This is a genomic window from Caulobacter sp. GW822-FHT01G02, assembly GCF_058802865.1.
The window spans coordinates 1-110436 of sequence record NZ_JBXAON010000001.1 but is presented as its reverse complement, the minus strand read 5'-3'; the positions used below and the strand labels follow the sequence as shown (position 1 = coordinate 110436).

Sequence of the window (110436 nt, the reverse complement as noted above, 5' to 3'; positions counted from 1 at the left end):
CAGGATCTTGCCGCCGGCGCCCCGGAAGTACTCCGCGGCGATGATCGGGCCACGGATCTTCAGGTGGCCGAAGGCCTTGCCGTCGTGCGGCAGGATCTTGCCGTCGTCGTCGGTCAGGCACAGCTCCACGCCCAGCGGCGGCCGGCCCTGCTTCAGGCGGTAGGGCATCTGCTGGTCGTAGGGCAGCTTTTCCAGTTCGTCGGTCATCACCGACAGGGTCCCGACCGGCGAGGTCTCGGTCATGCCCCAGGCGTGGACGACCTCGACGTCGTAAGTCTCCTGGAAGGCGCGGATAATGGTCTCTGGGCAGGCCGCCCCGCCGATCACCACCTTCTTCAGCACCGGCAGCTTGGCGCCGGTGGCCTCCAGGTGCTGCAGCAGCATCTGCCAGACCGTCGGCACGGCGGCCGAGAAGGTCACGCCCTCGGTGTCCAGGAGCTCGAAGATCGAGGCGCCGTCCATCTTGGCGCCCGGCATCACGATCTTGGCCCCGGCGCCGGGGCCCGAGAACGCCACGCCCCAGGCGTTGGCGTGGAACATCGGCACCACCGGCAGGATCACGTCGCGCTGCGACACGCCCATCACATCGGGCTGCATGGTGATGAAGGTGTGCAGGAAGTTCGAACGGTGAGAGTACATCACCCCCTTGGGGTCGCCCGTCGTGCCCGAGGTGTAGCAGAGACCGGCCGCCGTACCCTCGTCGAAGCCGCCCCAGGCGCATTCGGCGCCATGCTGCTCCATCAGGTCTTCGTAGGCGATCAGGCCCTTGAAATGCGGCGCCTCGCCGGCCAGCGGGAAGTCGGCCGGCATGTGGCCGCGATCGGTGAACACCACCACGTGCTCGACATGCGGCAGCCGCGGCAGGATCGCGGCGATGATCGGCAGGAAGGTCAGGTCGGTGAAGATCAGCCGGTCGCCGGCGTGATCGGCGATCCAGGCGATCTGCTCGGGGAACAGGCGCGGGTTCAGGGTGTGGCAGACCGCCCCGATGCCCATGATGCCATACCAGGCTTCCATGTGGCGGCCGGTGTTCCAGGCCAGGGTGCCAACGCGGTCGCCGGGCTTGATCCCCAGGGCCAGCAGCGCGTTCGACACCCGCTTGGCGCGGTCGCGAATCTCGCGATAGGTCGTGCGCACGATCGGCCCCTCGACCGAACGGCTGACCACTTCACGCCCGCCGTGCCACTTGGCGGCGTGATCGATAATCTTGTCCAGGGTCAGGGCCCCGTGCTGCATCAATCCCTGCATCTGAACGCTACGCTCCCGGCCGCTTATCATTGTTCACGCAAGGCTATCGTTGTGCGGCGCAACACGCAACGCGCCGCGCCCTTCGGGAGAAAAGACAACGCTCGCACGCCGCGCCAATCGGCCGCAGGGCGCGTTTAAAGACTCTTCGTTGCCGTGGGCGGATAATTCCCCCAGGCGAACGCGGTTCGTGGGCGGGAGACGCGGCGTGGGCTGGCTGGCCGACACTCTGGCGGATGAAAGACTGGACGAAGTGGGCGCCGACATCCGGCGGCTCGGCGTCTCGCGTCTCATCTCCGGCTGTCTGGCCGCCGGGGCCGTTTGCCTGGGTCTGGGCGCGGCCACCGCCTTCACGTGGCTGGCCGGCTTCCTGCTCGCCGAAGGCCTGGCGACCCTGGCGACCCGCAACTTCGGCCGAGGCCGTCCGGTGTCGCGCGGCGACCGCGCCGTCTTCATCCTGGCCGCGATCCCGGTCAACGCCAGCTGGGCCGCGCTGGCCAGCCTGCTCTGGCTGCAGGGCTCCGACAAGCTGAAGATCGCCGCGGTCGCCATCTGGTGCGGCCAGCTGATCTTCGCCCAGCAGTACCGTCACCAGCCGCTGGCCCTGCTGATCATCAGCGGACTGCTCCCCGTGACCAGCTTGATCATCTTCCCGTTCTTCTTCATGCCCGGCGCTGACATGAGCACCCAGTCGATGCGCTGGTCGCTGGCGCTGCTGATCGCGGTCACGATCAACGTCGCCCTGCGCAATCGCGCCGCCGCCCGCCGCATGGACACGCTGACCCGGGGCCTGCGCGAGGAACGCGAGCGCGCCCTGGAGGCCGCTCGCGCCAAGTCGACTTTCATCGCCGTCACCAGCCACGAGCTACGCACGCCGATGAACGGACTCTTGGGCATGGCCCATGCCCTGGAGCGCTCGCCCCTGAACCCGGCCCAGCGGGAACAGGTCGCCCTGATGCTCAAGTCGGGCGACAGCCTGATGCAGCTGCTCAACGACGTGCTGGACATGTCGCGGATCGAGGCCGGCCGCGTCGAGCTGGCTCCCGAGGCGGTCGATCCACGCGCCATGGTCGCCGACGTGGTCGACGCCTGGCGCGACGCGGCGGTGTTCAAGAACCTGTCGCTGTACGCCGATTTCGGCGCCGGCACGCCAGCCTGGATCGTCGCCGATCCGCTGCGCATCCGACAGATCCTGACCAACCTCGTTTCCAACGCCGTCAAGTTCACGACCCACGGCCACGTCCGGGTCAGCGTCGAGGCCGAACGCGCGGGCGACGCGTGGATGCTGCGCTTCGCGGTCAGCGACACCGGCCCCGGCGTGCCGGCGGCGGCGGCCGACCGGGTGTTCGACAGCTTCACCCAGGCCGACGAGACCATCTCGCGCAGCCACGGCGGCGCGGGCCTGGGCCTGACCATCTCGCGCGCCCTGGCCCGCCAGCTGGGCGGCGACCTGGAACTGCGCCCGACCCCGGTCGGCGCCTGCTTCGTCCTCAGCATCCGCGCCGAGGAATCCGAGGCGGCCAGCCCGGCGCCGGAGCTCGAAACCAGGGACGACGAGACGCTCGACCAGATCCGCGTGCTGATGGCCGAGGACAACGCCGTCAACCAACTGGTCGTGCGCACCATGCTGGAGCCGACCGGCGTGGCCCTCACCGTCGTCGAGAATGGCGAGGAGGCGTTGAAGGCCATGGCCTCGGGCCAATACGACTGCGTGCTGATGGACATCAACATGCCGGTGATGGACGGCATCACCGCGCTGGAGGCGATCCGCCAGGGCCGGGCCGGCGATCCCGCCCTGCCCGTCATCGCCCTGACCGCCTCGGCCATGGCCGGCGACCGCGAGCGGTTCCTCGGCATGGGCTTCGACGACCATCTGGGCAAGCCGGTCAAGCCGATGGACCTGATCACCGCGATCATCCGGGCGGTGAACCCGGAGCCGCCGGACGAAGATCGGCAGGCGGCGTAAGCCTTAGCCCATGGTCTCCGCCAGCGCCCGGGCCTCGTCCTCGAACGCATTGACCGTATCGACCTTGCGCCAGGCGATCTCGCCGGTCTCGCGGGTCAGCTGGTTCTCCAGCACCGCCACGTCGGCGTCCGAGGCGTCGTTGACCCGGGCCGCCACGCGCGCGCGCAGCACCTCGGGCGGGGCCTCCAGCCAGACGCCCAGGAAGCCGACGTCGCAGCGCGTGGCCAGGGCCTCGGCGCGGGCCCGCTCCTCGGGCTTGAGGAACACCGCGTCCAGAACCACCGAGCGTCCGGCCTTCAGGCACAGCTCGGCGTCATGGAACAGCTGGTCATACACCTTGGCGCTCATCTCCGGCGTATAGGCCTCGCGCGGCAGGCGCTGGAGGGACGGCGCGCCCCACAGGCGCTTACGGATCTCGTCGGTGCGCAAAACGACCGCGCCGGGCGCTGAACCCAGGCCCGGGGCGCAGACGCGCGAGAAGGTCGACTTGCCCGAACCCGACAGGCCGCCGGCCGCCACCAGGCTGACCGGCTTGGGGGCCAGGTGTTCCAGAGCGGTGTTCAGATAGGCCCGGGCGGCCTCGTCATCGCCGGTATAGGCCCAGACGTGGGTGCGCACGGCGGCGCGGACGCTCAGCATCAGCGGCAGGGCGGCCAGGCCCGCCCACAGCCCCTCGCCGAACGTGCGGGCGGCCTCGTCCAGATAGGCGTTCAGCACCCGGCCGGCGGCGTCGCGGCGACGGCGGAAATCCAGGTCCATCAGCAGGAAGGCCAGGTCGTACTGCACGTCGATGTCCGACAGGGTGTCGTTGAACTCAATGCAGTCGAACAGGATCGGCTGGCCGTTCTCGATCAGGATATTTCCGAGGTGCAGGTCGCCGTGGCAGTGGCGGGCGAAGCCGTCCTTGGCGCGACCATCCAGCAGCGGACCCAGGCGCTCCAGCGCGATGTCGGTCTCGTGAACCAGGCGCTCGACCGCTTGCTTGCCCAGGCGCGCGGACAGGCCGCGCAGCAGGTTGGCGTTCGAGCGGATCGTGTAGCCCAGGGCCGAGATGCCGCCGCCTTGCGGACGCAGCGACGCGCCGGCGTGGAAACGGGCCACGGTGCGGCCCAGCGAATCCTCCAGCGCGTCGTCGATCGCCCAGGGCTGGGTGGCCAGCACGCCGTTCTGGTCGAAGCGGCGCATCTCCAGCAGGTACTCGACGATCTCGCCCTCGCCGTCGATTTCCAGGCCGCCGTCGGCGGTGCGGTTCAATTGGCGGACCTCGCGATAGATGTCCGGCGCGGCGGCGCGGTTGAAGGTCAGTTCGCGCTCCAGCGCCCAGCGCCGCAGCTCCAGGGTCGAGTAGTCCAGAAAGCCGAAATCGACCGGGCGCTTCACCTTGAAGGCCGAACCGTCGATCAGGAACACCCGGGCGCACGAGGTCTCGATCGTGCTTTCCGCCCGCTCGCCAAACCAGGCGGCGACTTCCTGCTCGCGCGCGGCTTCCGCGTCCTTGATCACGCCCAGCGTCCCATCTCGTCGCGCCCGAAGATCGGCGCCGGGGCTGCATAGCCGAAACGTGCGCCCGCGTCCTCTCGCGCAAGCCTTGCCGAGTCGTGATTTTCGCGGTTAGATTGCATGAAAGCCATTGAGTGCGAGTGTCACATGCTTGTCGGTGCGGGTCTGAAGCGGTCTGGACACAAGCGCGAGGAAATCCTCGCCTCGGCCCGATCCCTATTCCTGAAGGAAGGCTACGCCGACACCGGCATGGAGGTGGTCGCCCGCGCCGCCGGGGTCTCGACCGCCACCCTCTATGCCTATTTCCCCAGCAAGGCCGACCTGTTCAAGGCGATCGTGCTGGAGACGGTCAGCAGCGTCGGCGCGCCGGTGCGCGAAGCCGTTCGGGTGAAGGGCGACGCCCGTACGCGCCTGGCCGCCCTGGCCATCGCCTACGCGACCTTCCTGTCACGCGCCGACACCCGGGCCATGTTCCGGATGGTCACGGCCGAGCGCCGCCGCTTCGAGGATGTCGCCGAATATTTCCTGCAGAGCGCCCGCGACGAACTGGGCGGCGCGGCGATCTCGGTGATCAACGACCTGACCAGGACCGGCGAAATCAGGGTCGAGAAGGCTTCCTGGGCCGCCGGCCAACTGCTGGGCCTGCTCGACCACGTCACCCTGGTCCTGGGCATCACGGCCGGCGACGACGTCCTGCCCCGCCGTCCGATCAAGGACATCGCCGAGGACGCGGTCGAGACGTTCCTGGCGCGGTACGGGGTAAGGTGACCGGGCGCGGGCCTAGGGAAACAGCCGCTTCGTGGTCCAGCCCCCGTCCGCCCGGTCGAACACCAGCCGTTCATGCAGGCGGAACGGCCGGTCGCGCCAGAACTCGATGGTGACGGGGATGATGCGGTAGCCCGACCAGTGCGGCGGGCGCGGAACCTTGGAGAGGCCGAACTTCAGGCCCATCTCGGCGACTCGCTTTTCCAGGGCTAGGCGGTCGGGCAGCGGACGCGACTGGTCGCTGGCCCAGGCGCCCAGCTGGCTGGGACGGGCGCGGCTGGCGAAATAGGCGTCGGCCTCGGCGTCACTGACCGGCTCGACCGCCCCGCGAATCCGCACCTGGCGGCGCAGGGACTTCCAGTGGAACAGCAAGGCCGCCTTGGGCTGGCCGTTCAGCTCGCGCCCCTTGGCGCTCTGGGTGTTGGTGTAGAAGACGAAGCCGCGCGGATCGACGCCCTTCAGCAGCACCATGCGCGAGTCCGGCATGCCGTCGGCGTCGACGGTCGAGACGGTCATGGCGTTGGGGTCGTTGAGCTCCTTCTTGCCCGCCTCCTCCAGCCACTCGGCGAACAGGGCGAAGGGATCCTCCTCCGACAGCAGGGCCGGCGGGACCGCCTCGGTGACTTGACGGACATACTCGTCCTCGCTGGGCGAGGCGGGGATCAGGGTCGGGTCAGCGCTCATGCCCTTCGATATAGAGCCTGGCGCGGTCGAGAGCCACATCAGGGCGAACCCTTTGGGGACCTGGCCTCTAAAGTCTTAACTTAACCCGCCGTTGACCATCCGGCGCCACGGTCGAACCATGACGACCCGTACGCCCGCCCTGACGCTTTCGGCTGCTCGCGCCCTCCTGGGTGTTGCGTCCACCGCCGACGAGCGCGAGCTGCGCATGGCCTATCGCGAGGCCGCCAAGCGAGCCCACCCCGACCGTCCGACCGGCGATGCGGCCCTGTTCCGCGACGTGCTGGCCGCCTACCGCCTGCTGCAGGACACGCCGGTCGTTCAGCACAACTTCCCGCCAACGGTGCAAGCCGTCCCGATCGCCGACCGCGTCTTTCTCGAGATCGACATCGCCACGGCCGTCGCCGGCGGCGCCGAGGAGCTGGCCATCGACGGCCGCCGCCTGAGGCTGAAGCTGCCCGCCGGCCTGCGCGAAGGCGACAAGGTCCGGGTCGAGGGCGTGCTGTTCGAGGTCCGCCTGCGGGCTCAGGACGGCGCCCTGGTGCGTGGCGACGACATCTGGCTGACCGGCAAGGTCGATCCGCGCGTGCTGGCAGAAGGCGGCCGCGTCGACGCCGACACCCCGCTGGGCCCGCGCCCGGCCTGGATCTCGACCAAGGCCGCCGCCCGCGGCCTGGTCCGCCTGCCCGGCCAGGGCCTTCCCGCCCGCGCGGCGCACAAGGCCGGGGATCTGTTTCTGCGCCTGGAAGCCGCCGAAGCCAGGGTCGAGAGCCCGGCGCGCTCGCTGCTCAGGCGCTTCGCGGCGGCCTGGGCGGCTTAGAACCTAGCGACAAATGCCTCTCCTCCCCTTTTGGGGGAGGTGGATCGGCGCGGATACGCGACGAGACGGAGGGGGCTGGTCATGACTCAGTGGCGCGGTGCTGCCCCCCCTCCACCGGCGAATTAAGTCGCACGCGATCTTTTTCACCGTCCAGCCCTTGCAATTATATCGTGTGCGATTAAATCGCTCACATCACTTCAAGCCAAGGAGGCTCCCATGACCACCCTCTACACCACCCGCGCCACCGTCGTCGGCGGCCGTGACGGCCACGCCCGCAGCGAAGACGGCCTGCTGGACGTCCAGCTGTCGATGCCCAAGGCCCTGGGCGGCAAGGAGACCGGCACGAACCCCGAGCAGCTGTTCGCCGCCGGCTACGCCGCCTGCTTCCAGAGCGCCATGGCCCACGTCGCCCGCACCCAGAAGATCGCTCTGACCGGCTCGACCGTGACGGGCCAGGTCGGCCTCGCCACGCAAGAGGTCGGCTTCAAGCTGGAAGTCGCGCTGGAGGTCGAAACCCAGGGCCTGAGCCAGGCCGACGCCGAAGCGTTGGTTGCGACGGCCCACCAAGTCTGCCCCTATTCGAACGCCACCCGTGGCAATGTCGACGTGGCCATCACCGTGAAGGCCGCCTAAGCCGTAATGTCATGACCCAGAAGAAGTCCGCGCCGTCCGATGCTCCGATCGAGGTCCTGCGCCTCGACAACCAGCTGTGCTTCGCCCTCTACGGCGCGGCCAACCGGATGACGCGGCTCTACCGGCCCATGCTGGACGCCCTGGGGCTGACCTATCCGCAGTATCTGGCCCTGCTGGTGCTGTGGGAGGCCAGTCCCCGGACCGTCGGGGCCCTGGGCGACGCGCTGGACCTGGATTCCAGCACCCTGACCCCGCTGCTCAAGCGTCTGGAAGCCGGCGGTCTCGTCCAGCGAACCCGGGATCCGGAGGACGAGCGGCGGGTCATCGTGGCGCTGACCGACAAGGGCCGCGCCCTGCGCGACCAGGCCGTCTCTATCCCCGAGAAGCTGTTCTGCGCGCTCGACATGCCGCTGGAGACGATGAGCGCGCTGCGCGAGCAGCTGAAGACCGTCGCGAAGTAGCGGCCTTAGACCTGGGTACGCGGCGGCTGGGCCGCTTGACCTTAAACCTGAGAACGCGGCGGCTGCGCCGCCTGGCGAGCCCGGATGGCGGCGTGGTCGGCGTCGCTGGTCTGGCGCAGGGCCCGCAGGTCCTCGCTGATCCGGAAGATGGCGACGTAGAACTCGCAGAAGGCGCGCCACAGCAGCACCAGCGCGCCCGCGACCAGCAGGCCGGCGACCAGCACCGGGAAGGCTAGCAGCAGCGAGCCGACGCCCGGCTCCTTCAGCGCCAGGCCCACGGCGGCGCCGACGACCGAAAAGCCGAACAGGGCCACGACCCCGAGGCCAGCCCAATAGATGAAGTGAATCACCGGCCCGGTGACCAGGCGATCGAACGTGAGCAAGTCCCACAGCAGTGAGTTAGACCCACGCTTAGTCTTATTGGCCGGAGGCATACTGAACCCCAAGTCGGCGATGACCGCCCCTCTTGATGGTCATCGCTATCAGTGACGAGCCCGCTCGGCAATGCCGAGCGGGCTCGCTGTCGCATCCGTGCGGATACGGGTCGCTTACTGCGGCTTGGCGCCCGCGACCGTGGCGTCGATCTGAGCCTTGGTGGCCGTGGTCGATACGCTGCCGTCGGCGGCCGCGCTCAGGCTGTTGGCCGGCAGGGCGAACTTCACGCCACCGTTGGTGACGATGACGTTGGTCGAGCCGTCGGCGCCGGTGCTGGTGCCGGTGATCTGACCGACCGAGACGCCGGCGGCGTCCTTCACGGCCGAGCCGACCTTGAAGCTGGCGACGCTGGCCGAGGTCGGCGCGCCCGCGGCGTCAGCGGACGGGGTGGTGGTCTGAGTCGTCGTCGAAGCCGACGGCGTGGTCGTGGTGGTCGTGCTCTGAGTCGGCGTCGTCGTGGTCGTGGACTGAGTGGGCGCCGGCATGGTGGTCGAGGCCGGCGGCATGGCGCCGGTGGTCGGCGCGGCCGGGGTCGTCGTGGTGGTGGTGCTCTGGGCGAAAGCCGCGCCGGCGAACGTCAGGGACGCGGCGGCGGCGAGCAGGGCGATCTTGTTGGTCATGGTCACTCTCCGTCGAAAGGGGCCCCTCCCTTGCCGGAAACAACGTGACCTTGCGGACACGGTTCCGTCGGCGAGTCGACGCCACGTTCTACCGGGGCGAGCCGCCGTCGCCACGAGGGGCCATGACCAGGGCCCCGATATAGGCCTCCATCAGCCGCACCAGCTCGTCCTCCAGCCGCGCCGGGTCCAGCGCCAGCTCGGTCTCGGCGGTCGCCGCGCGCAGCAATCCGACCACCGCGTGAGTCAGGACGAAGCCGGCCTCGGGCGACAATGGAAAGCCGAAGGCGGTCTTGCCGGCGATCGTGTCGAAGAACGTCAGGTGGTGACGCATGACCACGTCGTCGCCGCCCGCCAGGGTCAGGGCGTCCAGCAGCGCGCGGCGGGTGGCGGGCGAGCCCTCGAAGGCCGTGGCCAGGGTGCGGACGATCAGGCGCACCGCCCCCAGTTCAGGTCCCGCGATGACGATCTCGGCGATGCGGTCGCGGGCGGCGGCGGCCCGCCGCTGGGCCAGGGCCGCCAGAATCGCCTGCTTGCCGGCGAAGTACTGGTAGAGCGTGCCGACGCTGACTCCGGCCCGCTCGGCGATGTGGTTGGTGGTCAGGGCTTCGACGCCATCGGCCTCGAGAAGTTGAAAGGCCGCTTCCAGAATTGCGTCCACCGTCGCCTCGGAGCGCGACTGGCGCGGCGTTCGCCTCGTCTTTTCAGTCACTTGTGGCTTGGCCTCCGAGATGCGGGCAAGGCGAGTAGCGTCGGGGTTCTGTGGGCCTAACCTAGCGCCGAACAGTTGGATCCGTCTCGGTTCCGCTACGCCAGGAGTTCCCATGAACGCCGCCCTCGAAAAGGTCCGGGCCAAGGTCGCGTCCCAGAAGACCGCCCTGCCCGCGCTCTATGGCGACGTCGATTTCGACGCCACGCCGGAGCGCTTCACCGACGATCCGAAAACCAGCGTCGCGCCGCGCCTCCGTAAACTCGATCCGGACAAGGTCGCCCTGATCAAGGCCTACACCCTGCTGGGCGACGTGGTCGCAGACGCCTATGCCGCGCTGATGCCCAGATATGGCTTCCGTCCGCTGATCCAGATGCTGACCAGCGCCTGCGACGAAGGCGTCGCCGCCGTGCCCAACGCGCCGCCGGAGCTGGCCGCCTTCATCGCCGACATGGAAGCCACGCCGGCCTGGGTCGACATGGACCTGGTGCGCGAGGGCCAGCGGCTGGACCGCAACGCCGCCGCCAATCTGGGGCCGTTCGCGATCCGGGGCGCGTTCATCGCCACCTTCATGAACAAGTACGCCGCCCTGCCGATGGCCCTGACCGGGACCCTGTCGAACGACACGGCCGCCCGCCGGGTCAACGAGACGGCGACCTTCTTCACCACCACCCTGCTGCCCGGCTCTCTGGAGCGCCACGGGGCGGGCTTCAAGGCCGCCGCCATGGTGCGGCTGATGCACTCCATGGTGCGGTTCAACGCCCTGAAGCGCTCGGACCGCTGGGACGTCGGCGTGTATGGCATTCCGATCCCGCAGGTCGACCAGATGCCCGCCGGCCTGATCCCGATCTTCCTGATGAGCTACAAGATCGTCGGCCAGGGCCGGAAGACCTTCACCGCAGACGAGCGCGCGCGGGTCGAGCTGGCCCGCTACCGCTGCTTCCTGCTGGGCCTGCCCGAGGACCTGCTGGCCGACACCCCGCAGGGCGTGGTCGACACCATGAACGCCCGCAGCGGCACCCTGCGCGCCGGCTTCGACGACGCCACCTGCGGCGAGCTGGTCCGGGCCACGCTGAACGCCTACCTGCCGCCGGACGAGCGCCCGGAGAACCGCCTGTTCGACAAGGTCGAGCGCCGCTTCTCCAAGGTGTTCTTCCTGCGCAACTTCATGAACGGCGACGTCGCGGCCGCGAGGCGCATGGGCGTCGAGATCGGTCCCCGCGACTTCATGATGTTCGGCGTCGTGGCGCTGCTGGTGACCAGCCAGCTGCTGGCCTACCGCCTGGCGCGGAACCTCCCCGGCGTCTCGGACCTGGCCGACGCGCGCCTGGTCGCCAAGCTCAAGCGCCAGCTGGCGCGATACGGCCACGCCGAATTCACCAGCGACGCCGAGAAATACCGACCGACGCCCGGCGCGGCGGCGAGAGCGTCCTAAAGCCGGGGACGGCTAAGCCGACGTTTCGAGAGGCAGTGATGGGTGGAAGTCGGCCTTTATTCGTCCACCACCCACCGGACGACGACGAGCATGGCTAGAATGACGCCGACGGCCATCAAGAGGATCGCAGGACCAAAGAGGAGCCAGGCACCAGCTGTCGTGTTTGGGACAAGTCCCGCGCCTGCCACGACCCAAGTGAACGCAAGGAGGAGCGCCCCCAAAGCGTAGGCCTTTCCAAACTTACGCGAGAAGGGAATCCAGGCGCCGCCGCCGACAAAGGCGTCCCGAGCCTCGGGCCACGCTCTGAAGACTTCGCGCGCTGCCGTCGCATACAGAGCCGGCCACAACGCCGCCGATGCGATGGCCAAAAGCAGAAGGAACAGGAGCAGGATGTCGGCTAGCACCGCACGATCTTAGGTCGATTGGACACGTCCGACTAGGGTCGAAAGCCCCCCGGGGCGATGACCGAAAGCCACCCTATCCCTAGACCATCCCCACCGTCTTCAGGCGGGCGCGGGGGTGGATCTCGTTCTGGCTCATCACCACGGTCTGGCCGCGGAAGCGTTCGATGATCGAGCGGACATAGGGGCGGACGCCCGGGCTGGTCAGCAGCACGGCGTGTTCGCCAGCCAGGGCCGCGCGCTCGAAGGCGTCGCGGACGCCGCGGATGAAGTCCTGCAGGCGCGAAGGCGGCAGGGCCAGCTGCTTGTCGTCGCCGGGACCGATCAGGGCTTCGGCGAAGGCCTGCTCCCAGTCGGCCGAGAGGGTGATGATCGGCAGGGCGCCGTCGTCGCCGCGGTTGGCCCAGCACAGCTGGCGCGACAGGCGGGCGCGCACCTGCTCGACCAGCAGGGTGACCGAGGCGGTGTGCGGCGCGGCCTCGCCGATGCCTTCCAGGATCTGCGGCAGGTCGCGGATCGAGACCCGCTCCCGCAGCAGCGACTGCAGCACGCGCTGCACCGTGGCGGCGGTGGCCGTGCCCGGGATCAGGTCGTCGACCAGCTTCTTCTGCGACTCGGGCAGCTCCTTCAGGAGCTTCTGCACCTCGGCGTAGGACAGCAGGTCGGCCATGTTCTCCTTGAGGATCTCGGTCAGGTGCGTGGTCAGCACCGTGGCCGGGTCGACGACCGTGTAGCCGCGGAAGGTGGCTTCCTCGCGCAGGTCGTCGGCGATCCAGGTGGCCGGCAGGCCGAAGGCGGGCTCGCGCACGTGCTCGCCGGGCAGCTCGACCTGGCCGCCGCGCGGGTCCATGGCCATCAGGCTGCCCAGGCGCACTTCGCCGGCGCCGGCTTCCATTTCCTTGATGCGGATGGCGTAGCCCTGGTTGGCCAGGCGCATGTTGTCGAGGATCCGCACGGGCGGCATGACGAAGCCGAACTCGCCGGCCAGGGTCTTGCGCAAGGCGCGGATCTGGTCGGTCAGCTTGCGGCCGTCCAGGTCGTTGATCAGGGTCAGCAGGCCGTAGCCCAGCTCGATCTTGACGTCGTCGATCGCCAGCGAGGCGCTGATCGGCTCCTCTTCCGCCTCGGCGGGGGCGGAGGCGGCCTCGAGCAGGGATGGATCGATGGGCTTGGGCTTCTTGGCGTCCTGGATGCGCTTGTAGGCCAGGGCCCCCGCGCCCAGCGACAGCACCGCGAACGGGATGATCGGCATGCCCGGGATCAGGGCGATGATGCCGGACGAGGCGGAAACCATGCCCAGGCCCGCCGGGTTCATGGCCAGCTGGGTCGTCAGGGCCTTGTCGGCCGAGCCTTCGACGCCGGCCTTCGAAACGACCATGCCGGCGGCGATCGAGATGATCAGGGCCGGGATCTGGCTGACCAGGCCGTCGCCGATGGTCATGATGGTGTAGGTCGAGGCGGCCTGGCCGATCGGCAGCTTGTGCTGCACGACGCCGATGATGATGCCGCCGACGACATTGATGCCGGTGATGATCAGGCCGGCGATCGCGTCGCCCTTCACGAACTTGCTGGCGCCGTCCATGGCCCCGAAGAACGTGCTTTCCTGTTCCAGTTCCTTGCGGCGCAGCTTGGCGCCTTCCTGGTCGATCAGGCCGGTCGACAGGTCGGCGTCGATCGCCATCTGCTTGCCGGGCATGGAGTCCAGGGTGAAGCGGGCGGCGACTTCGGCGATCCGGCCCGAACCCTTGGTGACGACCATGAAGTTCACCACCACCAGGATGATGAACACGATCACCCCGATGACGAAGTTGCCCTGCATCATCAGATGACCGAAGGCCTCGATGACCGCGCCGGCCCCGCCGGTGCCTTCCTGGCCGTGGCCGAGGATCAGGCGGGTCGAGGCGACGTTCAGACCCAGGCGATACAGCGTCGAGACCAGCAGGACGGTCGGGAACGAGGTGAATTCCAGCGGCCGCTTGATCAGGATCGCCGTCATCAGGATCAGCACGGATCCGGTCACCGAGATGGCCAGCAGCATGTCCAGCAGCATCGGCGGGACCGGCAGGATCAGCAGGACGATGATGCCCACGACGCCCAGGGCCAGGCCCATTTCGCCGCGCAGAAAGCCATCCAGCAGCGACCGGGCGCTGGGGACGGATCGGGCGGTCGGGGCGGCGGCGTCGGCCATGCTGAACCTTGAACCGTTGATGGGTAAGCTAGACCAGCGCTTGAAGCGATTTGCGGTCCGCCGCCATCTCCTTAACGAGAATTAGCCATGTTCGGCGCCGGACGGATGGTCGCGGCGCCGCGACATGTTGCCCCCAGGGCCGTCTTCTTCCTTGCGTCGTCCTCGTCCTTCGACGAGCTCAGGATGAGGACGATGGTCGGCGCCGCTTCAGTAGAAAACCTCATCCTGAGCTTGTCGAAGGACGGGGTTTTCGGCTCCGCGACGCCAACGAAAATCACTAGGCGGCCGCGCCCACGCCCCCTTGCGGCGGCGGCACCGGAACGCCGGCGTCGCTGTATTCCTTCAGCTTGTTGCGCAGCGTGCGGATCGAGATGCCCAGGATGTTGGCGGCGTGCGTGCGGTTGCCCAAGCAATGCTCCAGCGTGTCGATGATCAGCTTCTGCTCGACCTCGGCGACGGTCGAGCCGACGAAGGCGCGCGAGACGGCGTCGGCGGCCATCTGGGCGCCGCGGGCGACCGCGACATCCGGCGCGGGGGCCAGTTGCTGACCGTCCGGCAGGCGGATGGCGAACTCCTCGATCTCCGGGCCGGTCGACAGCAGCACCGCGCGGTGCATGGCGTTTTCCAGCTCGCGGACGTTGCCCGGCCAGCGGTGGGCGATCAGGCGACGGCGGGCCTCGGCCGAAATCGGCTTTTCCGGCACGCCATTGGCGGCCGAGTACTTCTTCACGAAGAACTCGCACAGGCTGATCACATCGCCCGGGCGCTCGCGCAGCGGCGGCAGGCGCAGGTTCACGACGTTCAGGCGATAGAGCAGGTCTTCGCGGAAGATGCCGTCCTTCACGGCCTGGACGAGGTCGCGGTTGCTGGTGGCCAGGATGCGGATATTGACCTTGACCGGCTTGGAGCCGCCGACGCGGTCGATCTCGCGTTCCTGAATGGCGCGCAGCAGCTTGGCCTGCAGGCGCACGTCCATTTCCGAGATTTCGTCCAGCAGCAGGGTGCCGCCGTCGGCTTCCTCGAACTTGCCGATGCGGCGGGCCATGGCGCCGGTGAAGGCGCCCTTCTCGTGGCCGAACAGCTCGCTTTCCAGCAGGTTCTCGGGGATGGCGGCGCAGTTGACCGAGATGAACGGGGCCTTGGCCCGGCGCGACTTGCCGTGGACGTAGCGGGCCATGACCTCCTTACCCGAACCGCTTTCGCCGGTGATCAGGATCGAGGCTTCGGACGCGGCGACCTGGTCGGCCAGCTTGATCACCGACTCCATGGCCGGGTCGCGGACGACCATCGGCTTTTCATCGTCGGTGACGGCGGCCAGGACGGCGGCGATCAGCTCGGCGTCCGGCGGCAGCGGGATGAATTCCTTGGCCCCGGCCTTGATGGCGGCCGCCGCGCGGGCGGGGTCGGCGTCGACGCCGCAGGCCACCACCGGCACCCGCATCCGCTCGGCCTCGTTGGCCGCGATCAGGCCGGCGATGTCGAGCGAGTACTCGACCATCAGCAGGTCCGCGCCCTGCCCCGCGCGCAACGCATTGGTCGCCTGCTCCGTCGTTTCGACGTGCGACACCTTCGCGCCCGCGTTCATCGCCATCTTCACGGCGACCGAGAGCTGCCCGTTCAGTTTTCCGACGACCAGAAGCCGCATTTTCTACTCTCCCTCACGGACGGCAGGGCGTTAGCCCTGGTCGCCGTCCTTGATGATTTCCGTCATGGTCACGCCCAGGCGTTCGTCGACGACGACGACCTCGCCACGGGCGACCAGGCGGTTGTTGACGTAGATGTCGATCGCCTCGCCGACCTTGCGGTCCAGCTCCAGGATCGAGCCCTGGCTCAGCTGAAGCAGCTGCGCCACGGACATGTGCGCGCGTCCCAACACCGCCGAGATGTTGACCGGCACGTCGAAGACCGGCGCCAGATCCGACGCGGTCTTGTCGCTGAGCTCGACCGGCATTTCGGAGGCGAGCATCGAGCCTCCGAATTCGTCGAGCGGGAGATTGTCTTCGGCCATCTTGGATCAGCCTTTTCAGGAGAACAGGGGTTCGGCGTGGAGACCTTCGGCGGCGATGGCCGCTTCCAGCGCTTCGGCGACGCGTTGGGCGGCGCCGTCTGGATCGAAGGCCGCGCGGCCCTCCCCCCAGTCGAAAGTGAAGGCCGCCGGGGCCATGGCGCCGTCGGCGCGGGCGACGATCTGGCCTTGGAAGCCAATCTGGGTCGCCACCTGCTCCAGAGCCTGTTGGGTGCGCTCCTCCAGCTCGGGCGACACCCGGACGAAGATGCGCGGCTGGGCCTCGACCTCGCGGGCCAGGGCTTCGAGGGCCGCGGAGACCGGGGCCTCGGGGAAATGTTGCAGGGCCGCGTCGGCGATCTTGCGGGCGCAGGCCAGGGCCAGCATGGCCGCGCCTTCGCGGTGCTCGTGCGCCACTTGGGTCAGCGACCCGAACGCCTCGCGGATGGCGTGGGCCACCTCGTTCAGGGCATGGGCGGCCTCCTGCTCGGCGCGGGCCACGGACGAGCGCTCGCCCTCCTGGTAGGCCTGGGCCTTGGCCGCCTCGACCTCCTCGAGGGTGAAGCTCTTCTTCACCTTCGGCGGGGTGTAGGCGACGCCGCCACGGTCGTCGAAGACCGTGTCGAAGCCAAATCTGCGGTGAGGGGTGTCGGTCATGCCATCCGCCTCAGTAGATCAGCTCGTCGTCGCCGCCGGAGCCGGCCAGCATGATCTCGCCCTTGGCGGCCAGATCCTTGGCGACCTGCACCATGCCCACCTGGGCGGCGTCGACGTCCTTCAGGCGCACTGGGCCCATGCTCTCCATGTCCTCGCGCATGATCTTGGCGGCGCGCTCCGACATGTTGGAGAAGAACATGTCGCGCAGCTTGTCCGAGGCGCCCTTCAGGGCCAGGGCCAGCTGCTCCTTCGGCGTGCCGCGCAGCAGAGTCTGGATGCCGCCCGGGTCCAGCTTCGACAGGTCCTCGAACACGAACATCAGGGCCCGGATGCGCTCGGCCGCCTCGCGGTTTCGCTCTTCCAGGGCCGCGATGAAGCGGGCCTCGGTCTGGCGGTCGAAGTTGTTGAAGATCTCGGCCATCATCTCGTGGCTGTCGCGCTTGGACGTGCGCGCCAGGTTCGACATGAATTCGGTGCGCAGGGTCATCTCGATCTTGTCGAGGATCTCGCGCTGCACCGGCTCCATCCGCAACATGCGGGTGACGCATTCCAGGGCGAAGTCTTCCGGCAGGCAGGCCAGCACGCGGGCGGCGTGATCGCTCTTCACCTTCGACAGCACCACCGCGACGGTCTGCGGGTATTCGTTCTTCAGGTAGTTGGCGAGCACCGCCTCGTTCACGTTGCCCAGCTTGTCCCACATGGTTCGACCCGCCGGACCGCGGATCTCTTCCATCAGGGCGTCGACCTTCTCCTGAGGCATGAAGGAGGCCAGCAGGCGCTGGGTCTGCTCGTACGAACCCATGATCGCGCCGGTCGCGCTCATGCCCGAGACGAACTCGACCAGCAGATCCTCGACGACGCTGGCCGACACCGTGCCCAGGCCGGCCATGGCCTGGGAGACTTCCTTGATCTCCTCGTCGTCCAGGGCTTCCCAGATCTTGGTGTGATCTTCACCGAGGGCGAGCAGAACGATCGCGGCCTTTTCCGGCCCCGAGAGGTTCTTGATATCGTTGACGGCGACTTTCATGGCCATCAGGTCGACTCGTGCAGCCAGTTACGGAGGATCGCGACCGATTCCTCCGGATGCTTTTCGACGAACTCTGACACCCGCTTGATCGACGAAGCCTTAACCTGGCCCTCGATCTTGGCGATATCGATGCGCGAGTCGATGTCGGAGACCGGACCGGCGATGGCGATCGGCTCACCCGACTGGTCGACCACGACCTGCTGCTGGGTGCCGTCCGACAGGGTGACCAAGCGGGTCACCTGGCCGCCGGGACCAGCCAGGGCCATCGGGCCCGGCGCCGGCGTCGACAGGTTCTTGATGAACGGGCGGACCGCGAACAGCAGGACCAGCAGGGCCACGACGCCCAGGATGCCCAGTTCTGCGAAGCGCATGATGTCGTTCTTGTCGAAGCCGGCCAGCAGGCCTTGCTTCTCCAGGCCCTGGTCCTCGGGCTGCGGGAACTTGATGTTGGTGACCTTCACCTGATCGCCGCGCTGGGCGTCGAAGCCCACGGCGGTCTTCACCAGCTCTTCGATCTGCGCGATCTCTTGAGCCGTGCGCGGGGTATAGGCGCCCGGCTTGCCGTCCTTGCCCGGAGGGGCGGTGACGCCGTCGATGGCCACGGCCACGGCGACCTTGCGGATCGCGCCCGGCTCGCGGACGGTCGTGGTGACCGACTTGGAGATCTCGTAGTTGGTGACGCTCTCGTTGGCGTTCGAGCGCGAGCCCAGCTGCTGGAAGCCGTTGGCGCCGCCCTGACCCGGGACGTTCGCGGTCGCGGTGACGCCCGAGGTGTCGTCGTTCTTGGTCTCGCTGTTGCCCTGTTCGTTGGTGCTTTCCGAGCGGACGACCTGACCGTCCGGGTCGAACTTCTCTTCCTGGGTGGTGACGCGGTTCAGGTCGAGGTCGGCGGTGACGTTGACGCGGGCCTTGCCCGGGCCGAGCACGCCTTCGATCATGTCCTTGACGGTCTTGGCGATGCGGGCCTCGGCTTCGGTGCGGCGATCCTCGGCCATCTTGCCGGCCAGGCTGTCGTCGCTGGGCGCCGACAGGGTCTTGCCGTGCTGGTCGATGACCGCGACCTTCTCGGCCTTCATGTTCGGGACCGACGACGAGACCAGGTTCTGGATGGCGCGGACCATTTCCGAAGACGGCTCGCGCGAGCCGACGCCGATGGTCACGGCGGCGGACGGTTGCTCGGCGTCTTCCTCGAACAGCTGGCGCTTGGGCAGCACCAGGTGGACGCGGACGCTGTTGACGCCCTGCATGGCCTTGATCGTGCGTTCCAGCTCGCCCTGTAGGGCGCGCTGACGGTTCAGCTGCTGGACGAAGTCGGTCTGGCCCAGCGCGTTGTTGCCGTCGAAGATTTCGTAGCCGATGGAGCCGGAGCTCACGAGGCCCTTGCCGGCCACCATCAGGCGGGCGCTGGCGACCTTGTCGCGCGCCACCATGATCGTCGAGCCGTCGCCCTTGGTCTCGTACTTGATGCCCGCCTGGTCCAGCGCCTGGGTGACCTGCGAGGCTTCCTTCAGGTCCAGGTTCGAATACAGCAGCTCATTGGGCTCCTTGCCCATGAACATGACGAGGGCCACCATGACCGCGACGACGCCGGCGCCAACGCCGAGCATCGCGGCCAGACGGCCGACGCCAAACTGCTTGATCGAACCCAGAAAGCTTTCCACGAAGCCTCACCCTTGATCCCACGCCCCTCCGCGAGGAGGAACCGGCAGGCGAACGAGAACCGCCCACCGGTAGGCAGGATTTACCCAGTACAAGGTAAACGAGGCGTTTATATCTGGGTCGGGAAGGCGGCCGGGACGGCGCCAAAACGTCGCGGCCGCCCCCTTTCGGGAGCGGCCGCTGAACGTCTTCAAACCCTTGTGGCGCAAGGCCTGCGGGGTTCTCGGGAAGAGCAAGGGGCGGTCACAATATCGCACCCCCCCAATAGCCTGACGAACGGCTCTTAACGGTACTGCTGGATCCGGGTGGTCCGCAGGCCCGCCAGGCCGTGCCGGTCGATCGACTGCTGCCACGCGAGGAACTCCTCGTTGGTCAGCTTATAACGATCGCAAGCCTCGTCGAGCGAGAGCAGGCCCCCGCGGACGGCGGCCACGACCTCGGCTTTACGACGGATAACCCAACGTTGGGTCTCCGGCGGCGGCAGATCGGACAGGGTAAGAGGCGCACCGGTCGGACCGATAACGTACTTTTCACCCCGGCTGTTCGTGCGCTGCTGTTGCAACATGGCTTTACGCCTTTCCCACAACCATCACTGTTGAAGGCCACTATAGGCGCCGCCTAATAACAGCGGCTTAATCCCAATAGTAAAGAAGGCCTGAACAGAGTGGCTCCCTTAGCAGTTCGTAGTGTCTCGATGTGAAACACAAGAATTAAAGAGCGTTAATCCCTATGATCAGCGCTTAATATTCAGAAGTTCTTCAAGCATCTGATCGGCGGTCGTGATGATCTTCGACGACGCCGAGTAGGCGCGTTGCGTGGTGATCAGCCCCGTGAACTCAGTAGACAGATCGACTGTCGAAGCTTCCAGCGTCGAGGGCGCCAGACCGCCGGCCCCGCCCTGGCCCGGAGCCTTCAGGCTGTAGGTGCCGCTTTCGTTGGTGACGCGATAGGCGTTGCCGTTCACGCCCTTCAGGCCGTTCGGGTTCGAGAAGGTGGCGACGGCGACCTGGGCGATCCGGCGGGTGACGCCGTTGTCGAAGATGGCCGAGACGTAGCCGTCGTCATCCACTTCGATATTGGTCAGGTTGCCGAAGGCGGTGCCGTTGGTGTTCACCGACTGGACGACCGACTGGCTGTTGTACTGGGTCAGGCCGCCGGCGGCGTTGGCCAGGTCGATCTGGACGTCCTGGGTGTCGATGCCCAGGCTGTCGGCCCAGATCGGCGGCTGCGGCAGTTGCGGGGCCGGCGGGGCCGGCTGGACCACCAGCGGGGTGCCCGAGGCCTTGAGCGAGATCGAGGTCGGGTTGGTGCCGCCGAACAGGTTGCCCGTGCTCTGCAGCTTGCCGTCGGTGGTGAACTTCACCACGCCCGTGCTGATCAGGCCGTTGGCGTTGTTGGCCAGGTCGCCCGGCTTGGCGCGCAGTTCGGCGTACCACTCGTTGGGGCCGGGTCCCTTCAGCAGCGACAGGGTGACCGTGCGCTGGCCGCCCTTGGAGTCCGACAGCGGAACCTGGATCTCGAAGTCCGGCTTGACGCCCTTGGTGTTGTCGAGGGCGTAGTCCGACATCGACCAGGTCGACGGATCGTACAGCTTGCCCAGCTTGACATCGGCGTCGGTCATCAGACCAAGGTCGGCCAGGATAACCTTGTCGCCCGCGGCGTTGATCGCCGTGTCCGTCAGGTTGCCGGCCGGCGTGGCCGCGCCCTTGTAGTCGATGGTCGAGCTGTTCAGCGCGCCTGTCGCCGCGTCGTAGCCGACCTTGCCGCTGGCGACGATCACGCCGTTTTCCTTGATGTCGACCAGGTATTCGTTGTCGCCCGAGGCGGCCGGATTGGCCGAACCCGTCGAGCTGTAGACGACGTCGAAGTTGTGGTTGACCAGCTTGTCGTCCTGGACGTTGGGCTTCGACGGCGAGCCGGCGGTGCCGACCTTGTACGAGACGGCGGCGGCGACCGGCTGTTCCGAGCGCAGGTTGGCGTTGATGCCGACGCGGGTGGTCTTCTCGGCCGTGCCGCCGACGCTGCCGACGTTGATCGACGACAGTTGCATCAGGTCCGACGGGTCGGGCGTGATCATGCCGCTGACCGGATCGGCCAGCCAGCCCTGCAGGTAGAGGCCGGCGTCGTTGCGCAGGTAGCCCAGGTTGTCCAGCTGGAACGAACCGGCGCGGGTGAACGAGCGGGTGTCGGTCGCCGTCAGGTTTTCCGGCTTCTCGGTGGTGACGAAGAAGCCCGAACCCGAGATCGACAGGTCGAGGTTCGAGGTGGTGGACTGGGTCAGGCCCTGTTGGCTGACGTACTGGTGCGTCTGAGCCTTCACGCCGCCGGCGCTGTAGGCCTGGTTCTTCGAGCCCGAGGTCACCAGGGTCGAGAAGTTGGCGCTGGAGCGCTTGTAGCCGACGGTGTTGACGTTGGCGATGTTGTCCGAGATCGCGGCCAGGGCCGACGAGTTGGCGATCAGGCCGGAGACGCCGGCGAGCATGGCGCTGTTGATGCTCATGACTGAATTCCTGCTTCTAAATGGGGTTCGAAGGGTTCAGCGCTGTTTGCGTTTGGGTCCGGGGGAAGACCGTCTTCCGGGGACCGCGTCGGCGTCATTCTGACGCCCGTTCGATAGGGTGGCGGGAGGCCTAGGCGGCTTTGTCTTCCGTCTTGGTGTCCGTCTTGTCGTCCGTCTTGGTGTCGGAGTTGGCGGCCACGGCGGTGACGCCGATGACGTTGTCGATGGGGACCGGCTTGCCGTTGATGATGACCTGCGGCGAGCCTGTGGAGTTGTCGACCGCCGTGACCACGCCTTCGGTGCGGCCCTTGATTTTCGTCGCCTTGATTTCCTTGCCGTCGGCGCCCTTGGCGGTGACGGCGATGGTGTAGACGCCGCCGTTTTCCAGCTGGGCGCCGCTGTCGTCCTTGCCGTCCCAGGTGATGGTGTGGTCGCCGCTCTTCTGGTCGTCGGGGTGTAGCGTGCGGACCACCTTGCCGGCGGCGTTCTTCACTTCGACGGTCAGCGAGGTCGAACCGCCCGGCTGGCTCCACGAGAAGACCGCCTTGCCGTCCTTCAGGGTCGAGTTGTCGGTGGTCGCGGTGACCTGCTTGCCGATCATGTTGACGCCTTCCGACAGGCCCGTGCCGGTGTTCATGCCGACCAGGGCGGCCAGCAGGTCGTTGGTGACCAGTTGCTGCTCGACGCCCGTCATCTGGGTGATCTGGCTGGTCATCTGGGTCGTGTCGGTGGGCGAAAGCGGGTCCTGGTTCTTCAACTGGACGGTCAGCAGCTTCAGGAACGTCTGCTCGTTGTTGGCGAGCGACGTGCGCGAGTTGTTGATCTTGTCGAGGACCGAAGAGGTGTTCTGAGACGAGACGGCGGAGGCCATGACTCGGTCCTTCCTTAGATGCGGATGTCGAGACCGCTGTCGGCGACCGTCTTCAGGCCGGGCAGCAGGTCAGCGGGGGCGATGGCGATGTCTTCCTCGCCGGTCAGCGAGGCCTGGAAGGCGCGGCCCGAGAAGGCGCGCCGTCCCTGGTCGCCGAAGTCCTGGAAAGCGAGGAAGGGGTTGGAATTCTGGCCGTTGTTCTGGCTGGAGACGTCGAACGACAGGCCATTGTCGGCGACGCTGAAGCCGGCGTCGTTCAGGGCCTGGCGCAGCTCGCCCGCCTTGCTGCGCAGTTCCTGCGCGGCATGGACGGTGTCGAACCTCATCGAGGCGGTCATCGCGCCGTCGCGGCCGATCTCGATGCGCACGTCGACCTTGCCCAGGTTGTCCGGGGTCAGGGTCACGTCGAAGCGGGTGGCCTTGTCCGCGCGCTTGAGGATCTCGGCCGACAGGGCCGCGACGGTCTCGGGCGAACCGCGCACTGGGGCGGGCGCCGCGGCCAGCGCGGCGGCCCTGGCGGCCTGAGCCTGGGCGACCGGAGCCGGGACGGCCATGGCGTTGGTGTCGACGGCGGCGGCGGCCGCGGCGGCGGCCGGCGCTTCGACCGAAGCGATCGTCGCGGCGGCCTTGTCCGAGCCTTTGGCGTCGGTGGTCGTTTCCCCCTTGTCCGCGGCGACGGCGGTGACGGCCTGGGCGGTCTCGACGGCCACCGCGTCGGCGGCCTTGGCCTGGGCGGCCAGCGGCGACGGCGCGGCCTTGGGAGCCTCGGCGGTCTTGGTCGTGGTCTGGGCGGCTTCCGGCTCGGCGGCCTCGGCGGCGGCAACGGTCTCGGCGACGACCGGAGCGGCCGCGACCACCGGCGCCTCGATCACCTCCGCGGCGACCTGGACGGCCGGCGCGGCGACCGGGGCCACGGGCGCTTGCGGGGCGGCCGGCTGGGGGGCGGCGGCCTTGGCCGCGTCGGCGGTCTTGGCGTCGCCGGCCTTGGCGTCGACAGCCTTGGGCGCGGTCAGGTCGTCGGTCGAGACCGGGGTCGCTTCGTCGCTGGCGAGGGCGGCCAGAGCCTCGAGCGCGGCGGCGTCGACGGCCTGACCTTCCGGCGCGGCGGCGGCCGGCGTGGCCGTCTGGACCGGCGCCTGAACGGCGGCGGTCTGCTGCTGGGGCGAGGCGGGCTGAGCCGCTTCGGCGGCGACCGGCGCGGTCACCTGGGCTTGGGTCTGGGCCGTTTGCACGGCGGCGGCGAAATCGACGGCCTGATTGGCGACGGCGGCCGTCGCGTCCGCGGCCGGCTGAGCGTCGGCGGCGGCTTCAACGGGGACCGGAGCCTGGACCGGCGCGGTCATGGCGGCGATCAGGGTGGCGGCGGCCTGGGCCGCGGCGTCGGCGGCGTTCGCCGCGTCATCCTTCTGGTCGGCGTCCTTGTCCGAGGCCTTGCTGTCCGCGGCGTCGCTCTTGCCGTCCTTGCCGCCGTCGGCCTTGTCCGAGGCCTTGGCGTCGGCGGCGTCGGCCTTCCTGGAGTCCTGAGCGGCCTTGGCGTCCTGAGCGTCATCGGCCCTGTCGGCGCGATCGGCGCGATCGGCGCGCTTGGCGTCGGTCTTGCCGTCCGTCCTGGTCGGCTTGTCGGCCGCCCTGGTGTCACGGCCGTCATCGCGAGCGTCGCTCTTCGACTCCGTACGCGACGGGGCGCGGGGCGCGGGAGCCTCATCGTTCTTGCCGGCGATGGCCAGCAGGGCGTCGAAGCCGTCGCCCGACGACTTGCCGTTCGCGGCCGGAGGCGGCGCGGCGGGAAGAGCGGCGGTGGGTGCGGCGATCGCGGTCATTCGCAGTCGTTGCTCGGTTGAGACGGCGGTCCATGACGAACACGCCTTTGTCCGGCCTCCTTACGCAACGGTCGGGCCAACTCGCCGAAATGGCCTCAAGCCTTTGTTTTAGCTCATCTTAATGGCTTGTTTACGAAGCAAAATCGCTCTCCGTGCGGCGCTTTTTGCCGGGCCCGCCCGGTCGAAAGGGACGGGAGTTGCCGCGTCGCCCGGTCGCGGGGCCAGTTGGCGCCGTCCTTGCGCATGATCCCTCGTCGAACTTCCGACCGCCGGAACTTTTCGCAATGAATTTCAATAGCTTGGAAAATATCGGGAACTCCATTCCCTGCGTGACCCGGCAAGTTTGGCCGGGCAACGACGCGCCCTGCGTTGCGCGGTTTGCCCAGCACGAGCCTGTCGAAGCCGGACCTTTCCGTCGGGTTTCGATGAGCAGGCTCGATCTACTCAAATTCGAAGTGGGCTTTGGGGGCGGTGTCGCCCTCGACGCCCACTTCTAGGGGAGCTGCCGCATGTCGCTGAATGCGATCATGAACACGGCGACGTCCGGCATGATGGCCGCGCAGACGGGTCTGCGCGTCACCTCGGACAACATCGCCAACGTCAACACCACCGGCTACGTCCGCAAGACGATCAGCCAGTCGAACCTGCTGTCCAACGGCATGGGGGTGGGCGTCAGCATCGACGCCATCAAGCGCGCGACCGACCGCTTCCTGCAGTCGGCCAGCCTCAACGCCGCCTCGGACAGCGGCCGCACCTCCGTGGTGGCCGACACCCTTAACCGCGCCCAGCAGCTGTTCGGCGATCCCAGCGGCGACAGCAGCTTCTTCTCGACCCTGGACGACATCTTCTCGGCCTTCTCGTCGGCCCAGGACGATCCGTCCTCGTCCCTGCTGCGCACCCAGGCGCTGACGCGGGTGGATGACTTCCTCAGTGAATCCAGCCGTATCACCTCGTCGCTGTCCAAGCTGGGCAAGGACGCCGACACCCGCATCTCGGCCGATGTCGACCGCGTCAACGACCTGCTGAGCCAGATCGACGGCCTCAACACCGACATCACCCGCGCCAAGGTGGCCGGGGCCGACGCCACCGGCGCCGAGAACGTCCAGAGCAGCCTGGTCGACGAACTGTCCAAGCTGATGAACGTCCAGGTCACGCCCCGGCAGCTGGGCGGGGTCTATGTCCGCTCGACCGAAGGCCTGCCCCTGGCCGGCGACGGCGCGGCCAAGATGACCTACCAGACCTCGGCCACCGCCACGGGCTACCTGACCGTGCAACTGGCCAACGGCTCGGTGCAGCCCACGCCGTTGAACATCTCCAGCGGCGAGATCAAGGGTCTGCTGGACGTGCGCAACACCGAGCTGGTCAACCTGTCCGACCAGCTGGGCGAATTCACTTCGCGCGCGGCCGAGGAGATCAACCGCGCCGCCAACGCCGCCTCGTCGGTGCCCGCCCCGACCAGCATGACCGGCCGCAACACCGGTCTGGACGACACCGCGGCCATGACCGGCTTCACCGGCAAGACCACGATCGCCTTGACCGACAGCAGCGGCGTCATCCAGCGCCGGATCGACATCGACTTCGACGCCGGCACGATGAGCGTCGACGGCGCGGCCGGGCCCAGCTTCAACCCGTCCGACTTCATGGCCCAGCTGAACACCGCCATGGGCGGCATGGGCGCGGCCGGCTTCTCGGGCGGGGCCATGACCCTGACCGGAAGCGGCGGCCTGGGCGTGGCTGTCCAGGACGACGCGACCAGCCCGTCGAGCAAGGCCGGCAAGGGTTTCAGCCACTATTTCGGCCTGAACGACATCATCCGCACCAACGGCTACTCGCCGTACGAGACGGGCCTGACGTCGGCCGATCCGCACGGCTTCACTTCGGGCTCGATGACCATCCGCCTGACCGACGTCGAAGGCGGCCGCATCCGCGACATCGTCGTCGCGCCCCCCCTCCCCCCCGCGAGCGGCACGATGCAGGACATGCTGGACGCGCTGAACTCGCGCGCCTCGGGCGTGGGCCTCTACGGCCAGTTCTCGCTGAACGCCAAGGGCCAGATCGGCTTCACCTCGAACGGGACGACGCCGGTGTCGATGTCGATCCAGGCCGACACCACTGAACGCGGCGTCGGCGGCCCGTCCGTCAGCCAGCTCTTCGGCCTGGGCCCGGCCGAACGCAGCACCCGGGGCGAGAAATTCTTCGTCAGTCAGGCGATGAACGAGAACCCGAAGCTGCTGCCCCTGGCCCAGCTGGACCTGACCCAGGCCGTCGGCGGCAACCCCGCCCTGGCCGTCGGCGACGGACGCGGAGCCCTGGCCCTGGCCAAGTCCGGCGACAACGCCGCCGGCTTCTCGGCCGCCGGCGACGCCTCGGCCGTCAATATGAGCGTCAACCGCTACGCCTCGGACTTCAGCGGCTCGATCGCCCGTAAGTCCGCCACCGCCGCCAACCGCAAGGACGCCGCCGACGCGGTGTCCAGCGAGGTCGACAGCCAGCGGCAGTCGGAAGAGGGCGTGAACCTCGACGAAGAACTGATCAACCTGACCACCTACCAGCAAGCCTTCAATGCCTCGGCCCGCCTGATCCAGGCGACCAAGGACATGTTCGACGTGCTCACCGGAATCCTGAGGTAAGCCATGACCCGCGTCTCAACGGTTCAGAACTACAACATCATGACGTCTAACCTCATGAAGGCGCAGATCCGCCAGAATGACGTGGGCGCCCAGGTGTCGAGCCAGAAGGTCGCCAATGACCTGAAAGGCTACGCCAAGAACGCCGAGATCCTGACCGCCATGCGCGGCACCCAGAACCGGATCAACGGCTTGCTCGACCAGTCAAAGCAGGTCGGAAACCGGTTGGAGATGCAGGACACCGGCCTGGGCCGCGTGGCCGACGGAACCCAGAAGGCCCGCGAGGCCATCGCCAACGCCCTGGCCGCCGGCAACGCCACCACCCTGATGCAGCAGATGCAGGCCAGCTTCGGCGACGTGATCCAGGGGCTGAACACCAAGTCGAACGGACTCTACGTGTTCTCCGGCGCCAAGACCGACACGGCCACGACCTCGGCGACCACCATGGCCGACCTGACCGCCGCGCCGACCACCGCCGACCTGTTCCACAACGACCAGTACATCACCACCAACCGCATCGACGAGCAGACCAACGCCAAGACCGGCGTGCTGGGCGACGCGATCGGTACGACCGTGTTCGACGCCTTCAAACAGGTGCAGGCCTATGTCGACGCCAACGGCGACTTCAGCGGCAAGCTGAACGACACCCAGGTCCAGTTCCTGACCGGCCTGCTGTCCACGTTCGACACCGCCCAGAAGGGCGTGGTCGACCTGCAGGGCAAGAACGGCGTGACCCAGAAGCGCTTCGAGGCCGCGACCGCCGACCTGTCGAACCAGGCCGACACCCTGACAGGCATGGTCGGCGGCATCACCGATGTCGACATGGCCGACGCCGTGACCCGCCTGGAAGCCGCCAAGCTGGCCGTCCAGGCCTCGGCCCAGGTGTTCTCCAGCCTGCAGGCCTCGTCGCTGCTGAACGTACTGAAGTAGGGGGCGGCGACAAGCCGCCCTCCCCCAACCTCGCAAAACCGGCCATCAACCGCTATATGGCGGCGATGGACGCCGACTTGCTGACCCCCGCCGCCACGAACGACGCCGACTCGCTCATCGCGCGCGCGGTCGAACAGGTGCGCGCGGCCGTCGGCCTGCCGGAGGGGACGCGGATCGTCGCGGCCATGTCCGGCGGCGTGGACTCCACGGTCACCGCCGCCCTGCTGGCCCGCGCCGGCTATGACGTCGTCGGCGTCACCCTGCAGCTCTACGACCACGGCGCGGCGATCACCAAGAAGGGCGCCTGCTGCGCCGGCCAGGACATCCTGGACGCCCGCATGGCCGCCGAGCGCATCGGCATACCGCACTACGTGCTGGACTACGAAAGCCGCTTCCGCGAACAGGTCATCGAGGAGTTCGCCGACGCCTATCTGCGCGGCGAGACGCCGATCCCGTGCGTGCGCTGCAACCAGACCGTCAAGTTCCGCGACCTGCTGGACGTGGCCCGAGACCTGGGCGCCGAGGCCATGGCGACGGGCCACTATGTTCAACGCGCGTTCGCGGGGGGCGGCAACCGTCCGCAGCTGCGTCGCGCCGCCGACCCGGCCAAGGACCAGAGCTACTTCCTGTTCGCCACCACGCGCGACCAGCTGGACTTCCTGCGCTTCCCGCTGGGCGGCATGGACAAGCCCACCGTGCGCGCCGTCGCCGCGGGGCTCGGCCTGGCCATCGCCGACAAGCCCGACAGCCAGGACATCTGTTTCGTGCCCGAGGGCAAGTACACCACGGTGATCGACCGCATCCGCCCGCAAGGCGCGGAAGCGGGCGACGTCGTGCACCTGGACGGCCGCGTGCTGGGCCGCCACGAAGGCGTGACCCGCTACACCATCGGTCAGCGCCGGGGCCTGAACATCGCCGTCGGCGACCCGCTGTTCGTGGTGAAGATCGACGCCGACAAGCGCCAGGTCATCGTCGGTCCGCGCGAGGCGCTGCTGACCGCCGCCCTCACCCTCAAGGAAGGCAGCTGGCTGGGCGGCCAGGACAGCCTGGAAGCGGCGGCGCAGGACGGCCAGCCCGTGCTGGCTCGCGTCCGCTCGACCCGTGAGCCCGTCGCCGGCCGCCTGGCGATCCGCGACGGCGAGGTCTCGGTGGTGTTCGACGGCGCCGAGGAAGGCGTGGCGCCCGGCCAGGCCTGCGTGCTCTACGATCCGGCCGATCCCGAGCGTGTGCTGGGCGGCGGTTTTATCGCCGGCACGACGCGGACGATGGACCTCCAGGAGGCCTGACGGACGCCCGGGCGTCGGGTCCAGACTGTCCGGCATCCAAGCCGCCCATACGAAAAACCCCCGCCGGCGAACCGACGGGGGCTTTCTGTGTCAAGCTGACGAAGCGATGCTTACGCGCCGCCCGGGAAGCGGAAGGGAACCTTCACCGAACCGGTCTTGGCGCCCATCGGCAGCTTCTCGGCGATGCACATGGCGGCCTTGTCGAAACCCTTGCCGGCGGCGCTGTTGTCGACGACCTTGCAGTCCGACAGCTTGCCGGCGTCGGCGGTGCATTCCAGCATCACCTGGGCGGCGTCGCGGGTGTTCGCGAACTGCTGCAGGCAACGGCCCATTTGGTCTTCGAAGCCGCCGGCGGCCGAAGCGGCCTGAGCGACGAAGAAGCTGCCGGCGATACCCGCGGCGATCGCGATCGAGAATTTCATGGTTAGCTGCCCCTTGCGGCGTTCAAATCTGATGAGACTGTTTTCGCAGGCAGACGCCAAAGAATGGCTAAGGTTCGCGGTTAATCATTTCCAAAAATGGTGAATGACCGCGGGCGGATGAAATTGAGGGTGGACCGGACCGTGACGAGCAAGCATCGCCTCTATGGAATGGCCTTCGCCAGCGTTTATCCGGCCTATGTCGCCAAGGCCGAGAGGAAGGGCCGCACGCGCGCCGAGGTCGACCAGATCATCCTCTGGCTCACCGGCTTCACGCCCGAGGCGTTCGAGGCTCAGCTCGCCAACAGGACGGACTTCGAGACTTTCTTCGCGCAGGCGCCCCGACTGAACCCGGCGCGCGCCGAGATCAAGGGCGTGGTCTGCGGCGTCCGCGTCGAAGAGGTCGCCGAGCCGCTGATGCGCGAGATCCGCTACCTGGACAAGCTGATCGACGAGCTCGCCAAGGGCAAGGCGATGGAAAAGATCCTGCGGGGGTAGGGTTACTCCGCCGCGATCTTGGTGGCTTCCAGCGCTTCGCCCACGGTCAGCCCCCGTTGGAGCGGCGCGCCACGCTCCAGGTCGCCGCGTTGAACGACCTCGCCGCATTGCTCGCAGGCCAGAACCGGGTGGAAGGCGCAACCGCAACCCTTGTGGGTGAACAGCACCGGCGACTTGTCGCGGCCATAGACGTAGCGGTCGCCCCACTCCGACATGGTCAGCAGCACCGGCGACAGGGCCAGGCCCTTCTCGGTCAGCCAGTATTCGTGGCGCGGCGGACGCTCGGAATAGCGGCGGGTTTCCATGACCCCGTGGGCGACCAGGGTCTTCAGGCGAGCGGCCAGGACGTTGCGGGCGACGCCCAGCCGCTCCTGCCACTGCTCGAAGCGTTTCACCCCGGCGAAGGCGTCACGCAGGATCAGCAGGGTCCACGGATCGCCCACGACTTCCAGCGTGGCGGCGACCGAGCAACGTTCGTTCGTATAGTCAGCAGTGCGGCCCATTTCGTGAGGTTGAGACGTTCCGCGAGGGAAAGCAAGAGAGCGTTGCGTTTGAAGATGAACCGAAGTAGGTTTTTTATCGCAATTGACTCTCTCGGTTGCCACCTGGCGAGGCGTCACTCGAGTTCTTCTCTGATGACGCCTCGCCCCTTCTCATCACGGCATCGCAAACCTCTTGCCCTGTGCGGGTGGATGAAGGCCTATCTCGCCTCGAATACGTCTTCAGGGAGCTAAACCATGTCCGCGTCCGATCCCGTCGTCATCGTCTCCTACGCCCGAACGCCGATGGGCGGCTTCCAGGGCGCCCTGGGCGGGGTGAAGGCCACCGAGCTGGGCGCGACGGCGGTCAAGGCCGCCATCGCGCGGGCTGGCGTCGCGGGCGACAAGATCGAGCAGATCTTCATGGGCTGCGTGCTGCCGGCCGGCCTCGGCCAGGCGCCGGCCCGCCAGGCAGCGCTGGGCGCGGGCCTGCCGCTTTCGGTCGAAGCCACCACCGTCAACAAGATGTGCGGCAGCGGCATGCAGGCCGCGATCCTGGCCCACGACGCCCTCAAGGCCGGCTCGGTCGATGTCGTGGTGGCCGGCGGCATGGAGAGCATGACCGGCGCGCCCTACCTGATGTCCAAGCACCGCGGCGGGGCCCGCATCGGACACGACCAGCTGTGGGACAGCATGTACCTGGACGGGCTGGAGGACGCCTACACCCCCGGCAAGCTGATGGGCGCCTTCGCCGAGGACACCGCCGCCCAGTACCAGTTCACCCGCGAGGCCATGGACGACTACGCGACCAAGGGTCTGATGAAGGCCAAGGCCGCCGTCGAGAGCGGGGCCTTCAAAGCCGAGATCACCCCGGTCACCGTCGTCAGCCGCAAGGGGACCGAGGTGGTCGACACCGACGAGCAGCCGGTCAAGGCCGATCCGGCCAAGATCCCGACCCTGCGCCCGGCCTTCAGCCGCGACGGCGGCGTCACGGCGGCCAACAGCTCCTCGATCAGCGACGGCGCCGCCGCCCTGGTCATGACCCGCGAGAGCGTCGCCAAGGCCCTGGGCCTGCCGATCCTGGCCCGGGTGGTCAGCCACGCCGCCCACGCCCACGAGCCGTCCCTGTTCGCCACCGCCCCGGTCCCGGCCATGCGAAAGGCGCTGAAGAAGGCCGGCTGGACCGTCGAGGACGTCGACCTGTTCGAGATCAACGAAGCCTTCGCCGTGGTGCCGATGGTCGCCCAGCAGGAACTGGGCTTCGATCCGGACAAGCTGAACGTCAACGGCGGCGCCTGCGCCCTGGGCCACCCGATCGGCGCCTCGGGCGCGCGCATCCTGTGCACCCTGATCTCGGCGCTGCAGGCGCGCGGCAAGACCAAGGGCCTGGCGTCCTTGTGCATCGGCGGCGGCGAAGCCACCGCGATGGCGATCGAGCTGGTTTAGAGCGAACCTATTCTTGTCATCCCGGAAAGCCCGGAGGGCTTGTCCGGGACCCAGGGGCCGGCGCAGTGCGGTTGCCCCTGGGTCCCGGCTCTCCGCTTCGCTGCGGCCGGGATGACAGGATTTAGCCGAGCCCTGTCCAGCGAGACCCTAACGACCACCCCTTGGCATCCCTTGCCCGTGAGACGCGTTCCCCCGTCATGACCGACACCTTCCGCCATAACCCCGAACTCAGCCGCTACGAGCTGGAGGTCGACGGCCTGCTGGCCGTGGCCGACTATCAGCGCGCCGGACACCGGCTGGTGATCCCGCACGTCGAGGCCGACATGGCCCTGCGCGGCACGGGCGCGGCCGGACGGCTGATGACCAAGGTCGCCGAGACGGCGCGCGCGGAAGGCATGCGGATCACCCCGCTGTGCTCCTACGCCGCCGCCTGGCTGAAGCGGAACGATCCGGACCTGATCGCCTAAGGCGTCTTGGGCGCCGGCGGCGGGCTCTCGAAGCTGCCCGCCGGCCCCGGGAACACCACAGGGCTTTCCCAGCCGTCGGCGCTGACCGACGAGACCCCGAAGAAGAAGTCGTCGATCACCACGTCCTTCAACGTTGTGGTGGTCGCCGCGTCCGGAACCCAGCGGCTGAAGCGCCAGGTCGGATCGGTCGTGCCGCGCCACCACACCCGATGGCCGGCCGCGCCCGGCGTCGGCGCCCACGAGACCTTGGTGTCCGGGCTGACCGCGCCGGCGATCTTGACGTCCGTCGGCGGGGTCGGGGCCGAGGCCAGGCTGGCCATGGCGATGGTGTTCAGCCGCGTAACCTGGGCCAGATAATTGAAGTCCACGCCCTCGATCACGTCGCCGTAGGGCTTGCCGTTCTCGGTGCGCAGGTTCTGGTGCTGGCGGTCATAGTTCTCGACCGCCTCGGTGACGCGCACGGCCGGATAGCCGGCCTCCAGCAGCGGAACCTGGTCGCCGCCCCGGCCGTAGCGGTCGGTGCGATAGACCATCATCACGTCGAAATTGGTCAGGTAGCGGTCGGCCAGGCCGTCCAGGAAGCGGGCGAGGTTGCGCGACGGGCTGTCGACCTCGCCGCCGTTGTAGCGGCGGCCGTTGGCCTGCTCCGGCGTCTCGACGGCCTTGGTGCCTTCGGAGAAGACGCGGACGTGGGTGTTGTCGATCACCCCGCTCTGGCCGCGGCTGTTGCCGACGATGTCGTTGTTGAGGTCGGCCTCGACCTTCCAGCCCTGAGCGCGCGCGTAATCGGCCAGCACCTTGCCGCCGTAGAGGCCCTGCTCCTCGCCCGACAGCACCGCGAACACCAGGGTGGCCGGGAACCTGTGCTTGCTGAGCACGCGCGCCGCCTCGATCACCGCCGCCGTGCCCGAGCCGTCGTCATTGGCCCCCGGCGCGTCGCTGGTGAAGTCCATCACGTCGGTGACGCGGCTGTCGATGTGGCCGGCGATGATGATCACCCGGTTCGGATCGCTGGTCCCCTTCTGGATGGCCAGGACGTCCTCCACCACGACGCCATTCGGCGCGCGCTTGCCGGTGAAGGTCTGCGAGGGCGTCTCGATCGTCAGGCATCCACCGCAGTCCCTGGAGATCGCCTCGAAGCGGGCCTTGGTCCAGCGGCGGGCCGCGCCGATGCCGCGCTTGTCCGATTTGGTGTCCGACAGGGTGTGGCGGGTGCCGAAACCGACCAGCGACCGGATCGTGCTCTCCAGCGCCTTGGGATCGACGTCGCCGGCGATGGTTCGCAGCAGCGGCTGGTCCGTGGAGGGCGCCGGCGCTTCCGCGTGGGCGGCGCCAGCGGCCATCAGGGCGGCGGCGAGAGCAAGAGACAGGCGCATCGGAGCTCCGGGGACAGCGCGACTTCGAGGCGCGCACGTTTCCGGCCAAGTTCGTCCGGCGCAAGCCCTTTTCACCCCTTGGCGCGTCGCTCGGCCATGAAGGCCACCCGGTTCAGCACCTCGGGTCCGGCCGCCGGTCCGGGGGCGTAGGTGAAGTGCTCGTTGGTGATCGGCTTGCCGCTGATCCGGTCGACCATGATCGGCTCGGCGGCCAGGCCCGTCTCGCGGTCGATCAACTGGCCAGCCACGCCCTCGACGGCGAAGTGGCGGTTGCCGAAGGCCAGCATCGCCGTCAGCACCGGCGCGAAGTCGCGACCGAGGTCCGTCAGCAGATATTCGTAGCGCGGCGGCCGCTCATTGTAGGCGCGCTTCTCGAGAAGTCCGTTTTCGACAAGCCCCGCCAGCCGCTTCGTCAGAATGTTGGGGGCGACACCCAGGCTCTTCTCGAACTGGTCGAAGCGGGTCAGGCCCTGGGCCGCGTCGCGCAGGATCAGCAGGGTCCAGCCATCGCCCACGCGCTCCAGCGTGCGGCCGACCGGACATTGGGTGGGAGGGCGTTCAGATTTGCTCATGACGAAAGATTTGGCCACTCACTTGCGAAAAGCAAGTTACCCCATAGCTAGAGCTGGAAGCCGGACCACCAGGGCCTTGGCGAGACACTGAGGATTATCACGATGAGCGACACCAACACCAAGGGCGCGGCCCTGATCACCGGCGCTTCCACCGGCATCGGCGCGGTCTATGCCGACCGCCTGGCCAAGCGCGGCTACGACCTGATCCTGGTCGCCCGCGACGAGGCCCGCCTGAACGCCCTGGCCGAGCGTCTGCGCGGCCAGACCGGCGTCAAGGTCGAGGTCATCAAGGCCGACCTGACGAACAAGGCCGACCTGCTGAAGATCGAGCAGCGCCTGGCCACCGACGCGGCCATCACGGCGCTGATCAACAACGCGGGCGTCGCCGGCTCCAACGATTTCGTCGCTTCCGATCCCGACGCGTTCGAGAAGATGATCCAGCTGAACGTCACGGCCGTGACCCGCCTGGCGGCGGCGGCGGCGCGCAACTTCGTGCCGCGCGACAAGGGGACGATCGTCAACCTGGCCTCGGTGGTCGGGCTGATCCCGGAACTGGGCATGCCGGTCTATGGCGCGACCAAGGCCTTCGTGACCTATCTGACCCAGGGCCTGCGCGTGCAGTTCGCCCATTCGGCCGTGCGCCTGCAGGCGGTGCTGCCCGGCGCCACGCGCACCGAGATCTGGGAGCGCTCGGGCTCGGACATCGACGCGATGGATCCGAACACGATCATGGACGTCGATGACATGGTCGACGCGGCGCTGGCCGGCTTCGACCAGGGCGAACTGGTGACGATCCCGTCGCTGCCGGACGCCGCCGACTGGGAGGGCGCCCTGGCCGCCAAGGCCAAGCTCTATCCGAACCTGTCGCGTCGCGAGCCGGCGGCTCGCCTCCGCGAGGCCTAAGAGCCTGTCCGTTTCTGATGGAAACATCAGAAACGGATAAACAGGCTCTATCTCAAACACTTAGAGCGTGGCAGGCGCCGAAACCGCTCACACTTTCGGCTGCCACGCTCTAACAGCGGAAAACTCGCCGGCGCGGCGCTCACTCCCGCGCCGGCGAGTCCGCCCTGACGGGCTTTTCAGGTTTGATGCCGACCTGAAAAGCCCATCCGGAACGCGGGAAACTAGCTGAGCACCATCACCACGACGCGGCGGTTCTGGGCCCGGCCCTCACGCGTTTCGTTGGGGGCGACCGGGGCGTCCTGGCCGTACGAGATCGTCGCCATGCGGTTCAGGGCGACGCCGTGCTGGCTGAGGAACTTGCGCACGGTTTCCGCGCGCTTTTCGCCGAGCTCGTCGTTGTATTCCTTGGAGCCCGAATTGTCGGTGTGGCCCTGGATTTCCAGGTAGACGTTCTTGTTGTCGGTCTTCAGCTTCTCGGTGAACTCCGACAGGCGCTGCTCGGCTTCCGGCGAGAGGTTCGCAGCGTTGACCGGGAACTTCACGGAGTCGTCGCTGAGCACCAGGGCGTACTGGAACTTGCCCTCGGCCAGCTTGCCGGCGGCGATGGCGCGATCCAGGGCGTCCTTGGAGGTCTTGTCGAGTTCGCCGATCTGGGTGTCGTGAGCGCTGACCCGCGTCTCGACCTGGCCGACCTGCTGGTTGACGAATTTCTTGGTCGCACAGCCGCTGACCGACAGGCCGCCCATCACCAGGGCGGCGGCGACCATCATGGTCTTCGTGCTAGCTATCATTGTTTGGGTCTCGTCCGTAAAATGGGGGCGCGAGACGTCCTGCAACGCTCGCGGTGACAAATCGGACAGCAGAACTTGACCAAAGATGGGCGCGATTCCGGCGCTTCAAGGTCAAGCTAGACCATTGATACTCAAGATATTTTCATTGACTTCTATACCGCGCGCAAGCGCCGCGGACGAAGATTGGTTCCGAAGATTTTTAGTTTTCGCGGAAGCTCGAAAGCCACGCCTGGAAGGCCCGCAGAGCCGGAGTCTGCCCCCTGGACTTCAGCCAGGTCAGCCAGTAGCGGCCGGCGCTGACCTGAGTCTCGAAGGGCCGGATCAGGCGTCCTTCCTGCAGATGACGCTCGAACATCATCGGCGGGGCCAGGGCCACGCCGGCGCCCTGCAGCGCCGCCTCGACCATCACCCAGGAGCTGTCGAACACCGGACCACGGATCGGCGGCGGCGACAAGCCAGCGGCGGCGAACCAGTCTGGCCAGTCGGCGGCGCGGTAGCTGCGCAACAGGGTCTCGCCGAACAGGTCGGTCGGATCGGAAAGTCGCTCGGCCACCGCCGGCGCGCACAGCGGGCTCATCGGGGCCTCGAACAGCGGCGCGGCCTCCGTGCCGTGCCAGGCCCCGTCGCCGAACCGCACCGCGCAGTCCAGCCCTTCGCCCGCCAGGTCGGTGCGGTTGTTGTTGGTGAACAGCCGCAGGTCGACGAACGGATGCGCCTCGCGGAAGGCCGGCAGGCGGGGCAGCAGCCAGCCGACGGCGAAGGTGCCCACCACCCCGACGCTCAAGACCTCCAGCACCCGGCCGCCCTCGAAGCGGGCCAGCACGTCGCCCAGCTTGTCGAACGAGTCCCGCACGCTGGGCAGCAGGGCCAGGCCCTCGTCGGTCAGGGCCAGACCGCGCGGCAGACGACGGAACAGCGCCGCGCCCAGCCGGGCTTCCAAGCCTTTCACCTGGTGGCTGACGGCGGCCTGGGTCACGCACAGCTCGATCGCCGCGCGGGTGAACGACAGGTGCCGGGCCGACGCCTCGAAGGCGCGCAGGGCGTTCAGCGGCAGTTGGGCGCGGCTCATTCAGGATGACCCAAATTCATCTAGGGGCTCCACCAAGGTATCGTCGTTTGCGGCTAAGACCAGCCCCGGGCAGGTTCGGCGGGCAAGGAGACCCCATTAATGCTTGATCGTCGCATGTTCCTGACGGCCCTGGCGGCCGCGCCCGTCCTCACGCCCGTACCATCCCGGGCCACCGTCTTCGCCAGTCCGCCGCCCTCCGCCCTTAGCTCACGTATTAACGAATTGGAACAGCGCAACGGCGGCCGCCTCGGGGTGGCGGTGCTGGACACCCAGGATGGCCGTCGGTTCGCCTGGCGCGGCGACGAACGTTTCCGCATGTGCAGCACCTTCAAGATGCCGCTGGCGGCGGCCATCCTGCGCCGCGTCGACCAAGGCCGGGAGCGCCTGGACCGCCGGGTGACCTATGGCCGCGAGGTGCTGATGGGCAATTCGCCGGCGGTCGAGAAACACCTGGCCCAGGGCATGACCATCGGCGAGCTCTGCGCGGCCACCATCACCCTCAGCGACAACGCCGCCGCCAATCTGCTGCTGGACGCCCTGGGCGCCCCGACCGACCTGACCCGCTTCCTGCGGGCGCTGGGCGACCAGACCACCCGCTGCGACCGCCGCGAGCCCGAGCTCAACACCGGCGCCCCCGACGATCCGCGCGACACCACTACGCCAACGGCCATCGCCGAGACCTGGAAGACCCTGCTGACCACCGACGCCCTGTCGGCCGCCTCGCGCAAGCAACTGACCGCCTGGGTCGTGGCCAACCGCACTGGCGACAAGCGCCTGCGGGCCGGCCTGCCGCGCGGCTGGAAGGTCGGCGACAAGACCGGCAACAACGGCCGGGACCAGACCAACGACATCGCCGTGATCTGGCCGCCGGGGCGCAAGCCGCTGTTCGTCGCCGCCTTCCACGACCAGGGCTCGGCGGATGACGACGTCCGCAGCGCGGTGCTGGCCGACGTGGCGCGGGCGGTCGTGGGCGCGGGGTTCGGGGCGTAAGTTATCCACAGGGGCGGGCGACCTGCGGCTCTCCTCCCCTGCTGGGGGAGGTGGCGCGGCGCGAATACGCGCCGTGACGGAGGGGGACAGCGCGGACCCAATTGGCGCGGCGCAGACCCCCTCCACCGCCGTTCGGCGGTCCCCCTCCCCCAAGAGGGGGAGGAGAGATTGAGCACCGCGCTCGTTCCTATCCCCGCCCCGTCACCACCATTTCCCTGTCTCCACAGATACTTATACGAAAATACCCGTTTCCCATCCCCGCCTCCCAAACCTCGCTCATGCTCTTCCCCATGAGCCCATCCCCCGCCCCCAGCGCCTGGTGCGCCGACCTGCAAGCCAAGCTGATGGCCGCCATCGACGCGGCCTGGGCCCTGGCCGAGGCCAGCGACGACCCGGCCGTCATCGCCAAGGCCCGCGACAAGGCCAGACTCTGCGGCCAGCTGGCCGCCGAGGCCCGCAAGGTCGCCGCGCTGGTTCCCCAGCCCAAGCCACGCCAACTGCCGGCCATGATTCACGAGGCCTTCGACCGGCTGGACGCGGCCACCGCGCCGTTGGTCGCCGAGGCCGCGCGCCAGGAAGCGCGCGACGCGGGCAAGCCGCCCGCCGCCCAGGCCCTGGCGATGCGGGCGGCGCTGAAGAAACTGAAGCGACGATAGCGCGAGCGCGCCCGAGACACACAGGCCCCGGGCGCCGCCATGCGAACCTAGAACGTCTCGCCGACCAGCTTCTCGCTCAGCGCCCACAAGGCCTGGGCATGGGCCGGGTCGAGGGCGTAGCTCCGGACGCCGGCGCGGATCTGCGAGGCGTCCTCGGCCAGTTCCGCGACGTGACAGTCTTCGCAATAAAGGCCGCCGACCTCGTCCGCGGGCGCGACGACCCCGGCCCAGACGCTGGTGGCCGCGCCCTGCGGAATGGTCTTCCACTCGAAGGCGTCGGCCCCGGCCGCGGCGGCCTGGGCGTTCAGGCTGTCGATCATGCCCTGGATGAAGGCCGGGTCGAGGTGGCGGGCCAGCTCGGTCTGGATGCCGCCCGGATGCACGGCCACGGCCCGCACGCCGCGTTCCTTGTGGCGACGATCGAACTCGACGGCGAACAGGATGTTGGCGGTCTTGGAGCGTCCATAGGCCTCGAACGGCACGTAGTCGGTGGTCTCGAAGTTCGGGTCCTCGAGATTGACGTCCGAGAAGCGGTGCCCCGCCGAGGCCAGGGACACCACGCGCGACCCGGCCTTCAGCAGGCTAGCGATGCGGTTGACGAACACGAAGTGGCCCAGGTGGTTGGTGCCGAACTGGGTCTCGAAGCCGTCGACGGTCTTGCCGAACGGCGGGGCCATGACCCCGGCGTTGGCGATGACCAGGTCGAAGGCGCGGCCGTCGGCCACCAGGGCGTCGGCGGCGGCGCGAACGCTGGCGAGATCGGCCAGGTCCAGTTCGATCAGTTGCAGCGAGCCGCCGCTCTTGGCCGCCGCCTCGCGGACGACGGCGGTCGCGCCCTCGGCCTTCTTGAGGTCGCGGGCCGCGCCGACGACATCGGCGCCGTGGGCGGCCAGGGCGCGGGCGGTCTCGACGCCCAGGCCGGCCGAGACGCCGGTGACCAGCACACGCTTGCCCTTGAGGTCGACGCCGGCCAGGACGTCGTCAGTGGTGGATTTGGCGCCGAAGGAAGTGCTCATGACTCTCTCGATCCCTTGCAGGGTTGTTGTCCGAGCCGATCCGGAGGATTAAATGGAGGAAGGCTCCGGATACATATTCGGAGGCAGCCTCCGCTTTTCAAGGTCGATGTCCGAAGATTCCGAAACCGCCGTGGAGAAGGCCCCGCGCAAGCCGCGCGCCGACAGCCTGCGCAACCGCGACCTGCTGCTGACGGCGGCCAAGACGGCCTTCGGCGAGGTCGGGGCCGAGGCGCCGCTGGAGGACATCGCGCGACGGGCCGGCGTGGGCATCGGCACGCTCTACCGCCACTTCCCCACCCGCGAGGCCCTGGTGGCGGCGGTCTATTCGCGGGAGCTGGACCAGTTGGCCAAGGCCGCCGACGACCTGCTGGCGCGGCGCCCGGCGGGAGAGGCGCTGGAAGCCTGGCTGAGCCTGCTGATCGACTACATGGCCACCAAGCGCGTGGTGGCCCCGGCCTTGCGCGCCGATCCGGGCGAGGGCTCGCGGCTCTACGCCAGCTCGGGGGCGACCATCCTGCCGGCGCTGCGGCGGTTGACCGAAACCGCCCTCGCCGCCGGCGACATCCGCGCGGACATCGGCTTCGAGGACATCCTGCGCATGATGAGCGGCCTGAGCCTCGGCTACGAGCAGCCGGGCTGGGACGCCGGCGCCCGGCGGCTGCTCAGCGTGATGATGGCGGGGCTGCGGGCGCGTTAATCTCTTTTAGCGAGAAATTTTCTTGGAAATCTTCCTTAGATTGATCTTGAACGGTAGAGCTTACGGCCACACAGTTGCCGGATGGACAAACCGAAGCGCCCGCCGCTTGCCGCCACCCCGGCCATGACCAAGGCCGTGGCCAAAGCCGTGCAAGTCTCGGCGATAAGGAAGAAGCCAAACTTAGAAATTCGGCGCTCGACGCGCGTTGGTGAAGTCTACTGGTGCGCCTTCAGTCCGCACAATTGGCTACCGGAGTTCGACGACCAGCATCTCGTGGTCGTGATCCGGGGTGGGAAGAAAGAGCATGATGCTCACGTCGTCGTGCCGCTGACGAAACAGCCCCAGCCAGAGAACCCTCACGGATATAGGCTGACCTCCAACCCTAATCCGAGCTCCGCGCCGGAAGCTTGGGCGGTCTGCAATCACGTCTACACGGTCGCGCCCGAACGGCTGAAATTGCTGCGAGACGCCAAGGGCGTGACCAAGGATCCCGACCGCCTGAGTCCTGTTGACCTCGCGGAAATCGCGCGTCGTGTTTTCAAAGCGCTGAAGCCTTTCTTCGACCATGGCTATCCACCGCGGGCGGTGGATGGCGCTTGAAAATTCAAGGTCCGTCGCTATGTTGTTCTCACGGCTTCGGCCGCCGGATCGAGAGATCCACGCCCCGGCGACGGGGCCAAATCAAAGGCCAGTCTTCGGACTGGCCTTTTTGCTTTGAAGACCTCCCCTAGGCCCCCTCCTCGTCCACATAGATCACCACCGGCTTGCCGCGCGACAGCGGTTCCCAGCCGGCCTCGATGGCCGAGGCGATCGCCTTGGCCACGATGCGCTCGGGAATCTGCGAGGGCTTCAGCGGCGGGGCGCTGAACTTGGGCTTGGGGCCGGGCGGGAACTCGATCAGCGCCTCGCGCTGGCCTTCCTTGTGGCGGACGGCCAGCACCTTGCCGTGCCGCTCCGACGGGTCGTAGTTCCATTGCGGCAGGCGGTGCAGACGCCAGACATAAGGGTCCGCGTCGACCTCGATGTCGAACTCGGCGGTGAGCTTGGTGGTTTTGGCCATGCGGGGGAATACCCCGATGTGGCCTCAAGAAAAAGGGCCGCCCCTTCCGGAGCGGCCCTTCTCTGTTATTGCAGCGTCGCCTTGCCGAACGACAGCTGGCCATCCTGAACCCCGACGGCGATGACGCCGCCGTCCTCGATCTCGCCGGCCAGCAGCTTGCGGGCGATCGGGTCGATCAGTTCCTTCTGGATCACGCGCTTGAGGGGGCGCGCGCCATAGACCGGGTCGTAGCCCTTGTCGGCGATCCAGTTCAGGGCCTCGGCGTCGATCGCCAGGCTCATGCGACGGTCGGCCAGCAGCTTCTCGACCCGCTTCAGCTGGATCGTGACGATGTCGCCCATGTTGTGGCGCGACAGGCGCTTGAACAGGATGATCTCGTCGATCCGGTTAAGGAACTCGGGGCGGAAGTGGCCGCGCACCATGTTCATCACCATCGGCCGCACCGCCTCGACGTCTTCGCCTTCTTCCTGGTTGGCCAGGAACTCGGCCCCGAGGTTGCTGGTCATGATGATCAGCGTGTTGCGGAAGTCGACCGTGCGGCCCTGGCCGTCGGTCAGACGACCGTCGTCCAGCACCTGCAGCAGCACGTTGAAGACGTCCGGGTGGGCCTTCTCGATCTCGTCGAACAGCACCACCTGGTACGGACGCCGGCGGACGGCCTCGGTCAGGGCGCCGCCCTCGTCGTAGCCGACATAGCCGGGAGGCGCGCCGATCAGACGGCTGACCGAGTGCTTTTCCATGTACTCGGACATGTCCATCCGGGTGATGGCGTGCTCGTCGGCGAACAGGAACTCGGCCAGGCTCTTGGTCAGCTCGGTCTTGCCCACGCCCGTCGGGCCCAGGAACAGGAACGAACCGATCGGCTTGGTCGGGTCGTGCAGGCCGGCCCGCGCGCGGCGGACGGCGTCGGACACGGCCGCCAGGGCCTCGTCCTGACCGACCACGCGTCCGCGCAGTTCGTCCTCCATCTTCAGCAGCTTCTCGCGCTCGCCTTCCAGCATCTTCTCGACCGGCACCCCGGTCCAGCGGCTGACCACGGCGGCGATCTGCTCGGCGTCGACGACTTCCGGCGTCAGGGCCTGGGTGTCGCCCTGCTCGGCCTCGGCCAGGCGGCGCTCCAGGGCCGGGATCTCGCCGTACTGGATCTGGCCGGCGCGGGCGAAGTCGCCGGCGCGCTGGGCGTTGGCCAGGTCGGCGCGCAGACGATCGAGGGCTTCACGCGCTTGCGCGGCGCCCCCGGCCTTGTCCTTCTCGGCCTTCCACTTGGCGGTCATCTCGTCCGACCGGAACTGCAGGTCGTCGATCTCGACCTCCAGGTTATCCAGGCGGTGCTTGGACGCGGCGTCGGTTTCCTTCGACAGGGCCTCGCGCTCGATCTTCAGCTGCACCAGGCGGCGGTCGATCTCGTCCAGCTCTTCCGGCTTGCTGTCGATCGCCATGCGCACGCGGCTGGACGCCTCGTCCATCAGATCGATCGCCTTGTCCGGCAGGAAGCGGTCGGCGATGTAGCGGTTGCTGAGCATGGCCGCGGCCACGATGGCGCTGTCGCTGATGCGCACCCCGTGGTGGACCTCGTACTTCTCCTTCAGACCGCGCAGGATCGAGATGGTGTCCTCGACCGTGGGCTCGCCGACGAACACCGGCTGGAAGCGACGGGCGAGAGCCGCGTCCTTCTCGACGTGCTTGCGGTACTCGTCCAGCGTGGTCGCGCCGACGCAGTGCAGCTCGCCACGCGCCAGGGCCGGCTTGAGCAGGTTGGAGGCGTCCATCGCCCCGTCGCCCTTGCCCGCGCCGACAAGCGTGTGCATCTCGTCGATGAACAGGATGATCGAGCCTTCGGCCGCCGTGGTCTCGGCCAGCACGGCCTTCAGGCGCTCCTCGAACTCGCCGCGATACTTCGCGCCGGCGATCAGGCTGCCCATGTCCAGCGACAGCAGCTTCTTGTCCTTCAGGCTTTCGGGCACGTCGCCATTGACGATGCGCAGGGCCAGACCCTCGACGATGGCGGTCTTGCCGACGCCGGGCTCGCCGATCAGCACGGGATTGTTCTTGGTGCGGCGCGACAGGACCTGGATGGTGCGGCGGATTTCCTCGTCGCGGCCGATCACGGGGTCCAGCTTGCCGTCGCGGGCGGCGGCGGTCAGGTCGCGAGCGTAGCGCTTGAGGGCCTCATAGCCTTCCTCGGCGTTGGCGCTGTCGGCGGTGCGGCCCTTGCGGATGGCGTTGGCGGCGGTCTCCAGGGCCTGGGCCGAGACGCCGGCCTCCTTGAAGAGCTTGGCCGCGTCCGCGCCTTCCTTGGCGATGGCGATCAGCAGGCGCTCGGTGGTGACGAACGCGTCGCCCGCCGCCTTGGCGCCCTTTTCGGCCTCGGCGAAGACGCGGGCCGTGTCGGGCTTCATGTAGAGCTGGCCGCCGGCGCCGTCGACGCGCGGGATCTTGGTCAGCAGGGTCTCGACGCCGCCGTCCAGCTGGTCGGGGCGGCCGCCGGCGCTCTGGATCAAGGCGCGGCTGAGGCCGTCCTTCTCCTCGAGCAGGACCTTGAGGATGTGTTCGGGCGCGAACTGCTGGTGGCCTCGCGCGAGGGCCAGGCTCTGGGCGGATTGGACGGCCTGTTTGGCGCGGTCCGAGTAGAGATCGATATTCATGATGTCCCCTTCCTAGGCGGATCGGGGCGCGCCGCCTTGACTAAGCACAACACGCTCCGATGGGGCATTTAAGTGTGGCGGATCCGCCACACAAGACCTACCACCCCTTGCTGGCGAGATAACGTTCCAGTTCCGAAATTCGTACGGCGTCAGAGGGGTGGGTCGAGCTCAATTCGCCGCCCGAGGCCTGGCCCGAAGCCGCATCCTGGGCCTGCATGTTGCGCCACAGGACCACCGCCTCGCGCGGCCGATAGCCGGCGCGCTGCATGAAATCGACGCCCAGGCGATCGGCCTCCAGCTCCTGCTTGCGCGAGAACGGCAGCAGCACGCCGTACTTGGCCGCGTCGCCGCCGTGATCCTTGAGCAGCTTGCCGAAGTCGGTGCCGCCGGCCGCCGCGCCGGCGATGCCCAGCAGGATCTTGGAGGTCCGCTCCTGCGAGACGCGCTCGGCGGCGTGGTGGGCGACGACGTGGCCGGCCTCGTGGCCGATCACGGCGGCCAGCTGGTCGTCGTTCTGGGCCATGGACAGCAGGCCGACCGTCACCCCGACATGGCCCCCCGGCAGCACGAAGGCGTTCGGTTCCTCGTCCAGGAACACCGCGTAGTCCCAGGGCCGGCCCGCCAGGCCCGCGGCGGCGATCACCCGCTGACCCACGGCCTGGACGCGGGCGTTCTTGCGCGGCTCCTTGGAGATGTAGGTCATGCGCAGCGTGTCGGCCCAGGCCTTCTCGCCGTCGGCGGCCAGATTGTCGTCATTGACGATCAACAGCTGGTCGCGCCCGAGATCGGCGTTATAGGCGCAGCCCGACACCGCGCAGGCGGCGGCCATCAGGAGCGGCAGGGTCAGGCGGCGAAGGATCATGGGTCCGGCGAAGCGTTTCGAACTCGACATAAGCTTATCTCCGGCGGTCGCCTCGGACGCAACCGCTCAAGCTTAGAATGACTTCGCGCAGCCAAGGCCAAGGGTGGCGTCGGTTGCACCCATCAGGCCCGGCTTGATGCTCCCGACCGGCTTGCAGCCGTTCTCGGGCGGTCGTGTCAGATAGGGCCTGGCGTCTCGGGCGAAGCGGCCGGTCGGGTCGAGATTCGGGCGCGTCGCCCGCCCCTTGTCCATCGCCTGGGCCAGCCGCTCCTGGCAGCGGGCTCTCTCGTCGGCGGGAAGGCGATCCAGCGCCGCCAGTCGGCAGCCTCCCAGACCGCGCAGATCGGGCGCCGGGGTCTCGGCGGCAACGGCGCCTTCGGAGGAGGACGGCGAAGCGGGCGTGGCGAGAACGGCGATCGGCGCGGCTGGCGCCGCATCAATCTTCGTCGCCGCGCTCGGGGTCCTGGGTCCGCCTCGCAACGAGCGCCTGGGCCTGGGCGGAGTCGGAGCGCGCTCCAGAAAGATGGTCACGGCCGGCGGCGGCGCGGCGACAGGCGCCCGCGCCAGATCGCGCACGAACAGCGCGACCAGCAAGGCGTGGAACGCCACCGAGCCCAGCACAACGCCCCACCGTCGTCGCCACACGGCCGCCCCCTCTAAACCCCCGGTCGCGGCACTAGCGCGGAGGTCGGTGGCGGAAGTCGGGCGTTGGCGTGGCCTTTAGCTGTTGCTCAACCGCTCGATCACCCGGGCCAGATGGCGAGGGTCGATAGGCTTGGCGAGCACCGGCGCGTCGCGCAGATCCGCGCGCACGCCCTGCTCGCCGTAGCCGGTCACGAACGCGAAGGGCACGCCGCGCGCGCGAAGGATCTCGGCGGTCTCGAACGAGGTCTCGCCGTCGCCAAGGTTCACGTCCAGCAGCGCGAAATCGAACGTCTCGCGCTCGGCCGCCAGGAGCGCCTCGCGCGCCGAGGACACCGGACCCACGATACTATGGCCCAGGTCGGTCAGCAGATCCTCGACCAGCATGGCCACGAACAGCTCATCCTCGACGATCAAGACCCTTAGAGGATCAGGCCGCTCCGCGGATGAAACGGTTCGACTGGCCGGTCTGGCCGAGCTCGGCGTCGATCTCGCAGATGACGCCGTTCGGCGGATAGTCGAGGCGGACCTCGCCCCCGAGCTCGCGGGCCAAGCCGCCGGTGATGAGACGGGTGCCGAAGCCCTGGCGCGTCGGAGGCGAAACAGGTGGCCCATGAATTTCTTCCCACGTCATGCGCAGCCGCTCGCCCGCGTCCGCCTTGCTTCGTCGCCAGACCAACCGCACCTGGCCATTTTCGTTGGAGAGCGAGCCGTACTTGGCCGCGTTGGTCATCAGTTCGTGCAGGGCCATCGACAACGCCAGGGTCGCCTTGGGCGCCAGCCGGACGGGAGGCCCCTCCACGGAAAAACGTTCCGTCTCGCCATGAGCGGCGACCACCGAGGCGACGATATCGGCCAGCTCGGCCCCGTCCCAGCTCTCCCGGGTGAGGATGTCGTGGCCGCGCGCCAGCGCCAGCAGCCGGGTCGTCAGGGCGTCCCGGGCGTCGCCCAGGTCCGCGGCGTTGCGCAGGGTCTGGCCGGCCACCGACTGCACCGTGGCCAGGGTGTTCTTCACCCGGTGGTTCAGCTCGTTGATCATCAGGCGCTGCAGTTCCTCGGCGCGCCGACGGTCGGTGACGTCGCGCATGACGCCTGTGAAGAAGCGCTTGTCGCCGTCGTTCCACTCGGCGATCGAGAGCTCCAGCGGAAAGGTCGTCCCATCGCTGCGCAGGCCGCTGACCTCCCGACCGATGCCGATGATTCGCCGCTCGCCTGTTTCACGATACCGCGCCAGATAGCCGTCGTGCTCGCCGTGATAGGGCTCCGGCATGAGGATGTGGACGTTGCGGCCGACCATCTCGGCGGCCTTATAGCCGAACAGACGCTCGGCGGCGGGGTTGAAGGCCTCGATCCTTCCGCGTTCGTCGATGACGACGATCGCGTCGACGGCCGTGTCCACGATGGCCCTGTAGCGCGCGTCGACGGCGGCCGCCTTGGCCGCCTTCTGTCCCCCGGAGGTAGGCTTACGCGCACTCGCCATAACTGGCTCCGCCCCTGTAGCAGGCCAACCCTATCGGTGAAGTCGCGACATCGCCAGAGGGGACTCGCGCGCGCGCCGGGCATTGGTCGCGGCGACGTGTCGCGGCCCGTCCATGGTCTCGGCCAGCCGCGTCCGGAGCCTGGCGGCGGCCCAAGAAAAAAGGGAGCCGCTTTCACGGCTCCCTTTCGATCTTCAGCGGTGAAGCGGCCGATCAGGCCTCTTCCGACTCCGAGCTGGCCGGAGCGCCTTCACCGGCTTCGAAGCTGCGCGGGGCGCGGCGGCGACGGGGCTTCTTGACCTCTTCGCCGTCGACGGTCGAGGCCGGAGCCTCGGCGGCCGGTTCGGCGACCGCCGCGGCGGCGGTGGTGCGAGACGTCTTGCGCCCCAGGAAGGCCGGAGCCTCGCTGACGGCGCCGTCCTGGCCACGCAGCACCGGCGAGCTCTCGCTGGCGGGCGCGCTGGCGATCGGCAGCGGCGAGGCTTCCGGCTCGATCACGGCCATCGGGTCGCGGTCACCGCGCGGCTGCCAGTCGCGATCGCGGTTGCGGTCGCGGCCACGGCGGCGGCCCTCGCGGAATTCGCCCTGACCTTCGCCGCCCTGCGGCTGCTCGCCCTCGGCGGCGGCCGGACGGTCCTCACGCGGACGATCGTCGCGCGGGCGGTCGTCACGGGGCCGATCATCACGGGGGCGGTCGTCGCGGTCCCGGAAGCGGTCCTCGCGCGGCCTGTCGTCACGGGGCCTGTCATCACGGGGACGGTCATCGCGAGGGCGATCGTCGCGAGGCCTGTCATCACGCGGTCGATCATCCCGGGGGCGGTCGTCGCGGTCACGCCAGCGGTCGCGGCGGCCTTCGCCCTGATTGTTGTCGCGGGGACGATCGTCGCGGTTGCGATTGTTGTCGAAGTTGCGGTCCCGATCGCGGTTGCGGTCCCGATCGCGATTCTCGAAACGGTCGCGGCGTTGCTCGCCGCCTTCACCGTTCTCGCCGCCTTCGCCCTGGCCTTCCGGCTGAGCGGGGGTCTCGGCGACCTCCTGTTCTTCCGGCGGCTCGGCCTCGAAATCGATCTCGTAGGCGGCGTAGACGTCCTTGCCGACGATGTCGGACACCGGACGATTCGGCTGGATGGCGCGCAGAACACGGAAATAGTGCTCGGCGTGCTGCAGATAGTTCTCGGCCAGCACCCGGTCGCCGGACGACGTCGCGTCACGGGCCAGCTGCTGGTACTTTTCGTAGACGCTCTGGGCCGCGCCGCGAACCTTGACCCCTTCGGGCCCGTTCGAATCGAAAGCGCGGTTGGCGTTGTGCTGTTGAGGCTTGCCGCCGCTGCCACCGCGATTGTTGCGGCCGCGCTGGCGCTTCATGCCTTTGAAATCTCTCATGGTCTCTCTGAACCTGTCCGGAGGTCAGTCTTGCGCTGGCGCGTCCGGCCTTGCTGGTCTCTGAGCGGGTCGAACCCTGTTGAGTTTCAGAGACACTGGTTTCCGTAGAGCCCCCGCCCTGCTCTTTTGGCGCGGCGACCGGCGGACCGGGCGCGCCTGCCAGGGGAGCGTCGCATCCGTTCAACGCCTAGGCGTCATGAACGTCTGCTTTTCCCGTCACCTGGCGATCTGGAAGGAGACAAGACTCGTCTAACGGTTCACGCCCCGGTTTCCAAGGGATTTTTCACCCCGGTGACGACACGGTCGTGCGTCGACAGGTCCTTGATCGTTTTGACCTGCTGGGCGCCGGCTGTCTTGAACAGCGCTTCGACCGCCTTGGACTGGTCGTGGCCGATCTCCACGGCGAACATCCCGCCCGGCTTCAGCACACGCAGGATCTCCGGCGCCAGCAGGCGATAGGCGTCCAGACCGTCGTCGCCGCCGTCCAGGGCGAGACGCGGCTCGTGGTCGCGAACCTCGGGCTCCAGGGTGTCGATCACCGCCGTCGGGATGTAGGGCGGATTGGAGACGACGACGTCGAAACCGCCATCGCCCAGGCCCGCCGTCCAGTCGCCGTGCATCAGGGCCGCGCGATTGTTGAGGTCCAGGCTGGCGGCGTTGTCGCGAGCCACGGCCAGGGCCTCGGCGGAGGCGTCGACCCCCAGACCCTTGGCCGCCGGCCGCTCGGCCAGGACCGCCAGCAGGATCGTGCCCGAGCCGACGCCCAGATCCAGCATCGAGAACGGCATCTGCTCGGGGAAGGCCTTCAGCACCTCGTCGACGATGACCTCGGTCTCCGGACGCGGGGTCAGGACGTTCTTGTTCACCTGCAGCAGGATCTTCCAGAAGCCCTTGCGGCCGATGATTTGGCTGACCGGCTCGCGGCGGGCGCGACGGGACAGATACTCTTCCAGGGTCGCCTGCTGCTCCGTCGTCAGTTCGCGGTAGGGATCGGTGACGATCTCGGTGCGGGTGACGTTGGCGGCCACCTCCAGCATCAGGCGCGCGTCGATCGACGGCTGATCGATGCCGGCGTCCTTCAGACGATCCTTGGCGGCGGTCCAGGCTTTGACGAGAGTCAGGGTCATGAGGGGGATTTAGCGCTTTGGATGGGCGGAGGCGAGATTGAAAGCGGTACCAGTTTTTGGTATCGTGGCATCATGGCCAGCAAGAACACTTCCGTGAGCCTAGGGGAGCATTTCCAGGCTTTCATCGACAGCCAAGTCGCCGACGGCCGCTACGGCTCGGCCAGTGAAGTCGTGCGGGCGGGGCTGCGGTTGCTCGAGGATCAGCAAACGAAGCTGGCCGCCCTGCGGGCCGCACTGATCGAAGGCGAAGAAAGCGGCTTTATCGAGAACTTCGATTTCGACGCCTATATCGAAGAGAAGCTGAAAGCCTCCTCCGCACCTCCAGGGTTCCACGAGGAATGACACGGTATCGGCTTTCGCGCCGCGCCAAAGCCGATCTCGACGAAATCTGGGACTATTCCCTAAATAGGTGGGGCGACCAGCAGGCCGCCGCCTATCATCGCCAAATCTACACGGCCATTGGCATGATTGCTGAACGACCAGACCTTGGCTGGCCCGACAGCAATCTGCGTCCCGGATACCGCCGACGCTCGGCTGGTTCCCACGTGATCTTCTACAGGGTCAGCGGCATGGTCGAGATCGTCCGCATTCTCCATCAGAATATGGACGCCAAGTTTCACCTGGGCTGATCAACCGACCGCCACCCCATCCCCCTCGCCCACCGCCCCGCCCCGCGTCACGTTCAGGTAGATGCCGCAGAACATGTGGCCGTAGGTGTCGAACAGCGCCTTCACCAGCTCGACATCCCGCTCGGCCGTCGTCGGATCCACGTGGGTGGCGGCGCAGCGGACGATGGGCTTGAGGACCTCGGCGGTCGCGCCGCCGAGGGTCAGAGTCCTGCCGGTCCAGTCGTTCTCGACCCAGGCCGGCCAGCCCTCGACATAGAGATTGGCGCGGAACCGCAGCGGGTCCAGGTCGCGGCCGATCCGTCGTCCCAGGTCGCGCACGCTGGCCAGGTTTACGATCGAGACATAGCCGGAGCGGCTGTCCATGAACCGGTAGGCGCCCGGCCCCTCGACCACCTTCAGCGGCCCCTTGATCTCGCCGTCCAGCAGGGTGGTCAGCCAGGCCTCCAGGCCCGCGCGGCCGCTCTCCGTCCGCAGGTTACCGGCGAAGTCGGGCGCGCCCTCGGCGCGGGCGCTGAAGATCCCCGTGGCCTCGTCATAGGCCGTGCGGGCCTTGGCGACGGCGGGAATCTTGGCCAGCACCGTGAACTTCATCTTCGAGATGTGGGCCGGCGCGGCGGGATCGAAGCCGCTGGGGCCGTCCTCGACCGCGTAGAGCCGATCGCACGGAAAGCAGGCCCCGGCCTCCAGGGTGGCGGCGGTCAGCCGCTCGGGCGTGAAGCCCTTCACGGGATGGCGGTAGATCGAGGCGATGCGGGCGTCCATGATCGCGAAAATCGTGGACGACGCGAGTCATGGCAAGGCTTGAGGGGCCCTTGGACGGGAACGCGACTCGCCGCGCGGGGTTCTGGTGGCCTGGAGAGCGCTTCATGACCGACGCTTCGCCGCGTCCGATCCTTAAATGGCTCAAATCGCGTCCGTACCATCTGGCGCCGTGGATCGTGCTGCTGGCGGCCGCGCCGCTGGTCCTGCCGCGCAAGAAGCCCATCGAAGAGCCGATCGTCGATCCGCCGGGCCTGTCCGAGGACCGCGCCATGCCGCCGGCCCAGTTCGACGAGGCCGAGCCCCAGCGCGGCCGGGCCGCGCGCCATCCGGGTCATATCCCGCTGCTGGGCTGGCGCGACATCGTCTGGCGCACCTGGCTGGAGATCGGCGTCGACCGCCTGCCGGCCGTGGCCGGGGGCGTGACCTTCTACACCCTGCTGGCCCTCTTCCCGGCCATCGGCGCCTTCGTCTCGCTGTATGGCCTGTTCGCCGACGTGCGGACCGTCGAGGCGCAGCTGCGCGACATGGCCGGCGTCTTTCCCGCCAGCGTCGTGCAGATCGTCGGCGAGCAGATGCTGCGCCTGGCCAGCCAGGGCCAGGCCAAGCTGGGCGTGGCCTTCGGCTTCTCCCTGCTGCTTTCGATCTGGAGCGCCAACGCCTCCATGCGCACGCTCTTCGACGGGCTGAACATCGCCTATGACGAGGACGAGAAGCGCCACCTCGTACCGCGCACCCTGCTCAGCTACCTCTTCACCTTCTGCGCTCTGCTGTACGCGGCCATCGCCTCGGGCGTGCTGATCGTCACACCTCTGCTTTTGAAGGCCGCGCGCCTCTCGGCGCTGGACGAGATCGTCGCGCCGCTGCGTTGGTTGCTGGTGTTGGCCATGACCGCCATCGCATTCGCCGTGCTCTATCGCTTCGGACCCAGCCGGGCGCGGGCCCGCTGGCGGTGGGTGTGGATCGGCGCGGCGGCGGCCTCGGCCGGATGGCTGTTCGGTTCGCTGGGCTTCTCGTTCTACCTGGCCAACATCGCCCACTATGACGCCACCTACGGCACGCTGGGGGCGGTGATCGCCTTCATGGTCTGGGTGTGGTTCTCGATCATGGCCATCCTGGTCGGGGCCGAGCTGAACGCCGAGATCGAGCACCAGACCGCCGTCGACTCCACCATCGGTCCCGAACAGCCGATGGGCGCGCGGGGGGCGGCCATGGCCGACACGGTGGGCCTGGCCTTCCATCCCTGGGAGATGATCAAGCGCGAGGCCGGCATGGTCCGGCGGGTGACCGGCGGGGCGTGGAACAAGGTGCGCGGCCGTTAGACTTCCCATGGCCGCGCTCGCCGCCTAAGGAACCGGCATGACCCTACTCCTGCCCTACCGCGAAGACGAACTGGCCGACATCGCCGCCCTGGTGAACTCGGCCTATCGCGGCGAACTGGCGGCCAAGGGCTGGACCAGCGAGAGCTATCTGCTGGGCGGCCAGCGCACCGATGAAGAGAGCCTGCGCGCCGACCTCGCCGCCACGCCGGGCGCGACCATCCTGACCCTGCGCGACGCCGAGGGCGACAAGCCCCACGCCTCGGTGTGGATCCAGCCGTCGGAGGACGACGCCTGGTATGTCGGCATGGTCACCGTCTCGCCGCTGCGTCAGGCCAACGGCATCGGCCGCACGATGCTGGAAGCCGCCGAGGCCCATGCCCGCGCCCAGGGCGGCAAGACCATGGAGATGACCGTCATCTCGGTGCGCGACACCCTGATCGCCTGGTACGAGCGGCGCGGCTACCGCCTGACCGGCCAGACCGAACCCTTCCCCTATGGCGACGAGCGCTTCGGCGTGCCGCAGCGCGACGACCTGCATTTCGTGATCCTGGAAAAGGCGCTGTAGACGCGCTAGGCTCGGATCACACGCCGCCGTCGCGGCGAGGATCCCCCATGCATCGCTACATTCTGACCGGCGCCCCGGGCGCTGGCAAAACCGTGCTGCTGCGCGCCCTGGAGCGCGCCGGCCACGCCGTGGTCGAGGAGGCCGCCACCGACGTCATCGCCCTGGCCCAGGCCGAGGGCGTGGCCGAGCCGTGGACCGATCCGGGCTTCGTGGACGCGATCGTGGGTCTGCAGAAGCAGCGCGAAGCGCGGGCGGCCGGCGAGGTCGTGTTCTTCGACCGCTCGCCGGTCTGCGCCCTGGCCCTGGCGCGGTTCCTGGGTCATCCGGTTTCGCCGCTGCTGCGGGCCGAGCTCGAGCGGATCGAGGGGCTCTACCAGAGGCGGGTGTTCCTGGTGCGGGGGCTGGGCTTCATCACGCCCACCGCCGCGCGGCGGATCAGCCTGGAGGAGGCGCGGCGGTTCGAGGCGGCGCACGAAGAGGCTTATCGGGAACTGGGCTACACGCTGATCCCGATCGCGCCGGGCGCGCCCGCTGAGCGGGCGGCGGCGGTGCTGGCCAGCATTACCGAACCTTAAGTAGCCCCCGCCGCGCGCCTGGCCTCACATGCCGGCGTTCTTGGCTCAGGGGCTCTTCCATGTCGTTCATCACTCGTGTCGCCGCTGGCGCCGCGCTCGCGTTCGCCGTCGCGGCCTCCGCGCAGGCCGCCGTCACCCCGGTTCCCGTCGGCCAGCCGCTGGCGCGGTTCGACAAGCTGCAGCCCACCACCCATCGCTATCTGCGCTACCGCCAGATGGGCGACACCATCACGCCGCTGGACGTCTGGACCCGCGAGATCCGCGTCGAGCCCGACAAGGCCGGGGTCAAGCGCCTGCACATCGTCCAGCACTGGGACGGCTCGACGCCGGGCGTGGTGAAAAAGCTCGACAGCTGGTTCGAGCTGGGGACCTTCCGGCCCTACAGCCACGAGCGCCGCACCACCGGCAAGGACGGCCAGACCAAGATCGAAGGCTTCGACTTCAAGCCCGACCGCATCGTCGGGCTGAAGGATCTGGAGGCCAACACGACGGCCGCCTACGACGTGGCCTCGCCGCAGCCGGCCTTCAATTTCGAGACCGACATGGAGTTCCTGCAGGCCCTGCCGCTGGCCAAGGGCTACGAGGCCTCGATCGTCTTCCACCATCCGGGCGGCGAGGCCCCGGCGGCCTATGTGTTCAAGGTCACGGGCAGCGAAGTCCTGACCAGCTCGGCCGGCGGCAAGGTCGACTGCTGGGTGGTGACCACCGACTACAACCACCCCGAAATGAAGCCGACGACCTTCTGGCTGGCCAAGGACAGCCAGGTGGTGATCAAGAACGTCTCGATCGCGCCGGACGGCTCGACGTGGGTGAAGACGCTGTTGTGGTAGCCAAAAATTCCGTTTCCCCGGCGAAGGCCGGGGCCCAGATCGAACCCACGAGCGCATATTATCCTGACAGGTCGATAGGCGCGAACACCCCAGCCACTCCGGATGAATCTGGGCCCCGGCTTTCGCCGGGGAGACGGGGCGGGGTAGGTGGCTAAATCACCGCCCTAGACCGCTCCGAGACCTCGCTCGACAGCGCCCCGGCGACGATCTCCAGGCCCCGGCGCAGGACCTCGCGGTCCGGGACCGCGCCCAGGCAGACGCGGACGCCGCTCTCGTGGCCGGCCTCGACGACGGGCGCCGAGGGCGGGGTGACCTCGGCCCCGCCGCGCAGGGCGCGGCCGGCCAGACGCTCGGCCTCCAGCTCGCTCATCGGCAGCCAGATGTGCGGCGCGGTCTCGGCATAGACGGTCTCCATGGCCGGCCCCAGGAGATCCCGCGCCATGGCCATGCGGACGCGGGCCTCGTCGCGGGTCTCGGCCAGGATGGCGTCGGCCGAGCCGTCCTCGATCCACTGGGTGGCGATCAGCCCGCCGAAAGCCGGCGGCGCGTAGACCGACACCCGCACCGCGTCCAGCACCCGCTCGAAGGTCTCGGCCGCCGGCACGACCAGGAAGCCGGCGCGCAGGCCCGGGGCCAGGGTCTTGGAGACGCCCGAGACGTGGAAGGTCCGCTCCGGGGCCAGCATGGCGAACGGCGGCGGCGCGCCGTCGGCATAGGCGCCGTAGATGTCGTCCTCGACCAGGGTCAGGTCGTGCTTGCGGGCGATGGCGACGATGGCGTCGCGGCGCGCGCGGCTCATGATCCGGCCCGTCGGGTTCTGCAGGGTCGGCAGCACGGCCAGCACCCGCGCGCCGGTCGTGAGGATCGCCTCTTCCAGGGCGTCGGGGCGCAGGCCCTCGGCGTCCATCACCAGGCCTCGGACACGCCAGCCGCTGTGCAGGGCCAGGGTCTTGAGGCCGTGATAGGCCAGACACTCGGTCAGCACTACGTCGCCCGGGGCCAGCACGGCGCCCAGCGCCAGGGCCAGGCCCTGCTGTGCGCCGGCGCAGCAGATCAGCCGCCGCCAGTCGACCGCCTCGTAGCTGCTGGTCCGCGCCAGCCAGGCCGCCCCGGCCCGCCGCTGGGTCTCGTGACCCGCCGGCGGGGCGTAGGTCAGGTGCTCCAGGAGATCCGGACGTCGCCGTAGCCGCGCCAGGGCCTCGGGCAGGCGCGCCCCGGCCGGGGCCTGGGCGGCGATGTTCTGGGCCAGGTTGATCGGGCCGTCGCGCTCATAGGGCCGGTGCTCGGCCGGCGCGTTGACGAAGCTGCCCCGCCCGACATGGGCGCTGACCAGCCCCGCCCGCTCGGCCTCGACATAGGCGCGGGTGACGGTGCCCAGGCCCACGCCGAGGCGATAGGCCAGTTCCCGCTGCGGCGGCAGGCGCACGCCGGGGGCCAGGGCGCCCGAGACGATGTCGGCGCGCAGCACCGCCACCAGCCGCTCGTAGAGCGGGGCGTCACCCTCGGGAATTGTCGGTGTCCAGGCCACGGGGCGTCGCGCGTCTCGTTTATTGTCATGATGACAATATGCAATTTGACTCACGATACAATGGAAATCATCACCGTGACACCTCGGTTACTCGTACCGAGACACTTGTCAGGGAGACCGGAGATGACCCCCGAACTGCTGCTCGCTTACGTGCTGTTCTGTTTCGCCACGGCGGGGACGCCTGGGCCAAACAACATGATGCTGCTGGCGTCCGGGGCGAACTTCGGCTTCCGCCGGACCTTGCTGCACATCCTGGGGATCAGCTGCGGCCTGGGCTTCATGGTGCTGGCCATGGGCTTCGGCCTGGGCGGCGTCTTCCGGGCCTATCCGGTGCTGCACGAGGTGCTGCGCTGGGTCGGGGCCGGCTACATGCTGTGGCTGGCCTGGAAGATCGGGACGTCCAGCAAGGTCAGCGACAAGGACCTGGCCAAGCCGATGACCTTCCTGCAGGCGGCGGCGTTCCAGTGGGTCAATCCCAAGGCCTGGGCCATGGCGCTGGGCGCGGTCACGACCTACGCCCCCGAGGGCAGCGGCTGGACCCTCGTGCCGCTGTTGGCCGGGACCTTCATGCTGATCGGCGCGCCGTGCAGCGCGGCCTGGGCGGGGTTCGGCCAGGGGCTGCGGCCGTTCCTGAACAAGCCGGCGGTGTTGCGGACGTTCAATATCGTGATGGCGGCGCTGCTGGTGGCGTCGCTGTACCCGCTGTTCGTCAGCCATGAGGCCAAGCCGGTGAGCCTGGAGGCGTTGGCGGACGTGGCCCCGCCGCCGCCGATGCGGTCGCACGGGTGAGGGCCCGAAACCTCGTCCTTCGACAAGCTCAGGATGAGGTTTCTACTGGTGTGGCCGCTCAATAGTCCTCACCCTGAGCCTGTCGAAGGGCGAGGACAGCCCCCACGGAGACTCCCCATGCGCCTGCTGCTCGCCCTCGCCGTCACGGCCCTGCTCGCCACGACGGCCGCCGCCCAGGACCTCAAGGTCACCGTCGCCGGCCGGGACACCGTCACCTTGAGCCCGAAGGACCTGGCCGCCCTGCCCCGCGCCAAGGCCACGATCACGGTCAAGGGCGCGGCCGTCACCTACGAGGGCGCGCGCCTCGACGCCGTGCTGGCTCAGGCCGGGGTGGTGCATGGCGAGCGGCTGATGGGGCGCTATCTGAACCAGGTGATCATCGCCCGCGCCGCCGACGGCTTCTTCAGCGTGCTGTCCTTGGCCGAGACCGACCCGGTCTATCGCGCCAATCCGGTGGTGGTCGCCGACACGGTGGGCGGCCACAGGCTGGACGACCGCGAAGGCCCCTATCGCCTGGTCGTGGACGGCGACCTGCGGCCCTCGCGGGCGCCGCGCCAGCTGGTGTCCATCGAGGTGAAGCCGGCGTTCTGATCCTCCCCCGCGACGCGGGGGAGGATCAGGTCAGCGTCCTAAGCCGCCTTCAGGCGCTCCGGGCCGATGCCCAAGAAGTCGCGCTTGCCCAGCGGCACGCCCTTGTGACGCAGGATGTCGTAGGCGGTGACGACGTGGAACTGGAAGTTCGGGATCACGAACTCCAGCAGGTAGTCCAGGCCGGTGAACTGCAGCGTGAACGAGCCAGCCGGGACCACGACCTCGCGCGTCTCGGCGCCGTCGAAGGCCGAGGCCGGGACGCTCTCGACATAGGCCAGGGTCTTGGCGACGCGCGCCTGCAGGTCGGCGAAGGTCTTCTCCTCGTCGGCCATGGCGGGGGCCTCGAGGCCCGTCAGCCGCGACACCGCGCCCTTGGCCGCGTCGGAGGCGCGCTGGATCTGGCCGGACAGGGGCAGCATATCGTCGAACAGGCGCGCCTCGACATAGGCGTCCGGACTGGTCCCGGCGGCCTCGGCGTGGGCCTTGGCCTTTTCGAGCAGAGACGACAGCGTCTTGAGGCCGCGCGTGAGCGACGTCACGGTGACGGTCTGGATGGTGACGGACATGGAAATTTCCCTCGCAAAGCCCGCCGGACCTCTCCGCGCGCGCTGCATCGCGACCTAAGCACGTCCAGGTAAGTTTTCAATCGCCACGCATGACAATGAGCGTCAGCAGCGCGTCCTTGGCGTCCGCCTGGCTCAGGCGCGGGAAACATTCCCTTCGGCGGGGAAAAGCACTAGGAAGACCGACCCTATCCCTTAGCCATTGCGACATCTCCCTTGCGACTGCCCCAGGCCCGCCTCGACCAGGTTCTCGACCGCTTCCGCGAAGTGGAGGCGCGCATGGGCGCGGCCACCGACGGGACCGAGATCGTCAAGCTCTCCAAGGAGCACGCTGAACTGCGCCCCGTGGCCGAGGCCGTCGAGCGCCTGGCCAAGCTGTCGGCCGAGCGCGCCGAGCTGGACGTCATGGCCGCCGATCCCGAAATGGCCGACATGGTCAAGGACGAGATCCAGGCCCTGGACGAGAAGCTGCCGGTCCTCGAGCGCGAGCTGGCCCTGATGCTGGCCCCCAAGGACAAGGACGAGAACGCCTCGGCCATCCTGGAAGTACGGGCCGGCACCGGCGGCGACGAGGCGGCCCTGTTCGCCGGCGACCTCTTCCGCATGTACCAGCGCTACGCCCAGCTGCACGGCTGGAAGGTCGAGATCGACAGCATCTCGGAAGGCGAAATGGGCGGCTACAAGGAAATCGTCGCCTCGATCACCGGCGACGGCGTGTTCGGACGGCTGAAGTTCGAAAGCGGCGTCCACCGCGTGCAGCGCGTGCCGGCCACCGAGGCGCAGGGCCGCATCCACACCTCGGCCGCCACCGTCGCGGTGCTGCCGGAAGCCGAGGACGTCGAGATCGACATCAAGGAAAGCGACCTGCGGATCGACACCTACCGCTCGTCGGGCGCGGGCGGCCAGCACGTCAACAAGACCGACTCGGCCGTGCGCATCACCCACTTGCCCACCGGCGTGGTGGTGACCAGCTCGGAAAAGTCGCAGCACCAGAACCGCGCCCGAGCCATGAAGAACCTGAAGGCGCGCCTCTACGACATGCAGCGCGAGGCCCTGGACAGCGCCCGCTCCGAGGCGCGCAAGAGCCAGGTCGGCAGCGGCGACCGCTCGGAACGCATCCGCACCTACAATTTCCCGCAGGGCCGGGTGACCGACCACCGGATCAACCTGACCCTCTACAACCTGTCGCGGATCATCGAGGGCGACGCCCTGGACGACGTGATCAATCCGCTGATCGCCGAGGACCAGGCCGAACGCCTGGCCAGCCTCGAAGAAAGCTTCGGCTGATGTCCTGGACCCGGACCTACGACGAGGACGAGCCCCAGCGGGTCAACAAGTGGCTGGCCCAGAGCGGCGTGTGCTCGCGCCGCGAGGCCGAGGCGCTGATCGCCGAAGGCCTGGTGTCGATCGACGGCGAGGTCGTGGAGGACGTCGGCCGCAAGATCCTGCCGGGCCAGACCCTGGTGCTGGCCGACCGCGCCACGGCCAAGCTGGAATCGACCTTCACCTACATGATCCACAAGCCGGTGGGCGTGGTCTCGTCCCAGCCGGATCCCGGCCAGGTCCCGGCCGCCCGCCTGCTGACCCGGCAGAACATCTGGGGCGGCGTTCCGGCGCCGATCCCGCAGTCGGGCGACCTGCTGCCGCCGATCGGTCGCCTGGACAAGGACTCGCGCGGCCTCCTGCTACTGTCCCAGGACGGCGTCGTGGCCAAGGCCGTGATCGGCCCGCAGTCGGACCTGGAAAAGGAATACCGGGTCGCGGTGATGGGTGAGCTGACCGAGGAGAAGCTGGAGCTGCTCCGCTTCGGCCTGGAGCTGGACGGCCGCGAGCTGCGCCCCGCCGAGGTCGAGGTCATCTCGGACCAGCGCCTGCGCATCGTCCTGCGCGAAGGCCGCAACCGCCAGATCCGCCGCATGTGCGAGCTGGTCGAGCTGAAGGTCGTCGACCTGTTCCGCGTCAGGATCGGTCCGCTGACCCTGGGCGAGATGCCGGAAGGGCGCTGGCGTCCGCTGACCAGCGAAGAGCGGGCGGCGTTGATCGCGGGCTGAGGCCGACGCGTCACGAAGCGCGGCTCACCCTCGCCGCCTCAACCGTCGAGGCGGAGCCGACGGAACGTGCTTAAGCCCTGGCCGGCTTGCGCCGACGCGGCACGCGGACCACGGCCTCGCCGTCCATGATCAGGTCCTCGCCGACATAGCCGGCGCAGCGCAGGGTGACGCGGGCGCTCTCGGCGTCGATGGCCGCGACGGTGATGCGGGCGATGACCACGTCGCCGACCCGCACCGGACGGTGAAAGGCCAGGGTCTGGGATAGGTAGATCGCCCCGGCCCCGGGCAGGATGGTGCCGACCACCGCCGAGCCGAACGACGCCGACAGCAGGCCGTGGGCGATCCGCCCGCGATAGGCGGTCTTGGCGGCGAACGCCTCGTCCATGTGCACGGGATTGAAGTCGTCCGAGGCCTCGGCGAACAGGCCGATCCGCGCTTCGGTGACGGGGACGTGCTTTTCGGCGGTCATCCCGACGGACAGTTCGTCCAGGATATAGCCGCCCGAGGGGTGAGGTCCGATCATCCCACGCCGTTAGCCGTCATGACGCGCCGTGACTAGTAAAAACTCTTGAGTTCAGGGCTTCGGCTTCGGCTTGGCGTAGGGCACGAAGTCGCCGAGGTTCACGAAGCCCTTGGAGAAGTGCGACATCGGCTCGACCAGGGTGACGATGTCGGTATTGCACAGCTGGGCGGTGATGGTCCGCGTGACGAGGATGTCGTCGCGACGCAGCGTGTCGGCGCCGCTCCGAGGCCGGTTCACGTAGATGCGGCCGCCGGGTCCGTTGTAGAGGATCGCCGTGCCCTCGATGATCTCGCTGCTTTCCGTGGGATGCAGACTGATGCAGTGGACCGGCTTGCCCGGCACGAGCCCCTCGAGGCGTTTGGCCAGCTTGGCCTCGCCCTCTGGATTGGGACGGCCGGCGGCCAGGGCGCCCGACGCCGCCGCCAGAGCCAGGACCATGGTCAGACCGCGAACCATCGCGCGCATGGCGCTCACTCCCTATTCGGCCGCGAGAGTCCGCGCGGCGTTCGTGGCCTGGATCTCGGCCGCCTTCTTCTCAACGAGTTCGACGATGTGATCGATCATCCCGTCGTTGGATTGTTTGTGGTCGGGCTTGCCGGCCATGTAGACCATGCCCGCCCCGGCCCCGCCGCCGGTGAAGCCGATGTCGGTCATCAGCGCCTCGCCCGGGCCGTTGACGACGCAGCCGATGATCGAGAGCGACATTGGCGTCGAGATGTGGGCCAGCCGGCTTTCGAGCGCTTCAACGGTCTTGATGACGTCATAGCCCTGACGGGCGCACGACGGGCAGGCGATGATATTGACGCCGCGGTGGCGCAGGCCCAGCGACTTGAGGATGTCGAAGCCGACCTTGATCTCCTCGACGGGATCGGCCGCCAGCGAGACCCGGATGGTGTCGCCGATGCCGGCCCACAGCATCGAGCCGATGCCGATCGAGGACTTCACCGTGCCGGTCCGCAAGGCCCCCGCCTCGGTCACGCCCAGGTGCAGCGGGCAGTCGATGGCCTCGGCCAGCTGGTAATAGGCGGCCACGGTCATGAACGGGTCGGACGCCTTCACCGAGATCTTGAACTCGTGGAAGTCGTGGTCCTGCAGGATGCGGGCGTGGTTGAGGGCGCTCTCGACCATCGCCTCGGGGCATGGCTCGCCGTACTTTTCCAGCAGCTCGCGCTCCAGCGAGCCGGCGTTGACGCCGATCCGCATCGAGCAGCCGTGATCGCGAGCGGCCTGGATGACGTCGCGCACGCGGTCGGGGCTGCCGATATTGCCCGGGTTGATCCGCAGGCAGGCCGCGCCGGCCTGGGCCGCCTCGATGCCGCGCTTGTAGTGAAAGTGGATGTCGGCCACGAGCGGGACCTTGGCCTCGCGGGCGATAGTCTTGAAGGCCGCCGTGCTTTCGACGTCGGGGCAGCTGACGCGGACGATGTCGGCGCCGGCTTCCTCCAGCTGGCGGATCTGCTCCAGCGTCGCGGCGGCGTCGCTGGTCAGGGTGTTGGTCATCGACTGGACGGTGATCGGCGCGTCGCCGCCCACCTCGACATCGCCGACGCGGATCTTGCGCGATTGCCGACGCGTGATCATGCGCCAGGGACGGACGTGCGTGTGGTCTGCGGCCATGGCGCTAATTTAGAGGGTGTTGGGGCCGGATAGAAGGGCTTCCCCCGCCCTGCTCTCGATTTCCCTAAACCCGTTTCCCCGGCGAAGGCCGGGGCCCAGATTCATCCGGTGAGGTTGGGGCGAATGCGCCTCAGGCCCGAGACAGGCCCGTGAACGTTCGTGGGTTCGATCTGGGCCCCGGCTTTCGCCGGGGAGATCGGTTTTGGTTAGGGCTTCGGAGCCGTAGCCGCCGCCACCGGGGCGACCGGAGCCGGGATCAGCTTGGCCACCGCGGTCTGGTTCGACGTCAGATGTCCCGTCAGGCGGCCGTTGTAATAGACCTCGAACAGCGACGGCTCGACCACGTCGAGGATCAGGCCCGGCGTGCGCGGCGCGCGATAGGCGTCGCCGGCCGAGAGCCAGCGGGTCATGTGGATCGTGCCGTCCGCGCGGCGCACGGTCAGGGAGCCGGCCTTGCGGGCCTGGATCAGCACGCCAGAAGCTTCGGCCGGCGTCGCGCCCAGGACCTGGCCCTTGAGCTTGAACGGCGAGCCCACCACGAACTGGCTGGCCGGATCGACGACGCCGGCCTTGGCGTCGGCCACGGCGCGCGCCTTGGAGGCGGCGTTGGCGGCGTCGACCGAACCGCCGTTGGCGGCGGCGTCGTCGAGGCCCGGGGTCTTGTAGGGATCGGGCGTGGTCGATTCGACCGGGGCCGGCAGCGGCGAGCCCAGGGCGACCTGGTTGTTGCTGGCGTGCGACTGGACCTGGGTCGAGACGGCGGCCGGAGCCACCTGCGGCGGCGGCTCTTCCTTGGTGATGGCGCGCTGGGCGACGTTCCACAGCAGGATGGCGCCCACCACCAGCAGGCCGCCGGCGAAGATCAGGGCCAGCCGCGGATCGCGCTCGCGGCGCACGCCGACCGGGGCGCGCAGCTCGGCGCCCTCGTCGGGACTGTCGGTCTTGAAGCGGGCCACGGCCGCCTCGGCGTCCAGGCCCAGCAGGCCGGCATAGGCGCGGACATAGCCGATGGTGAACGGGCGCGACGGCAGGTCGTCGAGACGCATGTCCTCGATCGCCTCGATATAGCTCTGGCGGATGCGGGTGGCGTCGGCGACGTCCTGGGTGGTCAGGCCGCGGAACTCGCGGGCCGCCTTCAGGGCCAGGCCGATATCGGCCCCCTCGTCCAGCGAAGGTTGCGCGACCGCGATCGGCGCATCGTCCACATCAGCGTCCGTGACGAGATGCAAACGCCTCACGTTGCCCGTATCCAGCGGCATGACCGACTAAACGCCCCCAATATCGCGCCGCGCGCGAAAGCGCGGAGCCCCCCAACTCCGTATCTCACGGAAGTCTTAACAACTGTTTGTGGATATCAAACTAAGTAGCGGGATTCAATGTACTAAACGGTGACGCTTGGTTAACGGCCAAGCTTTCGTCACACCGCCACGTACAGCTTTCTCGCCAGGGTTTCGATCTCGCCGCGCAGCGATCCGCCGGAGCCCTTCAGCAAGGCCTCGACATTGCGCCGGGCGGCCTCGCGATCGCACGACAGGACCATCTGCTTGACCGGCCCGATGCCGGCCGGCGGCATGGAAAGGGCCTCGAAACCCAGGGCCACCAGGGTGAAGGCCTCCAGCGGACGGCCCGCCATCTCGCCGCACACGGACACCGGCGTGCCGGTGTCGGCGCAGGCCTGCTGGATGGTCTTCAGGGCGCGCAGGGCGGCCGGCGACAGGGGATCGTAGCGGTCCGAGACCTTCGGATTGCCCCGATCGGCGGCGAACAGGTACTGCATCAGGTCGTTGGTGCCGACCGAAACGAAGTCGGTCATCGGCAACAGTGCGTCCAGATGCCACAGCAGCGACGGGGCCTCGATCATCGCCCCGACGTCCAGGCGCGACGGCGCGGGGCGGCCACGCTTCAGCGCCCAGGCCACTTCCTGGTCGACGAACGAGCGCGCGGCGCGGAACTCGTCGACATTGGCCACCAGCGGGAACATCACCTTCAGCGGCCGGCCCGCTGCGGCCTTGATCAGGGCGCGGATCTGCATGCGCAGCAGGGCCGGACGGTCCAGGCCCATGCGCACCGCGCGCCAGCCCAGGGCCGGATTGTCCTCGCGCTCCAGCTCCATGTAAGGCAGCAGCTTGTCGCCGCCCAGGTCGAGCGTGCGGAAGGTCACCGGCATGCCGTCGGCGGCTTCCAGGACCTTCTCGTAGAGCGCCGTCTGGGCCTCCAGGCGCGGCAGCTCCTCGGCGACCATGAACTGGAACTCGGTGCGGAACAGGCCGATGCCCTCCGCCCCGGTCTCGGCCAGGATGTCGAGATCGACGGCCAGGCCGGCGTTCATCAGCAGGGTGATCTTGGCGCCGTCCTTGGTGATCGGCGGGGTGTCGCGCAGGCGGGCGAACTCGGCCTTGCGCTGGGCCCGGACCTCCATCCGCACCTTCAGCGCCTTGATGACGTCCGGACGCGGGCGAAGCCAGGCCTCGGCGGTCTCGGCGTCGACCACGACGGGGTCGCCTTCGCTGAGCCGGTCGCGCAGGCCAGCCAGGCGGCCCACGCACGGGATGTCCAGCGCCCGGGCCACGATGCCGGCGTGGCTGGCCGCCGAGCCTTCCTCGAGCAGGATGCCCTTCAGCTTGGTGCGGTCGTATTCCAGCAGGTCGGCCGGCCCCAGGTTGCGGGCGATCAGGATGGCGTCGTCGGGCAGCTTGCGCACGGCGTGGACGTCGCCCGACAGGTGGCGCAGCAGCCTGTCGTTGAGGTCTTCCAGGTCGTGCAGCCGCTCGCGCAGATAGGGGTCGCGGGCCTGGCCCAGGCGGGCGCGGTGCTCGGACCGCACGCGTTCGACGGCCGCCTCGGCGGTCAGGCCCGAGCGCACCGCCTCCTGCAGCGACCGGTTCCAGCCCCGGTCGTGGGCGAACAGGCGGTAGGTCTCCAGCACCTCGTAACTGGCGCCGACCAGGCCATGCTGGCCCTCCAGCATCTGGTCGATCTGGGTCTGCAGCGCTTCGATGGCGTAGGAGAGCCGGGCTTCCTCGGCCAGGGCGTCGTCGGACAGCAGGGTCTCGGGCGCGACAGGCTGCTCGTGCAGCACCGCGACGCCGTAAGCGAGACCTTCAGCGAAGCGCGAGCCCTTCAGCCGCTCGGGCTTGTGCGGCGCCAGCTCGACGTCCTTGAGTTCGGCGGCGCCCAGGAGCTCGCTGGAGCTGACCATCTCGGCCAGCACCATGGCGATGATCTGGAGGTCCTCGACCTCCTCCTCGTCATAGTTGCGCTCGGTGCGGTTCTGGACGACCAGCACGCCGATCGCCCGGCCGCCGCGCAGCAGCGGCACGGCCAGGAAGGCGTGATACGGATCTTCGCCGGTTTCGGGACGGTACGAGAACTGCGGATGGCTGGCGGCGTCGGACAGGTTCAGCGGCCGGCCCAGGCGCATGGTTTCGCCGACCAGGCCCTCGCCCGGCTTCAGCCGGGTGACGTGGACGGCCTCGCGGGCCAGGCCTTCGGTGGCGAACAGTTCGAGATCGCCGGTGGCGCGGCGCAGATAGATGGAGCAGACCTCGGCGACCATCGAGATGGCGATGGTGCGCACCACCATGTCGAGCTTGGCCTGGGCGGGACCGCCGCCGGCCATGGCCTCGCGTATCTGCCGCAGCAGGCTGCGTGGTCCTCGAACGGCGATGCCGGATGCCGCCATGACGCCTTTACGCGCTCCCTCTCGCTGGAACCGGTGTAGCCCAGCTTGAAGCGCCAAGGGTTAAGGCCGGTCCAAGCCTTCCAGATGGGGGCTACAGCAGATTCCGCCAGCGCGATAGCCGGCGCGGACAACCGAACGGCGATTAGGTGTGACCGCGCGGAAAAGCGCCGCCCAAATTTTCCGAAAGGGGGACGGGCGGCGCGAAAAAGCGCCGCCCTGTGAGGGGCGGCGCAGTGAGCTCGCTCGGGGAGGGATCGGAACACGAGCGGCGTTGGAGGACGCTTAGCGGCGATAGCCGTAGGCGTAACGGTTGTCGTAGCGGGCGTCATAACGATCGTTGCGGTAGCCGCCGCGATCGTAGGCGTAGCGGTTGTCATGGCCGTAGTGATTGTCGCTGTAGCGGTTGTCGCTGTAGCGGCTCTCGCTGTAGCGGGGGGCGGTCCGGTACGACTGGCTGTAGCGACGGTCGTACTTGTCCTTGGCGGTCGTCGCGCCCAGGGCGGCGCCAGCGACGGCGCCGATGGCGACCGCTTCGCCCTTGCCGTGACCCAGGGCCGCGCCGGCGATGCCGCCGATCAGAGCGCCGACCACGGCGCGATCGGTCTTCTCGCCGGCGAAGGCGGCCGAGGCGGGGGCGACCAGCGCGCCGGTGATGGCGACGGCGACGACGGTCTTGGTGAACTTGCCGATGGTCTTCATGGCAGGGCTCCTGTTCCAGAAGCGTCGCCCCCTTTCCCGAAGATGAGACTGGGCGGCGCTGTTGATGTCCGTTGTAGGACCCCGCGCTTGAACCTGATCTGAACCGCGCTGTTCAGGTTCGCTTCATGTTGAGAAAGCCTTCGGGACGCCAAAAAGCTTGGGGGGTTAGGCGACCAACACGTCCCTCGCCGGCCGATGCAGCCGCACCGACCACAGCACGCCGGCCAGCATCAGCACGATCGCCGCCGTCTCCAGCCCGCGCGGCCAGCGGCCCTCGTACAGGAAGCCGTAGAGCAGCGCGAACAGGGTCTCGAACACGATCAGCTGGCCCGACAGGCTGAGCGGCAGCAGGCGGCTGGCCGCGTTCCACAGGCCGTTGCCGATCACCGAGGCCCCGATCGCGACGGCGAAACTGACCATCCAGAACCAGCCCCAGGCTTCAGGGGTATGGGCCGCCGGCGCGTGAGCCTCGCCGCCCAGGGCGAAGGCTGGAATCACCAGCGCCAGCGACAGCAGGCCGGTGGCCAGGCCCGTCAGCAGCGACCACTCGTGGCTGGTGAACTTCGGCGTCGCGGCCAGGCGGCGGGCGTTCCAGACGGCGTAGGCGGTCCACATCGCCAGGGCCAGGGTCGCGCCCAGCACGCCGACGATCTGCCGCGCGACGCCGACGCCCTGGCTCTCAGTGAACACCGAAACATTGATGCAGACCCCGCCGGCCACGACCAGCGCCAGCGGCGCGGCCAGATGGCGGAGCGCCACGCCCTCCCCTGGCTTCGCCCCAACCAGGGTGACGGTCACCGGCAGCAGGCCGATGATCAGCGAGGCCAGGGCCACGCCCGAACTCTGCACCGAGACCGACAGGCCGACATAGTAGATGAGATTGCCCAACAGGCTCAGCGCGGCCAGGTCCCGCCAGTCCTTGCCGGTCATCTTGCCCATCACCGTCTTCCAGCTCGGGGCCAGCAGCACGGCCGACGCCAGGCCGTAGGCGATGTAGCGCCCGGCCGTCATCTGCAGCGGCGTGAAGGCGGCCAGCAGCTTCGGCGCCAGGAACACCCCGCCCCAGAACGCGCCGGCGATCAGGCCGAACAGCAGGCCCAGAAGGAGGTTGCGGGAGGTGCTCATGCGTCCGGGTTAGCAGGCCCGGCGGCGCCTGGCTTGGCGAAAACTCCCGGAGGTTTGGCGGTTTCTATTACAGGTTGACTCGAAGGTAGAGTGATGGCCTTATCCAACCTTAGGTAACATCAGGAGGGTTGAATGAAGTCCCGTCGTGAATTGATGTTCGGCGCCGCCGGCCTGGGCGTCGGCGCCCTGATGGTCGCGTCCGCCGCCCAGGCCCGGACGCTGTCGGCCAGCGCCTCGCCGTCGGTTATCGGCGTGGGCGAAGGCGAAGTCACCGTCAGCGTCAGCGGCGGCGTCAGCCCCTATAGCTACCAGTGGACGCGCATCTCCGGCTCGACCGATATCGTGATATCGGATCCCAACAGTCCGGTGGTCGAATTCGGATGGGCCGGCTCCTGGAGCGGACCGCCGCGTCTGTCGGCTTGGGTGTGCCAGGTGACCGACGGCAACAACGACACCGCCAGCACGAGCATCCATGCCGCCTATGGCGGCGCCTGAGATTGCCCACTGAGGCTAGCGCCGCTTTCGCCAGGCGCCGGGGGTGACGCCCAGCGCCGCCTTCATGCGCCTGGTGAGACCGCTCTGATCGCCGTGCCCCGTGCGCGCGGCGATCTCGGCGATCGACAGGCGGGTGTCCGACAGCAGGCGCTGGGCCGCGCGCAGCCGCGTGTCGGACAGCGCGCCGTGCGGCGTCGTCCCGTAGGCGTCGGCGAACCGCGCGAAGAACCGGCTCTGGCTCATGCCGGCCTCGGCGGCGAGGTCGCGGACGGTCAGCGGCTGATCGTAGCGGGCCTCGATTATCGCGACCGCTCGCGCCAGGCGCGGGTCGACAGCGCCCGGCGCGGCCGAGAGACCGCGCAGCAGCAGCGGCGTCCACAGGCTGGCGACGCCGGTTTCGATCGCGCCGGGCGCCTCGCCGGCTAGGTACTCGAGAAGGCCGCGCACCGCGCCGGTGACCGGGGCGAACGGTCGCTCGCGCAGGCGTTCGAACGGCCTCATCAGCGCCCCGCCGATGTCGGCGACCACGAACAGGTTCTCGCCCGAGGCGGCGAAGGCGTGGCGCGCGCCAGGCGGGACCACCGCCGCGCGGCCCGGATCGACCCGGCCGCCCTGGCCGTCGATCTCCATCTCCAGTACGCCGCGGCGCGGCAGCACGATCTGGTCGAAGGCGTGGACATGCGGCGGCGCGTCCTCGCCATAGCGGCGGAACGACAGTTCGGCGGGGGCTGAGAGGTGGTGGCCCATAACGGCTACCCTGCCCCATTCCGATCTTCCCGGCGAAAGCCGGGACCCAGATCTCGGGGCGTTTGGGCTGACTGGAGGCACGCGGCGCGACTAGACCCCGCCCCCGCGCTCTTCCATCTGGACCCCGGCTTTCGCCGGGGAAAACGGAGGTGGGAGTTCGGGCTACCCGTGCCCCGGCAGGGCCAGCGGCTCGTCGGCGTCGGCCACCAGCTTGCGGGCCTGTTCCAGCGCCGCGTCGATGTCGGTCTCGATGAACTCGACCTCGAGATCGGTCAGCGGGTGCGGGGCGGCGACGACGTTGCGCAGATAGGCGCGCTTTTCCGCCTTGGTCATGGTCCACCAGCCGACCGTATGGCCTTCCTCGATGACCGCGTCGCCCATGGCCAGCAGGTCGTCGGTGTCGAAGATCGGCTGGCCGGGCTTTTCCGGGAACCACTGGCCGTCGTCCGGCAGGGCCTGGTCCAGCTGGTTCAGCAGCGCCGCCAGCCACGGGCTGATCAGCAGCGGCTTCTCGTAGCCGTCGCCGAACTTGGCGCGCAGCAGCAGGTCGTAGAGCAGGTCCAGACCGGCGTCGCCGTGGAAGGTGACGGTCTTGGCGTCGGGATCGAACTTGAAGACGTCGGGCATGGGGGCTCCGTGGGCTGGCGCCCTCATAACGTCCGAACGCGACGTTTTGTAGAAGGAAGATGGCGGTGAAGCCCCCTCCGACCGCTTCGCGGCCACCTCCCCCATGAAGGGGGAGGAGAACCTAAGCGTGCTCCCCCTTCATGGGGGAGGTGTCGGCGAAGCCGACTGAGGGGGCCGCTCAGCCTTACAGCTGATCCAGCCCATACACCGCGTGCAGGGCGCGCACGGCCAGTTCGGTGTAGGCCGCGTCGATCAGGACCGAGATCTTGATCTCCGAGGTCGAGATGACCTGGATGTTGATGTTCTTCTCGGCCAGGGCCTTGAACATCGACTGAGCGACGCCGGCGTGGCTGCGCATGCCCACCCCGATCACCGAGACCTTGGCGACGTCCTCGTCGACGGCGACGTCCTCGAAGCCGATCTCCTTCTGGGCCGTGCGGACGATCTCGACGGCGCGGGCGGCGTCACGCTTGCCGACCGTGAACTCCATGTTGGCGGTCGCGGCGCTGCGGGCGCGCGACTGCACGATCATGTCGACGTTCACATTGGCGTCGGCGAGGCGGCCGAAGATCTGCGAGGACACGCCCGGGTGATCGGGCAGGCCCAGCAGGGTGATCTTGGCTTCGTCGCGGCTGTAGGCGACGCCCGAGACGATGCGCTTTTCCATGATTTCTTCCTCGTCGCAGACGATCGTACCTTGGCCGGGAGCTTCCCCGGGTTCGACGAAACTCGACAGCACCCGCACCGGGACGCGATGGGCCATGGCCATCTCGACCGAACGGGTCTGCAGCACCTTGGCCCCCAGCGAGGCCATTTCAAGCATCTCTTCGTAGCTGATCTTGGCCAGGCGCCTGGCCTTGCTCTCGATCCGCGGGTCGGTCGTGTAGACGCCGTCGACGTCCGTGTAGATGTCGCAGGCGCCCTTCACGGCGGCGGCGATGGCCACGGCGGAGGTGTCCGAGCCGCCCCGGCCCAGGGTGGTGATGCGCTGGTTCGGGGTCACGCCCTGGAAGCCGGCGATCACGGCGATCTCGCCGCTGGCGAAGCAGGCTTCCAGATTGGCGGGCGGGATGTCCTCGATGCGGGCGCGGCCGTGGGCCTCGTCGGTGATGATCGGCACCTGCCAGCCCAGGAACGAGCGGGCCTTGTGGCCCATGTTGCGCAGGGTCATGGCCAGCAGGCCGGCGGTCACCTGCTCGCCCGAGGCGACCACGGTGTCGTACTCGTCGTCCGACTCCGGAAGACCTTGCGCGGCGCGGCCCGCGCCGTCGGTCCAGGCGACCAGCTCGTTGGTCTTGCCCGACATGGCCGAGACGACCACCGCCACCTGCTTGCCCGTCGCCACCTCGGCCGCGACCAGGCGCGCCACCCGACGGATGCGCTCCAGGTCGGCCACCGACGTGCCGCCGAACTTCATCACCAACCGAGACACGTGCCTGTCACCTCGAAAACCGGTCAATTCTTGCGCGGAACGCGGCGCGAGGCCCCCGCTCGCGCAAGCCGCCGCCTTCTAGCGACCTTGATGCGGCGCCGCAATGCTCTGACGGCTATTTTGGGCCCGAAACGTCCGGAACCGGCGGAACCTGGACCGCCACCACCTGTCGGGTGGCGCGGTTGACGCCCCACAGCGTGCGCTTCGCGTGGGGATCGCCGCCGCGATCCCAGGCGATGGCCTGGCCCTCGAACGGAATCGCCAGGGTCGCGACCAGATCCAGGGTCGCCCCGCCCTCGGTGGGAATGGCCAGGGCGTAGAGCTCGGGCCGGTCGTGGCCGGTGACATAGAGCAGGCCGTCGTCGCCGAAGCCGCCGCCCGAGCAGCTGTACGGCGCCATGCGCTCCAGCACCGCCGCCGGCAGGGCCCAGGCCCCGACGCGCCGCCACTGGTCGTCGAACTTCACCAGGGTGGTCCAGCGATGGTCGCGCCCCGGCTCGCCGCCCTTGGCGTCGTAGTTGGCGAACATCGCCCACCAGAATCCGTCGCGGCGGTCGACCCAGGTCAGGGAGCCGATTCCCGGCCCCAGCGGAATGGTCCGCGTGTGGGTCATCTTGACGGGATCGAACAGCTCGACCGCGCTGTTCTGCGGCACACTGGGATAGTTCGAGCCCGCGCAGACAAGGTCCTTGCCGACGATCAGGCAGGCGTTCAGGTGCTTGAAACGCACCGGGTCGCCCGTCCACTCGGCCTGCTTGACGCCCGTGGCCTTGTCGTAGCGGGCGATCCTGCCGTTATCGACGGCGTAGAGGTGGGCCTTGTCGGCCGCCACGCCCTGGTTGGCCTCGGGCGCGTCCAGGCGGCGGGTCTCGACGGTCGTGAGGGACGGCTCCTGGGCCGAAACCTGGCCGGCGACCACGGTCAGCAAGGCGGCGGCGATCAAGGACTTCATCGGCTTTGACTCCAGGCGCTCGACCGGACCCTAGCCCGGACGCATGGGGCGCTCTAGATTGGCTTCATGACGGACACCACCTCGCCCTCCCCCTCCGACGCGCCTTCCTGGAGCATCGACCCCGCCGACGTGGCGCGGTTCTCGGCCATCGCCGCCGAGTGGTGGGACCCCAAGGGCAAGTTCGCGCCGCTGCACGTGTTCAACCCCTGCCGCCTGGCCTTCATCCGCGACCAGGCCCTGGCCCGGTTCGAGCGCGACGGAACGGTCCGCGCGCCGTTCGAGGGCCTCTCCCTGCTCGACATCGGCTGCGGCGGCGGTCTGCTGTCCGAGCCGATGGCCCGGCTGGGCTTTTCCGTCACCGCCATCGACGCCTCCGAGAAGAACATCAAGACCGCCGCCACCCACGCGGCCGAGCAGGGTCTGGCGATCGGCTACCGTCCCGCCACCGCCGAACAGCTGCTGGCCGAGGGCGCGGGGCCGTTCGACGTGGTCCTGACCATGGAGGTGATCGAGCACGTCGCCGATCCGGGCGAGTTCCTGCGCACCTGCGCCAAGCTGCTCAAGCCCGGCGGGCTGATGATCGTCGCCACCCTGAACCGCACGCTGAAGGCCCTGGCCCTGGCCAAGATCGGCGCCGAATACGTGCTGCGCTGGGTGCCGCCGGGCACCCACGACTGGAAGCAGTTCCTCAAGCCCGAGGAGCTGCGCGCCTTCCTGGCCGGCGAGCCGGTCGAGATGCAGGGCCCGTTCGGCGTGGCCTACAATCCGCTGACGGGACGGTGGAGCCGCTCGGCCGATGTCGACATCAACTACATGATGACCGTCACCAGGGGTTGAAACGAAGCTGAGCCGGGAACTTCGGCCCGAGGCGCGGCTTCTCTCCGCGCAGGGACTTGAACTCGGATTGGCGACCCAACTTTCGGGGGGTCGGCCGTCGATCCGTTCTAGAGGGAACGGAGACTTCTCATGACTTCCAAGACTTTGGCCGCCGTGCTGGCCGCCACCATGGCGTGCGGCGCGGTCGCCCCCGCCTTCGCCCAGGATTCCGCGTACCAGCGCAGCCTTCAGAACTACGACGCTCAGCGCTCCAACTACTATGACAAGGTCGCCGAGTATCAGGAGCGCCAGGACGCTTATGAGCGCGACCGCGCCAACTACGTCCAGGCCCGCGAGGACTATGACCGTCGCTACGGTCGCGGCGCCTATGACCGTCGCTATCCCACCTACGCCACGCGCTACAGCACGGCCCAGTATCGTGAGAGCGCCGCCTACTACTCCGAGCAGGCCGATTTCGAACGGGCCCGCGCCAACTATGAGCGCGCCCGCTACAACTATGACCGCCGCAACGGCGATGGCGCCTATGACCGCCGCCATCCGCGCGACGCCGACCGTTTCCGCACCAGCGGCGTGAGCTACGCCTCGGGCTCCAACTACGATCCGGGCCGCCAGCAGTGGGAGCGTGATCGCGATCGCTACACCTCGGCCCGCGACGCCTATGACCGCCGCTACGGCAATGGCGCCTATGACCGTCGCCACCCGGGCGAGGGTTCGCGCTTCGCCGCGCCCTATGCCGGCGCCTACAGCATCGACACCAACGCCAACGTCTCCGCCGCGAACGACTGCCGGCAGGACGCCAAGAGGAACGCCACCGTCGGCGGCGTGATCGGCGCGCTGGCTGGCGCGGCGCTGGGCTCGAACGTCGCCGCCCGCAACGCCCGTCCAGAAGGCACCGTGCTGGGCGCCCTGGTCGGGGCCGGCGTCGGCGCGGCCGTGGGCAACGCCTCGGCCAAGTGCGACACGCGCGGCGCTTACTACAGCTACGAGCAGACCCAGCCCTACCGCTACAGCGACGGCCGCTACGCCAGCTCCGGCGAACGCTGCCGCCTGGCCCCGGCCCCGACCGAGTACAACGGCCGCGTCGAGACCCGCTATGTCCGCGTCTGCCCCGACGCCAACGGCCACTATCGCGTCGAAGGCTAGTATTTCGACGACGTAAGACCTGACCTGACGGTCGGCTGCCCGACTTTCTGGCAACCGACCGTCGGCTTGGGCGTTTACGAGCCGAGGGATCTACAAGAACAATTAATCGGAGAGCCCGCCATGCGCGCCCGCCTGAAGACCATCGTCCTGGCCACCGTCGTCGGTTTCACCGTCAGCAGCGTGGCCATCACCGCCGCAGAAGCCCAGCAACGCCGTGAGCGCGTCCTGGTCTGCAACAAGTCCAAGGCCAAGAACGGCGCCATCATCGGCGGTCTCGGCGGCGCTCTGCTCGGCAACACCGTCGCCGGCCATGGCAACAAGACCGAGGGCACGCTGCTGGGCGCCGGCGTCGGCGCCGTCGCCGGTCACGAGATCGGCAAGGGCAAGAAGAAGTGCCACTACGAGTACCGCTATTATCGCAACCGCTAAGCGCTAAGCGCTAAGCAGCGCTGACAGACAAAAGGGCGTCGGACTCCGGTCCGGCGCCCTTCGTGTTTGGGGCCTATGGCGAGCAATAGATCCACCCAGGGATTCATTTCTCCGACGGATCAATTTTTAAGACGCCTTTTAAGAGTTTTCGCAACCTTGGGGACACCTGTCACAACCCCGAGGGTGATATGTCCGTTGGCCGGAAGGACCATCGCCAACCGCCGCTGGCGGCGCTGCTGACTACATTCGCCGTGCTGGGCATGCTGGTGGCGCGCGACGTGACGATCCAGCCCGTCGGCCTGGATTTCCTGTGCTTCTGGAGCGGCGGCCGCGTGGCGCTCGTCGATCCCGGCCGGCTCTACGATTTCCAGTATCTGACCCTGCGCCAGGGCTTCGATCCGGCCAGCGGGATTCTTCGCCCCTACCTCAACCCGCCCTCGGCCCTGCTGCTATTCGCGCCCCTGTCGCGGCTGCCGTTCCTGGCCAGCTACCTGACCTTGATGGCGCTGAGCGTCGCGGTCGTGGCGACGGCGGCGGCGAGGATCCGCGCGCCATGGTGGTGGCTGCTGCTGCCGTCGGTGGCCTTCGCGATCTTCTGCGGCCAGCTCAGCCTGCTGATCGCCGGCCTCGTCGTGTTGGGCCTGTCGTTCCGGCGGCGGCCGCTGATCGCGGGCCTGCTGTTCGCGGTCGCCGCCTCGCTGAAGCCGCAGCTCCTGATCCTGCTGCCCTTGGCCCTGGCGGCCCAGGGACAGTGGCGCGCCATCCTGTTCACCGGCGGCTGGGGCCTGCTGATCTGCGCGCTGTCGGCGGGCGTGTTCGGGCCGCGGACCTGGGTCGACTGGTTCGCCGCCCTGCCGCGCTTCCACGGGATCGTCGCCAGCCAGGGCCTGCTCGACACCGCCATCACGCCCTATGCGAAACTGACGGCCCTCGGCCTGAACGGCGCCTGGGCCTATCTGCTGGCGCCCGCCGTCCTGTGGGGCGTGTGGACGGCCTTCCGCCGCGACGCCGCCTGGCCCGACCAGCTGATCGCCTTGCTGGGCGGGGCGCTGCTGATCTCGCCCTACGCCATGAACTACGAGCTGGCGCTGCTGGCCCCGGCGGTCGCGGCCTATGTCGCGCGGACACAGGATCGCCAGTGGCTGGCCTACGCGACCGCCGCGGCGCTTTATGGCCTGAACATCTCGGCGGGCTCGCTGTCGCTGATCGCGGCCCTGATCCTGCCGGTCCTTGGCAGGGACCTTCAGTTCACCTCGGTCTTCTTCGGCGCGGGCGGCGGCAGCGGGGCCACGCGCACGCCGTCCTCGACCAGCGCCTTGACCTCGGTCGGCGAGGCCTCGCCGTAGATGCCGCGCTCCTCGGACTTGCCCTCGTGGATGGCGCGCGCCTCCTTGGCGAAGGTGTCGCCGACATAGTCGAAATTATCCTCCACGTGGCGGCGGACCTCGCCCATGGCCGTCATCATCATCTCGCGCATCTTCGGATCGACGGCCGGCGCGGCGCTTTGCGCCTTCGTGCCCGCCACGGCTGGAGCCATGATCTGCTTGGAGACGCCGCGCGACCCGCACAGCGGACATTCGACGAGGCCCCGCGCGGCCTGGTCGTCATAGTCCGACGACGAGCCGAACCAGCCTTCGAACTCATGGGCCGCGTCGCACTGAAGCGCGTACTTGATCATGGGCTATAGATGGCGAGCTTTAGGGGCCGACGAAAGGCCTGGCGTTCTGAAGGACCGGGATCGCCGCCCGCGCCGACAGGGCGGCGGGCAGGTCGAGCTCGGCTATCAGCACGGCGGGCTCATCATGGTCAAGCTTGGCGATCACCTCGCCCCACGGCCCGACGACGATCGAGCGGCCCCAGGTGCCGCGGCCGTCCTCGTGGAAGCCGCCCTGCGCCGCGGCGATGACGAACGAGCCGGTCTCGATGGCGCGGGCCCGCAGCAGCACGTCCCAGTGCGCCTCGCCCGTCGGACGGGTGAAGGCGGCCGGCGCGGTGATCACCGTCGCTCCGGCCAGGGCCAGGGCGCGATGCAGGGCCGGGAAGCGCATGTCGTAGCAGATGGTCAGACCGAACGTGGCGAACGGCGTCTCGACCACCACGGCCTTGTCGCCCGGCGTATAGGTCGCCGACTCCCGCGCCGTCTCGCCGGTCGGAAGATCCACGTCGAACATGTGCAGCTTGTCGTAGGTGGCGACGATCGCGCCGGTCGGATCGATGACGACCTGACGATTGGCCGCCTTTCCGTCCTCGCGCCGCACCAGGGCCGAGCCGACGTCGATCCAGGTCCCGGTCTCGGCCGCGATGGCGCGCAGGCCATTGACCACCGGGTCGTCCGCCAGCGCCGTCAGGGTCGGCAGCAGCTTGCTCCGGTCCTTCTGCAGGACATTGGTGCATTCCGGCGTCAGCACGAACCGGGCGCCTTGCCCGATCGCCTCGCGCACCAGCGGCGCGACATGGGCCAGCGCCGCCGCGTGGGTCGCGGGCGTCCGGGTCTGGATCAGACCGACTCGCAAGGACGCGGACGGGCTCATGCGGCGAGAAGAGCGTCCAGCTTGCCCTCGCGTTCGAGGGCCATCATGTCGTCGCAGCCGCCGATGTGCCGCTCGCCGACGAAGATCTGCGGGAAGGTGGTGCGGCCCGAACGGTCCATCATCTCCTGGCGCAGCTTGGGATCCATGCCGGCCTCGACCTCGGTGAAGTCGGCGCCCTTGTCGGTCAGCAGGGCGAGGGCGCGGGCGCAGTAGCCGCAGAACGGGCGGGTGTAGATGGTGACGTGAGCCATGGAACGGTCGATACCCTGGTGTTGTGCGTCCTCATATAGGACGGGCCTGCATTTCTGTAACGCGGGCGACGACGGAAAGCGTCACCGACGCCGCGCCGGCGGCCAGAAGCGCTCGCGCGCACCCCTCGGCCGTGGCGCCTGTGGTCAACACGTCATCAATCAGAACGATCCGCCGGCCGACAACCCGGTGTCGCCTCCCTTCGGGGACGGCGAAGGCGGCCGCCACGTTGCGCCGCCGACCCGAGGCCGACTTGCCGCCCTGGCTGTCGGTGTCGCGCCTGCGGATCAGGACGTCGGGCAGGTAGGCGAGCCCGGTCATGCGGGCCAGGGGCCGGGCGATCTCGGCGGCCTGGTTGTAGCGGCGGCTGAGCAGGCGAGACCGGTGGACGGGCGTCGGCACGATGGCCTCGGCCTCATCCAGCAGATCCACCGAGGCGCGCGACAGCCAGCGGGCGAACAGGCCGGCCAGGTCCGTGCGGTCGGCGTGCTTCAGCTTCAGGATCAACTCGCGCGAGTGCTCGTCATAGACGCAGGCGGCGCGGCAGCGCTGGAACGCCTTGGGCCTGGCCTGGCAGGCGGCGCAGCGCTCCAGCGCCGCCTCCGCATAGGCCATGGCCAGGCCGCAGCCGTCGCAGACCGGATCGTCCAGAAAGGTGAGTTTCGAAAAGGCGCTGGCGGTCAGCCCGCCGCTGAGCGCCGCCGCGCCGTCCAGGCTGGAGGGCGGCAGCAGCAGGTCGAGCACCGAGCGCCCGAGTCCGAGCATGAGAGGTCCGGCTTTCCAGAACGGTTCGGAATCGCCATGTTCCGCGCGCAATGACCGCCTCCCCCCTGCTCTTCGACCGCGCCCTGCATCGCGTCCGCCTCGACCGCGCCGCGCCGGGCTACGCCTCCGCCGACTTTCTCAAGGCCCGCGTGGCCCAGGACGTGGTCATGCGGCTGGAGACGATCCTGCGACGCTTTCCGGTCGCCGTCGACCTCGGCGCGAGAAACGGTCATTTTTTCAAAGCCTTGAGCGACAGCGACGCCCGCGCCAACATCGATACGCTGATCGAGACCGACCTCTCGGCGCGGATGCTGGACGGTCGCCAGACCCTTCGCGTCGCCGCCGACGAGGAGCGCCTGCCGTTCGGCGACGCGACGCTCGACCTGGTGGTCTCCACCCTGTCGCTGCACTGGACCAATGATCTGGTCGGGGCGCTGATCCAGATCCGCCGCGCCCTGCGCCCCGACGGTCTGTTCCTGGGCGCGATGTTCGGCGGCGCCACCCTGACCGAGCTGCGCCAGTGCCTGCTGGCCGCCGAGGCCGAGATATCGGACGGGGCGTCGATGCGGGTGTCGCCGTTCGCCGACGCCATCGACGCGGCGGGCCTGTTGCAGCGCGCCGGCTTCGCCCTGCCCGTCGCCGACGTCGATCGCGTGAAGGTCCGCTACCCCCACCCGATCAAGCTGCTGGGCGACCTGCGGGCCATGGGCGAGACCAGCGTGCTGCTGGACCGCTCGCGCAAGCCGCTGGGCCGCAAGGTGCTGTTGCGGGCGATGGAGCTCTATGTCGAGAGGTTCGCGGAGGCCGACGGCCGCGTGCCGGCGACGTTCGAGATCGTCTCGGTGACGGGATGGGCGCCGCACGACAGCCAGCAGAAGCCGCTGCGGCCGGGCTCGGCCAAGATGCGCCTGGCCGACGCCCTGGGGGTCCAGGAGCAGCCGACCGGCGAGAAGCCCAGGCCCTGATCAGGCGCCGAGGGCGGCCTTGGCCTTGTCGAAGGCCCCGTTGAGAGCCCCGCTCAGCCCCGTCAGCACGCCGACGAGGGCCAGGGCCAGCAGTCCGACCAGCAGGGCGTATTCGATCGCGGTCGCGCCGGACTCGTCGGTCCAGAAACGCTTCAGAGCACGTCGCGCAGCCAGGCCACCAGAGGCTCGTCCGCGGGCGGCATCGGATAGTCCGCAAGCTTGTCGGGTTTCACCCATGCCAGGCCCTCATGCTCCTTGCGCGTCACCTGGCCTTCCCAGCGGCGCAGCAGATAAAGTGGCATCAGCAGGTGAAAAGATTCGTAACCGTGGGACGCGAACACGAACGGCGCGAGGCAGGCCTGGGCGACCTTGATGCCCAGCTCCTCGTCGAGCTCGCGGATCAGGCATTCCTCGGGCGTCTCGCCCGGCTCGACCTTGCCGCCCGGGAACTCCCACAGGCCGGCCAACTGCTTGCCCTGGGGCCGCTGACAGATCAGCACCCGCCCGTCGACATCGATCAGGGCGGCGGCGGCGACAAGGACGATCGGCTTGGTCATGAGCCGGGTTTGGCGCGGCGTTCCGACGCTGGCAAGGGCCCCGAGCCTCGCCTTCCTTGACTTTTGCACTGCAACAAGCGATATCCGCTTCGCGCTCCATTGGCGCTATCGGTGCTCCAGCCGCGTGACGGTCCGTTTCCGGACCAGCCTGTCGAGCGCCCTGAAGAGATTCTCATTAGATCGCCCGTGCACGCGGGGCGCTCCTCCGACGACCAGCCGAGGGGCCAGCCGTGCGAGGACGCATGGGCTGTCTTTCGGCGCACGAAAGACAAAACACACGTGACTCAATTTTCCGACCTTGGCCTGGCCAAGCCGCTGCTGAAGGCCCTTGCCGAGAAGGGCTACAAGGAGCCGACGCCGATCCAGGCCCAGGCCATCCCGGTCGTGCTGCAAGGCAAGGACCTGCTGGGCATCGCCCAGACCGGCACCGGCAAGACCGCCGCCTTCGCCCTGCCGATCCTGCAGCGCCTGGCCGAGAACCGCATGCCGGCCCCGCGCCGCGGCTTCCGTTGCCTGGTGCTGTCGCCGACCCGCGAACTGGCCACCCAGATCGCCGAGAACTTCAAGGCCTACGCCGTCCACATGGGCCTTTCGGTCCACACCATCTACGGCGGCGTGAAGTACGGCCCGCAGATGAAGGCCCTGGCCGGCGGCATCGACGTGCTGGTCGCCACCCCCGGCCGCCTGATGGACCACATGGCCGAGAAGTCGGCCAGCGTCTCGGGCGTCGAGATCTTCGTCCTCGACGAGGCCGACCAGATGCTGGACCTGGGCTTCGTGGTGCCGATCCGCAAGATCGCCGCCCAGATGTCCAAGAACCGCCAGAACCTGTTCTTCTCGGCCACCATGCCGACCGAGATCGGCAAGCTGGCCGCCGAACTGCTGAAGGATCCGGTGCAGGTCTCGGTGGCGCCGCAAGCGACCACCGTCGAGCGCATCGACCAGCGCGTCCTGTTCATCGAAGCGCAACGCAAGCGCCCCCTGCTGGCCGAGATCCTGTCCGAACCGGGCGTTGATCGCACCATCGTCTTCACCCGCACCAAGCGCGGCGCCGACCGGGTGGCCAAGTATCTGAACGCGGCGGGCATCGAGGCCGCCTCGATCCACGGCGACAAGACCCAGGGCCAGCGCGAGCGCGCCCTGGCCGCCTTCAAGGCCGGCGAGATGCGGGCCATGGTCGCCACCGACATCGCCGCGCGCGGCATCGACGTCAACGACGTCAGCCACGTGATCAACTACGAGCTGCCCAACGTGCCGGAGGCCTATGTCCACCGGATCGGCCGCACCGCCCGCAAGGGCAAGGACGGCATCGCCATCAGCTTCTGCGCCGATGACGAACGCAACCTGCTGAAGGACATCCAGAAGGCCACCCGCCAGACGATCCCGTCCTTCGACCGCCGCAACGACAAGCAGCTGGCCGCCGCCGCGGCCGTCGCCGACAAGCTGGCTCCGGCCGAGAAGTACGTCGATCCGCGCAAGGCCGATCCGCGCAACGACGTGCCGTCGGAACTGCGTCGTCAGCGTCCCCGGGGTCGCAATGGCTCCAATGGCGGCGGCGGTGGACGCTCCGCCGGCGGACAATCGGCCCAGGGCAAGGGCCCGCAGCGCCAGGGTCAAGGCCGGGGTCCGGGCCAAGGTCAGAAGGCCGGGGCTCCCCGGAACGAGTTCCGCGGCCCCAAGCCCGCGGCCGCTCCGCCCGAAAAACGCTGGTCCCCGATCGACTAATCCTCATTTCGAACAATCCGTTGCGCCCGGAGAACCATTCGCGTTTTCCGGGCGTTTTCGTGCGTGCGTTCACCAAAGCCCCGCTTGAATCCGGACGGGCTATGGGTTCACCTTGTTCAGGGCCGGTCGTCTGATCGGATGGGGGACCGCAAATGGGCGAGGGCAGGCCACGCGCCGCGCCTGTGCTGACTAGAATCGCGGGCGGCGAGATGGCCGAGCGCGTGCGTGCGTTCGACTGGTCCCAGACGCCCGTCGGCCCCCGCGACGCCTGGTCGCCCAGCCTGCATCTGGCCGTGGACATGATCCTGGCCACCAACTTCCCGATGGCCCTGCGCTGGGGTCCAGAGCTGGTCCTAATCTACAACGACGCCTACGCGCCCGCCCTGCACGAGCGGCACCCCGAGGCGCTGGGCGCGCGGCTGGACCAGACCTCGCCCGACTTCCAGGCCTCGATCCGCGCCTTCCACGAGGACATCCTGAACGGAACCAGCGGCGGCTTCGCGTTCGAGAAGCTGCCCCTGAAGGTGACGCGCCACGGAACCCAGGAGATCGGCTACTTCACCATCAGCTACAGCCCCGTGCCAGACGCCAGCGCGCCGAACGGCATCGGCGGGGTGCTGGTCACCGCGGTCGAGGTCTCGCAGTCGGTGGCCGACCAGAAGACCCTGAAGACCACTCAGGAGCGCTACGAGATGGCGCGCGACGCGTCCGGGGTGGTCGGAGCCTGGGACTGGGACATCAAGGCCAACAAGGTCTATGCCGACGCCCGCTACGCCGAGCTGCATAACGTCTCGCCCGAATTCGCCGCGGCCGGCCTGCCGGTGCAGAGCTATACGCCCGCCGTTCATCCCGACGACCGCGAACGCGTCCGCGACAGCGCCTTGAAAGCGACCCAGGAGGGCGGCGACTTCTCGCACGAGTATCGCCTGGTGCAGGCCGATGGCTCGATCCGCTGGGTCTATACGCGCGGCCGGGCCTATCTGGACGAGGATGGGCAGCCGGCCCGCAACACCGGCGTCGTCGTCGACATCACCGAACGCAAGCAGGTCGAGGCCGAACTGGCGGCCGCGCGCATAGACCTCGACCTCGCCGCCCAGGCCGCCGGCATGGGTCGCTGGGACCATAAGCCCCATATCGGCCAGCGCTTCTGGGACGCCCGCGCCCGCTCGATCTTCGGCCTGTCGCCCGACGAGAAGCCCACGCAGGAGACCTTCGAGCGCCTGCTGCATCCGGACGATCTGTCCCGGGTCCGCGCGGCCGTGGCCGCCGCCACGGATCCCTCCGGCGACGGCGCGATCAATCTCGAATATCGCATCCGCCGCGGCGGCGACGGCGCCCTGCGCTGGGTCGAGGTCTTCGGCCGGGCCTTCTTCGACGGCGGCCAGTGCGTGCGCTTCGTCGGCGTCGCGTCGGACGTCACCGAGCGCCGGGAAGCGGTCGACCGCCTGCTGCGTCAGGAACAGACCCTGCGCCTGGCCATGGACGCCGCCGATGTCGGCACCTGGGACCTGGACCTGGACACCCGCGTGCTGACCTGGTCCGACCGCTGCTGCCAGATGTTCGGCCTCCCGTCCGGCGAACCCGTGGATGTCGAGACCGCCTACGGGCTGATCCATCCGGCCGACGTGGAGCGGGTGCGCGACGCGGCCAGGCGGGCCACGGATCCGACCCTACGCGCCGACTATGCCGTCGAGTATCGCGTCATCGGCCGCGACGACCATGTGGAGCGGTGGCTGGGCACGAAGGGCAAGGTGTTCTTCGGCGACGACGGCAAGCCGCACCGCGTCGTCGGAGCTCTGGTCAACATCACCGAGCGCAAGCGCGCCGAGCTGCACCTGCGCCTGCTGGTCAACGAGCTGAACCACCGGGTGAAGAACAGCCTGGCCACCATCCAGGCCATCGCCGCCCAGAGCTTCAACGGCGCCCGCGCTCTGGACCAGGCGCAGGAGGCCTTCTCCAACCGCATCGTCGCCCTGGCCGAGGCCCACGACCTCCTGACCCGCGAGAACTGGGAGGGGGCCGAGCTGCACGACGTCATCAGCCGCGTGGCGGCGCTGCATGGCGGCCCCGGCCGGTTCGACCTCAGCGGGCCATCGATCCGCCTCTCGCCCAAGAGCGCCCTGTCGCTGTCGATGGCCCTGCATGAGCTCGCCACCAACGCCATCAAGTACGGGGCGTTGTCGACGCCGGAGGGCCGGGTCCGCGTCTCCTGGGCGCTGGCTCCCGATCCCGGCGCGGCGCGGCTGGACCTGACCTGGACCGAAAGCGGCGGCCCGCCCGTCGCGCCGCCCACCCAGCGCGGCTTCGGCTCGCGCCTGATCGAGCGCGGCCTGGCGGCGGAGCTGTCAGGCTCGGCGGCGATCGACTTCCAGCCGGACGGGGTGGTGTGCCGGATCCGGGCCCTGCTGGAGGCTTAGCTCGCCACGCGCAGCGCCGCCGCGATCTGCTCGTCGGTCCTTCGCAACGCCATCATCACCGCGCCCGCGACGATCAGCGGCGGCAGCGCCCAGACCAGCCAGCCCGCCACCGCCAGCGCCGTCGCCACACCGATCAGGGTGGCGACGAACAATTCGGCCAGGGTCGCCAGCAGCGAGGCGCCGCGCCGGCGCCGGAAGTCGGCGCGCTTGCCGGGCTTCTGATACCAGACTCCGATCAGGCCCGTGCTCCAGGCCGACAGCCCCGCGCCGATCGCGGTCCACAGCCCGGCCAGCGGCGCGTACCAGGCCAGGACCGCGATCGGCGCGGCCAGCAGCACGGCCACCGGCAGCAGGGCGGCGGTCAGCTTGGCCTGGCGCAGAACGCCCATCGGGGCGGGCGCTATGGCCAGCAGGTCCGGCGTGTCCTCGGCCGAGACGGTGATCCAGACCAGGCTCCCGGCTACCTGTCCGGCCAGGAAGGTCACGACGGCGGCCGGTCCGGCCAGCGCCCAGACCGGCATGTGCGCGGCGCCGCGGGCCAGCACCAGGGCCAGCGGCAGCATGTACAGCACCCGCAGCAGCACCTGCGACAGCAGCGCCGCGTCTCGGCTGATCAGGCGCAGCTCCTTGCGCACCGTGGCCTGGAACGGCCCGGCGGCGAAAGCGCGCGTCGGGCCCTTGGCGCCCTTGCGGGTCTCGGCGCCTTGGGTGGCGGCGGCGGCGTCAGCGAAACGGCGGCCCAGGGTCTGGGCGGCGAACAGGAAGATCCCCGCGCCCAGCACCACCAGGATCAGCAGCGGGATCGGCTCGCCCAGGGCCGCGCGCAGCGGCAGGTCTGCGAACGGCGGCGGCTGGATACGGCCTTCGCGGGCGTCCGTGGCGATGCGGGCGAACAGGCTCTCGCTGGCCTTCTGGCCCATCAGGTTGCGGTACTGGCTGGCCAGGAAGAACGCCGCGCCGATCAGGGCCGCCATCACCTGGGCCACGGTGCGCGTGCGGCGCGGACCGATCAGGGCGAACAGCGCCATGGCCAGCAGCAGGCCGACGCCCGAGGCGGCCAGGGCGGCGGCGGCCAGCACCACGAAGACGCCCAGCCAGGCCGGATGTCCCAGCACGATCGACGGCGTCAGCAGCAGCACCGCCGGGACCATGAACCAGAGCCCGGCATTGACCGCCAGCCCCAGGGCCCGGACGAACAGCACCTTGCGCGGCGCCAGCGGCGAGGAGAACAGCAGATCGAGATCGCCGCGCTCGTAGAGGGCGTCGGCCGAGGCCGCCAGGGTGCTGGACAGCATCAGGGTCAGGATCACCGCCAGCGCCAGGTCGACGATGACCACCGCCAGCGGGACCACCGGAACCTGCTGGCCGCGCAGGGCCAGGCCCATGGCCACGCCGCCGAACACGATCAGGCCGCCCAGGATCACGAAGGCGATCAGCGCGCCGGGTCCCCGCCCCTTGCGCCCCGCCAGAAAGCCGCGCCAGGCCAGGCGCAGCTCGTGGGCCAGCAGCCACGCCGTGCTGGCCGGCTTGAACGGCAGGCTCACGCGACGACGCCCTGAGGGACGGCCTCTGAGGTCAGCTGCAGGAACACGTCCTCCAGCGTCCGGCCGCTGGCCTCGCCGGCCTTGCCGCGCAGCTCGTCCAGCGTGCCCTCGGCCAGCAGGCGGCCGCCGGCGATGATGCCGATGCGGTCGGCCATGCGTTCGGCCACTTCGAGAATGTGGGTGGTCAGGATCACCGTGGCGCCGGCGTCGACGCGGGCCCGCAGCATGTCCTTGACCAGGCGCGCGGCCGCCGCGTCGAGGCCGGTCAGCGGCTCATCCAGGATCAGCAGCTTGGGATCGTGGATCAACGCCCCGGCCAGGGCGACCTTCTGCTTCATGCCGCGCGAGAAGCCCTCGCACCGGCGCCGCGCCTCGCTGGTCAGGCCCAGGGTCTCCAGCAGCTGCTCGGCCCTGGCCTTCGCCGCCTTGGGCTCGATGTTCCAGAGTCCGGCGACGAACTCCAGATATTCAAGCGGGCTGAGCTTGTCGTAGATCATCGCCTCGTCGGGGGCCCAGGCCAGCAGGGCCTTGGCCGCCGCCGGGTCCGTGCGGGCGTCGACCCCGAAGATCGCCACCGCGCCGCTGTCGGGCTGGGTCAGGCCCGCCACCATCCGCAAGGTGGTGGTCTTGCCCGCACCGTTGGGGCCCAGCAGCGCATAGAGCTCGCCAGCGTGGACCGTCAGGTCGAGGTCGGACACCGCGGGCTTGGCGAACGTCTTGTTCAAGCCGCGAACGATCAAGGCTTCCGTCAAAACCCGCCCCCAATACTGCAGGCGGGCATGTGACGCGATCAGCGGGCGAGTGGCAAGGCGCCCTACTCCGCCGCGATCGGGGCCCGCAGCGCCTCCAAGTCGCGAGCCGGCGGCAGGCCGTAGAGGCGGCGGTATTCGCGGCTGAACTGCGAGGGGCTCTGGTAGCCGACGGAGAAGCCGGCCGCGCCGACGTCAAGGCCCTCGACCAGCATCAGGCGGCGGGCCTCATAGAGCCGCAGCTGTTTCTGGTACTGCATCGGCGTCATGTTGGTGACGGCCTTGAAGTGGTGGTGCAGCGAGCTCTCGCTCATGCCCACGTGCTCGGCCAGGAGTTCGATCCGCAGCGGCTGGTCGAAATGCTGGCGCAGCCAGGCGACGGCGCGGGTGACCCGCTGGCCCTGGCCCTCGGCCATGGCGATATGCATCAGGCGCGCGCCCTGCGGACCGCTGAGCAGGCGGTAGAGGATCTCCTGCTCGATCAGCGGCGCCATCGCCGCCACGTCCCCAGGACGGTCCAGCAGGCGCAGCAGCCGCAGGGTGGCGTCCAGCAGTTCCGGCGAGGCCGGGTTCACCGCCACGCCGCGCACGCCGCCCGGCGGAGCGGCCGAGGCCTGCTCGGGCAGGCGACCGATCAGCTCGGCCAGGCGGGCCGGGTTGATCGCCACGCCGACGCACAGATGCGGCTCGGCGTCGCTGGCCTGGAGGATCCGCGCGGTGGCGGGCAGGTCCAGAGCCACCAGCAGGCAGTCGCCGACGCCGTAGTGCAGGTCCTGGTCGCCGACGGTCAGGCACTTGCGCCCGCCGGCCACCAGCCAGAACGACGGCCGCTGGTCGACGTGCAGCCGGCCGCTGGGGGAGCAGCGACGCGTCAGATAGAGGCCGTCGATCGCCGATTCCGGGCCGTCGTCCTTGGCGTAACGGGCGACCAGGCTGGCGATTTCGGCATAGACGGCCGCGCTGTCGGGGGCGTTGTCGGACGCGCTCAAGGGCTTGGTTTCCTGGGGTTTCGGACCATCGAACCTCTACGCCGCCGCGCGCGAGGCGAAAACCGCTCTCACAGCATTTTGCGGGATCGTGCATGAGCTTTGCAGGATCGGCATAACGCCGCCGCCCCGGCGCGTGGCAAACCTCCCGTCGTTCGATCCTCCCCGATCGGTCCCCAAACTCAAGGACACATTCCTATGGCCACCGCTAAAGGCTATGCGGCGCCCGCCGCCGGCGCGCCCCTGGCGCCGTTCAGCTTCGACCGTCGCGCGCCCAACGCCGACGACGTCGTCATCTCGATCAAGTACTGCGGCGTCTGCCACTCCGACATCCACATGGTCGACAACGGCTGGGGCCAGAGCGTCTATCCGATCGTGCCCGGCCACGAGGTCGCCGGCGTGGTCACCGCCGTCGGCGCCAATGTCACCAAGTTCAAGGAAGGCGACCATGTCGGCGTGGGCTGCTTCGTCGACAGCTGCGTGACCTGCAAGGAAGCCCGCGACCTGGACCGCGAGCAGTACCAGCCGGGCCTCGTCCTGACCTACAGCGGCTTCGAGCCGGGGTCGGACACCCCGACCTATGGCGGCTATTCCGACCACATGGTGGTCAAGGAAGACTACGTCCTGTCGATCCCGGAGAACCTGCCGCTAGACGCCGCCGCCCCGCTGCTGTGCGCCGGGATCACGCTCTATTCGCCCCTGCGCCACTGGAACGCCGGTCCCGGCAAGAAGGTCGCGATCCTGGGCATGGGCGGCCTTGGCCACATGGGCGTCAAGCTGGCCCACGCCATGGGCGCCGAAGTCACGGTGCTGAGCCAGACCCTGTCCAAGCAGGCCGACGGCCTGAGGATGGGCGCGTCGCACTACTACGCGACCAACGATCCCAAGACCTTCGAGACCCTGGCCGGGACCTTCGACCTGCTGATCTGCACGGTCTCGGCCGGCATCGACTGGGGGGCGTACCTGAACCTCCTGAAGGTCGACGGCGCCATGGTGCTGGTCGGCGCGCCGGAAGAGCCCGTGCCGCTGAACGCCTTCGCCCTGATCCCCGGCCGCCGCACCCTGGCCGGCTCGATGATCGGCTCGATCAAGGAAACCCAGGAGATGCTCGACTTCTGCGGCGAAAAGAACATCGTCGCCGACATCGAGGTCATCGCCATCGACCAGATCAACGAAGCCTACAAGCGCATGGCCAGGAGCGACGTGCGCTACCGCTTCGTGATCGACATGAGCACGCTGTAGCCGAAGGTCCCCTTCTCCCGCCAAGGGAGAAGGGGAATTCCTAGAACCGCGTCTTGCAGCCCTGGCGCAGATGCACGCCGCGCAGGAAGCCGCGCCGGGCCAAGCCCGCGTCGACCACCGCGTTCATGTGGCGGTCGGCCGGAGCCGCGCCGGTCATTTCGCGGACCAGGCCGCGGAACGGGATGATGCTGTTGATGATCGTCTTGCCGCCGGCCTCGGCCAGCTTGCCGGCGCGGTTCTCGGTATATTCGTTGCCGATCGTGTAGTCGGGACCCAGCACGGCGTTCAGCTGGGTGATCTCGCCGGCGATCGCCTTGCAGGTCTTCAGGCCCTGCAGGCTGTAGGGATTGTCGAACGCCTTCTCCAGGATCGGCGGGATATCGCGCTTGGAGATGCCGACGTCGCGCGCCGGCTGCGACCCGATATCCACGGCCTTCTTCTTGGCCTCGCCCCAACGGCCGCCCGGCTCGTCCGGCGTCGTCGGCGGCTTCATCTGGGCGTGGGCCGTCGGCGAGATCGCCAGGACGGCCACCGCTCCGATCATGACAAACAGTTTCCGAGACATGGCAACGCCCTCCAACCACACATGAACACCGATCAGGAACGGCAAGCTTGGCCGACGGTTCCCCTGGACGACAAGGCGTCCAAACTAGTTCGGCGGCGTCGCCGCTTCCAGGTCGAACGCGGCGTCGAAGGCGTCGTCGTTGGGAACCACCCCCTCGAGCGCGCTTTCGAACAGGCCCTCCAGCGCGTCCCAGATGAAGGTCAGCTGTTCCAGCACCGCCGGAACCTTGGCCGGATCGAAGCCCGGATAGAGATCCTCGACCAGCCACAGGCCGGTCTCGGCGTCGTAGCCGAAGCGGCAGCCGATCAGGCGGAACTGGGCCTTGGCCACGGTCTCGAACAGGGCCGTCAGGTCGCGGGCCTCGGCCAGATCCTCGGGATCCAGGACCAGGCAACGCGCCTGCAGCCAGCCATGGTCGGGCAGCAGGTAGTAGGCGCCGCCTCCGTCGTCATTGGCCCCGTCGTCATTGGCCTCCTCGCCGCCGGACACTTCCAGCCCGCGATCGATCGCCTCGACCACATAGCCGGCCTCGCGACAGGCCTTGGTCAGGTCGGCCAGCAGGGCGGCTTCCTGGTCGGGGGTGAGGTCGGTCATGGGGGAGAGCTCCTTACGCGATTGGCGTCGGGATTTAACGATAGCAGAAAAGCGCCGACCGCTTGTCATCCCGGAAGCCTCGCAGAGGCTGTCCGGGACCCAGGGGCTAGCGGCAGAGAAGCGGCCCCTGGGTCCCGGCTCTCCGCTTCGCTGCGGCCGGGATGACAAGGGTTTGGAATTTGGAACCGAGCCCCTAGCTCCGGTAGTCCCCGTTGATCGCCACGTACTGCTTGGTCAGGTCGCAGGTCCAGACCGTGGACGAGCCCTTGCCGACGCCGACGTCGACGCTGACCTCGAACTCCTGGTTCTTGACGTAGGCGCTCATCTTGGCTTCGTCGTATTCGGCCGAGACCAGGCCGTCGCGAGCGGCGTAGAGGTCGCCGAACTTGACGCTGATCTTCTCGCGGGCGACCGGCTCGTCGGCGCGGCCGACAGCCATGACGATGCGGCCCCAGTTGGCGTCCTCGCCGGCGAAGGCGGTCTTGACCAGCGGGCTCTCGGCGATGGTGCGGGCGATCTTGCGGGCGCTGGCCGGGCTCTCGGCGCCGTTGACGGTGATCTTGACGAACTTGGTGGCGCCCTCGCCGTCGCGGACCAGCTGCAGGGCCAGGTCCAGCAAGACGGCCTCCAGCTTCTCGCGGAAGTCGGCCAGGCGCCTGTCGCCGGCGCGGTGAATCTTGGGCGCGCCCGATTGCCCGGTGGCGAACAGCAGCAGGGTGTCGTTGGTCGAGCGGTCGCCGTCCACCGTCACGCAGTTGAAGGTCGTGCGGGTATAGAGGCTGACCAGGGTCTGCAGCGCCGCGGGCGCGATGGCCGCGTCGGTGGCCACGAAGGCCAGCATGGTGGCCATGTCGGGCGCGATCATGCCCGAGCCCTTGGCGATGCCGGCGATCTTCACTTCCACGCCGTCGATCAGCGCCGTGGCGTAGGCGCCTTTCGGGAAGGTGTCGGTGGTCATGATCGCCCGGCCCGCCTCGGCCCAGGCGTCGGCCTTCAGGCGGGCTTCGACCTCCGGCAGGCGGGCGGTGATCTTGCTGTCGTCCAGGATGACGCCGATGACGCCGGTCGAGGCCATCATCACGTCGCGCTGGCGACAGTCCAGGCGCTTGCCCACGGCCGTGGCCACGCGGCGCACGGCGTCGGCGCCGGGACGGCCGGTGAAGCTGTTGGCGCAGCCGGCGTTGACGACCAAGGCGCGGACGTCCGCGCCGCCGGTGGCGGCCAGCTGACGCTTGCACCAGTCGACGGGCGCCGAGCCGACGCCATGGCGGGTGAACACGCCCGCCGCCGACGTCCCCTCGGCGAAGCGCATGAGGACCAGGTCCTCGCGCTCGTGCTTGTAGAAGCCGGCGCGACCGGTGGCGATCTCGACGCCGGCGATCGGCGGGATCACCGGGAACGGCACGGCCAGGGGCGAGATCGCCAGTCCGGGCTTGCCCGCGCCCCCTGAGACGGGTTTGGCGGACGCCGGCTTGGCGGGGACCGGGGCGGTCGGGCTGACGAGGTCCTCGCCGGCCGATTTCTGGGCGCGGCGCAGACCGGCGCGCTTCAAGGCGGAGGTCAGAGGATCGACCAGGGCGCGCTCGATCGCGGCGCCGGCGGCGGCCACCGGATTGGCCGAACCCGGCGCGGCCTCGGGGGCCTTCGCGACGGTGGTCTTGCCCGAAGTCTTGCCGGCCATCTGGGGAGTCTTGGTCATGTGGGCCGCTCTTACTTCTTGGCGGGTTGGGCAGGTTGGACGGGCGCCGCCGCCGGCGGGGGAGCGCCCTGCGGCTCCGCCGGGGCGGACGCCGGTTCCTGGGCGCCGGTCGCGCCGGACACGTCCTGGGGCTTGGCGACCAGCATCTCGACCTTGGCCGAGCCGCGCAGCTTCTCGAGAATGTCGCGCACCTGGTCATAGGTCAGGAAGCGCACGATCTGCGGCCGGGCGGCCTCCAGGGTGATCGGCTCCTCGGTGCGCTTGTCCTCGACCTTGACGATGACCCAGCCGCCCTCGGCCGCGAACGGACCGACCAGCGTGCCCTTCTGGGCGTCCTTCAGGGCCACGCCATAGGGCTCGGGCATCACGTCCAGGGTGAAATAGCCCAGGTCGCCGCCATTGAAGCGGGTGGCCTGGTCGGTCGAGCGCTCCATGGCCAGGGCGTCGAACGAGGCCCCGGAGGCCAGCAGCTTCTTGATGCTGTCAGCCTCGGCCTGGCTGCCGACGATGATCTGGCGGGCGCGGATCTCTTCCGAGCGCTTCGAAAGCTTCTGCTGCTCGGCGTAGAGCTTGCGGATGGCGTCCTCGGTGACGGCCTTTTCGACGACGCCCTCGACCAGCATGTCGCCCAGGATGCGCTCGCGGGCGGCGGCCAGGCGGCGCTGGGCCACCGGATCCTTGTCGATCTTGCGCTTGGTGGCTTCCGAGGCCAGCAGCTTCTGGTCGATCACCTCGTCGAGGCGCTGGCGGAAGACCTCGCTGGAGATGTCCAGCGGCTCGCCCTCGCTGATCAGGCCCTGGGCCACGGCCTCGCGCTTGACGTCCGACGCCCAGATCACCTGGCCGTTGACGCGCGCCACCGCGGTGTCGCCAGGCTCCGGCGGCTTGTCGGCGACCTTGTTCTGGCCGCACGCGGCCAGCAACAAGGCGCAGGCGATGGCGCTGATCATACCGACGCGGCGGAAAGTGCTGTTCAAGGCCAAGATCTCCGGCTTTGCTGAAGCCGCTCTAGCGCGGTTTTTCGCCGAGAGGAAACGGCTTCGGCGCGGAAAGCGTTCGAGGCCCCGAAAACCGAGGCGGGACGGCCACTAATGGCCCCAGAAGCCTTACTTGCGCCAGGGTCTTCGCGTTGACACCAAGATGACCGGTGCTTAAGTCTCCGGCCGCACCGGAATAGCGGATTTATCCGCTGATCCAGCGCGACTTCATCTACCGTAGTCGAGGCCACACAGCCTTAGCGCCGGCCTCCTCGTCAAACCGTCCCACCGGATTCCCCCTGCATGCTTGGTCTCGCCAAAAAGCTCTTCGGCTCTTCCAACGAACGCAAGGTCAAGGCCTTCGCCGCGCGGGTGGTGAAGATCAACGCCTACGAAGCCGAGTACGCCGCCCTGTCGGACGAAGCCCTCAGGGGCAAGACCGCCGAGTTCAAGGCCCGCCTCGAAAAGGGCGAGACCCTCGACGATCTTCTGAACGAAGCCTTCGCCGTGGTGCGCGAGGCCGGCAAGCGCGTGCTGGGCATGCGCCACTTCGACGTCCAGATGGTCGGCGGCATGGTGCTGCACTTCTCGGGCATCTCGGAAATGCGCACGGGTGAAGGCAAGACCCTGGTCGCCACCCTGCCCACCTACCTCAACGCCCTGGAAGGCAAGGGCGTCCATGTCATCACCGTCAACGACTACCTGGCCCGGCGCGACGCCGACTGGATGGGCCAGATCTACACCTTCCTGGGCCTCAGCTATGGCGTGATCGTCAACGGCCTGAGCCAGGGTGAGCGTCAGCGCGCCTATCGCAGCGACATCACCTACGGCACCAACAACGAATTCGGCTTCGACTACCTGCGCGACAACCTCGTCTACAGCGTCGATGAGATGGTCCAGCGCGGCCACAACTTCGTCATCGTCGACGAAGTGGACTCGATCCTGATCGACGAAGCCCGCACCCCGCTGATCATCTCGGGTCCCACCGAAGACCGCAGCGAGTTCTACAAGACGATCGACGTGCTGGTGAAGCAGCTGATCCAGGACAAGGGCACGTACGACCACGACGAGAAGCAGAAGCAGGTCATCCTGACCGAGGACGGCCAGGAAAAGATCGAAGAGATCCTGATGTCGGGCGGCCACCTGGCCGAGGACTCGGCGGGCCTCTACGACGCGGCCAACGTCTCGGTGGTGCACCACGTCAACCAGGCCCTGCGCGCCAACGTGCTGTACACGCGCGACAAGGACTACATCGTCAAGGGCGGCGAGGTCATCCTGATCGACGAGTTCACCGGCCGCATGATGACCGGCCGCCGCCTGTCGGAAGGCCTGCACCAGGCCATCGAGGCCAAGGAAGGCGCCGACGTCCAGCCCGAGAACCAGACCCTGGCCTCGGTGACCATCCAGAACTACTTCCGCCTCTACAAGAAACTGTCGGGCATGACCGGCACGGCGTCGACGGAAGCTCAGGAATTCGACGACATCTACAAGATGACCGTCTCGGAAATCCCGACCAACCGCGTCATCAAGCGCATCGACGACGACGACGAGGTCTATCGCACCGAGCGCGAGAAGAACGAGGCCATCCTCAAGCAGATCGCCGACTGCCACGTGCGCGGCCAGCCGATCCTGGTCGGCACCGTGTCGATCGAGAAGTCGGAAGAGCTGTCCAAGCTGCTGTCCAGCTTCTCGTTCGAGAACAACGGCAAGAAGCAGAAGGGCATCCCGCACCAGGTGCTGAACGCCCGCTTCCACGAGCAGGAAGCCGGCATCGTCGCCGACGCGGGCGTGCCCGGCGCGGTGACCATCGCCACCAACATGGCCGGCCGCGGCACCGACATCCAGTTGGGCGGCAATATCGACATGCGCCTGGCCAACTGGCGCCAACAGCAGAAGGGCATGGGCCTGGAGGTCACCCACGAGGACGAGGTCGAGGAGCGCAAGCGCCTCGAGGCCGAGATCGTCGTCGCCCGGGAACAGGCGCTGGCCGCCGGCGGCCTGTTCGTGCTGGGCACCGAGCGCCACGAAAGCCGCCGTATCGACAACCAGCTGCGCGGCCGCACCGGCCGTCAGGGCGACCCGGGCCGGTCGAAGTTCTTCCTGTCGTGCGAGGACGACCTGCTGCGCATCTTCGCCGGCGAACGCCTGGACGCGATCATGCGCACCTTCGGCGTCCAGGAAGGCGAGGCGATCACCCACAAGTGGCTGAACAACGCCATCGCCACGGCCCAGAAGCGCGTCGAGCAGCGCAACTACGAGATCCGCAAGAACCTCCTGAAGTACGACGACGTCGTCAACGACCAGCGCAAGGCCGTGTTCGAGCAGCGCCAGGAGTTCATGGAAAGCGACGACCTCTCGGACATCATCGTCGAGATGCGCCACGACACGATCGACGACCTGATCGCCCGTCACCTGCCGCCCAAGGCCTATGCCGAGCAGTGGGACGTCGAGGGCCTGAAGGAACGCGTCCAGTCGATCCTGGGCCTGGACCTGCCGATCGAGACCTGGGCCGCCGAGGAAGGCATCGCCGACGAGGAGATCAAGGACCGCATCGTCAAGGCCGCCGACGACTACGCCGCCCAGCGCGAAGTGATCATCACGCCCGAGCAAATGCGCTCGGTCGAGAAGAACTTCCTGCTACAGATGATCGACCTGCAGTGGCGCGAGCACCTGATGCACCTGGATCACCTGCGCAACGTCATCGGCCTGCGCGGCTATGGCCAGCGCGATCCGCTGAACGAGTACAAGACCGAAGCCTTCTCGCTGTTCGAAAAGCTGCTGGGCGACCTGCGCACCAACACCACCCGCTGGCTGATGACGGTCGAGATCGCCTATGCCGAGCCGGAGATCCCGCATTCGTCGCTGGAGAACCTGGTCGAGGTCCACCTGGACCCGCTGACCGGCGAGAACGCCGCCGTCGCTGGCGAGATCCCGGACGGCCTGTCGCCGCAACAGCGCCAGGCCCTGCCGATCTCGTCCCTGCCGGAGGAGTGGGAACGCACCAACCGCAACGCGCCCTGCCCCTGCGGCTCGGGCAAGAAGTTCAAGCAGTGCCACGGCTCGCTGGTGTGAGCGGGAACTGAGGTCGAAACGAAGGGCGCCGGACGTTTCGTTCGGCGCCCTTTCGCGTTCAGGGGTGAGGAAGCAGCATGGGTCTGGATCTCAGCCGATGAACTCCAGCGCCAGATCCTTCCACTCCGGATTGACGGTCTCGATCAACCGCAATTTCCAGACCCGCCGCCATTCCTTGATCCGCCGCTCGCGGATCACTGCGCTTTCCCGGCTGTCGTGGACTTCACACCATACGAGCATCGTGCAGCCATATTTGGCGGTGAACCCGCTCACCCGGCTCTGATGCTCGAAGACCCGGCGGCCGATGTCGTCCGTCGAGCCGACGTAGAGCGTTCCGTTGCGACGACTGGCCATGATGTAGACGAAGAACGCCATGGTCGGAGCTTAAGATGAAGCACTCATATAACAACTTATAAGATTATTTAATCCCGTCTTCCCGGCGAAAGCCGGGATCCAGATGGAAGAGCGCTGGGGTGATTTCTATGAGCTCAGAGGTCTTCCAATCAGCCCCAGCGCCTTGAGATCTGGGCCCCGGCTTTCGCCGGGGAGACGGGATTTGTTATCGAGCTTTGGAAGGCGCCAAAAGCACCGCCGCCGCCCCGACCAGGATCACCGCCGCGCTGATACCTGACACCCGCAACCCCGTCGCCACGTCCGCCCCCGCCAGCGCCCCGAAGATCGCCACCCCGGCCGCGCCGCCGACCTGGCGGCAGGCGTTGAGGGTTCCCGAGGCCGCGCCGGCGTCGTGTCGATCGACGCTGGCCAACAGGCCGCTGGTCAGGGCCGGGATCGCCAAGCCCATGCCGCCGGGGATCAAAGCAAAGCCGGGCAGCATCTCCAGCATGCCGCTGTCCGCGCCCAGCCGGGCGGTCAGGCCGTAGCCGCAGGCGGCGATCAGCACGCCGCCGGTCGTCACCGTCCTGGCCCCCAGCCGCGCCACCAGGCGGCCGCTGACCAGGTTCGACAACACGAAGGTCGCCGTCAGCGGCAGGAAGGCGATCCCGGCCTTGCCCGGCGCCCAGTGCAGGGCGCGCAGCATGTAGAGGCCCAGCACGAAGATCAGGCCGTAATAGGTGAAGTTCAGGGCCGATCCGACCACCACCGCCGTCCAGGCCGGGCGCTTGCGGAAGGCCGCCAGCGGCATGGCCGGATGCCTGGCCCTCCGCTCGAACAACACGAAGGCGGCGGCCAGGAGCAGGCCGGCGATCAAAGCCGCCAGCGGCCCCCCGTTCCAGCCGCGATGTCCCCCTTCGATCAGCCCGCCGACCAGCAGAGTGACCGCGGCGACGGCCAGGACCTGACCGGGGATGTCGAACGGGACCCTGGGCCTGGGCGGCGTCTTGGGGGCGACAAGCTGGGTCAGCACCGCCCCGGCCAAGCAGAGCGGCAGGTTGACGAAGAACACCCAGCGCCAGCCGACCGCCTCGACCAGCAGGCCGCCCAGCACCGGTCCGGCGGCGATCGACACCCCGCCGGCGGCGGTCCACCAGCCGACGGCGGCGGCGCGCGCCTTGTCGTCGCCGTGCGCCGCGTGGGCGATCAGCGCCAGCGATGGCGGGATCAGCAGCGCCCCGGCCGCGCCTTGCGCCACCCGGGCCAGGATCAGCGCCAGCGGACTTCCCGCGAAGCCGCAGGCGGCCGAGGCCAGGCCGAACAGCGCCAGCCCCGCCATGAACGCCCGCTTGGGTCCGACCCGGTCGCCGATCGCGCCGGCCGACAGCAGCATGGCCGCCAGGGCCAGCACATAGGCGTCGACCACCCATTGCAGCTGCGCGGTCGGGGCGTCGAAGGCCTTGCCGATGGCGTCCAGCGCGACATTGACGATGGTCACGTCCAGCTGCGTGACCAGGAAGCCGAAGCTGGCGGCGGCGGTAATCCAGCCGAGACGGGAGGGCTTGGTGCTCATGGCCTCCGTCATGCCCCGGTCCGGCGCGCGATTGCTACACGCGCCGATGAACCATTCCGGCGGCGATCGGTCTAGGATGCCGATCATGGACGCCAACATCGCCTCCCCCGCCGCCCTGATCGGCGACCCGACCCGCGCGGCCATGCTGCAGGCCCTGCAGGACGGCCGCGCCCAACCCGCCAGCGCCCTGGCCTGGGCCGCCGGCGTCACCGCCCAGGCGGCCAGCAATCACCTCTCCAAGCTGGTCGACGGCGGCCTGCTGGCGGTCGAGCGCGAGGGCCGGCATCGGTACTACAGGCTGGCCAGCGCCGAGGTGGCCCACGCGATCGAGGCGCTGTCGGTGCTGGCCGCGCCGGTGCGCTCCCTGGAGATCCCGCGCTCGCCCAAGGCCCGGGCGCTGCGGGACGCGCGGTGCTGCTACGGCCATCTGGCGGGGCGTCTGGGCGTGAAGGTCTGCGAAGCGCTGGTCGACCGCGACCTGATCCGACCGGCGGATGGAAAACTCTACGACGTCACGGCCGAAGGGCGACGCTGGTTCGAGGACCTGGGCGTCGCCGTGGACGCCCTGCGCTCGCCGCGCGGCGTCGCCCGCCAATGCCTGGACTGGACCGAGCGGCGGCATCACCTGGCCGGACCGCTGGGGGTGAAGCTGCTGGCGGCGATGACGGCGCGCGGCTGGCTGGCGCTGGAGGCCAAGGGGCGCGCGGTCAGGGTGACGGCCGAGGGGGCGCTGGCTTTGCGGGAGCGGCTGGGGTTGAGCCTGGAGGATGAGGGACGGGTCGCGGCTTAGGGATTATCCTCTCCTCCCCCTCTTGGGGGAGGGGGACCGCCGAACGGCGGTGGAGGGGGTCAGCCGCGGCGAGCGCGCCACCGCTTCGCGGACTCCCTCCGTCTCGATGCGTATTCGCATCGATCCACCTCCCCCTAATGGGGAGGAGAGCCCCCCGCGCGCCTCCTAAGGCCGCAGGACCACGCCCACATCCGCCGGCGTCCCGCCGTCCACCTGCGCCAGGTACGCCGCCTGGACGGCCTCGCGGCCCTGTCCGGTCTCCACCTTCAGCCACCGCGGCGCATCGGCCACGAACCCGCTCCACGCCGCGCCATAGCGTCGCTCGAATTCCCCCGGCGCCCAGTCCTGCCGCCGCTTGGCGATGCGGTCCGGGGCGAAGAAGAAGGCCGGCGTCGGGCCGGGCAACGCCCCGCCGCCTGTCTTGGGCGCCTGCCAGTGGGTGCCGCCGACCAGGATCGAGGCCTTCAGCGCATCGGCGAACCGGTTGTGAACGCTCGCCAGCACCGCCGCATCGCCCGCGAAGTCGACGAAGGCCGCCGGTCCCTCGATCGGCGCCGTCGCCAGGTCGTCGTACAGCACGACCTGATCGTAGAACCCCAGCCCTTCGACGAAGGCCTTGTTGCGTGGGGAGGTCAGGCCCACGACCTTGACCCCGCCGCGCCGCTTCAGCAGCGCCGCCAGGCCGATCGCCGTCTTGGACGAGGCGCTGGACAGGATCACGCTGGCCGCGCCGTAGAAGCCGTGCTCGTCGAACTGGTCGTCGATCAGGAACGCGGTGGTGAACAGCGGCTGCAACAGCGCCTTGTGCGCCTCCAGACCATCGTCCTCGCCCACCGCCTGATACTGGTTGTAGACCACCGCCAGATGCTGGCGGTGCGGCGCCACGTCGGTGAAGCCGGTCTTGCCCGGCTTGGCCAGCACCGTCAGATGCGTCGACATCGGCCAGTAGCCATAGAACCTCTGACCGACCGCGATGTCCGGGTGGGCCGAGGCCTCGACCCGGGCGTGACCCCAGACCGGCACCCGGCCGAAGCCGTCCGGGCCGGGGAAGAAGTCCCAGTACTTCATCGCCTCGCCGAACACGGCGTAGGTGATGTTGTTGGCCGTCAGGGCGAAGCTCTCGATCGCCAGCCGCACCTCGCCATCGTTCAGCGGCGCGGGCGCGGCGTCACGGAATTCCGTGCGGCGCAGGTCGCTCTTGGCGACGACGAAATCCCAGGCCATGCGTAGCCTCCCAGCTTCATTTGACCGGAGTTAGCGGGAGGCCGCGCGGCAAGTCAAACACACGTTTGACCTCAGATCACCCGCCGCCACGGGGCGACACGGCGGCGCGCTCAGGAGCGGTGCGATTGTCACGGGGACAATGTTTCCGTTGCGACGCGTGGCGCGAGGGTTCAGGTCGGGACCAGTCCAGCTCGCGATTGGAACCGCCATGACCGCCACGCCCCTGCCCTTGCGCCACTTCCTGCTGGCCCTGGCCGTGGTGGCGGTGTGGGGCACCAATTTCGTGGTCATTCGCATCGGCCTGAACCATCTGCCGCCGCTGCTGTTCGCCACCTTGCGCTTCTGCATGGTGCTGGTTCCGATGGTGTTCATCGTCAAGCGGCCGGCGGTGTCGTGGAAAAACCTCGCGGCCTATGGCCTGCTGATCGGGGCGGGGCAGTTCGGCCTGCTGTTCGTGGCCATGAAGGGCCACATCTCGCCGGGCCTGGCCTCGCTGATCCTGCAGACCCAGGTGTTCTTCACCATCGGCATGGCCATGTGGATCAGCAAGGAGCGGATCCAGGGCTTCCAGGTCGCGGCCCTGCTGCTGGCCGTCGCCGGCATCGTGGTGATCGCCGCCCACGGCGGCGGGGCGGCCACGCCGCTGGGCGTGATGCTGGGCCTGCTGGCCGCGCTCAGCTGGTCGGGCGGCAACATCGTCGCGCGCCAGGCCGGGCCGGTGAACATGCTGGGCTACGTCGTCTGGGCCAGCCTGTTCTCGATCCCGCCGCTGTTCGCCATGTCGCTGTGGCTGGAAGGCTGGCCGGCCATCGTTCAGGGCGTGACCAGCGCCAGCCTCGGAACCTGGCTCGCCGTGGCCTGGCAGGCCGTGGGCAACACCATGTTCGGCTATGCCGCCTGGGGCTGGCTGCTGGCCCGGCACCCGGCCGCGACGGTGACCCCGATGGCCCTGCTGGTGCCGGTGTTCGGCATGAGCGCTTCGGCCCTGGTGCTGGGCGAGGGCCTGCCGGCCTGGAAGCTGATCGCCGCGGCGCTGGTGCTGACGGGCCTGGCGGTGAACATGCTGTGGCCGAAGGTGCGGATGAAGTTCCTGGCGGCGGCCTGATACCCATACCCGTCTCCCCGGCGAAGGCCGGGGTCCAGATCGAACTCACGAGTCTCGGTGGGCCGGGCAACGATCGTCGGCGCATCATGCCAAACTGCTCCGGATGAATCTGGGCCCCGGCCTTCGCCGGGGAAACGGGGGTTGGGATACTTGACCTCCCCCGCGTCACCCGCCTGACCCTGCCTCAAAACAGGGAGGCCGCCATGACGCCGTTCGAGGTGAACTGGACCCGCGAGGCCATCGACAAGGTCCTCGCCCAGGTTCGCGCCTATGAGTTCCCGCCGGCGCCGGAAGGCGGCGGCTGGGGCTATGGCTGTGACGCGGATTTCCTGAAAGCGCTCTGCGCCTACTGGACCGACGGCTTCGACGTCGCGGCGGCGCAGGCCAACCTCAACCGTTTCCCGCAGTTCACCGCGACGATCGAGGATCTCGACATCCACTTCGTCCACGTGGTCGGCGAGGCGAAGGGCAAGCGGCCGCTGCTGATCAGCCACGGCTGGCCGGGCAGTCACTTCGAGTTCTGGGACGCCATAGAGCCCCTGGCCTTCCCCTCGCGCCACGGCGGCGATCCGGCCGACGCCTTCGATCTCGTCATCCCGTCGCTGCCGGGCTTCGGATTTTCGGGAAAGCCCAAGCGCCCGCTCGGCCAGCGCGCCACGGCGCGGATCTTCGACACGCTGATGACGCAGGTCCTCGGCTACCCGACCTATCTCGCCCAGGGCGGCGACTGGGGCGGCCTCGTCACCTCGTGGCTGGGCCTGGACCACGCCGCGCATGTGAAGGCCATCCACCTCAACATGATCGGCCTGCGCCCAGCCGGACCGCCGACGACGCCAGAGGAGATCGCCTGGATCACCGACTTCGGCGCCCAGATGGACGCCTACGGCGCCTATTTTCGCTTGCAAGCGAGCAAGCCGCAGTCCGTCGCCTGGCTGGGGGCCAACAACCCCGTCGGCCAGGCCGCCTGGATCCTGGAGCGCTTCCACGACTGGGCCGACCTGTCGACCAAGCCGTTCGAGCGGGTGTTCACGCGCGACCAGCTGCTGACCAACCTGATGCTCTATGTGATGACCGGCGGGTTCACGACCGGCGCCTGGTACTATCGCGGGATGCTGGAGGAAGGCGGCCCCGTCCTGGCGCAGGGCCAGCGCTGCGAGACGCCCACCGCCTTCGCCAACTTCCCCGGCGAGAGCATCTACAAGCCCCCGCCGCGCTCGTGGGCCGACCGCGCCTACAACATCACCCGCTGGACCGACCAACCGCGCGGCGGCCACTTCGCGGCGATGGAGGAGCCGGGGCTGTTCGTCGACGACGTGCGGGCCTGGGCGCGGAGCTTATAGGCGCGCGCGCGACCTGAAGATTTTCTGACCCGTCGGCGAGAATATCCGACCACTTCGCCCGCTCCCGCGCGGCTAAGGTCGCGCCCGTCGTCGCCTGGATTACAAGTACGAGGAAACGCCGATGTCCGACCGCAAGCTCCACCCCGAAACCCTGGCTCTGCACGCCGGCTGGCGCGCCGATCCCGCCACGGGGGCCGTGGCCCCGCCGATCTACCAGACGACCTCGTACCAGTTCGAAAGCGCCGAGCACGCGGCCGACCTGTTCGCCCTGCGCAAGCTCGGCAATATCTATACGCGGCTGGGCAACCCCACGACCGACATCCTGGAGCAGCGTCTGGCGGCTCTTGAAGGCGGCGCCGCGGCCCTGGCCGTCGCTTCGGGCCAGGCGGCCTCGGCCCTGGCGATCCAGAACCTGGCCCGGGCCGGCGACAACATCGTCAGCTCGACCGACCTCTATGGCGGCACCTGGAACCTGTTCGCCAACACCCTGCGCGACCAGGGGATCGAGGTCCGCTTCGTCGATCCGCAGGACCCGCAGGCCTTCGCCCGCGCCACCGACGAACGCACCCGCGCCTACTACGCCGAGACCCTGCCCAACCCGAAACTGACCGTCTTCCCGATCGCCGAGGTGGCGCAGATCGGCCGCGAGCTGGGCGTCCCCCTGATCGTCGACAACACCGCCGCCCCGCTGCTGGCCCGACCGCTGGAGCACGGCGCGGCGATCGTCGTCTATTCGACCACCAAATATATCGGCGGCCACGGCACCTCGATCGGCGGCGTCATCATCGACGGCGGCAATTTCGACTGGACGGCCCATCCCGAGCGCAGCCCGACCCTGAACACGCCCGACCCCAGCTATCACGGCGCGGTGTGGTCGGAGGCCGCCAAGCCGCTGGGTCCGATCGCCTATGTCCTGCGCGCCCGCACGGTGCTGCTGCGCGACCTGGGCGCGGCCCTGTCGCCGTTCAACGCCTTCCAGATCCTGCAAGGGCTGGAGACCCTGCCGCTGCGCATCACCCGCCATAGCGAGAACGCCGCCGCCGTGGCCCAGGCGCTTTCCCAGACGCCGGGCGTGACGCGCGTGATCCACCCCAGCGTTCAGACCGGCCTCCAGCGCGAGCGCGCCGACCGCTATCTGTCGGGCGGCTATGGCGGCCTCGTCGGCTTCGAGCTGGCCGGCGGACGCGAGGCGGGCCGCAAGTTCATCGACGCGCTGAAATTGTTCTACCACGTGGCCAATATCGGCGACGCGCGCAGCCTGGCGATCCACCCGGCCTCGACCACCCACTCGCAGCTCAGCGCCGAGGAGCAGGCGGCGACGGGGGTGTCCGACGGCTATGTGCGCCTGTCGATCGGCCTGGAGCACATCGACGACATCCTGGCCGACCTGAACCAGGCCTTGGCGGCGGCCCAGTAGGTCGATCGCCCGCCGCGCGGGTTCCGCTTGCCCGGAGCCCGCGAGCGCCTCTATCCAGAGGACATGACAAGCCACCGCTACGATTTCGCCTCCGACAACGTCGCCGGCGCCATGCCCGAGGTGATGGAGGCCCTGGTCGCCGCCAATGCCGGGACGGCCTCGGGCTACGGGACCGACCACATCAGCAAGGCCGCCGGCGACCGTATCCGCGCCCTGCTGGACGCCGACGCCGAGGTCAGGTTCACGGCCTCGGGCACGGCGGCCAACGCCTTCGCCCTGACCCTGCTGGCCGCCCCGCACGAAGCGGTGCTGGCCCACGAGCACGCTCACATCTGCACCGACGAGACCGGCGCCCCGGGCTTCTTCAGCCAGGGCGGCGGACTGATCGGCCTGCCGGGCGCCTCGGGCAAGATCGCGCTGGCGGGTCTCGAGGCGGCCCTGGCGCGGCCCGAGGTCTCGTACAACCAGCCCGCCAACGCCCTGTCCCTGACCACCGCCACCGAATACGGCACGGTCTATTCGGAGGCGCATCTGCGGGCGCTGATCGCCCCGGTGAAGGCCAAGGGCTATGGCGTCCACCTGGACGGCGCCCGCCTGGCCAACGCCGTGGCCGCCGGCTTCGACCTGAAGAGCGTGGCCAGGATGGGCGTCGATATCCTGGTGATGGGCGGCACCAAGGCCGGCTCGACCCCGACCGAGGCCGTGGTGTTCCTCAACCCCGATCACGCCCGACGCCTGGACGCGCGCCTCAAGCACGCCGGCCAGCTGGTGTCCAAGGGCCGCTTCCTGGCCGCCCCGTGGCTGGGCCTGCTGGGCGAGGACGGCTCCACCGGTCCCTGGGCCGCTCGCGCCGCCCACGCCAACGCCATGGCCCGCAAGCTGGCCGACCTGATGCCGTTTCCGATCAAGCACCCGGTCGAGGCCAACGGCGTCTTCGTCGAGATGGACGACCCCACCCTGGAGCGCCTGCGCGGCGAAGGCTGGTTCGTCTATCGCTTCCTGGACGGGACCGTGCGCTTCATGTGCTCGTGGGCGACGACGCCGGAAATGGTCGACGACCTGGGCGCGGCGCTGGGGCGGGTGGCCTAACGCCTGACGCTTGTCAGCACATATAAACATCCATAGGTTGAGATTATCGCAAAAATTCCCAATCGCTTGGGTTTTTGGTAGTCTCGCATGGTCACGTTGCTGCGCTACGGCAGGATACGGGTCGTCATCTATTCGGAAGACCATCGACCGAGCCATGTGCATGTCGTTGGAGCCGATCAGGCGGCAATTCTGTTCCTGAACTGCAATGACGATCCGCTCTCGCATGGCCCCGTCGCCATTCGGGAGAGCTACGGCTTCCTGGCGCGGGAACTGGCGCCAATCATCGAACAGGTCGAGGCCAACCTCGATCTGCTCTGCACGGAATGGAGACGCGTGCATGGCGATTACCGATGAAGAGATCGAAGCGGCGACGCGACGTGGCGAGGCTTCGCGGGCCCAAAGCCCCCAGGCCGTGGCGGCGCGTTATGACTCCGCGCGAGGCCTCGTGGAAATCGCCCTGGCGAACGGCGCCTTCTTCAGTTTTCCCCCACACCTCGCCCAGGCGCTGCAAGATGCGACGACCGTCCAACTGAAGACGGTCGAGATCGTCGGCGCGGGCACGGGGCTGCACTTCCCGGCGATCGACGCCGATCTCTACATCCCCGCCCTGATCGAGGGCGTCTTTGGCTCGAAGGCCTGGATGGCGGCCCGAATGGGTCAGCAGGGTGGTCTCGCGCGGACCGACAGCAAGGCCGCGGCCGCAAGGGCGAATGGCAAGCTGGGCGGTCGACCGCGAAAGACGGGCTAAGTCCCGAGCCGCTGTAACCCCTCATCCCCCCACGCCTGCGGCGCGGGTCCCTCCTTCTCCCTCTGGGAGAAGGTGACAACGGGGGCCGCGGCCGCTTCAGCCGCCGCGCTGGCGCTCGTCTCGGTGATCCCCAGCAGCTTGGCGATCTCGCTGGCCGGGGCCGGGCGGCTGATGAAATAGCCCTGGATCTCGGCGCAGCCCTGGCCGCGCAGGGCGTTGAGCTGCTCCAGGGTCTCGACGCCCTCGGCCGTGGTGACGATGCCCATCGACGAGCCGAGGTCCAGCACGGCCTTGATGATGGCCATGGCGTCGCTGTCTTCCAGGATGTCGCGGACGAAGGTCTGGTCGATCTTGATCTTGTCGAACGGGAAGCTGCGCAGATAGCTGAGCGAGCTGTAGCCCGTGCCGAAGTCGTCCATCGAGATCCGCACGCCCAGGGCCTTCAGGTCGTGCAGCATCGACATGTTGGCGGCGCTGTCCTGCAGCAGCACCGACTCGGTGATCTCCAGCTCCAGGCGCTCAGCCGGCAGGCCCGAGGCGGCCAGAGCCGAGACGACGGTGCGCACCAGGCCCCGGTCGCGGAACTGGGCCGGCGACAGGTTCACCGCCAGGCGCACGTGATCGGGCCATCGGGCCGCTTCCGCGCAGGCCGTGCGCAGCACCCAATCGCCCAGCGGGACGATCAGGCCGATCTCCTCGGCCAGCGGGATGAAGTCGGCCGGCGAGACCATGCCCCGGTCGGGGTGGCGCCAGCGCAGCAGAGCCTCGCAGCCCGTCACCCGCTCGTCGCCCAGATTGTACAGCGGCTGATAGTAGAGCTCGAACTCGCCGGCCGTCAGGGCCCGGCGCAGATCGAGCTCAAGCGCGCGGCGGGCCTGCAGCTGCTCGTCCATGGCGCGTTCGAAGAAGTGGAAGGCGCCGCGACCGTCGGCCTTGGCGCGATAGAGGGCCATGTCGGCCTTCTTCAGCAGTTCGTCGGCGTCCTCGCCGTCCGACGGCGCGGCGGCGACGCCGACGCTGGCGCCGATCACCACCTGGTGACCCTGCAGGTCGAACGGCGCCGACATCGCCTCGACGATGCGCTCGGCCAGGCGCGTGGCGCCGGTCATGTCGGACAGGCCGGCCTGGACCACCGCGAACTCGTCGCCGCCCAGGCGGGCCACGGTGTCGCCTTCGCGCACGCAGCTACGCAGCCGTTCGGCGGCGACGCGCAGCAGCTCGTCGCCCAGCGGGTGGCCCAGGGTGTCGTTGACGGTCTTGAAGCGATCCAGGTCGATGAAGTGCACGGCCAGCTGGTCGCCCTTTCGGGCGCGGCGGGCCAGGGCCTCGGACAGGTGTCGCTGGAACAGCACGCGGTTGGGCAGCTCGGTCAGCGGATCATAGTGCGCCAGGCGCGCGATCTGGGCCTCGGCCCGCTTGCGTTCGGCGATGTCTTCCGAAACGCCCAGCAGGTATTCGGCCTGCCCCTCGGCGTTGCGCAGGGCGATCTTCTTGGTGCGGAGGATGGCCATGCCGCCGTCCTTGCGCGGCACGTGGTCTTCCTCGATCACGCGGACCTCGCCCGACTCCAGGACCTCGCGGTCGCGCTCGACATAGAGCGCCGCCAGCTCGGCGTCGTGGAAGTCGGCGTCGGTCTTGCCGATCACCTCGGCGCGGGGCCGGCCCAGCATTTTCTCGCCGGCGCGGTTCAGCAGCACATAGCTGTGATCGTCGGCGCGCTTGACGAACACCATCGAGGGCATGGCCTCGACAATGGCGGTCATGAAGGTTTCAGCGCGCTCGACATCGGCCTTGGCGGCGGCCAGATCGGCCACGCCCCGGCGGTTGGTCTCGTTGGCGGCCTGCAGCAGACCCAGCACCGTGCCAACGCCGAGATACCGGCCCCCCTCGGTGACGATGAAGCCGCGCAGCAGGTCGGACGCCCGGTACGACAGGCTGTCGCTGGTGAAGTCGGCCAGGGCCGTGTCGGCGTCGACGACCAGCGGCTCGCTGTCCATCAGCGTCGAGATCGGACGGTTGGCGTAGAGGGCGCGGCCGTATTCGGCGGCCATGCGCAGGAAGAAGGCGTTGCGTTCGACCAGGCCGATCGGGCGGTCGTCGGCGTCGACGACGGGCACGATCAGGGTGTCGGGCTCCTCACGGAACCGTTCGTACAGGGCTTTGCCGAGATCGTCCTGACGCGCGGGGGTCAGGGAAGAAACGGTATCCCGCAGGGTGAACATGGCAACGCCTCCACTCGCGGAGGGAGGGATCATTTCCTCGGCTAACAGCGTGCTAATGGTCCCGCTTGAACGGGGTTATTTCGCGAAAACTTCATGGCGACGTCACAGTGCTTGCGGGCCCGTTTACCGTTCCCGTCTACTCTGACTGGCGACCTGAACCCGGCGCCCGTTATCCATGAAAATCCCGGGCCGGGAAATCCTCTCGGGAAATCCTCTGGCGGGGCGAGCTTGACCACCGGCTCCTCCGATCGTCGAACGCGGCGCCCGCGGGCGCCCCCGGACGGCGTGATCAGCCCATTTCCTTCCTGGCGTCCCCCAGCAGCACCTGGCCAACCCAGCTGACGATCCCCGTCACCACGGCCGCCTGCACCCCGGCCCACAGGCCGTTCACCGCCAGACCGTCCAGGAACCAGGCCACCAGCCCGATCATCGCCGCGTTCACCACCAGCAGGAACAGGCCCAGGGTCAGGAGGGTCAGCGGGAAGGTCAGGACGGTGACCACCGGCCGGACGATGGCGTTGACGATCCCCAGCAGCAGGCCGGCGATCAGCAGGGTCTTCCAGCCGTCGGCCGTGACGCCGGGCACGATGCGCGCGGCCAGCCACAGGCCGGCGGCGGCGATCAGGATGCGGAAGATGAAACGGAACATGCGGCGCGACTCCCCTCTCGATGGACGGAGATTGGCCCAATCCCGCCCCCGATCAAAGTGACGCCGCATTCGTACAATATCCCAGCGGGCAACTCGGACATTACAAATGCGTTACCACTCTTCCAACCGCCGTTTCGCGAACTATCTAGTCCCTCGTGTGGGGGATGATCGCGCGCGATTGGCGAGCGGATCCGCACGCAAGGGGATATGAAAAGTATGGCCGTGAATTCTCTATCGGTGATGTCGCCGGACGGCGGCCTGTCGCGATACCTCACCGAGATCCGCAAGTTCCCGATGCTGCCCAAGGACGAGGAGTTCATGCTCGCCCAGCGTTGGAAAGAGCATCAGGACTCCGAAGCCGCCCACAAGATGGTCACGTCGCACCTGCGTCTCGTGGCCAAGATCGCCATGGGCTATCGCGGCTACGGCCTGCCGATCGGCGAGGTGATCTCTGAAGGCAATGTCGGCCTGATGCAGGCCGTCAAGAAGTTCGAGCCCGATAAGGGCTTCCGCCTGGCCACCTACGCCATGTGGTGGATCCGCGCCTCGATCCAGGAATACATCCTGCGCTCGTGGTCGCTGGTGAAGATGGGCACGACCGCCGCGCAGAAGAAGCTGTTCTTCAACCTGCGCAAGGCCAAGAGCCAGATCGAAGCCTTCCAGGACGGCGACCTGCGTCCCGACCAGGTCAGCGCCATCGCCACCAAGCTGGGCGTGCTGGACAGCGAGGTCATCTCGATGAACCGCCGCCTGTCGGGTCCCGACGCCTCGCTGAACGCGCCGCTGCGCGCCGACGGCGAAAGCGAGTGGCAGGACTGGCTGGCCGACGACGACCAGGTGTCGCAAGAGACCGTCGTCGCCGAGAACGAGGAGAAGTCGCTGCGGATGTCGCTTCTGGAAGAAGCGATGGTCGAGCTGACCGACCGCGAGCGTCACATCCTGACCGAGCGCCGCCTGAAGGACGACCCGACCACCCTGGAAGAACTGGCCGCCCAGTACGGCGTCAGCCGCGAACGCGTCCGCCAGATCGAGGTCCGGGCGTTCGAGAAGCTGCAGAAGACCATGCGCGAGGCGGCGATCGCCAAGAACATGGTGGATGCGTAAGGCTAGAGCTCACGTCAGTGAGACGGAAAGGGGCGCTCGCCGAGCGCCCCTTTTTTCGCTGCGCCACGGTCCTGAAGGTCCGGTTGCCGGCAAGGCGCCGGCGGCGAATTTCGACCCTAGTCGGACCTTCGCCCCGCCCGCTTTTCGGCGCGGCGCCCGAGGTCCGGTTTCAGGCGCGGACCAGGTTTCCGCACTCGACCCATGGCTGAAGTTGGGAAGGTCCGCACGTCGGTAGCAGTCCAAGCATGGCGACGCCTTGGAACCTGAGCTAGCCTGCGCATTATGGGCAACTCGACGCTTGAAACCCTCCGTTACACTGAAGGTGTTCAGTTTATCCCGCCGCTGTCTCAGGCCGAGCTCGCTTCCGCTGGAAGTGAGTTGGGCGCTTCGCTTCCGCCGGACCACATCGCCTTCTTGGAGGAGGCCAATGGTGCGACGGCGTATTGGGGCTATTTCCGCATCTTCGGGCTTGGGCGAGATCGCGCGGGTATAAGCGCGTGGAACGCTCAAGATTGCTGGAAGTTTGCATGGCAGGGGCGGTGCGACGAATACCTCTGCTTTGCGGAAACCGCCTGGGGCGATCAGTATGCCTATTCGCTGACTGAGACTGGTCCCACGTCTGTGTATGTCCTTGATGCCCTCGCAATGTCGGCAACAAGAGTGGCAGAATCGTTCTCGGAGTTCCTAGCAAGCGAGTTCCTTCGCTGCGCGCGCGATCCCTATGACGTCGTGCTGAAGGAGGTAAAGGAGAGGCTCGGGCCCTTGCTACTTGCCGATCACATTGCATACGTACCCTCCCCACTGATCGGCGGTGAAGATCATGCCAAAGGAGTGATGCGACTGCCCGCGCGGGCTGCGATGATCATAAACGGCGACATAGCGGTTCAACTCGACGCGGCATCGCCCAACGCTGAGCTGATTGAAGTCTCGGACGTATTGGACGTCCAAGGGCGGCCGCGTGTCAAACTCATCTGGAGCAAGTGAATTACGTCGCCGAGCCTGCTTCCCGCACGAAGGCTAACGTCTCTTTCCCACCCCGAACAGACGATGGGCAGGTCCGCTATCGGACGTCTGCGGCCGGCTTTGCTTGTATCGGTGTGCTCCCTCATCTCCAGGCGGGAATGACCGAGCTTTTTATGGTGCTATGAGCACGGCAATGACCGACACGACCGCTCCCCTCCCGCAGTTGATCCTCCTGCCTGGCCTGCTCAACGACGCCGCGCTGTGGCGGGACCAGATCAGCGGCCTCTCCGACGTCGCCCGGCCGTGGGTCCCCGACCTGACGCCCTACGCCACGATCCGCGACATGGCGCGAAGCGTGCTGGAGAAGGCCGAGCCGACCTTCGCCCTGGCCGGGTTCTCGATGGGCGGCTACGTGGCCCAGGAGATCGCGCGGATCGCGCCCCAGCGCATCGAGCGGCTGGCCCTGCTGGACACCTCGATGCGCGTCGACACGGCCGAGCGCGCCGCCCAGCGCCGGGCCCTGAACAAGGCGGCCGCCAAGGGCGGGACGTTCCTGGGGATCGGCCAGGCGATCATGAAGAGCTATGTCGACGCCTCGCGCCTGGACGACGCCGACCTGACCGGCCGCATCGTCGACATGACCCAGCGCCTGGGCCGTGAGGTCTTCCTGCGCCAGAACAGCCTGGAGCGCGAGGACGGCGAGGCGGCGCTGAAGGCCCTGCGCGTGCCGCTGGTGGTCATTGTCGGCGAGAACGACCAGATCACGCCCGCCGCCGGTCATCGCGCGATGGCGGCGGCGATCGGCTGTTCGCACCTGCTGGTCATCCCCAACACCGGCCACTGTCGCTGCAACTTGGGTCGATCCCACTAAGGCATTGAAAACCTTATAGATCGACCCAAGCCACAACCTGAGAAAAC

The 110436-nt window shown here is 68.5% G+C and carries 111 protein-coding genes and 3 pseudogenes (1 of these 114 only partly in view); 48 read left to right on the top strand and 66 right to left on the bottom strand.

Going from position 1 to position 110436, the window contains the following annotated elements; genetic code table 11:
* Positions 1 to 1248, bottom strand: partial view of a long-chain-fatty-acid--CoA ligase gene (locus AC1RNC_RS00570; RefSeq protein WP_492882823.1) — the beginning only. Its footprint begins 1707 nt before the window's first position; the window shows 1248 of its 2955 coding nt (coding positions 1-1248); the start codon lies at positions 1246 to 1248; the stop codon falls past the left edge of the window.
* 205 nt (positions 1249 to 1453) lie between these two features.
* On the opposite strand from AC1RNC_RS00570, the gene AC1RNC_RS00565 reads away from it, so the two are divergent.
* Positions 1454 to 3211 (top strand): ATP-binding protein, encoded by a 1758-nt coding sequence (locus AC1RNC_RS00565; RefSeq protein ID WP_492882822.1) that lies wholly within the window; start codon positions 1454 to 1456, stop codon positions 3209 to 3211.
* Between the two features lie 3 nt (positions 3212 to 3214).
* Here the strand turns inward: AC1RNC_RS00565 and AC1RNC_RS00560 are convergent, their stop codons facing one another.
* Complete coding sequence (locus tag AC1RNC_RS00560) at positions 3215 to 4714, bottom strand: bifunctional aminoglycoside phosphotransferase/ATP-binding protein (RefSeq protein WP_492882820.1); 1500 nt, start codon at positions 4712 to 4714, stop codon at positions 3215 to 3217.
* Between the two features lie 144 nt (positions 4715 to 4858).
* On the opposite strand from AC1RNC_RS00560, the gene AC1RNC_RS00555 reads away from it, so the two are divergent.
* Entirely contained in the window at positions 4859 to 5479 is a 621-nt protein-coding gene (locus tag AC1RNC_RS00555; protein WP_492882818.1) for a TetR/AcrR family transcriptional regulator, read from the top strand.
* Positions 5480 to 5491: 12 nt separating this feature from the next.
* Here AC1RNC_RS00555 and pdxH read toward each other — a convergent pair whose 3' ends face one another.
* The gene (gene pdxH / locus AC1RNC_RS00550; protein WP_492882816.1) at positions 5492 to 6160 is read right to left on the bottom strand and encodes a pyridoxamine 5'-phosphate oxidase; all 669 of its coding nucleotides are present in this window, start codon (positions 6158 to 6160) and stop codon (positions 5492 to 5494) included.
* 118 nt (positions 6161 to 6278) lie between these two features.
* On the opposite strand from pdxH, the gene AC1RNC_RS00545 reads away from it, so the two are divergent.
* The 3 genes from AC1RNC_RS00545 (at position 6279) to AC1RNC_RS00535 (ending at position 8071) form a co-directional block, all read left to right on the top strand.
* Positions 6279 to 6977, top strand: coding sequence for a DnaJ domain-containing protein (locus AC1RNC_RS00545; protein ID WP_492882814.1), 699 nt, complete (start codon positions 6279 to 6281; stop codon positions 6975 to 6977).
* Positions 6978 to 7193: 216 nt separating this feature from the next.
* Complete coding sequence (locus AC1RNC_RS00540; RefSeq protein ID WP_047410442.1) at positions 7194 to 7610, top strand: organic hydroperoxide resistance protein; 417 nt, start codon at positions 7194 to 7196, stop codon at positions 7608 to 7610.
* Positions 7611 to 7621: 11 nt separating this feature from the next.
* Positions 7622 to 8071 carry a MarR family winged helix-turn-helix transcriptional regulator gene (locus AC1RNC_RS00535; RefSeq protein WP_492882812.1) on the top strand — a complete coding sequence of 150 codons (450 nt, stop codon included), beginning with the start codon at positions 7622 to 7624 and terminating at the stop codon, positions 8069 to 8071.
* Positions 8072 to 8112: 41 nt separating this feature from the next.
* Here AC1RNC_RS00535 and AC1RNC_RS00530 read toward each other — a convergent pair whose 3' ends face one another.
* The 3 genes from AC1RNC_RS00530 to AC1RNC_RS00520 form a co-directional block, all read right to left on the bottom strand.
* On the bottom strand, positions 8113 to 8517 hold the full coding sequence (locus AC1RNC_RS00530; RefSeq protein ID WP_492835627.1) for a DUF4282 domain-containing protein: 405 nt from the start codon (positions 8515 to 8517) through the stop codon (positions 8113 to 8115).
* Between the two features lie 102 nt (positions 8518 to 8619).
* Positions 8620 to 9126 carry a hypothetical protein gene (locus AC1RNC_RS00525; RefSeq protein ID WP_492882810.1) on the bottom strand — a complete coding sequence of 169 codons (507 nt, stop codon included), beginning with the start codon at positions 9124 to 9126 and terminating at the stop codon, positions 8620 to 8622.
* Positions 9127 to 9214: 88 nt separating this feature from the next.
* The gene (locus AC1RNC_RS00520; RefSeq protein WP_492882808.1) at positions 9215 to 9835 is read right to left on the bottom strand and encodes a TetR/AcrR family transcriptional regulator; all 621 of its coding nucleotides are present in this window, start codon (positions 9833 to 9835) and stop codon (positions 9215 to 9217) included.
* A gap of 112 nt (positions 9836 to 9947) precedes the next feature.
* On the opposite strand from AC1RNC_RS00520, the gene AC1RNC_RS00515 reads away from it, so the two are divergent.
* Entirely contained in the window at positions 9948 to 11267 is a 1320-nt protein-coding gene (locus tag AC1RNC_RS00515; RefSeq protein ID WP_492882806.1) for an oxygenase MpaB family protein, read from the top strand.
* 56 nt (positions 11268 to 11323) lie between these two features.
* Here AC1RNC_RS00515 and AC1RNC_RS00510 read toward each other — a convergent pair whose 3' ends face one another.
* The 11 genes from AC1RNC_RS00510 to AC1RNC_RS00460 all read right to left on the bottom strand — a co-directional run bounded on the left by AC1RNC_RS00510 (position 11324) and on the right by AC1RNC_RS00460 (position 24395).
* A complete protein-coding gene (locus AC1RNC_RS00510) occupies positions 11324 to 11671 on the bottom strand; it encodes a hypothetical protein (protein ID WP_492882804.1) in 348 nt (115 codons plus the stop codon).
* Between the two features lie 79 nt (positions 11672 to 11750).
* On the bottom strand, positions 11751 to 13856 hold the full coding sequence (gene flhA / locus AC1RNC_RS00505) for a flagellar biosynthesis protein FlhA (protein ID WP_492882802.1): 2106 nt from the start codon (positions 13854 to 13856) through the stop codon (positions 11751 to 11753).
* Positions 13857 to 14133: 277 nt separating this feature from the next.
* Positions 14134 to 15501, bottom strand: coding sequence for a sigma-54-dependent transcriptional regulator FlbD (flbD, locus tag AC1RNC_RS00500; protein ID WP_492835636.1), 1368 nt, complete (start codon positions 15499 to 15501; stop codon positions 14134 to 14136).
* A 30-nt stretch (positions 15502 to 15531) separates the two neighbouring features.
* Complete coding sequence (gene fliN, locus AC1RNC_RS00495; RefSeq protein WP_492835638.1) at positions 15532 to 15864, bottom strand: flagellar motor switch protein FliN; 333 nt, start codon at positions 15862 to 15864, stop codon at positions 15532 to 15534.
* A 15-nt stretch (positions 15865 to 15879) separates the two neighbouring features.
* Positions 15880 to 16518, bottom strand: coding sequence for a FliH/SctL family protein (locus tag AC1RNC_RS00490; RefSeq protein WP_492882800.1), 639 nt, complete (start codon positions 16516 to 16518; stop codon positions 15880 to 15882).
* 10 nt (positions 16519 to 16528) lie between these two features.
* On the bottom strand, positions 16529 to 17551 hold the full coding sequence (fliG, locus tag AC1RNC_RS00485) for a flagellar motor switch protein FliG (protein ID WP_492882798.1): 1023 nt from the start codon (positions 17549 to 17551) through the stop codon (positions 16529 to 16531).
* On the bottom strand, positions 17551 to 19206 hold the full coding sequence (gene fliF, locus AC1RNC_RS00480; RefSeq protein WP_492882796.1) for a flagellar basal-body MS-ring/collar protein FliF: 1656 nt from the start codon (positions 19204 to 19206) through the stop codon (positions 17551 to 17553). The genes fliG and fliF overlap by 1 nt, the downstream gene beginning before the upstream one ends.
* A 281-nt stretch (positions 19207 to 19487) precedes the next feature.
* Complete coding sequence (gene sciP, locus AC1RNC_RS00475) at positions 19488 to 19769, bottom strand: CtrA inhibitor SciP (RefSeq protein WP_047410412.1); 282 nt, start codon at positions 19767 to 19769, stop codon at positions 19488 to 19490.
* Between the two features lie 168 nt (positions 19770 to 19937).
* A complete protein-coding gene (flgE, locus tag AC1RNC_RS00470) occupies positions 19938 to 21704 on the bottom strand; it encodes a flagellar hook protein FlgE (protein WP_492882793.1) in 1767 nt (588 codons plus the stop codon).
* 130 nt (positions 21705 to 21834) lie between these two features.
* Positions 21835 to 22575, bottom strand: a complete 741-nt coding sequence (locus AC1RNC_RS00465) for a flagellar hook assembly protein FlgD (RefSeq protein ID WP_492882791.1) — start codon at positions 22573 to 22575, stop codon at positions 21835 to 21837.
* Positions 22576 to 22589: 14 nt separating this feature from the next.
* Entirely contained in the window at positions 22590 to 24395 is a 1806-nt protein-coding gene (locus tag AC1RNC_RS00460; protein WP_492882789.1) for a flagellar hook-length control protein FliK, read from the bottom strand.
* A 509-nt stretch (positions 24396 to 24904) separates the two neighbouring features.
* Between AC1RNC_RS00460 and flgK the strand changes: the two genes are divergently transcribed.
* From flgK to mnmA, 3 genes are all read left to right on the top strand, one after another.
* Positions 24905 to 27025, top strand: a complete 2121-nt coding sequence (gene flgK, locus AC1RNC_RS00455; protein WP_492882787.1) for a flagellar hook-associated protein FlgK — start codon at positions 24905 to 24907, stop codon at positions 27023 to 27025.
* Between the two features lie 3 nt (positions 27026 to 27028).
* Positions 27029 to 27952 (top strand): flagellin, encoded by a 924-nt coding sequence (locus AC1RNC_RS00450; protein ID WP_492882784.1) that lies wholly within the window; start codon positions 27029 to 27031, stop codon positions 27950 to 27952.
* Positions 27953 to 28017: 65 nt separating this feature from the next.
* The gene (mnmA, locus tag AC1RNC_RS00445; protein ID WP_492882782.1) at positions 28018 to 29238 is read left to right on the top strand and encodes a tRNA 2-thiouridine(34) synthase MnmA; all 1221 of its coding nucleotides are present in this window, start codon (positions 28018 to 28020) and stop codon (positions 29236 to 29238) included.
* Between the two features lie 110 nt (positions 29239 to 29348).
* Here mnmA and AC1RNC_RS00440 read toward each other — a convergent pair whose 3' ends face one another.
* Positions 29349 to 29660: a hypothetical protein gene (locus AC1RNC_RS00440; protein ID WP_099580748.1), complete on the bottom strand. Its 312-nt coding sequence runs from the start codon at positions 29658 to 29660 to the stop codon at positions 29349 to 29351.
* A 168-nt stretch (positions 29661 to 29828) separates the two neighbouring features.
* Between AC1RNC_RS00440 and AC1RNC_RS00435 the strand changes: the two genes are divergently transcribed.
* The gene (locus tag AC1RNC_RS00435) at positions 29829 to 30155 is read left to right on the top strand and encodes a DUF2200 domain-containing protein (protein WP_492884353.1); all 327 of its coding nucleotides are present in this window, start codon (positions 29829 to 29831) and stop codon (positions 30153 to 30155) included.
* Positions 30156 to 30157: 2 nt separating this feature from the next.
* On the opposite strand, the gene AC1RNC_RS00430 is transcribed toward AC1RNC_RS00435, so the two are convergent.
* A complete protein-coding gene (locus tag AC1RNC_RS00430; protein ID WP_492835658.1) occupies positions 30158 to 30658 on the bottom strand; it encodes a winged helix-turn-helix transcriptional regulator in 501 nt (166 codons plus the stop codon).
* Between the two features lie 234 nt (positions 30659 to 30892).
* Here AC1RNC_RS00430 and AC1RNC_RS00425 point away from each other — a divergent pair, with 234 nt between their 5' ends.
* Positions 30893 to 32080 carry an acetyl-CoA C-acyltransferase gene (locus AC1RNC_RS00425; RefSeq protein WP_492882779.1) on the top strand — a complete coding sequence of 396 codons (1188 nt, stop codon included), beginning with the start codon at positions 30893 to 30895 and terminating at the stop codon, positions 32078 to 32080.
* A 15-nt stretch (positions 32081 to 32095) separates the two neighbouring features.
* Here AC1RNC_RS00425 and AC1RNC_RS00420 read toward each other — a convergent pair.
* Positions 32096 to 32200 (bottom strand): annotated as a pseudogene (locus AC1RNC_RS00420) (hypothetical protein); the annotation flags it as partial.
* A 77-nt stretch (positions 32201 to 32277) separates the two neighbouring features.
* Here AC1RNC_RS00420 and AC1RNC_RS00415 point away from each other — a divergent pair.
* Positions 32278 to 32547: a GNAT family N-acetyltransferase gene (locus tag AC1RNC_RS00415; RefSeq protein WP_295113621.1), complete on the top strand. Its 270-nt coding sequence runs from the start codon at positions 32278 to 32280 to the stop codon at positions 32545 to 32547.
* On the opposite strand, the gene AC1RNC_RS00410 is transcribed toward AC1RNC_RS00415, so the two are convergent.
* Both AC1RNC_RS00410 and AC1RNC_RS00405 read right to left on the bottom strand, forming a co-directional pair.
* Entirely contained in the window at positions 32544 to 33923 is a 1380-nt protein-coding gene (locus AC1RNC_RS00410; protein WP_492882777.1) for a M20/M25/M40 family metallo-hydrolase, read from the bottom strand. The genes AC1RNC_RS00415 and AC1RNC_RS00410 overlap by 4 nt on opposite strands.
* A gap of 71 nt (positions 33924 to 33994) precedes the next feature.
* Positions 33995 to 34495, bottom strand: coding sequence for a winged helix-turn-helix transcriptional regulator (locus AC1RNC_RS00405; RefSeq protein ID WP_492835666.1), 501 nt, complete (start codon positions 34493 to 34495; stop codon positions 33995 to 33997).
* A 102-nt stretch (positions 34496 to 34597) separates the two neighbouring features.
* Here AC1RNC_RS00405 and AC1RNC_RS00400 point away from each other — a divergent pair, with 102 nt between their 5' ends.
* The gene (locus AC1RNC_RS00400; RefSeq protein ID WP_492882774.1) at positions 34598 to 35398 is read left to right on the top strand and encodes an SDR family NAD(P)-dependent oxidoreductase; all 801 of its coding nucleotides are present in this window, start codon (positions 34598 to 34600) and stop codon (positions 35396 to 35398) included.
* Positions 35399 to 35619: 221 nt separating this feature from the next.
* On the opposite strand, the gene AC1RNC_RS00395 is transcribed toward AC1RNC_RS00400, so the two are convergent.
* Together AC1RNC_RS00395 and AC1RNC_RS00390 are read right to left on the bottom strand one after the other, a co-directional pair.
* Complete coding sequence (locus AC1RNC_RS00395) at positions 35620 to 36189, bottom strand: OmpA family protein (protein ID WP_492835670.1); 570 nt, start codon at positions 36187 to 36189, stop codon at positions 35620 to 35622.
* Between the two features lie 199 nt (positions 36190 to 36388).
* Positions 36389 to 37258, bottom strand: coding sequence for a LysR family transcriptional regulator (locus AC1RNC_RS00390; protein WP_492882772.1), 870 nt, complete (start codon positions 37256 to 37258; stop codon positions 36389 to 36391).
* A 99-nt stretch (positions 37259 to 37357) separates the two neighbouring features.
* On the opposite strand from AC1RNC_RS00390, the gene bla reads away from it, so the two are divergent.
* A complete protein-coding gene (gene bla / locus AC1RNC_RS00385; RefSeq protein ID WP_492882770.1) occupies positions 37358 to 38248 on the top strand; it encodes a class A beta-lactamase in 891 nt (296 codons plus the stop codon).
* A gap of 290 nt (positions 38249 to 38538) precedes the next feature.
* Complete coding sequence (locus tag AC1RNC_RS00380; protein ID WP_492882769.1) at positions 38539 to 38904, top strand: hypothetical protein; 366 nt, start codon at positions 38539 to 38541, stop codon at positions 38902 to 38904.
* Between the two features lie 47 nt (positions 38905 to 38951).
* On the opposite strand, the gene AC1RNC_RS00375 is transcribed toward AC1RNC_RS00380, so the two are convergent.
* Complete coding sequence (locus tag AC1RNC_RS00375; RefSeq protein WP_492882767.1) at positions 38952 to 39920, bottom strand: SDR family NAD(P)-dependent oxidoreductase; 969 nt, start codon at positions 39918 to 39920, stop codon at positions 38952 to 38954.
* Between the two features lie 106 nt (positions 39921 to 40026).
* Between AC1RNC_RS00375 and AC1RNC_RS00370 the strand changes: the two genes are divergently transcribed.
* Positions 40027 to 40617, top strand: a complete 591-nt coding sequence (locus AC1RNC_RS00370; RefSeq protein ID WP_492882765.1) for a TetR/AcrR family transcriptional regulator — start codon at positions 40027 to 40029, stop codon at positions 40615 to 40617.
* Positions 40618 to 40698: 81 nt separating this feature from the next.
* Positions 40699 to 41217 (top strand): type II toxin-antitoxin system PemK/MazF family toxin, encoded by a 519-nt coding sequence (locus AC1RNC_RS00365; RefSeq protein WP_125156026.1) that lies wholly within the window; start codon positions 40699 to 40701, stop codon positions 41215 to 41217.
* 127 nt (positions 41218 to 41344) lie between these two features.
* Here the strand turns inward: AC1RNC_RS00365 and AC1RNC_RS00360 are convergent, their stop codons facing one another.
* The 9 genes and pseudogenes from AC1RNC_RS00360 to prmC form a co-directional block, all read right to left on the bottom strand.
* Positions 41345 to 41677, bottom strand: coding sequence for a hypothetical protein (locus AC1RNC_RS00360; RefSeq protein ID WP_492882764.1), 333 nt, complete (start codon positions 41675 to 41677; stop codon positions 41345 to 41347).
* A 65-nt stretch (positions 41678 to 41742) separates the two neighbouring features.
* Positions 41743 to 44322: an ATP-dependent chaperone ClpB gene (clpB, locus tag AC1RNC_RS00355; RefSeq protein WP_492882762.1), complete on the bottom strand. Its 2580-nt coding sequence runs from the start codon at positions 44320 to 44322 to the stop codon at positions 41743 to 41745.
* Positions 44323 to 44419: 97 nt separating this feature from the next.
* Positions 44420 to 45184, bottom strand: a complete 765-nt coding sequence (locus AC1RNC_RS00350; RefSeq protein ID WP_492884351.1) for a M48 family metallopeptidase — start codon at positions 45182 to 45184, stop codon at positions 44420 to 44422.
* Positions 45185 to 45256: 72 nt separating this feature from the next.
* A complete protein-coding gene (locus tag AC1RNC_RS00345; protein ID WP_492882760.1) occupies positions 45257 to 45829 on the bottom strand; it encodes a hypothetical protein in 573 nt (190 codons plus the stop codon).
* Positions 45830 to 45904: 75 nt separating this feature from the next.
* A complete protein-coding gene (locus tag AC1RNC_RS00340) occupies positions 45905 to 46243 on the bottom strand; it encodes a response regulator (RefSeq protein WP_492882758.1) in 339 nt (112 codons plus the stop codon).
* 13 nt (positions 46244 to 46256) lie between these two features.
* The gene (locus tag AC1RNC_RS00335) at positions 46257 to 47306 is read right to left on the bottom strand and encodes a sensor histidine kinase (protein ID WP_492882756.1); all 1050 of its coding nucleotides are present in this window, start codon (positions 47304 to 47306) and stop codon (positions 46257 to 46259) included.
* A 211-nt stretch (positions 47307 to 47517) separates the two neighbouring features.
* The gene (locus AC1RNC_RS00330; RefSeq protein WP_492882754.1) at positions 47518 to 48687 is read right to left on the bottom strand and encodes a DUF4167 domain-containing protein; all 1170 of its coding nucleotides are present in this window, start codon (positions 48685 to 48687) and stop codon (positions 47518 to 47520) included.
* Between the two features lie 4 nt (positions 48688 to 48691).
* A pseudogene (locus AC1RNC_RS00325) lies at positions 48692 to 48871 on the bottom strand (hypothetical protein); the annotation flags it as partial.
* 73 nt (positions 48872 to 48944) lie between these two features.
* On the bottom strand, positions 48945 to 49814 hold the full coding sequence (prmC, locus tag AC1RNC_RS00320; protein WP_492882752.1) for a peptide chain release factor N(5)-glutamine methyltransferase: 870 nt from the start codon (positions 49812 to 49814) through the stop codon (positions 48945 to 48947).
* A gap of 72 nt (positions 49815 to 49886) precedes the next feature.
* On the opposite strand from prmC, the gene AC1RNC_RS00315 reads away from it, so the two are divergent.
* Complete coding sequence (locus AC1RNC_RS00315; protein ID WP_492882750.1) at positions 49887 to 50156, top strand: type II toxin-antitoxin system ParD family antitoxin; 270 nt, start codon at positions 49887 to 49889, stop codon at positions 50154 to 50156.
* Entirely contained in the window at positions 50153 to 50443 is a 291-nt protein-coding gene (locus tag AC1RNC_RS00310) for a type II toxin-antitoxin system RelE/ParE family toxin (RefSeq protein ID WP_492882748.1), read from the top strand. The genes AC1RNC_RS00315 and AC1RNC_RS00310 overlap by 4 nt, the downstream gene beginning before the upstream one ends.
* Here AC1RNC_RS00310 and AC1RNC_RS00305 read toward each other — a convergent pair whose 3' ends face one another.
* Positions 50444 to 51205 (bottom strand): MOSC domain-containing protein, encoded by a 762-nt coding sequence (locus AC1RNC_RS00305; protein WP_492882746.1) that lies wholly within the window; start codon positions 51203 to 51205, stop codon positions 50444 to 50446.
* A gap of 104 nt (positions 51206 to 51309) precedes the next feature.
* On the opposite strand from AC1RNC_RS00305, the gene AC1RNC_RS00300 reads away from it, so the two are divergent.
* The 4 genes from AC1RNC_RS00300 to AC1RNC_RS00285 are packed head-to-tail and all read left to right on the top strand — an operon-like array spanning position 51310 to position 54494.
* Positions 51310 to 52524, top strand: coding sequence for a YihY/virulence factor BrkB family protein (locus tag AC1RNC_RS00300; RefSeq protein WP_492882744.1), 1215 nt, complete (start codon positions 51310 to 51312; stop codon positions 52522 to 52524).
* A 37-nt stretch (positions 52525 to 52561) separates the two neighbouring features.
* Positions 52562 to 53089, top strand: coding sequence for a GNAT family N-acetyltransferase (locus AC1RNC_RS00295; protein WP_492882742.1), 528 nt, complete (start codon positions 52562 to 52564; stop codon positions 53087 to 53089).
* Positions 53090 to 53136: 47 nt separating this feature from the next.
* The gene (locus AC1RNC_RS00290; RefSeq protein WP_492882740.1) at positions 53137 to 53664 is read left to right on the top strand and encodes an AAA family ATPase; all 528 of its coding nucleotides are present in this window, start codon (positions 53137 to 53139) and stop codon (positions 53662 to 53664) included.
* 59 nt (positions 53665 to 53723) lie between these two features.
* Positions 53724 to 54494, top strand: a complete 771-nt coding sequence (locus tag AC1RNC_RS00285) for a DUF3108 domain-containing protein (protein ID WP_492882738.1) — start codon at positions 53724 to 53726, stop codon at positions 54492 to 54494.
* 151 nt (positions 54495 to 54645) lie between these two features.
* On the opposite strand, the gene AC1RNC_RS00280 is transcribed toward AC1RNC_RS00285, so the two are convergent.
* Positions 54646 to 56022, bottom strand: a complete 1377-nt coding sequence (locus AC1RNC_RS00280) for an aminotransferase-like domain-containing protein (RefSeq protein ID WP_492882736.1) — start codon at positions 56020 to 56022, stop codon at positions 54646 to 54648.
* A 123-nt stretch (positions 56023 to 56145) separates the two neighbouring features.
* On the opposite strand from AC1RNC_RS00280, the gene AC1RNC_RS00275 reads away from it, so the two are divergent.
* Both AC1RNC_RS00275 and AC1RNC_RS00270 read left to right on the top strand, forming a co-directional pair.
* Positions 56146 to 56811 (top strand): LysE family translocator, encoded by a 666-nt coding sequence (locus AC1RNC_RS00275; protein WP_492882734.1) that lies wholly within the window; start codon positions 56146 to 56148, stop codon positions 56809 to 56811.
* Between the two features lie 117 nt (positions 56812 to 56928).
* A complete protein-coding gene (locus tag AC1RNC_RS00270; protein ID WP_492882732.1) occupies positions 56929 to 57402 on the top strand; it encodes a molybdopterin-dependent oxidoreductase in 474 nt (157 codons plus the stop codon).
* A 38-nt stretch (positions 57403 to 57440) separates the two neighbouring features.
* On the opposite strand, the gene AC1RNC_RS00265 is transcribed toward AC1RNC_RS00270, so the two are convergent.
* On the bottom strand, positions 57441 to 57968 hold the full coding sequence (locus tag AC1RNC_RS00265; RefSeq protein ID WP_492882730.1) for a DUF1993 domain-containing protein: 528 nt from the start codon (positions 57966 to 57968) through the stop codon (positions 57441 to 57443).
* Between the two features lie 213 nt (positions 57969 to 58181).
* Between AC1RNC_RS00265 and prfA the strand changes: the two genes are divergently transcribed.
* Positions 58182 to 59252, top strand: coding sequence for a peptide chain release factor 1 (gene prfA / locus AC1RNC_RS00260; RefSeq protein WP_492882728.1), 1071 nt, complete (start codon positions 58182 to 58184; stop codon positions 59250 to 59252).
* Positions 59252 to 60016 (top strand): pseudouridine synthase, encoded by a 765-nt coding sequence (locus AC1RNC_RS00255; RefSeq protein WP_492882726.1) that lies wholly within the window; start codon positions 59252 to 59254, stop codon positions 60014 to 60016. Before prfA ends, AC1RNC_RS00255 begins: the two co-directional genes overlap by 1 nt.
* A gap of 70 nt (positions 60017 to 60086) precedes the next feature.
* Here AC1RNC_RS00255 and AC1RNC_RS00250 read toward each other — a convergent pair whose 3' ends face one another.
* From AC1RNC_RS00250 to AC1RNC_RS00220, 7 genes are all read right to left on the bottom strand, one after another.
* Positions 60087 to 60539, bottom strand: a complete 453-nt coding sequence (locus tag AC1RNC_RS00250; RefSeq protein ID WP_492882724.1) for a MaoC family dehydratase — start codon at positions 60537 to 60539, stop codon at positions 60087 to 60089.
* Positions 60540 to 60590: 51 nt separating this feature from the next.
* Positions 60591 to 61004: a hypothetical protein gene (locus tag AC1RNC_RS00245; RefSeq protein ID WP_492882723.1), complete on the bottom strand. Its 414-nt coding sequence runs from the start codon at positions 61002 to 61004 to the stop codon at positions 60591 to 60593.
* Between the two features lie 12 nt (positions 61005 to 61016).
* Positions 61017 to 62156, bottom strand: coding sequence for a flavodoxin-dependent (E)-4-hydroxy-3-methylbut-2-enyl-diphosphate synthase (gene ispG / locus AC1RNC_RS00240; RefSeq protein WP_492882721.1), 1140 nt, complete (start codon positions 62154 to 62156; stop codon positions 61017 to 61019).
* A gap of 206 nt (positions 62157 to 62362) precedes the next feature.
* Positions 62363 to 63415, bottom strand: coding sequence for a helix-turn-helix domain-containing protein (locus AC1RNC_RS00235; protein WP_492882719.1), 1053 nt, complete (start codon positions 63413 to 63415; stop codon positions 62363 to 62365).
* Between the two features lie 158 nt (positions 63416 to 63573).
* The gene (gene ptsP / locus AC1RNC_RS00230) at positions 63574 to 65838 is read right to left on the bottom strand and encodes a phosphoenolpyruvate--protein phosphotransferase (RefSeq protein ID WP_492882717.1); all 2265 of its coding nucleotides are present in this window, start codon (positions 65836 to 65838) and stop codon (positions 63574 to 63576) included.
* A gap of 282 nt (positions 65839 to 66120) precedes the next feature.
* A complete protein-coding gene (locus AC1RNC_RS00225) occupies positions 66121 to 66537 on the bottom strand; it encodes a hypothetical protein (RefSeq protein ID WP_492882715.1) in 417 nt (138 codons plus the stop codon).
* A 165-nt stretch (positions 66538 to 66702) separates the two neighbouring features.
* The gene (locus tag AC1RNC_RS00220) at positions 66703 to 67662 is read right to left on the bottom strand and encodes a DMT family transporter (protein ID WP_492882713.1); all 960 of its coding nucleotides are present in this window, start codon (positions 67660 to 67662) and stop codon (positions 66703 to 66705) included.
* 132 nt (positions 67663 to 67794) lie between these two features.
* On the opposite strand from AC1RNC_RS00220, the gene AC1RNC_RS00215 reads away from it, so the two are divergent.
* Complete coding sequence (locus tag AC1RNC_RS00215) at positions 67795 to 68157, top strand: SprB repeat-containing protein (RefSeq protein WP_492882711.1); 363 nt, start codon at positions 67795 to 67797, stop codon at positions 68155 to 68157.
* Between the two features lie 15 nt (positions 68158 to 68172).
* Here AC1RNC_RS00215 and AC1RNC_RS00210 read toward each other — a convergent pair whose 3' ends face one another.
* The 4 genes from AC1RNC_RS00210 to AC1RNC_RS00195 form a co-directional block, all read right to left on the bottom strand.
* Positions 68173 to 68904, bottom strand: coding sequence for an AraC family transcriptional regulator (locus tag AC1RNC_RS00210; protein WP_492882709.1), 732 nt, complete (start codon positions 68902 to 68904; stop codon positions 68173 to 68175).
* 162 nt (positions 68905 to 69066) lie between these two features.
* Positions 69067 to 69531: a hypothetical protein gene (locus tag AC1RNC_RS00205; protein ID WP_492882707.1), complete on the bottom strand. Its 465-nt coding sequence runs from the start codon at positions 69529 to 69531 to the stop codon at positions 69067 to 69069.
* Between the two features lie 184 nt (positions 69532 to 69715).
* The gene (locus AC1RNC_RS00200) at positions 69716 to 70963 is read right to left on the bottom strand and encodes an aspartate kinase (RefSeq protein ID WP_492882705.1); all 1248 of its coding nucleotides are present in this window, start codon (positions 70961 to 70963) and stop codon (positions 69716 to 69718) included.
* A 115-nt stretch (positions 70964 to 71078) separates the two neighbouring features.
* Complete coding sequence (locus AC1RNC_RS00195; protein WP_492882703.1) at positions 71079 to 71915, bottom strand: hypothetical protein; 837 nt, start codon at positions 71913 to 71915, stop codon at positions 71079 to 71081.
* A gap of 66 nt (positions 71916 to 71981) precedes the next feature.
* Between AC1RNC_RS00195 and ubiG the strand changes: the two genes are divergently transcribed.
* The 4 genes from ubiG to AC1RNC_RS00175 all read left to right on the top strand — a co-directional run bounded on the left by ubiG (position 71982) and on the right by AC1RNC_RS00175 (position 75670).
* Positions 71982 to 72752, top strand: coding sequence for a bifunctional 2-polyprenyl-6-hydroxyphenol methylase/3-demethylubiquinol 3-O-methyltransferase UbiG (gene ubiG, locus AC1RNC_RS00190; protein ID WP_492882702.1), 771 nt, complete (start codon positions 71982 to 71984; stop codon positions 72750 to 72752).
* A 129-nt stretch (positions 72753 to 72881) separates the two neighbouring features.
* The gene (locus AC1RNC_RS00185; RefSeq protein ID WP_492882700.1) at positions 72882 to 73895 is read left to right on the top strand and encodes a YMGG-like glycine zipper-containing protein; all 1014 of its coding nucleotides are present in this window, start codon (positions 72882 to 72884) and stop codon (positions 73893 to 73895) included.
* A gap of 120 nt (positions 73896 to 74015) precedes the next feature.
* Positions 74016 to 74324, top strand: coding sequence for a glycine zipper 2TM domain-containing protein (locus AC1RNC_RS00180; protein ID WP_492882698.1), 309 nt, complete (start codon positions 74016 to 74018; stop codon positions 74322 to 74324).
* A gap of 188 nt (positions 74325 to 74512) precedes the next feature.
* Positions 74513 to 75670, top strand: coding sequence for a glycosyltransferase family 87 protein (locus AC1RNC_RS00175; RefSeq protein ID WP_492882696.1), 1158 nt, complete (start codon positions 74513 to 74515; stop codon positions 75668 to 75670).
* On the opposite strand, the gene AC1RNC_RS00170 is transcribed toward AC1RNC_RS00175, so the two are convergent.
* The 4 genes from AC1RNC_RS00170 to AC1RNC_RS00155 are packed head-to-tail and all read right to left on the bottom strand — an operon-like array spanning position 75568 to position 77920.
* Positions 75568 to 76002 (bottom strand): DUF1178 family protein, encoded by a 435-nt coding sequence (locus AC1RNC_RS00170; RefSeq protein WP_492882694.1) that lies wholly within the window; start codon positions 76000 to 76002, stop codon positions 75568 to 75570. The genes AC1RNC_RS00175 and AC1RNC_RS00170 overlap by 103 nt on opposite strands.
* A gap of 19 nt (positions 76003 to 76021) precedes the next feature.
* On the bottom strand, positions 76022 to 76855 hold the full coding sequence (locus tag AC1RNC_RS00165; RefSeq protein WP_492882692.1) for a carbon-nitrogen hydrolase family protein: 834 nt from the start codon (positions 76853 to 76855) through the stop codon (positions 76022 to 76024).
* Positions 76852 to 77106 (bottom strand): glutaredoxin 3, encoded by a 255-nt coding sequence (grxC, locus tag AC1RNC_RS00160; RefSeq protein WP_492835757.1) that lies wholly within the window; start codon positions 77104 to 77106, stop codon positions 76852 to 76854. Before grxC ends, AC1RNC_RS00165 begins: the two co-directional genes overlap by 4 nt.
* A 31-nt stretch (positions 77107 to 77137) precedes the next feature.
* Entirely contained in the window at positions 77138 to 77920 is a 783-nt protein-coding gene (locus tag AC1RNC_RS00155) for a ComF family protein (RefSeq protein WP_492882689.1), read from the bottom strand.
* On the opposite strand from AC1RNC_RS00155, the gene AC1RNC_RS00150 reads away from it, so the two are divergent.
* Positions 77920 to 78834 (top strand): methyltransferase domain-containing protein, encoded by a 915-nt coding sequence (locus tag AC1RNC_RS00150; protein WP_492882688.1) that lies wholly within the window; start codon positions 77920 to 77922, stop codon positions 78832 to 78834. The two genes, AC1RNC_RS00155 and AC1RNC_RS00150, sit on opposite strands and share 1 nt — an antisense overlap.
* Here the strand turns inward: AC1RNC_RS00150 and AC1RNC_RS00145 are convergent, their stop codons facing one another.
* Positions 78835 to 79071: a Flp family type IVb pilin gene (locus AC1RNC_RS00145; RefSeq protein WP_492882686.1), complete on the bottom strand. Its 237-nt coding sequence runs from the start codon at positions 79069 to 79071 to the stop codon at positions 78835 to 78837.
* Positions 78987 to 79391: an 8-oxo-dGTP diphosphatase MutT gene (gene mutT / locus AC1RNC_RS00140; protein ID WP_492882684.1), complete on the bottom strand. Its 405-nt coding sequence runs from the start codon at positions 79389 to 79391 to the stop codon at positions 78987 to 78989. Before mutT ends, AC1RNC_RS00145 begins: the two co-directional genes overlap by 85 nt.
* A 279-nt stretch (positions 79392 to 79670) precedes the next feature.
* On the opposite strand from mutT, the gene AC1RNC_RS00135 reads away from it, so the two are divergent.
* Together AC1RNC_RS00135 and AC1RNC_RS00130 are read left to right on the top strand one after the other, a co-directional pair.
* Positions 79671 to 81116, top strand: a complete 1446-nt coding sequence (locus AC1RNC_RS00135) for a DEAD/DEAH box helicase (protein WP_492882682.1) — start codon at positions 79671 to 79673, stop codon at positions 81114 to 81116.
* Positions 81117 to 81298: 182 nt separating this feature from the next.
* The gene (locus AC1RNC_RS00130) at positions 81299 to 83533 is read left to right on the top strand and encodes a PAS domain-containing protein (RefSeq protein ID WP_492882680.1); all 2235 of its coding nucleotides are present in this window, start codon (positions 81299 to 81301) and stop codon (positions 83531 to 83533) included.
* Here the strand turns inward: AC1RNC_RS00130 and AC1RNC_RS00125 are convergent.
* Genes AC1RNC_RS00125 through AC1RNC_RS00115 form a run of 3 tightly spaced genes read right to left on the bottom strand, consistent with a single transcriptional unit; the run spans position 83530 to position 86815 of the window.
* Positions 83530 to 85077 (bottom strand): hypothetical protein, encoded by a 1548-nt coding sequence (locus AC1RNC_RS00125; protein ID WP_492882678.1) that lies wholly within the window; start codon positions 85075 to 85077, stop codon positions 83530 to 83532. The two genes, AC1RNC_RS00130 and AC1RNC_RS00125, sit on opposite strands and share 4 nt — an antisense overlap.
* Positions 85074 to 85850 carry an ABC transporter ATP-binding protein gene (locus tag AC1RNC_RS00120; protein WP_492884349.1) on the bottom strand — a complete coding sequence of 259 codons (777 nt, stop codon included), beginning with the start codon at positions 85848 to 85850 and terminating at the stop codon, positions 85074 to 85076. The genes AC1RNC_RS00125 and AC1RNC_RS00120 overlap by 4 nt, the downstream gene beginning before the upstream one ends.
* A 41-nt stretch (positions 85851 to 85891) precedes the next feature.
* The gene (locus AC1RNC_RS00115) at positions 85892 to 86815 is read right to left on the bottom strand and encodes an AraC family transcriptional regulator (protein ID WP_492882676.1); all 924 of its coding nucleotides are present in this window, start codon (positions 86813 to 86815) and stop codon (positions 85892 to 85894) included.
* Positions 86816 to 87010: 195 nt separating this feature from the next.
* Here AC1RNC_RS00115 and AC1RNC_RS00110 point away from each other — a divergent pair, with 195 nt between their 5' ends.
* Positions 87011 to 88054, top strand: coding sequence for an NAD(P)-dependent alcohol dehydrogenase (locus tag AC1RNC_RS00110; protein WP_492882675.1), 1044 nt, complete (start codon positions 87011 to 87013; stop codon positions 88052 to 88054).
* A 40-nt stretch (positions 88055 to 88094) separates the two neighbouring features.
* On the opposite strand, the gene AC1RNC_RS00105 is transcribed toward AC1RNC_RS00110, so the two are convergent.
* The 4 genes from AC1RNC_RS00105 to AC1RNC_RS00090 all read right to left on the bottom strand — a co-directional run bounded on the left by AC1RNC_RS00105 (position 88095) and on the right by AC1RNC_RS00090 (position 91862).
* Positions 88095 to 88619 (bottom strand): hypothetical protein, encoded by a 525-nt coding sequence (locus AC1RNC_RS00105; RefSeq protein WP_492882674.1) that lies wholly within the window; start codon positions 88617 to 88619, stop codon positions 88095 to 88097.
* Positions 88620 to 88703: 84 nt separating this feature from the next.
* Positions 88704 to 89213, bottom strand: coding sequence for a hypothetical protein (locus AC1RNC_RS00100; RefSeq protein WP_492882673.1), 510 nt, complete (start codon positions 89211 to 89213; stop codon positions 88704 to 88706).
* Between the two features lie 193 nt (positions 89214 to 89406).
* Positions 89407 to 90894 (bottom strand): bifunctional glutamate N-acetyltransferase/amino-acid acetyltransferase ArgJ, encoded by a 1488-nt coding sequence (argJ, locus tag AC1RNC_RS00095; protein ID WP_492884347.1) that lies wholly within the window; start codon positions 90892 to 90894, stop codon positions 89407 to 89409.
* A gap of 29 nt (positions 90895 to 90923) precedes the next feature.
* Complete coding sequence (locus AC1RNC_RS00090) at positions 90924 to 91862, bottom strand: peptidylprolyl isomerase (RefSeq protein ID WP_492884345.1); 939 nt, start codon at positions 91860 to 91862, stop codon at positions 90924 to 90926.
* 330 nt (positions 91863 to 92192) lie between these two features.
* Here AC1RNC_RS00090 and secA point away from each other — a divergent pair, with 330 nt between their 5' ends.
* Positions 92193 to 94961, top strand: coding sequence for a preprotein translocase subunit SecA (gene secA, locus AC1RNC_RS00085; protein ID WP_492882672.1), 2769 nt, complete (start codon positions 92193 to 92195; stop codon positions 94959 to 94961).
* A gap of 90 nt (positions 94962 to 95051) precedes the next feature.
* Here secA and AC1RNC_RS00080 read toward each other — a convergent pair whose 3' ends face one another.
* Positions 95052 to 95336, bottom strand: a complete 285-nt coding sequence (locus AC1RNC_RS00080; protein WP_492882670.1) for a GIY-YIG nuclease family protein — start codon at positions 95334 to 95336, stop codon at positions 95052 to 95054.
* Between the two features lie 128 nt (positions 95337 to 95464).
* A pseudogene (locus AC1RNC_RS00075) lies at positions 95465 to 96879 on the bottom strand (MFS transporter).
* Between the two features lie 73 nt (positions 96880 to 96952).
* Between AC1RNC_RS00075 and AC1RNC_RS00070 the strand changes: the two are divergent.
* On the top strand, positions 96953 to 97657 hold the full coding sequence (locus AC1RNC_RS00070) for an ArsR/SmtB family transcription factor (protein WP_492882668.1): 705 nt from the start codon (positions 96953 to 96955) through the stop codon (positions 97655 to 97657).
* Positions 97658 to 97822: 165 nt separating this feature from the next.
* On the opposite strand, the gene AC1RNC_RS00065 is transcribed toward AC1RNC_RS00070, so the two are convergent.
* Complete coding sequence (locus AC1RNC_RS00065; protein WP_492882666.1) at positions 97823 to 98881, bottom strand: DUF2855 family protein; 1059 nt, start codon at positions 98879 to 98881, stop codon at positions 97823 to 97825.
* Between the two features lie 208 nt (positions 98882 to 99089).
* Here AC1RNC_RS00065 and AC1RNC_RS00060 point away from each other — a divergent pair, with 208 nt between their 5' ends.
* The 6 genes from AC1RNC_RS00060 to AC1RNC_RS00035 all read left to right on the top strand — a co-directional run bounded on the left by AC1RNC_RS00060 (position 99090) and on the right by AC1RNC_RS00035 (position 104580).
* Positions 99090 to 99986 carry an EamA family transporter gene (locus AC1RNC_RS00060; RefSeq protein ID WP_492882664.1) on the top strand — a complete coding sequence of 299 codons (897 nt, stop codon included), beginning with the start codon at positions 99090 to 99092 and terminating at the stop codon, positions 99984 to 99986.
* Positions 99987 to 100189: 203 nt separating this feature from the next.
* Positions 100190 to 101326 (top strand): epoxide hydrolase family protein, encoded by a 1137-nt coding sequence (locus tag AC1RNC_RS00055; RefSeq protein WP_492882662.1) that lies wholly within the window; start codon positions 100190 to 100192, stop codon positions 101324 to 101326.
* 121 nt (positions 101327 to 101447) lie between these two features.
* On the top strand, positions 101448 to 102743 hold the full coding sequence (locus AC1RNC_RS00050; RefSeq protein WP_492882660.1) for an O-acetylhomoserine aminocarboxypropyltransferase/cysteine synthase family protein: 1296 nt from the start codon (positions 101448 to 101450) through the stop codon (positions 102741 to 102743).
* A 63-nt stretch (positions 102744 to 102806) separates the two neighbouring features.
* Positions 102807 to 103832 (top strand): beta-eliminating lyase-related protein, encoded by a 1026-nt coding sequence (locus AC1RNC_RS00045; RefSeq protein ID WP_492882659.1) that lies wholly within the window; start codon positions 102807 to 102809, stop codon positions 103830 to 103832.
* A gap of 87 nt (positions 103833 to 103919) precedes the next feature.
* Positions 103920 to 104186, top strand: a complete 267-nt coding sequence (locus AC1RNC_RS00040) for a DUF4160 domain-containing protein (protein ID WP_492882657.1) — start codon at positions 103920 to 103922, stop codon at positions 104184 to 104186.
* The gene (locus tag AC1RNC_RS00035) at positions 104170 to 104580 is read left to right on the top strand and encodes a DUF2442 domain-containing protein (protein WP_492882655.1); all 411 of its coding nucleotides are present in this window, start codon (positions 104170 to 104172) and stop codon (positions 104578 to 104580) included. Before AC1RNC_RS00040 ends, AC1RNC_RS00035 begins: the two co-directional genes overlap by 17 nt.
* On the opposite strand, the gene AC1RNC_RS00030 is transcribed toward AC1RNC_RS00035, so the two are convergent.
* Together AC1RNC_RS00030 and AC1RNC_RS00025 are read right to left on the bottom strand one after the other, a co-directional pair.
* Positions 104577 to 106802 (bottom strand): putative bifunctional diguanylate cyclase/phosphodiesterase, encoded by a 2226-nt coding sequence (locus AC1RNC_RS00030; RefSeq protein ID WP_492882653.1) that lies wholly within the window; start codon positions 106800 to 106802, stop codon positions 104577 to 104579. The genes AC1RNC_RS00035 and AC1RNC_RS00030 overlap by 4 nt on opposite strands.
* A 289-nt stretch (positions 106803 to 107091) precedes the next feature.
* Entirely contained in the window at positions 107092 to 107451 is a 360-nt protein-coding gene (locus AC1RNC_RS00025) for a phage holin family protein (RefSeq protein ID WP_492882651.1), read from the bottom strand.
* Positions 107452 to 107557: 106 nt separating this feature from the next.
* Here AC1RNC_RS00025 and AC1RNC_RS00020 point away from each other — a divergent pair, with 106 nt between their 5' ends.
* The 4 genes from AC1RNC_RS00020 to AC1RNC_RS00005 all read left to right on the top strand — a co-directional run bounded on the left by AC1RNC_RS00020 (position 107558) and on the right by AC1RNC_RS00005 (position 110389).
* Complete coding sequence (locus AC1RNC_RS00020; protein ID WP_125155962.1) at positions 107558 to 107662, top strand: hypothetical protein; 105 nt, start codon at positions 107558 to 107560, stop codon at positions 107660 to 107662.
* Positions 107659 to 108555 (top strand): RNA polymerase sigma factor RpoH, encoded by an 897-nt coding sequence (gene rpoH, locus AC1RNC_RS00015; protein ID WP_492882649.1) that lies wholly within the window; start codon positions 107659 to 107661, stop codon positions 108553 to 108555. Before AC1RNC_RS00020 ends, rpoH begins: the two co-directional genes overlap by 4 nt.
* Before the next feature lie 282 nt (positions 108556 to 108837).
* Positions 108838 to 109539, top strand: a complete 702-nt coding sequence (locus AC1RNC_RS00010; protein ID WP_492882647.1) for an SMI1/KNR4 family protein — start codon at positions 108838 to 108840, stop codon at positions 109537 to 109539.
* A 172-nt stretch (positions 109540 to 109711) separates the two neighbouring features.
* Entirely contained in the window at positions 109712 to 110389 is a 678-nt protein-coding gene (locus tag AC1RNC_RS00005) for an alpha/beta fold hydrolase (RefSeq protein WP_492882645.1), read from the top strand.
* Positions 110390 to 110436: the final 47 nt, after the last annotated feature.

Coding starts and splice junctions, on each gene's coding strand:
- AC1RNC_RS00555 (WP_492882818.1), top strand. CDS start 4,859: ATGCTTGTCGGTGCGGGTCTGAAGCGGTCTGGACACAAGCGCGAGGAA.
- pdxH (WP_492882816.1), bottom strand. CDS start 6,160: ATGAGCGCTGACCCGACCCTGATCCCCGCCTCGCCCAGCGAGGACGAG.
- AC1RNC_RS00545 (WP_492882814.1), top strand. CDS start 6,279: ATGACGACCCGTACGCCCGCCCTGACGCTTTCGGCTGCTCGCGCCCTC.
- AC1RNC_RS00540 (WP_047410442.1), top strand. CDS start 7,194: ATGACCACCCTCTACACCACCCGCGCCACCGTCGTCGGCGGCCGTGAC.
- AC1RNC_RS00535 (WP_492882812.1), top strand. CDS start 7,622: ATGACCCAGAAGAAGTCCGCGCCGTCCGATGCTCCGATCGAGGTCCTG.
- AC1RNC_RS00525 (WP_492882810.1), bottom strand. CDS start 9,126: ATGACCAACAAGATCGCCCTGCTCGCCGCCGCCGCGTCCCTGACGTTC.
- AC1RNC_RS00515 (WP_492882806.1), top strand. CDS start 9,948: ATGAACGCCGCCCTCGAAAAGGTCCGGGCCAAGGTCGCGTCCCAGAAG.
- flhA (WP_492882802.1), bottom strand. CDS start 13,856: ATGGCCGACGCCGCCGCCCCGACCGCCCGATCCGTCCCCAGCGCCCGG.
- flbD (WP_492835636.1), bottom strand. CDS start 15,501: ATGCGGCTTCTGGTCGTCGGAAAACTGAACGGGCAGCTCTCGGTCGCC.
- fliN (WP_492835638.1), bottom strand. CDS start 15,864: ATGGCCGAAGACAATCTCCCGCTCGACGAATTCGGAGGCTCGATGCTC.
- AC1RNC_RS00490 (WP_492882800.1), bottom strand. CDS start 16,518: ATGACCGACACCCCTCACCGCAGATTTGGCTTCGACACGGTCTTCGAC.
- fliG (WP_492882798.1), bottom strand. CDS start 17,551: ATGGCCATGAAAGTCGCCGTCAACGATATCAAGAACCTCTCGGGGCCG.
- sciP (WP_047410412.1), bottom strand. CDS start 19,769: ATGTTGCAACAGCAGCGCACGAACAGCCGGGGTGAAAAGTACGTTATC.
- flgE (WP_492882793.1), bottom strand. CDS start 21,704: ATGAGCATCAACAGCGCCATGCTCGCCGGCGTCTCCGGCCTGATCGCC.
- AC1RNC_RS00465 (WP_492882791.1), bottom strand. CDS start 22,575: ATGGCCTCCGCCGTCTCGTCTCAGAACACCTCTTCGGTCCTCGACAAG.
- AC1RNC_RS00460 (WP_492882789.1), bottom strand. CDS start 24,395: ATGACCGCGATCGCCGCACCCACCGCCGCTCTTCCCGCCGCGCCGCCT.
- flgK (WP_492882787.1), top strand. CDS start 24,905: ATGTCGCTGAATGCGATCATGAACACGGCGACGTCCGGCATGATGGCC.
- AC1RNC_RS00450 (WP_492882784.1), top strand. CDS start 27,029: ATGACCCGCGTCTCAACGGTTCAGAACTACAACATCATGACGTCTAAC.
- mnmA (WP_492882782.1), top strand. CDS start 28,018: ATGGACGCCGACTTGCTGACCCCCGCCGCCACGAACGACGCCGACTCG.
- AC1RNC_RS00440 (WP_099580748.1), bottom strand. CDS start 29,660: ATGAAATTCTCGATCGCGATCGCCGCGGGTATCGCCGGCAGCTTCTTC.
- AC1RNC_RS00435 (WP_492884353.1), top strand. CDS start 29,829: ATGGCCTTCGCCAGCGTTTATCCGGCCTATGTCGCCAAGGCCGAGAGG.
- AC1RNC_RS00430 (WP_492835658.1), bottom strand. CDS start 30,658: ATGGGCCGCACTGCTGACTATACGAACGAACGTTGCTCGGTCGCCGCC.
- AC1RNC_RS00425 (WP_492882779.1), top strand. CDS start 30,893: ATGTCCGCGTCCGATCCCGTCGTCATCGTCTCCTACGCCCGAACGCCG.
- AC1RNC_RS00415 (WP_295113621.1), top strand. CDS start 32,278: ATGACCGACACCTTCCGCCATAACCCCGAACTCAGCCGCTACGAGCTG.
- AC1RNC_RS00410 (WP_492882777.1), bottom strand. CDS start 33,923: ATGCGCCTGTCTCTTGCTCTCGCCGCCGCCCTGATGGCCGCTGGCGCC.
- AC1RNC_RS00405 (WP_492835666.1), bottom strand. CDS start 34,495: ATGAGCAAATCTGAACGCCCTCCCACCCAATGTCCGGTCGGCCGCACG.
- AC1RNC_RS00400 (WP_492882774.1), top strand. CDS start 34,598: ATGAGCGACACCAACACCAAGGGCGCGGCCCTGATCACCGGCGCTTCC.
- AC1RNC_RS00395 (WP_492835670.1), bottom strand. CDS start 36,189: ATGATAGCTAGCACGAAGACCATGATGGTCGCCGCCGCCCTGGTGATG.
- AC1RNC_RS00390 (WP_492882772.1), bottom strand. CDS start 37,258: ATGAGCCGCGCCCAACTGCCGCTGAACGCCCTGCGCGCCTTCGAGGCG.
- bla (WP_492882770.1), top strand. CDS start 37,358: ATGCTTGATCGTCGCATGTTCCTGACGGCCCTGGCGGCCGCGCCCGTC.
- AC1RNC_RS00380 (WP_492882769.1), top strand. CDS start 38,539: ATGAGCCCATCCCCCGCCCCCAGCGCCTGGTGCGCCGACCTGCAAGCC.
- AC1RNC_RS00375 (WP_492882767.1), bottom strand. CDS start 39,920: ATGAGCACTTCCTTCGGCGCCAAATCCACCACTGACGACGTCCTGGCC.
- AC1RNC_RS00370 (WP_492882765.1), top strand. CDS start 40,027: ATGTCCGAAGATTCCGAAACCGCCGTGGAGAAGGCCCCGCGCAAGCCG.
- AC1RNC_RS00365 (WP_125156026.1), top strand. CDS start 40,699: ATGGACAAACCGAAGCGCCCGCCGCTTGCCGCCACCCCGGCCATGACC.
- AC1RNC_RS00360 (WP_492882764.1), bottom strand. CDS start 41,677: ATGGCCAAAACCACCAAGCTCACCGCCGAGTTCGACATCGAGGTCGAC.
- clpB (WP_492882762.1), bottom strand. CDS start 44,322: ATGAATATCGATCTCTACTCGGACCGCGCCAAACAGGCCGTCCAATCC.
- AC1RNC_RS00350 (WP_492884351.1), bottom strand. CDS start 45,184: ATGATCCTTCGCCGCCTGACCCTGCCGCTCCTGATGGCCGCCGCCTGC.
- AC1RNC_RS00335 (WP_492882756.1), bottom strand. CDS start 47,306: ATGGCGAGTGCGCGTAAGCCTACCTCCGGGGGACAGAAGGCGGCCAAG.
- AC1RNC_RS00330 (WP_492882754.1), bottom strand. CDS start 48,687: ATGAGAGATTTCAAAGGCATGAAGCGCCAGCGCGGCCGCAACAATCGC.
- prmC (WP_492882752.1), bottom strand. CDS start 49,814: ATGACCCTGACTCTCGTCAAAGCCTGGACCGCCGCCAAGGATCGTCTG.
- AC1RNC_RS00315 (WP_492882750.1), top strand. CDS start 49,887: ATGGCCAGCAAGAACACTTCCGTGAGCCTAGGGGAGCATTTCCAGGCT.
- AC1RNC_RS00310 (WP_492882748.1), top strand. CDS start 50,153: ATGACACGGTATCGGCTTTCGCGCCGCGCCAAAGCCGATCTCGACGAA.
- AC1RNC_RS00305 (WP_492882746.1), bottom strand. CDS start 51,205: ATGGACGCCCGCATCGCCTCGATCTACCGCCATCCCGTGAAGGGCTTC.
- AC1RNC_RS00300 (WP_492882744.1), top strand. CDS start 51,310: ATGACCGACGCTTCGCCGCGTCCGATCCTTAAATGGCTCAAATCGCGT.
- AC1RNC_RS00295 (WP_492882742.1), top strand. CDS start 52,562: ATGACCCTACTCCTGCCCTACCGCGAAGACGAACTGGCCGACATCGCC.
- AC1RNC_RS00290 (WP_492882740.1), top strand. CDS start 53,137: ATGCATCGCTACATTCTGACCGGCGCCCCGGGCGCTGGCAAAACCGTG.
- AC1RNC_RS00285 (WP_492882738.1), top strand. CDS start 53,724: ATGTCGTTCATCACTCGTGTCGCCGCTGGCGCCGCGCTCGCGTTCGCC.
- AC1RNC_RS00275 (WP_492882734.1), top strand. CDS start 56,146: ATGACCCCCGAACTGCTGCTCGCTTACGTGCTGTTCTGTTTCGCCACG.
- AC1RNC_RS00270 (WP_492882732.1), top strand. CDS start 56,929: ATGCGCCTGCTGCTCGCCCTCGCCGTCACGGCCCTGCTCGCCACGACG.
- AC1RNC_RS00265 (WP_492882730.1), bottom strand. CDS start 57,968: ATGTCCGTCACCATCCAGACCGTCACCGTGACGTCGCTCACGCGCGGC.
- AC1RNC_RS00255 (WP_492882726.1), top strand. CDS start 59,252: ATGTCCTGGACCCGGACCTACGACGAGGACGAGCCCCAGCGGGTCAAC.
- AC1RNC_RS00250 (WP_492882724.1), bottom strand. CDS start 60,539: ATGATCGGACCTCACCCCTCGGGCGGCTATATCCTGGACGAACTGTCC.
- AC1RNC_RS00245 (WP_492882723.1), bottom strand. CDS start 61,004: ATGCGCGCGATGGTTCGCGGTCTGACCATGGTCCTGGCTCTGGCGGCG.
- ispG (WP_492882721.1), bottom strand. CDS start 62,156: ATGGCCGCAGACCACACGCACGTCCGTCCCTGGCGCATGATCACGCGT.
- AC1RNC_RS00235 (WP_492882719.1), bottom strand. CDS start 63,415: ATGCCGCTGGATACGGGCAACGTGAGGCGTTTGCATCTCGTCACGGAC.
- ptsP (WP_492882717.1), bottom strand. CDS start 65,838: ATGGCGGCATCCGGCATCGCCGTTCGAGGACCACGCAGCCTGCTGCGG.
- AC1RNC_RS00225 (WP_492882715.1), bottom strand. CDS start 66,537: ATGAAGACCATCGGCAAGTTCACCAAGACCGTCGTCGCCGTCGCCATC.
- AC1RNC_RS00220 (WP_492882713.1), bottom strand. CDS start 67,662: ATGAGCACCTCCCGCAACCTCCTTCTGGGCCTGCTGTTCGGCCTGATC.
- AC1RNC_RS00215 (WP_492882711.1), top strand. CDS start 67,795: ATGAAGTCCCGTCGTGAATTGATGTTCGGCGCCGCCGGCCTGGGCGTC.
- AC1RNC_RS00210 (WP_492882709.1), bottom strand. CDS start 68,904: ATGGGCCACCACCTCTCAGCCCCCGCCGAACTGTCGTTCCGCCGCTAT.
- AC1RNC_RS00205 (WP_492882707.1), bottom strand. CDS start 69,531: ATGCCCGACGTCTTCAAGTTCGATCCCGACGCCAAGACCGTCACCTTC.
- AC1RNC_RS00195 (WP_492882703.1), bottom strand. CDS start 71,915: ATGAAGTCCTTGATCGCCGCCGCCTTGCTGACCGTGGTCGCCGGCCAG.
- ubiG (WP_492882702.1), top strand. CDS start 71,982: ATGACGGACACCACCTCGCCCTCCCCCTCCGACGCGCCTTCCTGGAGC.
- AC1RNC_RS00185 (WP_492882700.1), top strand. CDS start 72,882: ATGACTTCCAAGACTTTGGCCGCCGTGCTGGCCGCCACCATGGCGTGC.
- AC1RNC_RS00180 (WP_492882698.1), top strand. CDS start 74,016: ATGCGCGCCCGCCTGAAGACCATCGTCCTGGCCACCGTCGTCGGTTTC.
- AC1RNC_RS00175 (WP_492882696.1), top strand. CDS start 74,513: ATGTCCGTTGGCCGGAAGGACCATCGCCAACCGCCGCTGGCGGCGCTG.
- AC1RNC_RS00170 (WP_492882694.1), bottom strand. CDS start 76,002: ATGATCAAGTACGCGCTTCAGTGCGACGCGGCCCATGAGTTCGAAGGC.
- AC1RNC_RS00165 (WP_492882692.1), bottom strand. CDS start 76,855: ATGAGCCCGTCCGCGTCCTTGCGAGTCGGTCTGATCCAGACCCGGACG.
- grxC (WP_492835757.1), bottom strand. CDS start 77,106: ATGGCTCACGTCACCATCTACACCCGCCCGTTCTGCGGCTACTGCGCC.
- AC1RNC_RS00150 (WP_492882688.1), top strand. CDS start 77,920: ATGACCGCCTCCCCCCTGCTCTTCGACCGCGCCCTGCATCGCGTCCGC.
- AC1RNC_RS00145 (WP_492882686.1), bottom strand. CDS start 79,071: ATGGGTGAAACCCGACAAGCTTGCGGACTATCCGATGCCGCCCGCGGA.
- mutT (WP_492882684.1), bottom strand. CDS start 79,391: ATGACCAAGCCGATCGTCCTTGTCGCCGCCGCCGCCCTGATCGATGTC.
- AC1RNC_RS00110 (WP_492882675.1), top strand. CDS start 87,011: ATGGCCACCGCTAAAGGCTATGCGGCGCCCGCCGCCGGCGCGCCCCTG.
- AC1RNC_RS00105 (WP_492882674.1), bottom strand. CDS start 88,619: ATGTCTCGGAAACTGTTTGTCATGATCGGAGCGGTGGCCGTCCTGGCG.
- AC1RNC_RS00100 (WP_492882673.1), bottom strand. CDS start 89,213: ATGACCGACCTCACCCCCGACCAGGAAGCCGCCCTGCTGGCCGACCTG.
- argJ (WP_492884347.1), bottom strand. CDS start 90,894: ATGGCCGGCAAGACTTCGGGCAAGACCACCGTCGCGAAGGCCCCCGAG.
- AC1RNC_RS00090 (WP_492884345.1), bottom strand. CDS start 91,862: ATGATCAGCGCCATCGCCTGCGCCTTGTTGCTGGCCGCGTGCGGCCAG.
- secA (WP_492882672.1), top strand. CDS start 92,193: ATGCTTGGTCTCGCCAAAAAGCTCTTCGGCTCTTCCAACGAACGCAAG.
- AC1RNC_RS00080 (WP_492882670.1), bottom strand. CDS start 95,336: ATGGCGTTCTTCGTCTACATCATGGCCAGTCGTCGCAACGGAACGCTC.
- AC1RNC_RS00070 (WP_492882668.1), top strand. CDS start 96,953: ATGGACGCCAACATCGCCTCCCCCGCCGCCCTGATCGGCGACCCGACC.
- AC1RNC_RS00065 (WP_492882666.1), bottom strand. CDS start 98,881: ATGGCCTGGGATTTCGTCGTCGCCAAGAGCGACCTGCGCCGCACGGAA.
- AC1RNC_RS00060 (WP_492882664.1), top strand. CDS start 99,090: ATGACCGCCACGCCCCTGCCCTTGCGCCACTTCCTGCTGGCCCTGGCC.
- AC1RNC_RS00055 (WP_492882662.1), top strand. CDS start 100,190: ATGACGCCGTTCGAGGTGAACTGGACCCGCGAGGCCATCGACAAGGTC.
- AC1RNC_RS00050 (WP_492882660.1), top strand. CDS start 101,448: ATGTCCGACCGCAAGCTCCACCCCGAAACCCTGGCTCTGCACGCCGGC.
- AC1RNC_RS00045 (WP_492882659.1), top strand. CDS start 102,807: ATGACAAGCCACCGCTACGATTTCGCCTCCGACAACGTCGCCGGCGCC.
- AC1RNC_RS00040 (WP_492882657.1), top strand. CDS start 103,920: ATGGTCACGTTGCTGCGCTACGGCAGGATACGGGTCGTCATCTATTCG.
- AC1RNC_RS00035 (WP_492882655.1), top strand. CDS start 104,170: ATGGCGATTACCGATGAAGAGATCGAAGCGGCGACGCGACGTGGCGAG.
- AC1RNC_RS00030 (WP_492882653.1), bottom strand. CDS start 106,802: ATGTTCACCCTGCGGGATACCGTTTCTTCCCTGACCCCCGCGCGTCAG.
- AC1RNC_RS00025 (WP_492882651.1), bottom strand. CDS start 107,451: ATGTTCCGTTTCATCTTCCGCATCCTGATCGCCGCCGCCGGCCTGTGG.
- AC1RNC_RS00020 (WP_125155962.1), top strand. CDS start 107,558: ATGCGTTACCACTCTTCCAACCGCCGTTTCGCGAACTATCTAGTCCCT.
- rpoH (WP_492882649.1), top strand. CDS start 107,659: ATGAAAAGTATGGCCGTGAATTCTCTATCGGTGATGTCGCCGGACGGC.
- AC1RNC_RS00010 (WP_492882647.1), top strand. CDS start 108,838: ATGGGCAACTCGACGCTTGAAACCCTCCGTTACACTGAAGGTGTTCAG.
- AC1RNC_RS00005 (WP_492882645.1), top strand. CDS start 109,712: ATGACCGACACGACCGCTCCCCTCCCGCAGTTGATCCTCCTGCCTGGC.